A 115343-nucleotide genomic window follows, 5' to 3' on the forward strand; every position below is an offset into this window, starting at 1 on the left:
AAGAAGAATTGAGGAATATATCCATTTTTACAACGAAGAACGTCTTCAACTGAAATTAAAAAAACTGACGCCTAGTGAATTTAGACGTCAGTTAGTGGCCTAACGGCCAGGGTGCCTGAAATCCACTTATCATCTAAAATTACAGACCTAGCTTTGATTGGAGCAATTGTTTGTTTCGCTTTTGTTTATCTTTGTTGGAGAGCCAAGAGCAATTGATTACCTTTAACCACGATTTCTATTTTAGAACGTGGTTATTTTTATTTCTCTCAGCTCTACAAAAGAAATATTGTGTTAATTACTGTAATCTCAGTTTCTAGTAGAACTACAACTCTTTTCCTTCAGATAAGTCAATTTTTGTCGGAAACAAACACTATAAATTGAGAAATATGAGTTGTAAGATTAAGTTGCCCATTGTAAAAACTTTCTTATCCGTTGATGGAACGCCGTATGCGATGAAAGTCGCCTGCACGGTGTAGGCTCGAATGAAAACCCTCAATGGAAGGGAATAAGTCGAGAATAGCTTGAATAAACCACCTGTAACTTATCCTGATGTAAATGGAATCTTATTCAGGACGGAGGGTCCTGCTAATGCGGGAGGGATTGCAATTAGCTTGACAAGTGGGGAGTTCCTTGACCCAAACGGAGACACGCTTACCTATACATTTGTATCGGATGATCCTAGGTATACAATTTCCGTTTTTCCCACTTATGCACTTGCGACTTTTCCCCAAAACCCAAAACCAAATATCGGAGACATAACAACTATTACAGTTACCGCTAACGACGGTAAAGGTGGTATAGCTTCAGGTAAATGGGTAATCAAGATTATTGAATAGAATATCTAAATTTCCATCGACGAACCTCTAGGGCAACCTAGAGGTTTTCTTTATTTCTCTTTTGTAAATACTATCCAGTCAAAAGTTTATTAACTTTCTGCCCATTGCTTAAAAAACTCAAGTATTTCATTGAGATTTTTCGGACCACCAAATGCCTCAAAGTATCCATCTTTCAATCTGCAACGTACCCAATCATTCTCGGTTCTTTCTACAACGTAATTCTCAAAAGGTCTTCTATTCTCCAAGAGTGTATCCTTTAGATTGACCTTTATATACCACCCTGGATTATCAAGAGTAGAGATCCTTATTCCATAACTATGCTCCCAGTCTCCATCGCAATTGGATGAGTAATAATTTTCTAACCACTTTATTATCTCCATTTTTAAATCCATCCCTTCCAAGATATTTCACACATTTAACCGTGATCGCATTTCCTTACCTTTTTTGTCACTTGGCATTTTTCCTGCTTTACATAGGTAATGTTTTGTAAAGAACATCCTACCCCACTGCGCCTGCAGTTTTTATGTCCATTTTTGTCACTTGCAAGCACTCGTCCAGTCAAGAGGTAAATTTTATTAATAAGTTATCTTAGATCGTTTTAAAGGAGGAAGTACCTCATGAAAAAGAAGAAATCTAATTCTAAGAAATTCGAGAAAGTAAAAGGTCACTTGGTGAGTTATCAACCATATGAATCATCTGGGCAATATGAATCATATAGGCAATATCAATCACGAGCTAGACGTTGTTTCCCGTGTTGCTGGGATGATGACTGCGGTTTATGTTGCCCTACCCGCCCACCAGTATGACCATCCTCTAAGATACCACGATCGTTTTCTTAAAAGAGAATGTCCAAGTATAATTCCAACACTAATTTTGGACTTCATGGACACTCCTTCATTATTCAAGGAGTGTTTTTTTATTTTCTTATTTATCAAATCGATTGTTTTGTTAAACTCCGTAAACATAATCACAGAAAGTTATAACTTTAGTTAGCAGCCTGTAGAAATTGAGTGGCGTAACATTATATTTGCCCGTTGTAAAACAATCCTTCTTATTCGCTGATGGAACGCCGTGTGCGATGAAAGTCGCCCGCACGGCGTAGGCTCGAACGAAAACCCTCAAGAGAAGGGAATAAGTCGAGAATAGCTATGAATTGGTTACCAGACCTAATGTCATTCCTCAAGTAGATGGGCTTTCGGCGAACCTAGTTAATCAAATAGTTAGGTTGGGAGAGTATACGTATTGGCCGTATACTACTTCCTCGAACGATTTGAAATTGATTGTCGTCGCATTTGATTCCAACAATCAGGAAGTCAAACGCTGGGAAGTACCGGGTTATCGGTATGCGATCGATATTGGTATCGATAACCAAAATAAAACAGTGGTGTTCTACATGTGGCAAAGGGTTGGAAACTATCCAACCGGCTCCTATCCTGTTACTTTTGGCTGGGATCAATTACAGATTGACTAGTCTAGATAAGGAATGGAAATGGCTCGGTATGAAATTCAATGTTTTTCCCATCAGCTGCCCTCGGATTAACCCGAGGGTATTTTTTATCGCCGGAAGGTCTGCATTCAGAACCCCTCCAATTCAACAAAACGTGTGGTTTGTTATTCCATGCCTTTCCATTTTTTAAACATCCTAACTTTAGTTAGGTCACTAAGGACAAGAGAATTAGTAAAATCTAATTGCCCATTGTAAAACTTTGTATTCTTATTCGGCTGATGGAACGCCGTGTGCGATGAAAGTCGCTCGCACGGTGTAGGCTCGTTATAAAGCCATAAGGTATAAGACGAGAATAGCCAAGGCAAGAATCTTGAGTACGTAAGATTATTTGATACGCGTATTGGCTTCGATGATTCTGAGTATTATGGGAGTATCACAAGTGTAAAATTGTATTCTGTCGAAGGAGCAGTGATTAATGAAATAAAGTCATTAAATGAAGAGTGGCCAGGTGGATACGACTACTACGATCCTGGTAGTGGAAAGGAGAAAACAATTGATATTTCTCCGTATTTATTTCCACAATCCAAAACTTATCAGGTTGTAATAAAGGCAAATGGATATGCTGATCTGGTTCTTACAATAGTAGGGCCAGTAGGGGCATAATCTTAATTCCAATTCTTCACAAAGCTTAGAATCCCAAAAGGGTCTGCCTCAAAAGGCAGTCTCTTTCTTTTTGGGCATAGGGGTCAAACACTTCAGTTCAGCAACCCTTTCACTTTTACCGTTGTGTTAAGCAGCCACTTTTATAGCAGCTTGGCAGTTCGCTATTGGTATAGACTTGCACTCCGAGTATTCGATGAAAATATAGTTTGGATTGAAGACAAATTACCCTAACGGACAGGATAGATTTATTCACTTCACGAATACCTTATTATGGGAATCGCAGTACGAAAATTAAGTGAAACTGCAAACAACCAGATTAGGAGGTCACCAAATGAAGAAGCCAGTAATAACTTTCTTTTTAGCCATGATTCCGAGTATAGCTACCATACTTTTATTGCTCGATTACTTTCCTTATACAGGTCTTGGTAGAATTGTAAGTATTCCAATAACATTAATTTTAAATATTGCTATTTTGTTATTTTCTCTGCTTTTCACTCAAAAATTAAAATCAAGAGAATCCAAAAGTTTTATTTGGATTGCAGCCATAACAATAAGCGTGTTGGTTGCAATTCTATTGCATCCACAAGAATACTTACCTAGCGTTTTAACGCAACTTCGAGAACTAATTTTTCCTGTAGCGCCTCAATGAAAAGCGAGAACGTTTCTGGCATCCTCGCTGGGTCGTTTGCTAGAATGCTATTAATTTTCTGCCTAATCTCTTCCTTGTTGGTTTCGTATCTGACCGCGTTTTGCTACACATCTTCGTCAAACTGACTTGGGTTAAACTCGTACTTACTTGCGCCCATTGCAGATGATTTTCTTGCCATATGACACTTCCTAACTATTAAGTTAAAAAATCCGTGTCACCCAATCTGTTAATATGATTGAAACTATTTGTTAACTTGTCCGTCTACGTTATAAAAGAAACTGATTGGAGATGTGGACAAATGCCATATATCAACCTTCAAATTACAAAAGGTGCAACCCGTGATCAAAAGGCTCAGATTGTGAAAGAGTTCACTGAAACTCTTGTTAACGTTCTTGGCAAAAAACCTGAATATACTCACATCGTTATTGAAGAGATTGATGATGAAAATTGGGGGTTCTCCGGTATTCTTACTGACGACTTCAGAAAACAATAGGTAGTTTTCAACCGCCCGGCTTTTTGCCGGGTTTTTTCATTCTAATGATGGTCAATATACCAAGTACACATTAAGTTAACTACTTACTACACAGTCATTATCAAGTTTGGCAGTACTTTATCAGAATTAAATGCATGAGATGATCTCATACTATACTTAGGAGGTGTTTAGATGAGCTGTAGTATAAGACATCCAGAGGATTGTGTACGTAAAGTACTACCAATAGTTCTACCAATAGTCCTACCGTTTGATCCCAATAATTTCGATCCCAGTAAAATAATCGAGCCGTTTTTAAACGATGATGTTCCTAACCCTTTCCCCTTCCCTATTGAGCCCATGCGTAAATTGTATGAGGACTTACCTCGTGATCAGCGAATACTGGTGGATCAATTTAAAATCTCAATTGAGAATCTTGGAATTAAACAAGAACATTGGATGGCCAATGCCTTACTAAAAACACATGAACTTATGAATGAATTCGACACAGATCACCAAGCTATAGCAAACAATTTGGCGGATCATTTAGCGAATTCTTACAAGGAAGATGCACGGGAAGTAGGGAAATTCATTGTTTGTACAGTTGTTGTTAGGGCAGCATTACTTCTTGTAGCTGTAGCCATAGCCCCAGAAGCACCTACTTTATCAGTTCTTATACTTGAGTCTGCCACCACTTTTTCGGCAGGTGCTTGTTTGGCTGCTTTCCCTGATGCGGCACCTTGAATTTTCTACCCAAGCCTTTTGGTTTGGGTATTTTTTTAATGAGCACTATGTTAATGTCGGCTTGATACCGTGTTGTTCTTCAAGTTGCTGATAATGCAAGCGATCTTCCATTATGCTAAGTTCGTCTGCTACTTCGCCTTGTCCATTCTTCCTGAGAAAAGTACGAATAGCCCATTTTTCCTTTTCCTCAAGAGTGAGGTAGAATGACGATCCATTTTCTCTAATCATTTCCCTTCCTCCTTATCTCCCTGAGCATTTTGTTAAATGAGCCCCTCGTTATGAAGTCCCGTCACAAAGCAATATGGAATGTCATCCTGCGCCCATTTGTGTTCGTCGTAGAAGTCCTTGGCGATCTGAACCACCCGTTTCAACGGAACCCCCATCCAAATCACGGTTCCTGGTATAGCCTCGGCAATGATGTCATACGACCTCTCTGATAACCCAAAACCGAATATCTCTTGGAACAACTCATGAAGTCCGACACATTTTTCTAGAAATGCCTCTTCATGTATCCGTTCGTAATAGGCATCGGCTTCACTAATAATCGCACTCGCGCGTGTGTTAACCTTGCTAATCGCATCCCCGGTGATGTGGCAATATACTTCGGATGCTGTATTCATCACCATTTGGTAATCTGATAGCTCTCTCTTCACCTGATCGAGATTAATGGAGCCGTCCTGATTGGTGCAGATATCTTTCCAAAACTCTTCCCAATTTTTCTCATAATCTGGTTCTTCCCTCATCGTCCCGCCTCCATCAATTTAAGATTGGGCTGTTAAGCAGAAATTGATCTCCGTTTCCAATTAGCTTTAATCCGTTTTTTTGCTCGGTTCAAGTATTCATCAAAGCAATGAATGAGTCTCTGTTCAACTCTGTCGCAAAATGCATCTTTTGTGTCAAACGCTTTTGGAACACTGATCGTCATTCCGCAAAGTGCATCAGTTATTCTGCCGTTATGGTAGAAAAATCTGTATCCCTTTATTTCAAAAGCAAGCTCTGCTTCAGTTTCGGTAAAAAATACCTCACCTGTTATGTCACCACGCACTCTCAACTTGATCCGCTCAATGCAACCGTGTCCTCTCACAAATTTCACCGCCTATTTAACAAAATTGAGCTTGTGTAACTACAAGCTAAAGTTGTCTACTGCTTCATCCATCAAGTCCTGATTGATACCGATGTACCGCAAGGTGATTTGAGGATGACTGTGATTAAAGATCATCTGCAAGGTAGCAATATCTCTTGTCCGCTTATAGAAGAAGTACCCGAACGTCTTCCGCATTGTGTGGAAGCCAATCTCCGTCAGCCCCAATATGGCAGCCGTTCCATTGATGATTTGATACGATCGCACTCGAGTAATTGGCTGCGGGCGCTTGGTTGATGCAAATAGGTACTCATCTGGTCCTTTTCCTGCAATGTACCTTGTTATTTCTTCCCGCAAATCGGCATTCAGTTTGAACTTCTTTCGTTTCTTCGTCTTCTTCTCGTTGATAAGCAGATGACTTTTCCCTTTTACATCTCGTACTTTCAAAGGCAACAGATCAGAGATTCGCAATCCTGTGTTGATACCCATCACGAATAAAAAGTAGTTCCGGTCCGATTGCTGTATAAGGAGTTTTTTCATTCCTTCAATCATTGCTTGGTCACGTATCGGCCAACGAAATTCATGCGATTCCCTCCCTAGTGCGATATGATTGAAAAAAGGAGTGTTTCGTATTGAAAAGTCGTTTTACTATTCGGTGCCTTGGTCTGATGTTGGTTATTTGAAAGAGACTCTACAAGCTATCGAAATACCTTTTGTGATAGAGCAATCATCTGATCGACTGGTACTAGCCCCAGGTGAAGTTGCTATCGTTTTCCCGGACATGAATGTTAGGATTTATAATCACATCCGGGAGTTATTTGACGGTCATGGTCGGGCTTATCCAAGATAACTCTTACGTTTCATAGCCCTGTCTGTCGTAATGCTCATGCCGATAATGCGTTCTTTCGGTCGAGGCTTTGGTATTAAATCTAGCCTCTTTCGTTCTTCCTCGGTCATTGGTCTGGTAATGCACACCGCCTCATCCCTTTTTCTTGCTCTCATATCAGTTCCAAATCTGCTTGGAGCTCTATGAAATCTGCTCATCTTCCACACTCTCCCTTTACCTAAGCTCATGCAGCTTCATTGCCCAAAAGCTTGTCCACAAGTAGGAGATAATCAAGTGCAGCACGCTTGGTCGTATTATAGTTTGTGGACTGGTCAGACGTAAATTACTAGGTATCTTATGACTAACCAGGATGTCAGCCTAAGAACTTTTCTGCTTACCTATACATGCCAACGAAGATGCTACGTGATGTGGCCATCTCTTACGACCAGCCGGTGGACATTGAGTTTGCGTATTATCGCTTGTCCCTAATCTTTCCTGAGAAAGCTGATGCTGTTGCGCGTTCTAAAGGTGGGTCTGGCTATATAAAGTGGCTAACAAATGGAAATTAAATACCAGATGATAGATTATCAAGCGTTTATGGAAAGTTTAGGAATTTACTAAGAAGGGAATATGAGTATAAGTACCTACAGTATATTCTTCTTATAAAGATTTGAAGGCAACTATTATTTGTTTTTTGAAGAGTTTCTGTATTATCGGCTTATCCTTGATTTTCCTAGAGAATGCCGAAGTAGTTGCACTGTAAAAGGCTAGGTCTAGGTTCATATGTATAAGAAAATCTTAATAGTGAGGCGTTTCAAGTGGAATTAACCCTAATAGTAATTATCACTGTTGTATTAGTTTCTAGTTATTTTTTCAATTACAACAAAAAAGGAGAACGTGTTGGTTCTTTAACAATCATTGTTACACTTGTTGCCCTATATGCAATATTAAACCCATTCTTAATCAAATTGTTTTATGGAATCTCAGCCCCAGAACTGTTAGGGCAAACTGGAGACTGGCTTGGTGGATCTAGTGTCCCTCTTCTTACCTTCGCATCATTCATTCTATTAATCGCAACTTTTTCAACACAAAAGAAGGAACTTGAGTTAACAAATGAATCACTTAATAAGCAACAAACAGAAATGGAATTGACCAGACTGACCCAAGAAAAACAAAGGGTTGAAAGTGCAATATTTCATGGGATCTCATTACATAATGAAATCGTGAATTCGATGGAGTTCATAGAACACGATGAACATTTCGACATGAACGAAGGTAAAAAAACACAATATTCAGTCACCTATAGAGGAAGAAACGTAATAAAAGAACTTTATTCAGTCTTAAGATCCAGATTATCCTTTGACTTAGGGAAAATAACAATTGAATATAGGCATTTACAAATTAAAAGTAAGTACAAACTTTGGTACGAAAAGAACGAACATTATATAGGACATTATTATCGTAATCTTTACCATCTTTTTAAAATGATTGACAACTCCATCCTAGATCCAAAAGAGAAAGAAAAGTACGCTGATATTGTCAGAGCACAGCTCTCATCTGCTGAATTGTTGCTACTTTTTTACAATGCTATTTCATTCTCAGAAAACAATAACTTCATTCCACATATCCATCGTTATAACATCCTCAAGCACATTAATAAGAGATTGTTAGCAACATCTTCTGATAAAAAATTGTTAAAATTACATTTCAACCTTTGACTAATATGACTTTATTGTTCTTTTGATCTGAAATAATAACATCATTTAGATACTTGAAAGGTTGAATGGGATGACTAGCACCGAATTATTGAATTTGTTTGATAAACTAGGTTTGCCAACCTATATTACAAGTGCAGTAGTTATTGTCTTGTTTATGATTTACAAATTTGATATTTTAACACTCTTTTCAGCCAGTAGCGTCGAGTTAAAATTACTCAATAAAGAGCAACGGATCACTAATAAAGTTTTCAGTTTTATTCTTACAAACATGATGCTTTCTTTACTCACATGTCTTTTGGTTATCGCATATATCGAATACGACATAATGCTGTTAGGCACTATGAATCAAATTATTGTTAGTTTCCTTTTTATTCTATCTGCAACACATGGTAGTCTCGCTTACATAATAACGGAGACCCCAACCTGGAACAGGCTAAAGAACAATAAAACTTTCCGTAAGATTAGTTTAGTCTTGGTTTTTTTGACATTTCCATATTTAAGTCTAATAATTGCTCCTATTACTGCCCAAACTGTCCATCTAAAGGGTTTAAGTATTAATATCATTTTAACTATGTACTTAGCTGCAAACATTCTCACACCACTATATTTAATCTATTTCATAATAATAAACAGGATGATGGTCCCCAAAAAGCTTTATTACATAGAACTAAACGCTGCAATTCCACCTTTAATTATTGCTGCTAATTCGTCACCAACAGTTCAAATGGAGAAATGGTACTTAATCCATCCACTTAATAAAGATCAACTGTTACTTGCCGCAAATCCGGATTTGACTGTTGCAAAAAAAGTAAAACTGATTACTAAAAGTGAACTCGCTCAATATGTGATTAAGGTTGAATAAAGCACAACACTTAGTATCGAAATAGAAATTTCAAAAATAGAAAAAGATTAAACGAATACTAAACTTTTTTAGCAGTTTAAAGGGACCATTTAGGTCCCCTTCTTCATATGACTACATCCATAAGCTCCCCTTTTGACTTTAATATCTCATTCTCAATACAACGCGCAGCATACGTAGCCAGCTTGGTGCCCTTATCCACCTGATAACTCTCGATTGCTTTGATCAGGCCGATGGTACCGATGGAAATCAGATCTTCACTGTCCTCACCTGTGTTCTCGAATTTCTTCACAATATGCGCCACCAAACGCAAATTGTGCTCAATCAGCTTGTTGCGGGCGTAAGGGTCGCCTTTGGCCATGAGTCGGAGGTACTTTTCTTCTTCGGTGTCCTGAAGCGGTTGCGGGAAGGCATTGTTCTTGACATAAGCCACGAAAACAAGAAGTTCTTTAAAAACAAGGGAAAGCGCCGCGATAATGCTGGACATGGCTGCCACCTCCACGTCTGGAATAGCTTACTTCTATCCATATGTGGGCGGTCGCCTATGCGTGCCTGTACGCAGGGAGTTGTTGTCGATTAATTCACTGTTGCTTGTATGGTAAAGGATTCACATTTGTGAATATAGAGTGAGGCTTAGAAAAAATGAGATATTTTGGTAAAATGAACAAAACGAACGATTGGAGTGATCACCCATGCTAGAATTTGGCGCTGTGTCGATCGAATGGGGTACTGTACTCTTTCAGCTCTTTATCTTCTTCATGCCTTTAGCACTTGTCATTGCCTGCTCCTTGTTCATCGTGAAACGCACGGCAACCAAGCAAAAAGCCATCGAGGAGCTGGAAAAACGCGTCGCAGCACTCGAGCAAGAAATAAAGCGTCCGAAATCATAACGGACGCTTAGCTTTTTCCCCTATTCAAATAAAGCCATCATCTCTTCGTCTTCTCTCTCTCGTGCTATATCGTAAGGTGTTTGCCCCTCCATGTCCTTTTTGTTAGGATTCGCACCTTTAGCCAGCAGTAACTCTACCACATCCACACGCTCCTCGCCATCCGCTACCTGCGTGTGCAGCGGGGTACTTCCATCATGAGCGCTGGCATGTATGTCTGCACCGTGCGCGATGAGCGCCTCTGCGACCTCTGGATAGAGCGCGATATGCAACGGGGTAATACCCTCATCGTTTTTCGCATGGACATCGGCTCCCTGTGCGACCAAATACGCAATGAGGTCAACATCGTCTGTCATCACAGCGCCATGCAGTACGGAAAACTCATACTCATCCTTCTCATGCAGCAATTCCGGCTGTTTCGTGACGATCTTTTTTACGAGCTCAATGTCTCCCAATTCAGCTGCATCATATAAATCTGCGAAATGGTAAGCCATATCTGTCTCTCCTTTCTTAGGCATTCCTCCCTGCTCCTTACCGCTCCTCTGTCTCAAATACAAGTTTGGCGAGCAGGACAACCGGTGCATCTTTTTCTTGCCCGCCCTCAGTGAGATTGAACAATTTTTCGTTAATCGGACCGTACCGCGATTCATTGCCGTACAGCAAAATGACATGTGGGTACTTGCCAATCTCCTCTGTTAACTGTTTGATTCTTTTCTATCCAGTGTTGCATTCATCGCATATTCGTTTTCCAAATACGTGAAAAAGTCCGCTCTTGTCTCTGCATCCTGTACCTCATGCACTTCAAAAAAGTCTTCGTCCACCCATTCAAGGCCAGACGCTGTTAAAAAGCCAGACGGTATCACATCCCCGTCCTCATCGTAAACCGGAGTCAGAAAATCTGCTAGTTCATCAGAAGACTGTAAAGCTGCTCCCCATACCGTTACCACATTTCTCATTGTCTTTCCCCCTCGCTCCATTCCCCTTGCACAAACACGGGTCAGTCCCTCTTCATCTAATGCTTTGCTGTTTCCAAGGAAGAGCGAATGCGATCTACACGCTCCTTTTCCTTGCGCAGAATGGCTTTTTCGTACGCTACATCCAACAACCGATTGATTTCTTGCCAATTCGCTTCACCAGAAGGAGACTCACCACTCGTCAGCATTTTCCCCCAAGCACTTAACGCAATCTGCCGTTGTGCTTCATTTCCGTCCAGCCAACGAATCAGATCACCCCATTGTGGACGTGACATCGCGAAAAGCTCATCCCAGCCTTCAATCGGGTACGCCACATGCGGTTCCATCCACAAAATGACTCCTCGGGCGCGAAAGTGATGCAAATGACTGTTGGCAGCATATCCTACCAGACATTCTTTTCTGGCAACGACTTCGTCCATCTCAGCCAAAACTCGTTGCAAGCCTTCTTCTTCCGGCAAACAAGCCCCCGTTACATATGCACGTAGACTCGAGCCTATGCGTTCATAATGTGGCCCGGACTCCCAGAGCGAGCGTACCCAGCTCTCTGCCTTCTTGCCTACTGTCTCGACAATGAGCTGGCACCAGAGCAGCAGATTGCTTGATGAGGTTTCCTGCTCGATTTGCGCTACCCATTTATGCAAAATCGGCTCCCAATCGTACTGAGCAAATGCTTCTTGGATACGTGAATCTCCCGTACCATGCATTTTGGCAAACAAGACCAGCTTCTCGAAATCTTGTGTTGCCTCTTCAAACGTTAGCGTCCGATAGGTTTGCAGCCATTCTTTCCACTCCTGTGCGATTTGCCCCTCAACATCGAGTCCCTCTGCACCTGCGAGCGCTTCATAATTCCAGCACTCTGCCCCAATACAGCCGAGCTCCGTGACTCGCTCTACGAACTCTGTAAAGCTTTTGCCGAGTAGTAGGAATTCGTCTGTCTCATGCCCCCAAGAATAGACGGGTGGGTCATCCGCGCCCGTCGACAAATCGATGAGCAGCATGTCGCCATTCCCGCCAACGTGAAAACAGAGATACCTTTTCTCGTCCTCACTCTCTTCGTCTCCACCAAAGTACGGCCACTCAAATGCATCCAATGACCATCCCAAATCTCCACTGAGTGAAAAAGGATCTAACGCTCGAGATGGCAACGACCAATTTATTTGAACTTGACTGCTGCCCGCAAGCAAAATTGTCCGGATCGTCGCAGGAAAGCTGACCCCGAGACTCTCCTCTCTTCTTTCGATTTCTTCCAGCCCAGCCGGTGGTTCTATAGTGAGCGGCCAAACCTGGGCACCTTGACGCTCCATATCATGCATAAGTAACTTCCACGCTTCAAACCACTTTTCCATTCGCTGCTGCATTGGCATAACGACCTCTCTCGTTTGTCGTTTTCTATCTTACGAATTCTATTTCTATTTTCTTTATCTAAAATTCGATTTCATATCCTACTAAAGGACCAATTATATCCATTTTTTTCATGGTAAAATTATCTACAAAGTCTCGAATTTTACCGATACTTGTAGAAAAAACACGGAAATGAGGACCTAGCTGATGACCACCATTGGAATTGATTTGGGCACGACGAACAGTCTGGTGGCCTACTGGACTGAGAATGGACCCGTGCTCATTCCAAACGCGCTCGGAGAAACACTGACTCCTTCTGTGGTCAGCGTCGATGAGAACGGCGAGATCTTGATTGGAAAAATCGCCAGAGAGCGCCTCTTGACTCACCCAGATCGTACTGCTTCTACCTTCAAACGATTTATGGGGACAGAAAAAAGATACCAACTGGGAAGATATTCCCTTTCTGCCGAAGACCTTTCCTCCTTTGTGATTAAATCTTTGAAGGCGGACGCTGAGGCTCATTTCGGGTACCCCGTTCACGAAGCGGTTATCAGTGTACCTGCTTATTTCAACGACACACAACGCAAAGCAACGAAACGAGCGGCAGAGCTTGCTGGACTGAAAGTAGAGCGTTTGATCAGCGAACCGACTGCCGCCGCGATCTCATATGGGCTCCATCAAGAGGAATCCGAGACACAATTCCTCGTATTCGATTTAGGTGGCGGAACGTTTGACGTTTCTATTTTGGAAATGTTCGAAGGTGTGATGGAAGTAAAATCAATCGCTGGAGACAACTTTTTGGGCGGCGAAGACTTTACCGATCTGATTGCCTCTTATTTTATAGAAGCCCATCGACTCGATTTCAACACACTGGACAGCAAAACGCGTTCTTCCATCCACAAACAAGCTGAGTTGTGCAAGCGCGCCTTGTTTTCCGAGCAAGAAGGGAAAATGAGTGTCAATATCCAGGGAGAGCTGGTTGAAACGACCCTCAGCCGGAATCAGCTGGAAGATCTCGCGTTTCCTCTGCTTCAACGACTACGTCAGCCCATCGAGCGTGCTTTGCGAGACGCATCCATCTCCCCTCGGGAACTGGACGCAATCGTGCTTATTGGCGGTGCGACACGGATGCCGCTTATCAAATCCATCGTGAGCAAAATATTTGGGCGACTGCCCTATTCCCATATTAATCCCGATGAGGCTGTTGCATTGGGAACAGCGATTCAAGCAGCACTCAAGGAACGCAACGAGGCGTTAAACGAGCTTGTTTTGACCGATGTTTGCCCATACACACTCGGTACGGGTATTGTACAAACCATGGCAAACGGCAAACACGAGGATGGCTACTTCTTTCCGATCATCGAGCGCAATACGCCAATCCCGGTTAGCCGGGTAGAACGGCTATACACCGTAGTCGATTTTCAACGCTCCATTCTCGTTGACGTGTATCAAGGGGAAAGCCGACGCGTCGAACATAACCTCAAGCTTGGCGAATTGAATGTAAAAGTTCCCCCTGCCAAAAAGGGCGAGGAATCTATCGATGTTCGTTATACATATGACATCAACGGGATTCTGGAAGTCGAAGTGACTGTCGTCTCTACAGGAGTCAAAAGCACGGCCGTCATCGAAAAAAATCCGGGCAGCCTATCAAAAAAAGAAATTGAGGAGCGTTTTCAGGCCCTTCAAAATATTAAGATCCACCCCAGAGAGCGAACCGAAAATCGATTACTTCTGGCAAAAGGCGAGCGTATGTATGAGGAAGCGTTGGGCGAAGACCGCATGATCATTGCGAATTACTTACGCCGCTTCGAAAGTGTCCTCTCTACCCAAAATGAAAGAGACATCGCCAAAGCAGCAGAGGAATTGAAGCAGCAGCTGGACATGTTTGAAGGGTGGAATGAGTATTAATGGGGATTTGGGAGATTCTCGGGATTGAACCGACGGACAATCCTGCCCAGATAAAAAAAGCTTATGCCAAAAAGTTGAAGGTGCACAATCCGGAAGTTGATCCTGAAGGCTTTCAGCGATTGCGAGAGGCGTATGACCTCGCCCTAAAGTACACACGCAATACCAAGCGGAATCGTATGTTCGAAGAAACGCCCCTACCTGAAAGAAGACAGACGAGACAACTGGATGAAGGCGAGAATCATGAATCGGAAGAAGAATCGGTTCCCCTTCAACCGCCACGGCAGCGCTATGAGCTGGCGAATACCGATTCCGAAGAAGAGGCGATTCACCTCCAGCCGCCGAGACGTCTTTACGAGCTGTGGCATTCTGAACCAGTAGAAGAAGAGCAGCCTAACTTCGATCCACCGCAGCGGCTCACACTGTTTGACAGGTTTTTAGAGGAAACAACGCAAGAAGTACTCTTGCAAGAAGAAATCCCCATTCCCAAGCGGTACGATTTCACGGAGAGCTACGATCATTCCGAGCGCTCCATGAACCCCGATGATATGGTGGAGCGTTTTTTCCACCGTACACAAGAGTTGTACGATAACTATCACGAACGAATCCAGCTTGAGAACTGGCGTGAGTTGCTGAATGACGAGGCCATGTGGAATGTCGGCTGCCATCAACTCATCGATACGCAATTTCTCCACTTTTTAGAAGAACACTATCACTTGCCTCACGAGGTGTGGAAGCTGCTCGATTCCCATTTTCAATGGCGGGAGAAATCGGAAAAGCTCGCAAGCCAGCTCTCAGGACGTTTTGTCGCTTACCTGAACGGCCAGCTCAATCAGACCTTCACGCTGCGTTACCACTCTTTTGAGAATCGCGAGGACTTGGATATTGAAGCGTTTCTAGAATGGCGCAGCGATGCGTTATTTGCCCTCATGGAAAATGATTGGGAAACGGCTCAGAGCTATCTGGCAAAAGCCCATGCCCTGTACGCGCTTGACCCCGATTTGATCCGTTTACAGGGCGAATATTTTTTGCGAACCGGGAATAAGAATCGTGCCTTTCATACCTTTGATCAATTAATACGTCTTGATCCAGATAACATCGATGCGTATTTGTATCGTGCCCGGCTTTTCCTTGAAAAAGGGGATGCCGCCGATGCGATCAAAGATTGCGAGGAAATCCTCACTCGCATGCCAGAACTGTGGGACGCTCGTAGCTTGCTGGGGAAAGGTTATCTTCAGCTAGGGGAATGGGAGAAGGCTCAAGAGGTTTTTCAGGAGATGCTTTCGCATAATCCCTCCGATATCGACGCGAAGATATGCCTGACACAAATACAGTCTCCCTTTAACAAGAGGACCGAGCCAACTGCAAACAAGCAAGCCAAAGCCGCTAGGAGAAAAAGCTTCCGCGCACTCGGGCTTCCTGGCAAGTTATCAAGGTTCAAGCAATTTTTTGCTATTTACATGAGACGTAACATTTGGACGATTATTTTTCTCCTTCTGCTCCATTACGCTATGTTTGCTGTTGTATCCATGAAGCTGGAGATGACTTCGGAGCAGATGTTTGACTCCTTGGTCAATCACTTTAAGCCTGTTCAAGTTAAGACGATGGACGAGTTGAAAAAAACTCCGCTTGGCTACCAAGTGGAATTTACATTGACCAAAGCTTCCTATATCAATATGCTCCGCGTCTATGACAAAGAGAAGCATCCCGAGCCAAAAGCCGAATTCATTCCTGCTGCTAATGCCGAAGAGCGAGATCTATTAAACTCTGACACCGGTTATGTAAATGTGGGTTATCTGGATCAACAAGCGATCATTGTCATTACGGACTATGACCATGCCAAAGAAATTCATGACAAACATTCCATTACGATGCGAGGAACGCTCAAGGAGATACCGGATGGTGAGATGTTGCCTGTCATTGTGAATGCTTTGGACAAACGCAAGCATCCGCACACTGCGGTTCTCATGACCGATACGTATATCAATGCCAAGCCTGACTTGGAAGAAAAAGGTTGGACGGGATCATGGCTTCTGGGCATTCTCGCGATGATTTCCATGTTGTATTACATCCGCATCATTCGCGAGATTCCCAAAACTCGCAAAGCATTGACATTCCACTAAAGGAGGCAGAGAGGAATTCCATGACAAAAGAAGCAGAAAACGAAAAAGAGATCGACCCAAAGTTAAGCCGCTACTTGCATGCTCTTTCCTCTGTTTGCTTAAATCAGAAGCGGCTCGCTTATTATTTGGCAATCCACGAATACAACCGCCTGCGCGATACGTTTTTGCGGCTTCGAATTGATAACAGATGGGATACGGGAGATGCTGCGAAAACACAAGAGAGATTGACTTGGTTTTTGGAACATGGGCGAAGAGCTGAATTTGATCAGCATCGCCACGTATTATCCGCACTCAGCGCTGGCAATCGTTCCAACTACATCGCCGCCTTAAAAAAAGGCGACATAGAGTCAGCCCGGCAGTTGATCGTGTACTCGTACATGAACAGACTCCCACATGCAGGCATTGCCGCCTTTGATTACGCTTGGTATCTCATTATTTGCAAAGCAGGCGCCCAGCAGTCCTATCTTCCCAAGGCAGATGCCGTAGAAAGCATGCTGGACGTAGCCAAGCGAATCCAACTCGCTTATTCGAGCTGGGAAGAGTATTTATTTGCGTATGCATGCGGCAATCTATACGACGAAGCAGGCGCGTCCAAAAATACGAGTAAAGCAACCGAAGCTCATATTTTGAAGCTCCTGACGGGTAAGTACAGCCCGATCCGTGAATTTGACTGGAAGTTTGATCTCACACCTTACCTGTCCTCACCTCAAGTAGAAAGCGTGCCCTCTTTTAGCAGCTAAGCGTACGAAAAAACGTTTCCCTCGGACTTTTAGTACTACGTCCAACGGGAAACGTTTTTTGTTCTTGTATCAAGCCCGACAGAGGCCTTCTTACGCCTTTTCCGATATGTCCTTCACCATATGGCTCAATTTATGCCCGCTTACGATCACTGTCCCATCCTCACGATAGCCGAGTGATTCATACAGCTTGCGCGCACGTGGTTTTTCCTCGTCAACGAGCAAAGCGATTCGGTCATGCCCGCGCTGAATCGCTTCTTTTTCAAAGGCATCCAGCAGAAGTGATCCGATCCCCTTCCCTCTGCATGAGGAATCAACCGCGACAGAATCCAAATAAAATTCGTCATCCTTTGCTTCTTTTACAAGCGTAATCGTCTCGCCAGTCAAACGTTGGACATGCTCAACGAAAGGACGATCGAGCACCTCTGTTTGGCTCCCATGATAAAAGAGCGCCAGTCCTACCGGTACATCTCCATCCATGGCAATCACCGCGTTTTCGTAGCTGAGTCGGTTATTTTCCTTCGCAAAAAACGCTTCCATCATGCGAATCGCATCCGCTGCCTCCGTTGCACCTGTCAGCGTATGCGCGATATCTCCAATGGCATCATAAATCAATGGCGCAACAAAAGCTGCATCTGTAGGTTCCGCTTTGCGTATCATGTGTTTCCTCCTTGCGTTTCGAGCATTCGCACGACACGACTCTTTTTGATTCTTTGTCTATCATGCACACTTTCATTGTGTCACAATCTGCCAAGCGGATCGAGCTTTCAAGACGATCGTTCACAGATCAGCAACAATGAAACCGCTCTCATTTCCCAAGAGCGGTTTCACCTTTTTCGCGTTGCCTTTCCTACCCAATCATTTTTTCAATCGTCAGCTTGCGATCATGCCGCAAATCGAGGAATTCTCCCTTTCTTCGTACCAACGGGCGCATCGGTTCATCCTGATGGATAAGAATCACTTCGACTTCTTCCCCGCTGCTCAACCTCGCCTTCGCGCCTACGTACAGCAAGGCAATGTAGCGGACAAACTGTGCAACGATCTCAACGTTCAATATTCCATTACAGGCTTCCTTCCACAGAAGCTGTGCCGCCTCGAATGGGGACGTTCTCCCTTTGTACACTCGATCAGAACAGATCGCATCAAACATGTCGGCAACGGCGAGCACCTGACATTCGATCGGAATGCTCTCTCCTATTCTTTGCTCCGGATAGCCAGATCCGTCGAGTCGCTCGTGATGAAGCAAGGCACACAATGCCAACAGCTCAGACCCACCCTTCATCTCACGGATCATTTCATAGCCGTAGACGGTATGCTTCTTCATGATCGCAAATTCCTCTTCACTTAGCTTGCCTGGCTTAAGCAATATTTCCTTGGGTACCCTCATTTTTCCAATATCATGCAAAAATCCCGCTGTCCCCATGAATGCTACTCGCTCTTCATCCCATTTCATCAAGCGAGCAATGAGCGAACAGAGAATGCCTACATTTAATGAATGTCGGTATGTATAGCTGTCTGCCCCTTCTAGTACGTACAAGTTCCGGAACAAACCCAAATGCTTCGTCGATTTTTCTGCTACCTCATAAAAGATGTTGGAAAAATGATCAAGGCCCGGTGCCACGCCAACTGTCAGTCCATCGAAGAGTAGTCTCGTTTTGTCGAGAGCTTGTACATAAGCAGCAACGGTCTCAGAATCTGCCTCTAGTTGGAATAGTTGAGAAGTAACTTCCTCACCGGTTCCCTCCGTCAGACTCTGTATAATGTCAACCTCACGGACTCGTTGCTTTTGCAATAGGATCACATGGGCAGGCGTGATCGTCGTGTTTTGTCCCAGCAGCAAAATTCCTTGTTCGGTGTACAAATCAGCCGCTAAAACTTGTCCAATCAGTGAGAGATCAACAGGTGCCAAAGGCATACAATCAACCTTTCCAGTCTCCGTCTTTTTAGAGGTTGTTCAAAAAGCCGACTTTTTGAACTCACACTTTTACTCAAATTATAGAAAGGAAGAAGGTGAGTTACAATCTTTTTTTCGACAATTCATAACTTTGCTGGACGCCGGGACATTTCATAATTCGCATACATATGATATCAAGCAAATGTCAGTGGTTTTATCAAGGAGGGACGAACGTCTCATGACGACGCTGTACATCACACCAAAAGCGTGGAAACAGATTGAGCAAGCCGTACGAAAAAAACCCTCGCTGGAAACAGGAGGGGTCATGATGGGATACCCACTTGGTGAGGATAGATGGGTCGTTACGTATGCAAGTGAACCAGGCCCAAATGCGATTCACCAGCCACATTCTATTTTTTTCGATGACACGCATCTCAATAAGCTCGTCCGCAAATTAAGCAGACATCGACAATGGAAATACATTGGTGATTGGCATAGCCATACGGTAAAACGTCTTTCTCCCAGCAAAGGTGACAAGAGAACCATTTGGGCAAAAGCGTCGCAATCCATGTACATGTCCTCCTCTCCCCTCATGCTGATCGTCGGGCTAAGTAAAAACAATCAAATTAACGCAAGAGGATTCATCCTCGGAAATACTCTTCGCGAGGTTGGGAAGATTGAGCTGTATGATCGGCAAGCTCAGCAACAGCTCGGTGAAAAAGCTCCATAGCCTGGTTTTTTCCCCAGCTCGGCTGATTTTCTGCCACGACACAAATGGCGTAACGCGGCTCTTCTAACGGGGCGTACCCGAGAAACCACAGGTGGTTGTTGCCATTCGCATCCCCGATTTGCGCAGTCCCGCTCTTCCCTGCCACCTGCCAAGCGGAATTCATGAGCATCTTTCCTGTTCCCTCTGTGACGACTTTGCGCATCATTTTTCGCAATTTATTGGCTGTGACGTAGTCAATTCCGTCCAAAGAGAGCTCCTGCTCGGGGAATGTATGGAACGACTGACCATTTCGGTATGCGATCTCTTTTACCAGCCTTACTTGAGAGCTTTGACCGCCACGCAAAATCGTTACCATCATGTTGGCCGCTTGCAAAGGGGATATTCGTACATCCCGCTGACCGATGGCGCTTTGAATCAGGACGCCTTCATCGTCGCGGGATACTCCCTCTGCAAAGACTCTACCCGGCTCTTCACCATCCAGCTGCTTGAAGTTTTTCAGTTTATACAGATTGGGCGTAACATGCCCCACTTGAGTGGTCAAGCCCAGCTTTTTTGCATATTCCTCCAACTTTTCTCCGCCCACCATCTTGGCGATATGGGCAATCGCAATGTTGCAGGACTGGGCATACGCTTCTTCCAGTGTCACACTGCCGTGACCTTCTTTTTTCCAGCAGGAGAATTGGTACTTCCCGTACTCCCCTGTACATGTGAAACGGTCAATTGGTGAAACGATTCCTTCTGCCAAGGCTGCTGCTGCTACCACTGTTTTATAGACAGAACCTGGCGGGAGTTGTTTGAATGCGCGATTCTTCCAGTCGCTTGCGTTTCCCGTGACATTCGTTTGATCATAGGTAGGGCGGCTCACAGCTGCAAGAACATCGGCTGTTTGTACGTCCAAAACGACGATACTGCCCTCTTTTAACCCTACTTGATCGGCTGTTGCCTCCATGCTTCTCTGGAGTGCTGCATCCAATGTAGTCGTTAATGACAACGGATAGTATTGATTCGACTGCTTCGTATAGCGAATATCCAACCCTCGGAGCGGTTGTCCGTGCCCATCTACATAATAGGACAAGACAGACGGCTCTACCCCCTGTAAAAATCGGTCAAAGCTTCGCTCCAGACCCGATGCTCCCAGCGTGCTCTCGGCATTCATTTTGCCGCTGGTCCATTCATCTGGATACAGCTTCTGCACCATGTCGGGATTTTTATGGATAAAACCAATCAGATGCTTGGCTACTTCATCCGCGCGGTATCGCTCTGTCACCGCCAAAGCCACAACTCCTGGGATGGCAAGTGCATTAATTTCCTCAGCCTGCCGCTCGGTGAGCATCACCAGCTTGCCGGAATCCTCTCGCATGAGCAGCGGTACTTTTGCCTTTTCCATGGTCTCCGACAGCCGTTCCTTGGATTCTCCGGTTATGTGAGCCAATCGCTGCAAGCCATCTGTACCTTGCAGGCTCCCACGCGCCAACGGGAACAAAATCAAGGCGAGATGCTCTTCTCCGGTAAAGGCGTACCCATTTCGATCCACGATATCGCCACGCCCGCTATGCAGCACGATGCTTTGCTGTCTTTGCTTTACTGATGCCTTTACCAAATCAACGCCATGCCGAGAAAATCGATGAGGCGATCCGAGTTGAATCCACCACAAGCGCGCGACCAAACCGAGCCATAACAACGACATGGACAGCAATACAAGAAAGTGACGTCTTTTGATTCGTCGATCCAGCTGCATCGAATTCCCTCCCTGGCTTTTTTCACCAGTATTGCCGGAATGTACGCGACAGAAACAACGAACAAAGAAAAAAGCACACCGTATGTCACGGTGCGCTTTTAGGTGTTTATGATTGATTGGCGAATTGTTGCTTCTCCAATAAAATATTGCTGATCTTCGTGGACAACAGATCCAATGCTACTCGGTTGTAGCCGCCCTCTGGCATGATGACGTCTGCATATCGCTTGGTCGGCTCAATAAACTGCAAATGCATCGGTCGAACGACATTTAGGTACTGTGACACCACAGAATCGAGGGAGCGACCGCGCTCTTCGATGTCACGTACGATTCGGCGTACAATACGCACGTCCGCATCGGTATCGACGAATACCTTGATATCCATCAAATCACGAATCCGCTCATCCTCTAGAATTAGCATTCCTTCCAGAATGATGACATCCTTCGGGTCGACCTGGATTTGCTCCGGCTTGCGGTTATGCTCCTTGAAGTCGTAGATCGGTTTTTGGATCGCTTTTCCTTGCATCAGCTCTTGCAAATGCGCAAGCAACAAATCATTGTCAAAAGCGAAGGGATGGTCGTAGTTCGTCAACGCCCGCTCTTCTGGGCTCAAATGGCTTTGATCCTTGTAGTAGGAATCCTGCTCAATCATCGTTACACTGTCATTTTGGAACTGGCGGTACAGCTCCTTTGCTACAGTCGTTTTTCCAGAACCACTGCCTCCCGCTACCCCAATCAATACGGGGTTACCCATGATTCATGTCCCCTTCCTCATGATGCTTTACACATGTACGACCCTATGTTTTTACTTCTTTTTCATACTGATGGCCAACCCGTCTCCGACCGGAATAAATGTCGTTTCTAAATCAGGCCGCTCCATCAGATGTGAATTATAAGAAAGCAGCTTGTCCACCATCGGGCGCTGGCGCTTGCCCGCTTCTTCAGGGGTCGCCACCAGCCCTCGGAACAGGACGTTGTCGCTGATTACCAAACCGCCTTCACGAAGAAGCGGTAGATACAAATCGAGGAATACTCGATACTGACCTTTGGCTGCATCGATAAATAAGCAGTCAAATTGATACGACTCCGGCAGCCCTAATGTGGCGTCACGTGAGAGTATTTCCACACGATCTGCACATCCTGCTTCTTTTATATTTTCCCGTGCTCTCACCAATCGATCTTCATCTATGTCCATCGTGACAATTCGCGCTTCCGGTGCAGCTTCTGCAAGCCAAATGGTGGAATAGCCAATTGCCGTACCCACTTCAAGAATCGCTTTGGGACGATGCAGCAATAACAACATCCGCATGACTTGAGCGGACGGGAGCTGCACAATCGGAATGTTTTCCTCTGCCGCCTCCTGCTCCAGTCGCTTGAGCAGCGGAGAACGCTCGGGAACCAGGCTTGACACGTAGTCGTCAATTGCCGGATTGGTAATCATGATTTCACTCCTCTTTCGTTACAACCGAACTATTATAGCACACCTTGAGAAAGCTTGGCTACGTCAAGCGTTGTTGATCGCATGCAAAAAAAAGAGGAAACTTGGTTAGTTTCCCCTGCTTTTCTTATCGTTTGCTTCATGCTCTTGCAGTGTTTTGGAAAAGTAATGCTCGGACGTTCCATCTTTTTTCGTCACGTAGAAAAAGTAATCGTGTTTCGCCGGATTGACGACTGCTTCAAGTGAAGCTCTGCCTGGGCTGGCAATCGGCCCCGGTGGCAATCCAGGATTTGTGTACGTGTTGTACGGGCTTTTTACTTTTAGGTCTTCGAAGGTCAGACGGTCCCGTTGTTTGCCGAGAACAAATTGGACGGTAGCATCAGCCTGCAACGGCCACTTATCGCGAATCCGATTGTAGTACACGCCTGCTACAAGTGGACGCTCTTTGTCTACTGTTACTTCACGCTCAACGATCGATGCGAGATTAACCGCTTTATCCAGTGTTAAATCGTGCTGCTTCAGCTGCTCTGTCCACTCTGGCTTCCATTCCTTTTGGAATTGAGCCAGCATACGCGAGACGACATCATGTGCCGTAGTGTCTTTGTCTACCTCATACGTTTCCGGGAATAGATACCCTTCCAGACGGTGTTTTCGGTCTGCATGCTTCGGAATGGCTGCGACAAAAGGATAGTCGGGGAATGCACCTTCATTTACTTCTTTTAAGAATGCCGCCTTCTCTACAATGCCTTCTTTATCGAGATGATCTGCGATCTGTTCGACATTCCATCCTTCTGGGATCGTAAATCGGTTCGCATTGATCACCGTGTTTCCTTCCACCATGGCAGTTAGTATCTCGTCAATGGCTTGGCCGGTCGTAAATTGGTATTCTCCCGCCTTAAGATCAGGGGCCACGCCTTTATACTTCACGTAGTAATTAAATACATCGGCATTTCGGATCAGGCCTTGTTCTTCCAGTAGTCGGCCGATTTTTTGTACGGATGAACCGGACGGAATCGCCACGTTTTTCACCGTCTGTTCACCTGCTACTGGCTGTAATTGCTGGTACACGTACCACGCTGCTCCCCCCGCAGCCAAAATGATCAACAACAATAAGGCAACCAGCCACATCACAATTCGTCCGCCGCGTCTGCGTCGATGCGTCATAGGGCGGCCAGGGTTAAAATCAGGCTTCGCTGACATTGGTTTCAAGCTAGAAATCCTCCCTTTAGGGTCTCTTTATCTCCATCCCATCCATTATACAAGAGGCTTATCCAACTGTCACTTCATGGGTGATTTTGGCGAAAAAAGTCATAAAAAAGAGCCCGCCAGTTGCGGACCCTTTTCTCACGAATCTATTAAATTCCGTCTTTCTCCAAATCAGCAATCAAAGTTTCGAAGGTAGCTTCTACTTGCTCCCACTCTTCATCATCTTCGATTGGCATGAGCATATCTGTACCATCATAACGCAGGAAGTGAACCTCGTACTCTTCTTCCTCTTCCTGATCTACTGGTACGAGCACCAAATAGCTGCGGTCTTCAATGTCAAAAATGTACATGATACGAAAATCTCGCGGTTCCTCGGTACCTTCTTCCGTTAGCGCGATCACATCGCCCACTTCGAACTCTTCCATCATCTCTTCACTCATTGTGGTCACCTCGATTTCGCGTCCATATATCCTTGGAGGATTAAAGTGGCCGCCATTTTATCTATCACTGTCTTTCGCTTTTGACGGCTGACATCAGCAGAGATCAGCATACGCTCTGCCGCCATCGTCGTCAAGCGTTCGTCCCACATGTGGACAGGAAGAGACGTGCGTTCCTCCAAAAGCTTGCCAAATGCTTGGCACATTTCAGCACGCGGGCCAATGGTTCCGTTCATGTTTTTGGGCAAACCAACGACGAAAGCCCCAATTTGATACTGCGAAACTAATTCGCTCAGGCGGGCAAAATCCTTTTCCTTGGATTGTCGCTTGATGGTCTCTACTCCTTGCGCAGTCCATCCCAGCTCATCGCTGACAGCCACTCCAATCGTCTTGTCGCCTACATCCAACCCCATCAATCGTGTCATCGTTAAGGTCTACTTGCGCTCTGACAAGTAAACGGTCACCAACTCTTCTATGATTTTGTCCCGTTCCAATTTGCCGATCAGGCTCCGCGCGTTGTTGTGGCGTGGGATAAACGCCGGGTCGCCAGAAAGCAAGTAACCTACGATCTGGGTGATCGGGTTGTATCCTTTTTCCTGCAGGGCTTTGTACACCTCTGTCAATGTTTCTTGCACATCCGCCGCATTCGCTTCCTTGGGCACCGTGAATTTCATGGTATTATCCAACGAACTCACAATCAACACCTCGATTTCCTTTGAGACTCTTTTGATTACCTACTCTTTTTTGTATTCGACTCGGATTTCGTTTACTCCTGTCGATTATACAAATTTCTCGTGCAATCGCACTATTTCGCTACTGCTTGACTCTTCACGAAGTCAACCACTGCATCCAGTGCTTCTTGCAGCTTGGATGGATCCTTACCACCGGCTTGTGCCATATCAGGACGTCCACCACCGCCGCCACCGCAACGAGTTGCGACTTCTTTGATGATCTTGCCAGCGTGAATGCCTTGATCCATGAGATCTTTGGTTACACCTGCAACGAGGTTCACCTTGTCGCCATCGACCGCACCCAACACAATGACAGCGGAGCCGAGTTTGTTTTTCAGCTCATCTACCATGCCGCGCAGGTTGTCCATATCGACAGCGGAAACACGTGCAGCGAGTACATTCATGCCGTCTACTTGTTGGAGTTTATCCGTCAGCGACGCTGCCTCGATGTTCCCCAGTTTTGCACGCAGGGACTCGTTTTCGCGCTGTACTTCTTTCAATTGTTGTTGCAGACCTTCTACACGTGCAGGTGCTTCTGCCAGTACCGGTGCTTTGAGTGCTTGCGCCACTTCTTTGAGCGTAGTGAACTGCTGGTTCAAGAACTGGTAAGCGCCGCGTCCTGTTACTGCTTCGATCCGGCGTGTACCTGCACCGATACCGCTCTCGCTAACCAGCTTGAACAGACCGATTTCAGCGGTATTGTTCACATGGCATCCGCCGCACAGCTCCAAGCTGTATTCGCCCACTTTTACAACGCGTACAACGTCACCGTATTTTTCACCGAACAACGCCATCGCGCCCATCGCTTTTGCTTCAGCCAATGCTTTGTTGGAAATCTCGACACTCAGGTTTGCCCACACTTTTTCATTCACGATCGCTTCGATACGCTCCAGCTCTTCTGGAGTAATGGAGCTAATGTGAGTGAAGTCAAAGCGGAGGCGCTCCGGTGCTACCAAGGAACCTGCCTGATTGACATGCGTTCCCAGGACATCCTTGAGTGCTTGATGCAGCAAGTGAGTCGCTGTATGGTTTTGGGTGATAGCCAGACGTGCTTCACGGTTCACTTCCGCGCGAACCTCATCGCCTTTGCGCAGGGTACCTGCTTCAACGATGACGGAATGTACATTTTGACCCATTGGTCCTTTTTGTACATCTGTCACACGTGCTTTCACGATATCAGAAATCAGGAAACCTTCGTCATTGATCTGACCGCCGCTTTCTGCATAGAAAGGAGTTTGGCTCAGAACGATTTGTACGGTTTGACCTTCTTCTGCTTCTTCTACCAGCTGGTTGTCCAAAATAATCGCTTCAACTTTACCTGTTGCTACCAATTCAGTATAACCAACAAATTGGCTCGTAACCGTCAAATCAGACAATGGACCACCTTGGATTTGCATGCTGTCTACATCTTGACGTGCTGCACGTGCGCGCTCACGCTGTTCTTCCATCGCTTGATCAAAGCCATCGCGATCGACCGTCAGCCCTTGCTCGTCTGCGAAGTCTTCCGTCAAGTCAACAGGGAATCCGTACGTATCGTACATTTTGAAGACATTTTGACCAGACAGTTGTGTCTTTCCGCTTTCTTTTGCTGCCTTTACCATGTCAGACAGGATCGCCAGACCGTCGTTCAGTGTCTCGTGGAAACGCTCTTCCTCGGCACGAATAACTTTTTCGATAAACGCACGCTTTTGGACAACCTCTGGGTAGAATTCGCCCATCATCGTGCCTACTGTCTCAGTCAAGCTGTACAGGAATGGCTTCTCCACGCCCAGCTTTTTCCCCATACGTACGGCACGGCGAAGCAGACGGCGAATGACATAGCCACGTCCTTCATTGGATGGAAGCGCACCGTCACCGATCGCAAACACAACCGTACGTGCATGGTCAGCGATAACCTTCAATGCTACATCCATCTCAGGGCTTGTTTTATACTTCACTCCGGAGATTTCTGTGGTCTTTTCGATCAGCGGGAACAGCAAGTCTGTCTCAAAGTTGTTGTCTACACCTTGGATGACTGACGCCATGCGCTCAAGACCCATCCCCGTATCAATGTTCTTCTTAGGCAGCGGCGTGTAGGTACCGTCTGGATTGTGGTTGAACTGGGAGAATACCAGGTTCCATACTTCCAGGTAACGCTCGTTCTCCCCACCTGGGTACAGCTCAGGGTCGCTCGGGTCGTTTCCGAACGCTTCTCCACGGTCATAGAAAATCTCCGTGTTCGGTCCGCTCGGGCCTTCTCCGATATCCCAGAAGTTGCCCTCCAGTCGGATGATTCGCTCTTCTGGAACACCGATTTTCTTGCTCCACAGCTCAAATGCCTCTTCGTCCTCTGGGTGAATGGTAACGGAAAGCAATTCTGGATCAAAGCCCATCCATTTTGGGCTCGTCAAAAACTCCCATGCCCATTCAATCGCTTCTTCCTTGAAGTACTCACCGATAGAGAAGTTACCCAACATTTCAAAAAAGGTATGATGGCGAGCAGTACGTCCCACATTTTCAATATCGTTCGTACGAATAGACTTTTGTGAGTTCGTGATGCGCGGGTTGTCCGGGATGATTCGGCCGTCAAAATATTTCTTGAGAGTCGCCACACCACTGTTGATCCACAGAAGGGACGGATCGTCGATTGGAACCAATGGAGCGCTAGGCTCAATGCGATGTCCTTTTTCTACAAAAAAGTCGAGGAACATCTGGCGGATTTGATTGCCTGTCAGTTTCTTCATCTACATTCTCCTCATCTAAAAATAAAAAAAGTCCCCATCCCCTCAGGGACGAGAACTGATTTTCTCGCGGTACCACCCTGCTTACAGGCTCGCTACACGTATCTGAGCCAAGGCCTGTCGCTTAAGTGGCGTCTAACGGTGCCAAGCCGCCGGGTTTTGCCCGGTCTTAGGAGTAGCCTTCTGCTGCTCTTCTTTTGGTCGCCCTCTCAACCATGGAGCGCCCTCTCTGTAAAAGGTCTGCAACATACTCGTTCCCTCATTGATTTCACATAAATCACTTTGTCCATATTATAAATATTTTACCTGATCACTGTCAACTTTCATGCATCATGACAGCGATTCGGCTGACGATCACTTTGCAAACGGCAAGAATCGGGACAGCAACGATAAGCCCGATGATCCCCCCTACAGTCTCCCCTACCAGCAGTGCCAAGATAATGAGAAGCGGGTGCAAATGCAAAGAACGACCAACGATGTTTGGGGACAAAATGTTCCCTTCCACGATTTGAATGATGAGATTGACAACGAGAACGAGTAATAGAGTCTTGGTGGAAATCGTAATCGCGATCACAACTGCCGGTGCCGCCCCAATCAATGGTCCGATGTACGGAATGATGTTGGTGAGACATACGAATGCAGCCAATACAAAAGGATACGGCATGCCGATCCACCAGTAGCCCAAGTATGCGAAAACGCCTACGATCAGGGCGACAATCATTTGTCCATGTATGTATTTCCCCAAGGATTCATTAATATCACGCAGGACGATCAGCACTTGCTTCCGATAAGCCTTTGGAACAATCGACATCCCCGTCTCATGCAATTGCTTCATATCCTTCAAAAAGTAAAAAGCGATAAACGGCACAATAGCAAAAGCGAACAGTTTTCCCATCGAATGCCGAGCATTATCCACGATTTTCGATACAGAATGAGACATTCCCTCATTCGACTGGATGATCACCCGGTCCACCCCCTTCGAGATGCTATCCGGCAAGAAATACTTTCGTGCCTCCCACTCACTCATCCATGTATAGTACCAATCCATCAGGCGGGGAATATCGTCTGACAGCTCCACCAATTGTTTCGTAAAAACAGGGATGGCGTTAATGATCGCAATAGTAATCACCAGTACAAATGAGCCATAAATGAGCAGGACTGCCATTAAGCGCGGAACTCTTCTTTGTTCTAGCAATTGCACGACCGGATGGAGCAAGTAAGCGATGACGAGTCCCAATATGACGGGAACGAGCACTTCTTTTATGAGCGAAAACAACTGTGACAGGACTGGTCGGAGCAGCCAAAGCAGATTGCCGATGACCAAAAGTGCGATGAGCCAAACAGCAGCAGCAAATAGACGACTTCGCCGAAGTTCATCCACGTTCCCCAACTCCTCCCTATTTGCATACATCTTTTTTAGCTTGTCTCATTCACATTAATTTCATGTAACCTATTGACACACAATTTCGTGTTCAGTAGTATGTAATTACAAGAGGATATCTCCAAAGGGGAGTAGCTTTTTCGCAACATAGTCGTCATTACGGGATTTTTCCCCGGCTATGTTGGCAACATTTTCGTAAATGTTGTAAGCAAGACCTTTGCCGACCAGGTAAAAGGTCTATTTTTGTTTTTCCAATGACCTTTTCCTGTCCCGGGAAAGGTCGTTTTCTTTTTCGCCCCTTTACACACACTATAGGAGGTATCAAGAAAACGGCCAGCGGATTATTCGCTTCCAAAATGGATTAGGAGGAGGAAGAGAAATGGATTTATTGTTAAGCCCTGAGTTTTGGACCGCATTACTTTCTATCGTTATCATCGACCTGGTGCTGGCCGGGGACAATGCCCTCGTCATCGGGATGGCGGCTCGTAACCTGCCTGCTCATCAGCAAAAGAAAGCTATCATCTGGGGAACGGTTGGTGCAATTGTCATTCGTGCATTGGCGACACTCGCTGTCGTTTGGTTACTGAAAATTCCTGGTCTGCTGCTTGTAGGTGGTTTGATTCTCATTTGGATCGCCCTCAAATTGCTGATTCAAGATAATGGTCATGAGAATATGAAGGCAAGTGGATCACTTGGAGCAGCGATTTGGACGATTATCGTAGCCGACACAGTAATGGGCTTGGATAACGTTATCGCGGTTGCTGGTGCAGCACATGGTGATTTCCTTCTGGTAGTTATCGGTTTGATCATCAGTGTTCCGATCATGGTATGGGGTAGCACATTGATCTTGAAGCTGATCGAGAAATATCCGATTGTTATCTATATCGGTTCTGCCGTATTGGCGTATACCGCTGCGAGCATGGTAACAAGCGAGAAGTTCCTCACACCATTCTTTGCCGCTTACCCTTGGGTCAAATGGGTATTCATCGTAGCTGTTGTGGTTGGTGTCTTGTTGATCGGACGTATGAAAAGCCAACAGCAAAAACGTTTGGCAGAACAATCTTAATGCAAAGCAAGGCTCCGTCGTTTCCGCGACGGAGCTTTTTCATGTATGTCGAAAAAAAAGCACCCGAACACAGTGTATGTTCGGGTGTTTATTTACGTTCCACTTCACATTTTGTGTTAACGAGTAACGGCACGCATCAGCTTGCGACCTGATTTCCACATACGCGTTACATCACGCATGGAGAAGGGCAACTGATTCCAATTCAATGAAAACCGACTGCGACGTCGCGGAGCCATCCAATAGCCAATGATCGCCACAATTCCGCTTGTGGCTAGAACCCGCAACAGGCCTCGAATGAACAAGCGTGCCACCTCCATTGGTTTTGCCGCTCAAATCCACTACATATTCAAGTGAGCGGTTACTGTCTGATCCTCAATAAACAGATCGTTGAGCGAATGCAAAGATCCATCTTCCTCAACTTGGTAGACAGAAGCGATCTGCTCATTGGAAACGCTCATTTCTATAAAGCAGTTCCAGCAATAGTATTGATTGGTTCCAATCTTTCCTACGTCTTTGGAACTGCAATTCGGGCATATGACACGCATCACGCTTTTCCTCCCTTTCACGCCTGGCCACGAACTAGTCCGGCACGATCAGGTTTTCTTCCCCGATGATAACGGATGCTGGTGCAGGGAGGCGCTTTCGTCCTTCCGTAATATCTGCGAGCCAGCCATTCGATAGTTCGTACCCTACAAGTTTCTCCCAGTTGGCTGAAAAGTAAACGTCTTCCAGCCTCCCCAAACACTCTCCGGATGCGGTTATCACCGCTTTTCCTTTTAACTTCATCTTTCCCGTCACAATGCCGACAGGCTCAAGTCCGGCGAGATTAGGTAAGGGCGTGATCGCGTCTTTTCCCGATACGGTAAGGCAGGACTCCCCGACCGCATGAATATGTTCGGTAGGAATATAGGTGCCTGATTGGAACCAGCCCTGTTCGCTCAGCAAGACTCCTCGTACATGCCAAGTGGAGTCGCAAAGAATGTCACGCACGGTTCCAATCGTCTCCCCTGTTTGTAGGCAAACAACTGGCAATCCGACTGCATCCATTGCCTTGCGCATGTGGGACATCCCCCTTCCGCCTTGTTAGTATCAGGCGAAATAGACACGTCCATTCGGCGCAAATGGTTCCAACTTCACTCTTGCTTTAGCCGTTCCTCTAGGTAACTGTACCGTACCCCCTCCTCATCAGACTCTACAGCAGCGCGGAACGCATCCGGCTCTCCACACATGATGAGGAATGATTTGCTCCGGGTAATCCCGGTATAGACCAGCTTGCGTCTGAGCATACGGTAGTAGCTTTTGACAAACGGCATGATCACAATCGGAAATTCGCTGCCTTGAGACTTATGAACCGAGCAGCAGTAGGCAAGCGTCAGCTGATGATAATCCGAACGCTTGTACACCACTTCCCTGTTATCAAAAGCAGCGACCAGCATCTCCTGGTTCTCCGCATTTTCATTCGGGAAAAAGATGGCGACGATCTCACCCATGTCACCGTTAAACACTTGTTCTTCAGCATTGTTCACCAATTGCAGAACCTTGTCTCCAGTACGGAAAGTCGTCTCTCCGAAAGTAACTTCACGCTTTTGCGGTGTTTTCGGATTAAACAGCTCCTGCAATTCTTCATTCAACCGGTTCACACCGGCATTACCTTTATAGATAGGGGCTAATACCTGAACATCTTTTGCCGTATATCCTTTTTTTACGGCTCCGAAGCAAATTTGTTTCACTGCTTCCGGAACTTCTTGTGGCAAACTTGTGAAGAATCGCCGATCCGGGGTGGTGTGAAGCAAATCTGCCGGTACATTCCCCTTGCGTACATCATGGGCCAAGCGAATAATGGTTGACTCTTCTGCTTGCCGATAAATTTCTGTCAGCTGTACCAGCGGTAGCAATCCAGATCGAATCATATCCAACAGGACGTTGCCTGGTCCTACGGAAGGCAACTGGTCAGGGTCACCTACCATGATGATCTGCATGTCGTCTGGGACCGCACGAAACAATTGATTTGCGAGCCAGATATCGACCATGGACATTTCATCCACAATTAATAGCCGGCCACGGATTGGGTGCTCCGCGTCATGCTCGAAGCTCTCCCCTTTGTAACCGAGCAAGCGATGGATGGTCATCGCTGGTAAACCCGTAGTCTCTGTCATACGTTTTGCTGCACGTCCAGTAGGAGCCACAAGAACGATCGGGAACGGATTTTCTTCGCTGTATTTTTTCAAGTCCAGAGACAATCCATGAAGCTGAGAAAAGACACGACAGATCCCACGAATGACTGTCGTTTTCCCCGTACCAGGTCCCCCTGTCAAAAGCATCAGACCTGCTTTGATCGCCTGTTCAATGGCATCACGCTGTGTCTGGGCATACGTAATCCCCAGCTCATCCTCAACCGCCCCTAATGCACGGTATAATTCTGATGTCGGGAACGTGCCGAATTCATCCCGCTCAGCGAAGTGACGCAGTCTTTTGGCAAGACCGAGCTCGGCAAAAAACAGCGAGGGCAAATACACCCGCTCATCTTCCCAGGCAATTTTGCTCGACACAAACAGAGCTTCCACGGCCAGTCGAATATCGTCTCCAGAAAAGACGTGCCCCCCGCACTCTTCGAGAAGGCCCAGCGTTTTTTCACAAAGCTCCTCCACAGGCAAATAAACATGTCCTTCTGAATACGAAGCCTCCTGTAAGACAAAGAGGGCCGCCGCCTTCACACGTTCTTCTGAGGAAGCAGCGATTCCAGTTGCTCGTGCAATGTCATCTGCCCGCTTAAAGCCGATTCCTACGACATCCTCAATCAACCGATAAGGCTCTTCCTTCAACACTGTCATCGTTTCCAGCTTGTAGGTCTGATAAATACGCAGTGCCATGTTCACACCAATGCCGAAGTCGTACAAGAAAACCATGGCACTTTCCAAGGAACGATGCTCGACTACTGAATCATAGATCGTTTTGGCACGTTGTTCAGAAATGCCTGGTACCTCAGCCAATCGCTCCGGGAAGTCCGCGATAATTGACAGCGCATCTACCCCGAGCTGCTCGACAATTCGTTTGGCCATCTTCTTTCCAATCCCTTGAAACAAGCCACTGGCTAAGTAGCGCTCAACCCCGGCCAATGTTTTTGGCGTTTCACGTTCATAGCGATTTGCTACGTACTGCTGCCCAAAACGAGGGTGTGTCTTCCATTCACCGTAAAAGGTGTACAGCTCATCTGGATGCGGGCGAGGAAAATTACCAACAATAATGACCTCCGATTCTTTAATCGATTCGGTAGTCTCTTCTATCTTAAGACGGATAACTCCGTACCACGTTTCTTCCTTGTAAAAAATTTCTTGAGAAACAAATCCTCTAATGAAGTTTTCTGCAAACAGCGAGATTGACTGCTGCTCGTCCATCTAAACGCCTCCTTACATAAAAACCGTTCCAGAAAGGAAAAATCCACTTCTCTTGAAAGTGGATTTCTCATATGCTCATCTTAAATTGTAAATCGTTTTACTTGTTCTGACAACTGCTCGGCCATTTTCGCAAGCGTTTCTGATGCTGCCGTCATTTCCTCAGACGTTGCTGACTGTTCTTCAGACGCTGCTGCCACTTCCTGCGTATCTCTGGCCGCTATTTCCGCAAGTCCAGCTATTTTTTCGGAGTGACTCACCAATTGAACTGTATCGCGATGAATCGCTTGGGCTGCATCGTTCATACGATGTACTTGCTGGCTGACGTCTTGAACGGCCACCAATATTTGCTGGAAGCTGTCTCCTGCCTGCGCCACTCCTTCGCGTCCATCCTGTATAGCGACTGCAGTCGTTCCCATTTCCGATACAGCCGCGAGAATATCTGTATGGATCGTATGAATCAAGCTTGCGATTTCTTCTGCAGCCTCACCCGATTGCTCAGCCAGCTTACGTACCTCTTGGGCCACAACCGCAAAGCCGCGTCCCTGTTCCCCCGCCCGTGCAGCCTCGATGGCGGCATTCAAAGCCAATAGATTCGTCTGGTTGGATATTTGACGAATGATCGTGATGATTCCGATGATTTGCTCGGATTGAGAGCCAAGCTCGCGGATAACCTGCTCCGTTCGACGGGCATGATCCGTGATTTGATCCATTTCTTGTACGAGCTCGTTCAGCTTGCCTTCCCCAACCTGTGCCATTCGATTTGCGTCTGTCGCGTCAGCATTTACTTGAGAGGTCGAGGCCGCAATGAGTTGGATATCTTCTCCGATGCGAGACAAAAAGCGTACTGTATCCGTCACCGTTTGTTTTTGTTGTTCGGAACCTGTAGCGATTTCCGAAGAAGCCATAGAAATCTGTTCGGAGGCACGGGCACTTTCTGTCGCACTCGCTGTTAATTCTTCCGAAGCTGCCGCGACCTGTTGAGCTACTCGCTGCACCTCGTTGACCATGCTGCGAAATACCCCCATCATCTCGTTGTACATCGACGATAATTCCCCGAGCTCATCCCGGGAACGTACAGTCACATGCGAGGTCAAATCTCCTGTCTCTGCACGCTTCATTGCCGATACCAACTCTTTTAGCGGTCGTACCAGCTTGTTGACAATAAAAATGCCTGTGACGAGCGCTAAGGTAGCACTCACCAGGTTGAGGAGAAACATCATCGGACGACTACTCTCAATCGTCGTCAGCAAATCATTCTCGTAGCTGCCAATGGCTAAAATCCACCCGTTTGGCAGCTGCTGATACGCCGCCACTTTGGTAGAGCCTCCAAATTCATATTCGATCCAACCGTTTTTTTGAGCGAGCATGACTTGCGTGAATTCTTCATTCGCCAAAGAGGTATTCTCGACTTTCGGGTCTGGATGAAAGATGGCAATTCCACTCGCATCCAAGATATAGGCGTAGCCAACCATACCATTTGGCTTGTAGTAGTGCTCGGCCACTTCACGTGTTAGTTCGTTAATTTTCTGTCTGTTTCCCTCACTAATCGTTGCATCTTGAGCGTAAACAGCTAGCTCGCGTGCCTTCATTTCCGTTATGTATTGCAAGTCAGATACAGCCAGCTTATATAGCGCGCTGCGTGCATTTTCAAATTGGATATAGCCGACGACCATTAATGGAAGCATGGTTAGGATGAGTATCGTAAACACCAGTTTGTAGCGAATAGAGTAGCGTCTGGCCAACATGAAAGTCCTCTCCTTATCGGATGATCCGAATTATAATAGTTCTTCAGGATTAGTACTACAGAATCATTCTACCATCCTCTTCCACAATTCACCACAAACTCCAATAAGAAACCCACTTTTGCTCAAATGAAAAAACCGCTTGGCTTCATCCAAACGGCTTTCATCCTTCTTTATTCGCGTACCAAACGCTTTACAATCGCAGCAATCGCTGTAGCAGCCTGCTTTGCCTCTTCCACTGTATTCGTAATCCCAAAGCTGAAACGAATAGCTGAATGAGCAATCTTCTCGTCCACATGCATCGCTATTAGCACGTGTGACAGCTCTAATGATCCGGATGTACAAGCTGAGCCACTCGCTGCTGCAATCTTGGCGATATCCAGATTCATCAGCATGGTTTCTGTATGAACACCTGGGAAGGACACATTTAAAATATGCGGCAATGCCTGCTTGCTATGTCCATTCAGGCAGAACGTAATTCCTGCTTCCTGCCAGACTGCGATCATCTCTGCTTTCATCTGCCCATACTTTTCAACCCGCTCGGCCATTTCCTCGCCAGCGACCTTTGTCGCTTCGGCAAACCCAACAATCCCGGCCAGGTTTTCCGTTCCCGCTCTGCGCTTGCGTTCTTGTGAACCGCCATGCAAAATGGGGGAAAACGGAACCTTACGCGCTAAATACAAAGCGCCGACTCCTTTTGGACCATTAATTTTATGAGCGGATACCGAGAGCATATCAACAGGCAGCTTCCGTGCATGGATAGGAAGTACACCAAAAGCCTGTACGGCATCCGTATGAAAAACAATCCCTTTTTCACGCAGGAAGGTACCGATTTCCTCGATTGGCTGGATCGTTCCTACTTCGTTGTTCCCGTACATAATGGACACCAGTACCGTATCCGGGCGAACCGCTTGTTTCAGGTCTTCCAAGCGGACCATGCCTGTCTGGTCAACGGGCAAGTATGTCACTTCAAATCCTGCCTGCTCCAAAAATTCACAAGCATGCAAGACTGCATGGTGCTCGATTTGCGAAGTAATGACGTGACGACCACGTTCGCGTTGTGCCATTGCAGCGCCGATGATTGCCATATTGTCCGCTTCTGTCCCGCCACTCGTAAAGATGAGCGCTTGCGGATCAGCATCCATAAAGTCGGCAATCGTGTCCCTCGCATGCTCCAGCGCTTTTCTCGCTTCGCGACCTGCACCATGGACACTAGATGGATTACCGTATACTTGAGTCAAATAGGGAGTCATAGCAGCAACTACCCGCGGATGGACAGGCGTAGTAGCTGCATGGTCAAAATACATTAGATCTGACACTGCTGTCACCTTCTACCAACTTATATTCTAGATATAAAACATATAATTATCGCCAGGACCATCGTCTTCAAAGCTGATTAAGTCCTGAAGGGATGTCGAATCCAGAACAGCAGAAATACTATCCCGAATGCGCAGCCATAAAAAACGCTTAGCCGGATCTTCTTCCTCTGCAAATTCCACGGGGCTGATCGGTCCTTCCAGCACGCGAATCACATCGCCAGCAGAAATCTCATCCGGCTGCTTTGCCAGAACGTAACCGCCATATGCGCCACGAATGCTTTTTACCAAACCCGCGTTACGCAGAGGTGCAATCAATTGCTCCAAATAATGCTCGGACAAATCGTGTTTTTGGGCGATGCTCCGCAGTGAAGTCGGCCCTTCTCCGCAACGGTTGGCCAATTCCATCATGATCGTCAGCCCGTAACGTCCTTTCGTCGAAATCTTCACGTTAACAACTCTCCTCTTTGTATCGGTAATACGCGCCGGCCCCCCTACATGTCCTCAGTATCGTGGGACACACTAACATCTTAGGGGGTGATATGCAGATGACGACGAACAAACGCTCGGAACGAGGTCGCAACCACCCGTCCGACACCTTGTACGACCAACCCGCAGGCACGATTGCTCACAAAGCCCGTTACGGTGCGAGTGAGCAGAGCAAACAACCGAATGAAAACGGTGATTTGCCCAATAAACCAGGCGGAAGTGTCCGCACGTAAATGGTAGCTCCCCCTATTATTCGGGGGAGTTTTTCCTTGGCAATCCACTTCCATCCATCTTCTGTCTTTCTTCCTGGAAGCGGCGAATGTGACGCTCATAGCCGTGGTCCTTTGGCTGGTAGAACGAGTAGTTTACACCGTCAGGCAGATACTGTTGAGGTACATACCCATAGGGATAGTTATGCGGATACAGATATCCCTGACCGTGTCCCAGCTTCGCAGCTCCCTTGTAAGCAGAATCTCGCAGATGAATCGGTACTTGCTTATGACCATCCGTTCGGATACGATCCAACGCAGAATTAATTCCGTTGTAAGCGGCATTGCTTTTGGGGGCGGTTGCCAGGTACGTCGTCGCTTGTGCTAAAGGGATACGCCCTTCAGGCATTCCCACCAATTCTACCGCCTGAAAGCAGGAAATCGCAACTGTGATCGCTTGCGGGTCAGCATTTCCGATGTCCTCTGAAGCCGAAATGACCAAACGGCGAGAAATGAACCGCGGATCTTCTCCAGCATCGATCATTCTCGCTAGCCAGTAAAGAGCTGCGTCCGGATCAGAACCACGAATGGATTTAATAAAAGCGGAGATTGTGTCGTAATGGTTGTCCCCACTCTTATCGTAGCGTACAGCCCTGCGCTGAATGGATTCTACAGCGACGTCCAGCGTCACGGTAATTCGCCCATCCGCTCCTGGTTGTGTTGTTGTCACTGCCAGCTCCAATGCGTTCAGCAAACGTCTGGCATCCCCTTCCGCGTATTGAATCAAATGCTCTGCCGCTTCCGGTTCTACGGTGACAAATAGCTCCGCCAATCCATTTTCTTCATCAGTAAGTGCCCGATCCATGACCTGCTTCAATTCCTCATGAGAAAGCGATTGAAGGGAAAACACTTGTGAACGCGACAAAAGCGCCGGATTCACCTCGAAAAAAGGATTCTCCGTCGTAGCGCCAATCAAAATGATCGTGCCTTCCTCCACGTAAGGAAGAAGGGCGTCCTGTTGCGATTTGTTGAAGCGGTGAATCTCGTCTACGAACAACGTTGTCCGCTGACTGTCCATGACGAGCCGCTCCTTTGCTGCATCCACCACTTTACGGATGTCAGCGACACCAGCCGTAACGGCATTTAACTCGGAGAAATGCGTGCGTGTGGTTCGGGCAATGACTTTTGCCAGCGTTGTTTTCCCTGTACCTGGAGGTCCGTAAAAAATGACAGAGGACACTTGATCTGCTTCGATCGCTCGTCGGAGGAGCTTTCCAGGAGCCAAAATATGCGATTGCCCGATTACATCCTGAATCGATTGTGGCCGCATCCGTGCAGCCAATGGCTTCTGTTTGCCGCCACCCTGCTGGTCGTAGGCAAACGTGAATAAATCATTCATGTTCCACTATCCTTTTACAGGCTGCCACTCCAAAATATCTCTTGCCACTACACTGGCCAAAATTAAACCAGCCACAGAAGGCACGAAAGCATTACTTGCTGGAGGCATCCGCACTTTGCTAATCGGTGAATTCGGGTTGGAAACGATCTGTTCGCGTACATCTACACGTACGGTTACGGGAATCTCACGGGAATATACAACTTTTACCCCTTTGTAGATACCGCTTTTCCGTAGCTCACGACGAATGACCTTTGCAATCGGATCATAACTCGTTTGGGAAATATCGGCAACCTCAAAACGGGTCGGGTCCATTTTGTTGGCCGCACCCATGCTAGAAATAATAGGGATATTGCGACGCTTTGCTTCTTTAATTACATGGAGCTTGGCGGACATGGTATCCATGGCATCCACGATGTAATCCAGTTCATGCTCAAACAGCTCATGCGCTGTTTCTTCATTGTAGAACATATTGAGTGTTACGACCTCGCACTCTGGATTGATCGTCGCAATACGCTCCTTCATGAGCTCAGCCTTTTTTTGACCGACTGTGTTCAGCGTCGCATGAATTTGGCGGTTGATGTTCGTAATGTCTACTACATCCTTATCTACCAAAATGAGCTTGCCTACACCAGTACGCGCGAGTGCTTCTACTGTAAAGGAACCGACTCCACCAATTCCTAATACAGCAACGCGGCTATTTTTCATTTTTTCCAAACCTTCGGGACCGAAGGCCAATTCACAACGAGAAAATTGATGAAGCATATTTCGTGTCACCTTTCATTCGCAAGCGAGATTATTAGGGTAGTTTAGCACTTACTTATAGTCAATCGGAAAAGTAGGATTGAAATAGAAAAAAGGAGCCCCATTATGTCGTGTTACTCCTTAGTTTTGAACCTGCTCATCGCAGGTGGGTGTCTTGCCGAACTGTTACAGACGTCCACTCTAAGGAGGCATGCCTTTACAATCACGGACGAAAAACTCCCTAAACAAACTTTGTGGCTCAAAACTATCGGATGTCACGAGCATCGCAGGGCTTTCATCATAGTATTACCAATGTATCAAAGAGCAATGCAGTTGCGCAAGTCGATTACGCTTCCACCTTTTCTTCTTCTGTGACAATTGTTGCAATGGACAGCTCTTTCAATTGTTTTTCGTCTACTACATCTGGAGCATTTACCATCAGGTCGCTCGCGCTTGCTGTTTTCGGGAATGCGATGACTTCACGCAGGTTAGTGCGGCCAGCCAAAAGCATGATCAAACGGTCCAAGCCAAGAGCGATTCCACCGTGTGGAGGTGTACCGTATTCGAATGCATCCATGAGGAAGCCGAATTGTTTACGCGCCTCTTCTAGTGTAAAGCCAAGTGTCGTAAACATTTTTTCTTGCACGTCACGCTTGAAGATCCGCATGGAACCTCCGCCGAGCTCGTATCCGTTGAGAACCATATCGTACGCTTGTGCGCGCATTTGACCTGGATCGGTGTCGAACAGGTGCAGGTCTTCGTCTTTTGGACGTGTGAACGGATGGTGCAGGGCAACGTAGCGTTTTGCATCCTCATCCCACTCAACCAGCGGGAAGTCTACTACCCAAAGGAATGCAAACTGGCTTTGGTCAATCAGACCGAGTTCAGCACCCAGCTTGGAGCGAAGAGCACCCAGTGCATCTGCTACTACTTTTGGTTTGTCAGCAACGAACAGGAGCAAGTCGCCTTCTTCTACCGCCAAGCGTGCTTTCATCTCGTTAAGTTCTTCTTCTTTAAAGAACTTCGCAATTGGTCCTTTGACTTCGCCGTCTTTGAAGCCGATCCAAGCCAAGCCTTTCGCGCCATAACGGGAAGCGAATTTACCCAGGTCGTCTGCTTCTTTACGGGAGTAGTGTCCGCAACCTTTTGCGTTGATCGCTTTTACTTGTCCGCCGCCAGCTACAGCTGCTGCAAACACCTTGAAGTCACTTGTCGCAACCAGATCAGATACGTCTGTCAGCTCCATGCCGAAGCGTACGTCTGGTTTGTCAGAACCGTAGCGCGCCATTGCATCCGCATACGTGAGACGAGGGAATGGAGTCGGTACGTCTACGCCAACCGTTTGCTTGAATACGTGAGCGACCATCTTTTCCATCATCGGCAGGATTTCTTCCATAGACAGGAAAGAGGTTTCAATGTCCACTTGGGTAAATTCAGGCTGACGGTCAGCACGCAGGTCTTCGTCACGGAAGCAACGAGCGATTTGGTAATAGCGCTCCAAACCAGATACCATCAGAAGCTGTTTGAACAGCTGTGGCGATTGCGGCAGTGCGTAGAATTCGCCTGGATGTACACGGGAAGGCACGAGGTAGTCACGTGCGCCCTCAGGAGTGCTCTTCTGGAGAATTGGTGTTTCTACTTCCACGAAGTTGTTCTCATCCAAGTAGTCACGGAACGCTTTCGCTGCTTTGCTGCGCAAAATCAGGGAGCGCTGCATTTCAGGACGGCGCAAGTCCAAGTAGCGGTATTTCAGACGAACTTGTTCATCTACTTCGATCTCGTCTTCAATCAGGAACGGAGGCGTTTTTGCATCGTTCAAGATTTCGATTTCAGAGATGTGCACTTCTACTTCGCCGGTTTTCAGCTTCGGATTGATTGCTTCTGGTGCACGGTTTACAACTTTCCCTTTTACAACCAGTACGTATTCGCTGCGAACCTTGTCAGCCGCTTCCCAAGCTTCTTTGTTGTACTCTGGGTTGAATACGATTTGGACGATGCCAGTGCGGTCACGGAAGTCAATGAAGATGACGCCCCCGAGGTCGCGACGCTTTTGTACCCATCCGTTCAGTACGACTTCTTGCCCAACGTGTGCTGTTGTTACTTCTCCACCATGTACGGTGCGATATTGCCAAGACATGATCATTTCCCCCAACAATTTGTTTTATGGATTTACTTTTGCAGCGAGTACCGAAACGAGTTCCTCGCGTTTCACTTCTTGTTGCTCGCCTGTTGCCATTTCCTTTAGAACAACCGTGCCATTTGCTAATTCAGACTCACCGATGATCGCCGTAAAACGAGCCTGTAGACGATCTGCTTGCTTCAGCTGTGCTTTCATTTTCCGATCCAGATAATCCAGCTCAGCCGCAATCCCTGCTTGGCGCAATTGGTCGACGAGTACGAAAGCTGTTGTTTTCGCTTCTGGTGTCTGCACCACTACGAAGCAATCGATGCCACCCGAGATCGGCAGTTGAACACCTTGCTTTTCCAGAGCCAACAGCAGACGCTCGATACTGAGTGCGAAGCCGATGCCCGGCATATCGTCGCCGCCCAGCTCTGCAACCAGTCCGTTGTAGCGCCCGCCGCCACAAAGCGTTTCTACCGCACCGATCTCCGCCATTTTGATTTCAAATGCGGTCAGTGTGTAGTAGTCCAAGCCGCGAACCAGACGCGGATTCACATGAAACGGAATATCCAGTGCGGTCAAGTAGTTTTGTACGGCTTCGAAGTGAGCCGCGGATTCTTCGCTCAAGTAGTCCAAAATGGACGGAGCGTCCATCGTCAGTGTTTTGCATTTTTCATTTTTGCAATCGAGCACGCGCAGCGGATTGCGATCGATACGAGATTGGCAATCCTCGCACAGCTCGGAGCGAACACCGTTCAAATGTGCGAGCAAATGCTCACGGTGATGCGCCCGGTCTTCTACCGTACCTACGCTGTTCAATTCCACAGAAAGTCCAGTCAATCCGAGCTCCTGATACAGACGAATCGCAAGGCCAATGACTTCTGCATCGATCGCTGGATCGCTTGAACCGATCGCTTCTGCACCGAATTGAACGAATTGGCGATAGCGGCCTGCTTGCGGACGCTCGTGACGGAACATCGGTCCCAGGTAGTACAGCTTGGTAGGCTGATTAGGCACACCGTACAGCTTGTTTTCCACGTAGGAGCGAACAACACCCGCTGTCCCTTCTGGACGCAGCGTGAGAGCATCCGTACTGCGCGGATTGGCTACACTGTACATTTCTTTTTCTACGATGTCAGTCGTCTCGCCAACACCCCGTTGGAACAACTCTGTGCTCTCAAACAGCGGCGTGCGAATTTCCGCGTAATTGGAGCGGCGACACAGATCGCGGGCCTTGGCCTCCACGTAGTGCCACAGCTCTACAGTACCAGGCATGATATCCTGCGTACCGCGTGGGATCTGGATTCTTGTCATTCCTCTCGAACCTCCATGTCTTTTCAAAAACTCGGGCTAAAGCCAAACCTTCAGGATCAAGGAACCTTTATTTATGACCAAATAAAAAAGTCCCTCGTCTCCTGACATTTAGCAAATCGCCGCATGTCAGGGACGAGAGACTGGTTATACTCCCGTGGTGCCACCCTGTTTGAATAGCCCTACATCATAAAAAGGCTATCCCACTTATTAGCCGTTAACGCCGGCACACGCCTGCCAGTTACTGGGGAAAGAGATTTCTTTCAGCCGTTCACTGCGGTCTTCAGGGATGTCATTCACCAAGCCGTTATACGAAAGCACTCTCAGCCACGGCGCTTTCTCTCTGGGTATCCGGTTCCTAGATACTTGTTCCCGTCATCAGATCATTTCTTATTCAATAAAAAAGCTTAATGTGAATCATAGCAAACCCGCCAACAGCCGTCAACAGGCGCTCAAATAAAACTTTTTTTATTAATAACAAGTATATCCATCACTTACTTGCCAGATACCTGTCCAGCCGTTCTCGCACCCGAATAGATTTCATCCAAATCACGGAGCTTGTTTTCAACCAGAACCTTGTACGTGTCATTGTACGTTTTCGGGTCCTTCGGATTCGGAAAGCGCGTCAGCTTTCCGCTTCCTGGGGCCATCAGCTTGGATACTGCACCACATCCGAGACCAAGGATGGTTTGTACTTCTTCCATGATCATGATGTTGTAGATGCTCTCCTGCCCTGGCTTGGCATATCCGACATTCTCCAGATTTCCCAAAATATTTTTCTGCCGATACAAATAGTATGGGTCATAGCCGTTCGCCGCTGTCCATTCGGAAGCCATCTCCATCATTTTGCTGATCTCATCCCGAGTGGCGACCTTGTAGCGGTCTTTGTTCTGCGTCATTTCTGATGCTCTTTTAAAAGACAGCGTATGAACCGTCAGCGAGGCAGGCATTAGCTTTTCTACCTCTTGGAGGCTGTACGCCAGCTCGGCTACGCCTTCGTTTGGTAGCCCGATGATCAGGTCCATATTAATATTAGTCAAGCCCATCTCCATAGCCAGATGGTATTTCTCAATCGTCTCTTCGACGGTGTGATGACGTCCGATTGCCTGGAGCGTCTCCTGCGTGAACGACTGTGGATTAATGCTGATCCGATCCACTTCCCACTGCTTCATCACATCAAGCTTTTCGCGAGTGATCGTGTCGGGTCTTCCCGCCTCAACCGTCAGCTCGCGCACATCTCCCATGTGTGGAAATGAGCGATGCATCGTCTCAAACAGCTGGTTCATGTCATCCGCGGTAATACTCGTAGGAGTTCCGCCACCGAAATAAATGGACGTGATCCGCTGGTCATTCGCGCGAAGCCACTCTCCCATCCGCTCCATCTCATAATGGAGACCTTCGAGAAACGGATTAACCGAAGCCGTATGACTGCGAATCGCGTAAGCAGGAAACGTACAGTACGCACACTTCGTCGGACAGAAGGGGATGCCGATATACACAGACAATTCGCGATCAATTTGATACAAATCAGGCACGACGTAGAGCTGCTTGTCTACGATTTCTTGCAAAAGCTTTAGCTTGTATGGACGCAAAATCACATCCTGCTGCAATCTCTTGTGTGCTTCCTGTCTGTCTACACCAGCGGCGTTCAACTGATGCAGCAGTTTCGTCGGGCGTATCCCGGTCAAAATACCCCAGCCTTGCTCCATGCCCGTGTATTCTTCCAGCATCAATAACAGCGCATAGCAAAGAGCTTGCTTGGCCGTCTTTTTCATCGCTTTTTCATCACGTGCTACGTAGTCTCGCTCCACCTGATGGGAAATGCTTCGTTTGCCATCGTATAGCTCTCCTGAAGCTACGACTCCATTTTCGTGCACGGTCAATGCCAGCTTGATTTTCAAATCAGCCTCACCTGTCCACTCGGGCACAAAAGTGAGCGCTGGGTCTTCATAAAATAACGCGAGAATTAAGGAGAGTTCCCGCTCGAATGCGTGTCCCTCACATATGATCTGTATCATGGAGTTCACCTGCTTTTTTCAAAAATGCCACTCCTCATCATAGCCGACGAGAATTACTCGGGTCAACTAGACAAGTTGTGGCATCGTGTGCAAGGTCACTTTCGTTTTTGCCGAGGGTGTTGGATATCCCGCAGGCCTGGATGAAAATCTTGGGCCATTTCTACATTTTGTAGTGACATTTCTTTCTCCAAATCGTCTTGAAAATCAACAGACAAAAACTGCCGATTCAATCCTTGCGCGAATGTTTCCTTCTTTGACTGTCTCACGATGAATTCCTCCTGAAAAGCTGCGTGCGCTAGCATCTAGTAAAATCTAGTATTGCCTTCCCAGATGAAAAGCAATCAGGGAATTCATGCAGAACTTTGTCGTATTTTGCAGGAAAAAGCAGGAGAAATAGCGAAGTGATTATTTTGGTAAAAACATGCAAGAGAGCAATGAATTCAAAAAGCTACGTATTTCGGAAAGGATGTCTATCGTGTTTGTTCGTCAAAAGATCCTGAGGAGTCTCCTGACTGTCGTCTGTGCCATTTCCCTCCCCGTTTCTGCAGCTTGGGCCGCCGGTTCTGTTCAGGTCACCGTGGACAAGCTCAACGTCCGTTCAGGTCCTAGCCTCCAAGACGCTATCGTCACTACACTGCCGAACAAAACCGTGCTGCCCGTCATCTCCACCAAAAATGACTGGATTCAGGTAAAACTTCCGAACGGTCAAAACGGTTGGGTAGCGAACTGGCTCGTCAGCACACAGCAACAGCAACAGCAACAGAAACCAGCAACTGCATCTGCCAAGCACGTGGAGAGCACCACAACGAATCTCAATGTTCGTTCTGGACCCGGTCAGACCTATGCAGTCGTACAAACAATCAATCCAGGTACGCGCTACCCCATCGTGCAACAGAGTGGCGAATGGTTCCAAATTCAACTCAACGCAGGAACAAAAGGCTGGGTCGCAAACTGGCTTGTAAAAGAAGTAGGTGCGGGACAAGCAGTTTCTCCTCCCTCTACTGGTAGCACACCCCCAACAACCAATCCTGTGGGCACAGGATCACAACCGAAGCCTCCTGCCGTACAAGGAGCCAGCCTAACCTTGGATTTCGCTCCGTACGTATACGCCACGCCAGATGCCAGTACACCTGCTATCGGTCAACTACATGCGGGCGAGAAAATCACGGTCTTGAACAGACAAAATGGTTGGATTCAATTTCCATACGACGGAGTCAACGCTTGGCTCTCCACCGATCAAACCAACCCTGACACAGGTCAACCGACTCTGCCCGAAAATGGAAATGGAAGCACGCAACCTCAGACTGGGCAACCATCTTCTTCAAGTCAAACCGCCACAGTAAAAACGGACGGATTGAATCTGCGCAGTGAACCGAACACAACCAGTACCATTCAAGCTACACTTCCAGTCGGAAGCAAGCTGACTGTTTTGGAAAAACAAGGAGACTGGTACCACATCAACACGGCGGCCGGAATAACTGGCTGGGTGGCAGGCTGGCACATTACGGTGAACCAACCAAGCATGCCTACACCGAGTGGCCCATACGTGACGATCATGAATCCAGATACCAATGTTCGTTCTGGTCCGAGTACCGATCACAATGTTATCAAACAGGTACAGCCTGGCGAGAAATACGGGATTGCCAATAAATCAGGCGAGTGGTTCCAAGTTAACTTCCCTGACGGCTCCACAGGCTACATTGCTGGCTGGCTCGTTTCTGCTAATGGTGCGCCAGCTGTGGTACGCAGTAATGAACTTGTCGGCAAAGTCATCGTCGTCGATGCTGGTCATGGTGGTACAGATGGTGGTTCGACTGGCTCTAGCTTCTCTACTTTAGAGAAAACGGTCAATCTGCAAGTATCCATGCTCCTGCGAAACAAGTTGGAAGCAGCAGGTGCCAAGGTCATCATGACACGGGCTGATGATCGCAAGCTGACCCTGCAACAGCGCGTCGACATCGCGATTCAAAATCAGGCTAATATTTTTGTCAGCGTCCATCATAATACGCATCCAAACTCAGCAACGAATGGCTCGATTATTTTCTACTACAGCCAAGGTAACTCTAGCAAGCTCGCCTCCCTGGTTCAAACGGAACTGGTGAAAGCGACTAGCTACAAGGATATGAACTATCGTTACGGAAACTATTTCGTTCTACGCGAAAACCCGGTGCCATCCATTTTGGCCGAGATCTCCTTCTTATCCAACTACAACGATGAGATTCGCGCACGTTCAGAGAAACAACAGGATCTTGCAGCGGAAGGTCTATTCAAAGGGATTGTCCAGTACTTTAATACACAAAGCAATCAGGGAGGCTGATCCCTCTCTTATAAAAAAACCCCCATGCGAAAGAAGCTGGCTTAAGCTCTCTCATATGGGGGTTTCTTTTATGGCGCACCCGATCGCATCAAGGCAAGTCAGGCAGGAATTCCAAGAGGATTTGCGAATATCATAAGGCATCGAAAGGAGTGATGACGGATGAAAATCAATCACAACATCAACAAACGCACGGTATGGACGCAGGTGATCACAAGTTAACCTTTGAAAATGGAGTGATTTCTATTAAAACGATGTTTGAGTACAATTGGATGGTTCGTGAAGAATGGCTGAAGTGGTGCAAGGATGTCCCAATGGAAGAATTGCTACGTGCGCGCATCGGTGGTGTCGGGGGTATTTTGCACACACTGTTCCATGTTATTGATGTAGAATGGAGCTGGATTCAAGTCATGCTGGGAAGGCCTGATTTTCAAGAAAGCTTCGACCTTCACAACCGGTTGGAAAAGGTTCGTGACCTGGAGGCGACTTTTCGCCCGGATGTGCTTCAATTTTTGCGCAATTGGGATGAAAGTATGGAAACAAGAGTCTTTCAGGACACGAAGCCAGACGGCAGTATCGCTACGTACACATGGGGTGAAATTATGCGGCACATGATCGCTCATGAAATCCACCATGTCGGGCAGCTATCGATATGGGCACGAGAAGTCGGGAAAAAGCCGATTTCCGCAAATCTGATCGGCAAAAATCTGATCCTCCCTGCAACCAATTTCATTCACTGACCCAATTTAGTACTGATACGACAAAAAACGATTGCCGGATGCAATCGTTTTTGTTTTTGTCTTCGCTATCTGGATTAATACGTCGGGCGTTTTTCCCACGGCTCGACCTGACCGACGATTATTTGCCGTTCAGTTGCTTGCAGAGCGTCAATCACCCCAACCGCAATTTCATCATTCGTCAGCCAGCGGGAATGCTCACCTGTACATGTAAACCCGAGGACGACCCGCCGATATATACAAACTTCTGATGTAGGTTCTATTGGTGGATTCCTCCAAGCACCGCTCCCACACACATGCAGCAATTGCCAGTGCTTCTCAGGACGCGACAGTTCTTCCACGATCACAGAGAGTGCATGCGGTGCAGTCGAATGAATCCACGCGACAACCACATCCATCGGCCCTCTCTTCTCTACGAGCACGGCCATAGCCTCCCGCAAGCTTTCTGTCTGGTGATAGTCTTGTGGCAGCATATGAAACGACTCTGGATGAGTTGAACCGTCTCTGACACTTCTTAATTTGACTGGATCACGGCCAAGCACGGTTACTTGATAACCTTGGCGAGCCAGCCAGCGGGAGACCTCTATAAGCATGCCACTCGCACCGATCACCAATGCTTCTTTGGCCATGTTTTCATCCCCCCATGGCTGTGTCTACGATTCCACAATCAGTGTGACAGGGCCATCATTTAACAGACGTACGTCCATCATTGCGCCAAAGCGTCCTGTTTCCACCTGGAGCCCTTTTTCACGCAGTTTGGCGTTAAACAGCTCGCACAGCGGTTCAGCCTGCTCTGGTCGTGCGGCAGCCATGAAGTTCGGCCTTCTGCCCTTTCTGCAATCGCCATACAGCGTAAATTGTGATACGGACAAAATTTGACCACCCTTATCTAAAACAGAGAAGTTCATTTTGCCTTCCTCGTCTTCAAAAATACGCAAGTTCGCAATTTTGTCTGCGACAAATTCTACTTCTTTTTCTGTGTCTTCATGTGTAATCCCTACCAGCAGCATTAAGCCGTGATCAATTTGTCCGACGATCTCTCCTGCCACGGTAACACTCGCTTCTCTCGTTCTTTGTACGACAACCCTCACACTGACTCATCCTTCCTGTTAGCTAAACAAGAACACCCAATCCACGAGGGATTAGGTGCTCAGTATCCGGCGAACCGAATAAATATCTTTGATGCGCTTGATGCGCTCTACTACTTTCAACAAATGATCCACATTGCTAATCGAAATGGTCATATGAATCGTTGCCACTCGGTTTTTATCGGACTTGCCACTGACAGCCGCAATGTTCGTCTTTGTCTCTGCCACAACCTGCAGTACATCGTTTAACAGTCCGCTCCGATCATTGCCCGTGATCTCGATCTCTACATGGAAATTATGTTTGAAATCGGTATCCCATTCGACATCAATCAGGCGCTCTGTACATTCGTCTGTTAGTACGTTCGGACAGTCCAGTCGATGCACCGATACCCCACGACCTCTAGTAATGAAACCGATAATCTGGTCGCCTGGGACAGGTGTACAACAACGAGAAATACGGACGAGCAAATTATCCAAGCCACGGACTTTGACGCCAGACTCACTCTTGGCAGAATGATTTGCTGGATTCGGTTTGACCTCAGGAATAGTCGGGTTTTGTTCTTCGCGCTCCCGACGGAGTTTGTCTAGGAGACGAGTCGCAATTTGCGAAGCCGTAATGCCGCCATAGCCGACTGCGGCAAACATGTCTTCTGCCCCTTGGAAATTAAACCGGGCTGCCGCTTCCTTCAGGTTCGTTTCTGTCATCGCTTCTTTTATATCAAAGCTGCGCGACTTGATCTCCGCTTCCACCATCTGCTGACCTTTGGCGACATTCTCTTCCCGCTTCTCTTTTTTAAACCACTGTTTAATTTTATTGCGAGCATGCGCGGATTTGGCCATCTTAAGCCAGTCCTGACTAGGCCCGTACGAATGCTTAGAGGTCAGGATTTCGACGATATCGCCTGTTTTCATCGCATAGTCGAGCGGGACAATCTTGCCGTTCACTTTGGCGCCAATCGTTCTGTTTCCTACCGCAGAGTGAATCCGATAGGAGAAGTCCAGCGGTACAGAGCCTTTTGGCAGCTCGACTACATCGCCTTTTGGCGTGAAGACGAAAACCGTATCGGAGAAAAGATCCTGCTTGAGACTCTCCATGAACTCTTGCGCGTTCGGAGCTTCTTCCGATCCACCTTCGATAATCTCCCGCAGACTACCCAGCTTCTCTGCAAACGATCCTTGCACGATGCTTTTGCCTTCCTTGTACGCCCAGTGAGCCGCGATCCCGATCTCAGCTGTCTGGTGCATATCCCACGTGCGGATTTGCACTTCCAATGGCTCACCTTTTGGCCCAATCACTGTAGTATGAAGAGATTGGTACATGTTCGTCTTTGGCATGGCAATGTAATCTTTGAATCTGCCTGGCATGGGCTTCCACAGTGTGTGCACGATACCGAGAACGGCATAACAGTCGCGGATGTCATTCACGATGATCCGCAACGCAAGCAGGTCATAAATCTCGTTGAACTGCTTATTTTGTCTCGTCATCTTTTTAAAGATGCTGTAGATATGCTTCGGACGTCCCGAAATTTCTGCCTCGATGTTTAACTCGCCCAGCTTTTCTCTGATCGTATCCGATGCTTCATTCAGGTAGGCTTCGCGCTCCACCCGTTTCTTTTGCATCAAATTCACAATCCGATAATACTGTTGCGGATTCAAATACCGAAGCGCCGTATCTTCCAGTTCCCATTTGACGGAAGCGATCCCCAAGCGATGAGCAAGTGGCGCAAAGATTTCAAGCGTTTCATCGGAAATCTCACGTTGCTTCTCCTCGGACATGTGCCGAAGCGTCCTCATGTTGTGCAGACGGTCTGCCAGCTTGATCATGATGACGCGGATGTCCTGTGCCATGGCAACCAGCATCTTGCGGTGGTTTTCGGCGAGCTGCTCTTCCTTGGACTTGTATTTAATTTTTTCCAGCTTGGTCACTCCATCTACCAGGAGAGCTACATCCGGTCCAAACTGTTCACGGAGATGATCAAGCGTAATCTCAGTATCTTCCACGACATCATGCAAAAATCCAGCCGCAATCGTAACGGCATCCATGTGCAGGTTTGCAAGAATCCCCGCCACGGCGATTGGGTGCATAATGTAAGGAACGCCTGATTTGCGTATTTGCCCTTCATGCGCTTTTTCGGCAAGCTGATAGGCACGTGTAATCAGGTCCATATCCGATTGTGATAAATAGGTGCTTGCTTTTTTTACTATCTCATCAATGCCGGTAATCATAGTTCCCTTCCCTTATCCTCTCAGTAAAATAACCTCGTTCGAGGCCTTCTCACGGAGGAGCGACCGCATTATAGCGGAAAGTTTCACCGAAGTATTGCCGGAAGCAGACGCTGAGGCACTTCGTGATGCGCTCCGGAAAGTTTAAGCCTGGACGCATTTCGCACTGTGAAGCACTTGAACTTTCCTATACGTCTAGAAAACTTGGGCTTTGCCAAGCATTTTGGCGCAGGCGAAGGCTTACTTGCACGTATCATGTCTGTCTATTTCATACTATTATCTTGTATGTCGTTCGTCTTGTAAAGCTGAATTCCCCTGTAAAGTATGTACAGCCCCAGAAAAAAGAAAAAAACGGGCATTTCACCCGTTTTTCCTTGTTGCATCAATTAATATTGAACCAGCGATTTGATAGGAATTTCACCTATTTTGCTACGTCCATCCAAGTAGGACAGTTCGATGAAGAAGGCTGCTCCTACTACTTTACCTCCGAGTTGCTCAATCAAATTGATTGTTGTCTCAATGGTTCCACCTGTCGCCAGCAAATCGTCTGCAATCAGAACACGCTGACCTGGTTGGATAGCATCTACGTGTACAGCCAGTGCATCTTTTCCATACTCCAGGTCGTAATCGGCCTTGATGGATTCATATGGCAGTTTGCCAGACTTGCGGATCGGTACAAAGCCAATTCCCATTTCGTACGACAATGGAGCACCTACTACGAATCCACGTGCTTCTGGACCCGCAATCACGTCTGCTTGTACTTCACGAGCGAAGACAGCCAAGTCTTGAATCGCTGCTTTGTAAGCAGGGCCATCCTTCAACAAAGTGGTGATGTCCTTGAAGCGAATACCTGGTTGTGGGAAATCTGGGATAACACGAATGTATTGTTTAAAATCCATGAAAAATTCCTCCTAAACGGTGGGTGGTTCCACCAATTGATGAAGCGCTTGAATCATTGCATCAGAAGAAGAGAGCAATAAATCCGTTGCAAGCTGTGCCTCTTCCTTCCAATTCGCGTAGAGCACAGAGCTCTCGAGTGGCCTTTTCGCAGAGTTGGCCTGGAGCGTGTACTGCTCGGCCTCTTCTACTAAAAACTCCAGCTCCATAAAGATGGCGATCATGCCGTCCAATAGATTTCTTTTCCATTGCAGCTTTTTGGCCAATGCATCCAAGTGGATTTTTTTAACAGTTGGCACCTGGACGAAAAACTGGTACAACTGTTTAAAATGATCCCGGCCCGGACAGGAAAGCCGCTCCATTCCTAAATCCGGATCACCAAACAAACAGTATATACGCTCCGCTTGTTTGAGCAAGACACGAACCACTTCCAATTCGGAACGTTGCTTCGGCAAGTCATACAAAATCACGTTGGAAGAGGCTGTGATGTTCGTCCCCTCTCGACCAACCACGAACAAGGAATTCACCTGATCGCTAAACGCTTTCGCTGCCAGTGGCTCGTAGCTTTCCTCGCGAAACAGGATGGTCACCGAATTTGACTCCGCCATCACTTGCTGCCATTTCTCTATCTTGTCACGACTGCCACGCCAGTCAAACACTTGCTGGTGTCCAACAGACAAATCACGAATCGTCAGCTGAGGCTTTCGATTTCCGTTCCATTCGTTTACAGACACTTCACCCAATACGTGAAAACGTGCCTTTGGCGTTACTCTCTTTGTTACATGTGCCCAGTTGAAGCCAATTGCATCCAAAGAGGTGCCCGCTTTGTTCAACGTACACTTCAAATGATTGTCATCGCGCCCAATAGTGCGCATACCTTGTGTTTCTACTTCTTCTAACAAAACGAGCGGTGTTGGATTCCCCATTCCATATGGGGCAAGCTGTTCGAGTTGCTCCGCCGCGGTCAAACTGATCTCTTCCATGCTCATCGCAACGTCCACTTTGGTCATCGGCGTGAAGTCTTCAGTGGACAACCACTCCCCAGCTAGCTCGTTTAGTTTTTGGCGTAATAGATCGAGATTTTCTACAGGCAAGGTCATTCCCGCTGCCATTGTATGACCGCCATAGTGCGGTAGCCATTCCTTGCAAGCTGTCAGACCTTCATACATATCAAAACCTGCAATGCTTCTTGCCGAACCTTTTGCCGTTCCTTTTTCCGGATCAATGCCAAGTACAATCGTTGGACGGTAAAAAAGCTCGACCAAACGGGAAGCTACGATCCCTACCACGCCCACGTTCCAGCCTTCTTTAGCCAGAACGAGAACATTGTTCTGGTCAGGCGGATACAGCTCATTCACCATCTGTACAGCTTCCTCAGTCATCGCTGCGACAATTTCCTGACGTTCGCGGTTTAAGTCGTCCAGCGCCTGGGCACATTTCTCTGCTTCGTCCATATCCGAAGTCGTCAGCAATTTCACAGCGGATTCAGCCGTCTCCAGCCTTCCACTCGCATTCAGACGCGGTCCTAGCGCAAAGCCTACATGTCCCGCAGACAGCTCGGTATCGGCCAACCCACAAACTCGGATTAAGGCTTGCAGACCAAGGTTCCTTGTATGATTTAAGCGCTTTAATCCTGCTCGAGCAAGAATGCGATTTTCATCTACCAACGGCACCAGATCCGCTATCGTCCCCAATGCAGCCAAATCAGCCAAATGCAGTGGCGGTTCTTTCAGCAAGGCATGCCCCACTTTAAAGGCGACCCCCACTCCCGCCAACATATCAAACGGGTACGAACAGCCGGGCTTCTTGGGGTTAATCACAGCAAATGCCTCCGGGATGATTGCCGGAGGTTCGTGATGGTCGGTTACAATGACGTCAAGACCTAACTGGTTCGCGTACGCTACCTGCTCCACTGCACTAATCCCTGTATCGACAGTGATAATCAGCTTATAGCCGCTATGATGCAGATGCGCCAATGCGTCTTTATGTAACCCATACCCTTCTGTAAAACGGTTGGGAATGTAGTAGTCAAAAACAGCGCCGAGTTGGCGCAGTAGATGTACCATTAGCGATGTGGAGCTAACCCCATCGGCGTCGTAATCGCCGTATATGCAAATCGGTTCTTGCCTTTGAATGGCTTGTTGAATGCGATGCACGCTTTGTTCCATTCCATCCAGCAAGAAAGGGTCATGAAACAATTCTGGACCGGCTTGCAAAAAATCACGAGCCTTTTGTGATGTGTCAATGCCACGTATCACCAGAAGCTTGGATACGAGCGGAGTAAGCTGGCAATCTGCGGCAATAGTAGCAGCAAGCTGCTCATCATAGGTGGCCAGTTTCCAGCGTGTTTTCGCTTTCAGCATGGGCTTTCCTCCAATCCTCATTCATTATAGTGGATGGAGCACAAGCCTGACAATAGTGAGGCTTTCTCCGGTAAAAAAAGGAGAAAACCGCGGGAATATCCCCGCGGCTTTCGGATTAGCTTTCGTTTGGAGCTGTTGAAAAGCGCTTCTTGTTCATTTCTCTCTTTTTCAAAGAGACCCAGATTTGCGCAGCGATAAAGATCGAAGAGTAGGAACCACTGAGCAATCCGAAAATCAGTACGAGGGAGAAGTTGCGAATCCCTTCGCTTCCCAAGAACACAATCGCAACGGCTGTCGCCAAAACGGTTACCACGGTAAAGACAGAGCGGCGCATTGTCTGCCACAAGCTCACGTTTACCAGGTGTTCCAGGTCTTCAATTGTCTTGGTCTTCATCACGCGTTCATTTTCACGGATACGGTCAAAAATAACAATCGTATCGTTCAATGAATAACCAACAATCGTCAAGATCGCTGCGATAAAGGTCAAGTCAACCTCGAGTCGAAACACGGAAAACAACGCGATCGGAATAAATACGTCGTGCAAGAGAGCAATCGCACACGCGACCCCGATCAAGAACTGGAAGCGGACCGCTACGTAGATGGCAATCCCAAGTGCAGCGAACAAAATTGCAAAACCCGCATTGCGTACCAATTCTTGTGCAATAATCGGATCAACTGTAGATTCTTGCTTGGTTACCTGATCACCATACTTGGCTATCAATGCCTGTTCAATCTCCGCCAGCTTTTCCGGTGGAATGGTTTCTTCAAAGCGTGTAAAAGCCTGTTTTTCCCCATATGCTGTCACATCTGAAAAAGATGTCTCTGGTAGCTTTTCCCGGACGATCGCATCAATATCAGTCGTCGAGAACTCTTTCCCGATATACATATCCAGACGTGTACCTGCTTTAAAATCAACCCCGAGATTCAACCCAAGAGTGAACATGGACAACAGGCCCAACGCAAGAATAATCCATGAAATCACAAAAAACTTCTTACGGTTTTTTACAATGTTGTACTTATCAGCGTACTCTAGTGCTCTATAACTCACCAATTTCACTCTCCTTTACCCCGAACCAAGACGGCTTCTTGAATAGGTTCGTACGGATCAACAAGCCGAGGAGGAAACGAGAGGCAAAAACGTTTGTAAAAATACTTACGATCGTTGTCAGCATCGAGATAATCGCAAAGCCTTGGATAGAGCTAGTCCCGAAGAAATACAATACCACAGCTGCGATCATAGCCGTAACCTGTGCATCCAAAATGGTGACCAAGGAACGTCGTTCACCTGCACGGAATGCAGATAGAATCGTCTTACCGGAACGAATCTCTTCCTGAATACGTTCGTAGGTAATAATATTCGCGTCCACGGCCATCCCGATTCCCAAAATGAAACCAGCAATCCCTGGCAGTGTAAGCGTCGCATCCATCCAATCAAGGAATAGCAAGGAGAGATAGATGAAAGCTACCAGTGTAATATTGGCAACCAGCCCTGGCAAACGATAAACCACCAACATGAATATAAGGATAAATGCTCCACCTATATATCCTGCATACAAGGTTTTCTCCAAGGACATCGCACCAAGTGTAGCGCCTACAGATGTTACCTGTTTCTCAATCAGTTTGGCCGGCATCGCACCGGAGTTAAGTAAGTCAGCCAATTCTTGAGCCGATTCTTGCGTATAGTCACCGGTAATTTGTGCACTACCACCGGAAATGACAGACTGAATCGTCGGACTGGTCTGCATGGTTTCATCTAGGAAGATTCCCATTGGCTTACCAAGATTTGCACGAGTCACGTCTTCTAGAAGTTTCGGTTCTTTAAATTTGACGGTAACTAACGGTCTTTTCAGTTCGTTGTAACCGACTGCTGCTCCCCCTGGAGCCAAATCGCTACCTTTCATCAACGTCTTGCCTTCTACGTCACGGAACGTAAGTACGGCTGGTTTGCCAATCAACTCACGAAGCTTTTCCTGATCAGCATCATGGGAGGCAATCCTCACACGGATACGGTCCGGCAGCTCGACGTTTACCTCTGGTTCGGTAACGCCACCGATATTCACCCGTTTTTCCACCATTTGCGCTGTTGCAGCCAATAATGTTGTATCGACCTTTTGTCCTTCATTCAAGGGCTCTACCTGGTACAAAATTTCAAAGCCGCCCTTCAAATCCAATCCTAGTGTGATATTGCTTGCTACTTGTCCAGTCGTGGTAAACAGACCGCCCAACAAGCCCACCACAACCAGGAACAATACAAGCCTGCTCCATTTAATCATGTAATACCCCTCTTTCCTAGCCGTGCCTCGTCGTCGACACGAAAACCAATATGCCCATTATAGCGAAGTAAGAAAAAACGTGTCAATTCATGCTGGAAAAGCGAACCATGGTAACCAACCCCTTATCTGCAATCCGCATTTTTACCTATACGATTTAGATAAGAAGAAGTTTCACTAAGAATTTTTGTACATTTGAATCATGAGGTAATTCATATACTTATTTGGCTTCAATGACAAAATGTCGTTGACAAGCTGGTGTATCGGCGGCATTTCTTTGTAGCCGTTCGTGACACATTCCCAAACGTCCTCAGCTGCCACATTGTCGTACCCCAAAAGAGCAAATTCCTCTGCCTTGCTTACACAAAGACTTGCGACTTGCCCATACCATTCCTGTTTTTGCGCTTGGTCCATCCCAATTTCCCCCTCAAAGTAGTCATGCCGACAGCGGCACGTCCATATTCTTTACTGAGTGAATTTATCCTTGCAAAGGAGCCTTCCATGAAACAATCCTTCTTTTACGGAACGGTCATCCTCATTATTGCTGGTGGCATTACCAAAGTGTTTGGCTTTGCTCACAGGATCGTGTTGTCGCGCATTATCGGAGCGGAAGGAATGGGGCTTTATCAGATGGTTGTGCCCCTTTTATACTTTCTGATTACTGTGACGACATTCGGACTTCCGGTTGCCATTGCAAAGCAAGTGGCAGAGACGGAAGCGGCTAATAATCCGCGACTGACTCGCCGGTTTCTGTTAGTAGCCTTGTCGGTCACAGGCGGGATTAGCCTCGTCATCTGTGTCCTGCTCCTCTTGTTCTCCCAATGGATTGCTGGAATGCTATTCGCGGACCCTCGTGCACACATTGTACTGCTTGCGGCCATTCCGGTCATCCCGATTTCCGGCATTTCTCTTGTCCTGCGAGGATACTTCCAAGGAAAGCAAAACATGATCCCTACCGCGGTCTCTCAGCTTGTAGAGCAGGTCGTCCGAATGGCACTGGTCGTTGTCATGACGATGTCGTTTCTTTCGGCAGGCATTGAGTACGCCACAGCAGGTGCTGTCGCCAGCATTATTTTTGGAGAAGCCGCCGGACTCTTGTACATTCTCTGGCAGTATCGCAAAGGCAGCAAAAAAGCAGCAGCTCAGCTTCTGGATAAGCCCCTGCTCATGACGGTTTCAGCTAGCAAAAAGAGCTTGTCGCAACTCATCCACGTCGCACTCCCTGTAACGCTAAGTCGCATCATCGGCTCCATTGCGTACGTGCTAGAGCCTATGCTCGTACCCTACGCGCTCGTCATTGCTGGTTTTACCACCTCGACGGCTACTGGTTTGTACGGACAATTTGCTGGGATGGCCGTTCCTTTGTTGCTTTTTCCCACTTTTTTAACGTATTCCTTGTCCGTTTCCCTCGTTCCTGCCGTGGCGGAAGCGGCCTATCAAAAAAATGCCCCACTCGTGCATCGCCGCATTTATCAAGCCATGCGGATTACACTCGTCATCGGAGCACCTTGTACTGTCTTGCTCACTATTTTTGCAGAACCTTTATGTGTCCTGCTTTACGGCAATCAGTATCGGGAGGTTGGCGTGCTGCTAAAAGAGCTGGCACCGTTCTCCGTCTTCCTGTTTTTCCAAGCACCGCTTGCCGCCGCCTTGCAAGGCCTCGATTATGCTCAGGTCGTCTTTCGAAATACGCTGATCAGTGCCATCATCAAAACTGTCGCCATGTTTTTTTTCACGGCACATCCAGCATTCGGCATTCATGGCGCTGTCATTGCACTTAATATTGGCATTACACTTGGAACATTATTGCATTTTGCTAGCCTGATCAAAAAAATTGGTTTTACGGTCGACCTTCGGGAATTCAGCAAAATCGCGATCGCCATGCTACTCATGGGTTATTCCGGTTCCTACATTGCCAAGCATTGGTTTATGGACGTATCGATTGGACAGCTATTGACTGCAAGCACCTTCATTAGCACCTTGCTGTACTTTGTCCTACTCGTCGCCATGCGTGTCTTGGGCAAGCAAGACGTGCGTCGCATTCCGTGGATCGGCGAACAACTCGCCGTGTTCTTCCCTCGCCGCTAGCATTTATTGCAGCGGCTTGTCTTTTTTGTCCAAATACATGATGCCACGTTCGTCAATGCTGCAAAAAGAAACTTCTCGAATGTCTTTGATTCCATATTTGCGGATTTCTCGTTTCAGCCAAAGCTGGTTTTGTCCGATCTTGTTCAGTGCCTCCGTTCTCACCTTGCCATCGAGAATCAGTGGGATGGGCAGACCTTTGTACGAGACAGGACCGACTTGCTGCTTCTTCATCAACGATAAATCTTCCCTCGTAATCTTTTCTTTTTGCTCCTTCAAAAACACACTCATCTGTCCGGTTGGCTCCAACAACGCAAATTCAACATCGGCAATGTTTTTTACGTCTTTTTGCCGCAGATGTACCATCAAATCATCCATGTTCAAGCGATTGCGACGCATCGCCTGCTCCCTGATTTGCCCATTTTCTATAATCAAATCGGCAGAGCCGTCCACTGTATCGCGGAATTTCTTGCTCTTTAATGACAGATAAGCGAAGGCGACTTCCAATAAGGCAATTAACAGCATCGGCAAATAAAACCGAAGAGCAGGCTTATCGACATCCTCAATCGCTAATGCAGCCATTTCTGCAAGCATGATCGAGATGACTACATCAAAAACGGACAGCTTTCCCAATTCCCGCTTTCCCATCAACCGCACTAAGATCAGGAGGAAAAAATACGAGAAAAGGGTGCGAAGTAACACCATTGTAAGATTATCCACTTTCGCTGCCCCCCAAAGAACATTTGATACTAGTGTTCAACAGGGGGCAGGGAAAGTATTAGCACCAATTACAGCCACTTTCGCTTGCGGAAAATGTGAAGCATAGTAAACGTCATGGCTAGCATAATCACGAGTGCCACGATCAGCATATACGGTTCGGCTTCTTCACCCAGCCATGCAAAAGTATTCATCCCGAATAGTCCGGTGATAAATGTCAAAGGAAGGATGATCGTAGAGATGATCGTAAGAACCCGCATCGTCTCCGTTGTTTTGGCGCTAATGATGGTGTAGTACGTATCCAACGCACCGTTAACCAGATCACGGAAGGTTTCCGTTGAATCCGAAATCCGCTCCAAGTGGTCTGTTAGGTCGGTGTAGAACGGAACGTTTTCCTCGGAAATATCGAAGGAGTAACGGCCGTTGACGTTCGCGAAAATTCTTTTTTGCGGCATGATCACACGCCTGATTAAAATAATCGTTCGCTTCAACGCCAGGAACTCTTCGGTAATTTCCTCCATCTGATGTTCATAAATCTCGTCCTCCAGCTCGTCAATCCGCACACTAATCCGATCAATAATGGGAAAATATTCATCGGTAATCCCGTCTACAATGGCATACAGCAAATAGTCAGGACCTCTGTTCAAGTAAGAAATGTTGCGGTGACACATGGCAGCGATCCTACCGATGGTATTCATCGGAGACTTGTGGATCGTCACGATGTAGTTAGGGCCGAGAAAAACGTTCAGTTCTACCGTTGTGATCTCGTCATCGCTTTCTTCATTGTAACGCAGGGCGTGAAAAACGAAGAAATAGTAGTCATCGTACTTGTCTACCTTGGCACGTGGACTGACGTGCAGGCAGTCCTCAATTGCCAGCGGGTGAAAGTCGAAAATCTTGGCAATATAGGGCAGTTCATTGTTTCCCACATCATACAGATCGATCCAGAGTAGATCCTCTGGTGATTTCAGCCATTGATCCTTCGTTGCCAGATCAACATCGTGAAACATCTTCTGTTCAGAGTGGTTATAAAAGTACGTTTTGATCAATCTTCCTCACCCCCGTCTCGTTCCCCATCCATCATACGAAAATTCCTATCAATGTTCAACGCGAAGATGAATACGTGAGCCAAGCCTCTCATATAGATGTACAAACACTTCCAATAAGGGGGTACATACCGTGCGAAGTGCATCTACCTCTGTACTGACAGGTCTATTGTATACGACATGTCTCGTTTTAATTGGAGCTTTGCTCGCGACCTTGCTCCTTAGCTTCACCTCGATACGGGAAGGCACGCTACCCTATTTTACGTACGTGATCAATGCCATCGCCCTCTTGATCGGGGGATTCGTTACTGGACGTCGGTGCGGCGGCAGGGGCTGGTACTACGGCGGACTTACCGGACTCACTTACTTCCTTTTCATCCTCTTAATCGGCTTCCTCGGCTTTAACGCCCCGATGCAATGGGGGACCTTCCTGTTCTTGTTCGGCGCTTTTGGAGTGGCTGCCTTAGGTGGGATTCTCGGCGTGAATTCGGCCAATTCCAACAACAAGCATAAAGGCGGTAAACCTAAAGTTATCAAGCCTCGCCGCTAAAGCAAGACAGAAAAAAGCAGGTGGATGACCCACCTGCTTTTCGCATGTATTATTTGGATTCTTCTTTTGTTTCTTCGCTCTTCGCTGGTTCACTCTTTGCTGGTTCGTTGCTGGAAGAAACCACGCTGTTGATCGCACCACGATCGAACGTAACGTTTACGTTGTGAGCAATACGCAAAGTGATAGTATCATCAGACAGGTCTTGGATCGTTCCATGCACTCCACCGATTGTTACGATCTTGTCGCCTTTTTTAATAGCTGCAAGCATAGCGTTGCGTTGTTTTGCCTTCTTTTGTTGCGGACGAATCAGCAAGAAGTAAAAAATCGCAAACATGATGATAATCGGTAAAAACTGAGTCAAGCCATCCATGAAAAAAATCCCCCTCGATTAAAAAGATCTATCTTCACCCAATCCATATTGAGCGAAAAACTGGTCGCGGAAATCTTGCAAGCGGTCTTCGGCAATCGCCTGACGCACCTGTTCCATTAACTTCACCAAGAAGTGCAGGTTATGGTAGGTAGTTAATCGGATACCAAAGGTTTCCTCCGACTTGACCAGGTGTCGGATGTAAGCACGTGTGTAATTTTTGCAGGTGTAGCAATCGCAATTTGGATCAAGTGGGGTAAAGTCGCGCGCGTATTTTGCATTGCGGATGACCAGTCTTCCCTGGCTTGTCATGCATGTCCCATTGCGGGCAATTCTTGTCGGCAACACACAATCAAACATGTCAATGCCTCGGATCGCTCCGTCGATAAGAGCATCTGGTGAACCAACCCCCATCAAATAGCGGGCTTTGCTTGTCGGAAGCAGTGGAACGGTGTGCTCCAGCACTTCATACATCAAAGGAAACGGTTCTCCCACGCTCAAACCACCGATCGCGTATCCTGGGAAATCCATGGAAACGAGATCGCGTGCACTTTGTGCGCGCAAATCGTTGAACATGCCACCCTGAACGATTCCAAACAACGCTTGTTCGTTTGGACGAGTATGCGCCTTCAGGCAACGCTCTGCCCAGCGGGTTGTTCGCTCCATTGATTTTTTTACGTAATCGTACTCCGCAGGATAAGGAGCACATTCATCGAATGCCATGAAAATATCGGCACCCAACGCGTTTTGAATCTGTGTAGCCTCTTCAGGACCAATAAACAGCTTTTCGCCGTTTAGGTGGGAACGGAAGGATACTCCTTCCTCCGTGATCTTGCGGAGGTTACTAAGGCTAAATACTTGAAAACCGCCGGAATCAGTCAGAATCGCACGGTCCCAATTCATAAAGCCGTGCAGTCCGCCTGCCTCACGAACAATTTCATGCCCTGGACGTAGAAACAAATGGTACGTATTACTGAGGATGATGCCCGCGCCTAACGCTTTTAACTCCTCCGGGCTCATCGTCTTTACTGTCGCTTGTGTACCGACAGGCATAAAGACAGGGGTGTCAATCGTCCCATGAGGTGTATGTAACTTACCGAGACGTGCACCAGTTTGTTTGCATGTTTTGATTAACTCGTAGCGTACAGCCAAATCTTTGCACTCCTCAAGCTATGTATGTAAGTCTTACCTATTATAGAAAAACTTCTGGACGAAGTAAACCCACCTGACTAATAAGTATACACTTATACAGGTGGGTTGTTCACATTTTTATAAAATTAACATCGCATCGCCAAAACTGAAGAAGCGATACTCCTCTTCCACAGCCGTTTTGTAGGCACGCATCACATTCTCTTTTCCAGCCAAAGCACTCACAAGCATGACGAGCGTAGACTTCGGCAAGTGGAAGTTTGTCAGGAGCCCGTCTAGGATAGAAAACGTGTAGCCCGGATAAATGAAAATATCCGTCCAACCAGAGGTTGCGACCAGCTTTCCTCCATTCGCGCGCCCTACTGTCTCCAATGTGCGGCATGATGTCGTCCCGACAGCGATTACTCTTCTACCTTCTGCTTTTGCCTGGTTCACCAGCTCTACTGTTTCCTCGGGAATCTCATAGTACTCCGCGTGCATGACATGCTCTTCCACGGAATCCGCTGAAACAGGGCGAAAAGTCCCCAGTCCCACATGCAGTGTTACGTAAGCCAGCTGTACACCTTTGGCAGCGATTTGCTCCAAGTACGGCTTCGTGAAATGGAGGCCGGCTGTCGGAGCTGCTGCTGAGCCGCGCTCCTTCGCATAGACTGTCTGGTAACGCTCACTGTCCTCCAGTTGTGCGTGAATATACGGGGGCAAAGGCATCGAGCCTAATTGGTCGAGAATCTCATAAAAAATTCCCTCGTACATAAAGCGCACGATTCGTCCACCCGTCTCTGTCACGTCTTCACAAACACAACGCAATAGACCGTTTCCAAAAACCACTTCTGTCCCCTGCTTCATCCGCTTCCCGGGCTTCACCAGCGTCTCCCAGCGATCGTCACCAAGTGATTTCAACAAAAGGATTTCTATTTTTGCACCAGTCTCAGCCTTTTCTCCAATCAATCTGGCAGGTAAAACGCGGCTGTCATTCATGACGAGTACATCCCCTGCTTGGAGGTGATCGAGTAAATTGGTAAATTGCTGATGAACGATATTGCCTGTTTGTTTCTCTAGCATGAGCAATCTCGATGATGTTCGGTCTTCTAGCGGGTGCTGGGCAATCAAATGCTCCGGCAAATCAAAATCAAATTGTTGCACGTCCACGAAATCGTTACTCCTTTTTGCGGTAGATCTTGTGGCAAACGACTTACTTTTCGATTGTCACATCCTGGTAGTAGTGTTGCAAGATATCTTTGTAGTCATACCCTTCCTCTGCCATCGCACGCGCTCCGTATTGGGAAACACCAAGTCCGTGCCCAAAGCCAGTACCTCGGAAGATGAATTGCGAGCCATTGACCATTTCTACTTCAAACTTCGTGCTGCGCAGAGGGGAGCCACCTTGTTGAAAAACAGAACGGAAAGCATCCGGTGAAGAAACGACGATCGGCGTGCCGTTTGCTTCCATCGCGATCACACGTCCAGATGGACCGCGTTCTGTCACTTTCAGGCTCGTTACGTTTCCTGAAATGCGTGGAGCTTTGTTCTTGTCATGCGCGGCATTGATCATGGCTGCAACCTCTGTAGCGGTAAACGGACCACGCGTCCACGAATACGCATTTTCTTCTTTTACTTCTGAGAGGATCGTTACTTCTGCACCAGTAGGGAGTACGGACAACACACGATGAGTCGTTGTACTTGGGCCTGAGCGCAAATTGGTATTCTCGGTCGAAATGACCGCCATTCTTTTTCCTTCTGAATTGCTCTGGCCTGTTTCCGTTACCAGATCATTTCTTACATAGCCGAGCGTTCCATCTGCTAAAGCCACGCGGTACCATACGCTCGCATTGTCCATTGGATATGTGTCTTTACTCTCGACAGATCGCAAATAAGGAACCGGATTGCCCCATACTTCTGTGCCGTCCGCCGTCATACCCCCTGCATTGGAGTAAAAGAGTGACTCCGCTGGCTTGCCTTGGTAGTAAATGATATCACCTTCTGTATCGTCGACGGCCTCACGTACATCATCAGACTCTTTTGTATAGCCATAATACGCCTGTTCGAAAACCGTGTCGGATACATTGGCAACTCCATACTTATTACCTTGCCACACAGCACGAGTTCTCGACAGAACTGCTTGTGTTTTCAATGCTTCCATCGGCCAGCCTGGAGCCATTTCAGAGCCAACGACTCCATACAGATACTCTTCCATTGGAAGCTCATTTACTAGCGTCAAGTGACCATTGTATTCCGATAGCTCCATCTCACCGCGATATGTGCGCTGCTCTCGTTCCACAACGCCAATCACCGATTCATCGCCTGCTTTATTCGCTTCGACAGTCAGCTTTACTTGAGGGGAGAATACATACTTCCAAATCACTTCATCCGGTGATCCGTATACATCCTGCTTCAATATAACATAAGATTGGCTGTCTGACTCCTGATAGGAGAAAGAAGGAAATGCGGCGTTTGCTCTTCGTTTCAATTCTTTCACAGCATCAGGACTAACCTCGTCACCGATCCATACCGCATATTTGACTTTATCCCCATCTGATAGCATCACGGGATAAGCAGGAATGCCTGCTGCTTCAAATGACGCTTGCCATTCTTGTGCTTCTTTTAAGCTTTTGAATTTACCCGCTTCAAGTCGATGTGGACCTTTTACCAGCGGATTCTGCCCGATTGCCTGGGCAACTGTTTTTGCCTGATTGGCAGCAGCCTGATACGTGTCATACGTTCCACTTATGACCTGATAGACGGTCTGACCGCTGCGCTTTGCCACCTGGATTGAGCCCTCGTATTTGCGTTGGCTCATTTGCTGTGCAATCTGCTGTGCACGATTCCAGTCACCAGTTTCGGCAACGATCAGATGATATTCATCAACTCGGTAACGAGCTGCATCTCCCTTTAATTCGGGTAAATCTGTCTTGCCTTCGGGTCCATTGAGTACGACTTCCATTCCATTTTCAGCAGTTAGCGTCACGGAAGGAACTATTCCCCGATAGCCTTGTCCCGTATCCACAAATAGCGCAACTCTGATATTGTCGCCGGCTGCCTGCGCTGGTACTTGTCCTCCTACGAGAACTACTGTTAGCAGGCCCACCGAAAGGACTTTCCCCATCCATTTCTTTCTCATGTCGTCCATTGTCCTTTCTCCACCTGATTTTCAACAAAAATTGGCATGTCTTCCCATGTTTTTCGACAATCGCAGGCTGATCTCCTGCCTTTTTCGTAAAATGAGACCAAACGCCCGCACGCAAAAAACCACCGGAACGATGAGCTCCGATGGCCTTCACACTTGCCTATTTAAACAGCCGGAATAAATACATGCCAAGAGACAAGACGATGCTAATCACAATACAAGTCACAATCGGAAAGTAGAACTTTACGTTTTCCTTTTCTACCACGATATCTCCCGGCAAACGCCCCAGCGGCAAAAATCTGCCTCCTACCTGCCACAAAAGACCGATTACGATTAAAGCAGCACCACCAATAATCAGTAGCTTGGCTACAGGATTCACGATTTCATCTCCCGCCCAAAGTGTTGGTACGCACTCGGGGTGAGAACACGCCCCCGCGGCGTCCGCTGCATGAAGCCAATCTGCATGAGGTATGGTTCGCAAACATCTTCCACCGTTTGCGACTCTTCTCCGATTGTTGCTGCGATCGTATCCAGTCCAACCGGTCCGCCGTCAAAGCGATCAATAATCGCTAGCAATAGTTTATGATCGATATGATCCAGACCGCAAGCATCCACTTGCAATCTTTCCAGCGCTTCTTTGGCAATCTCTGTCGTAATGACGCCTTCGCCTTTTACTTGAGCAAAATCGCGAACCCGCTTCAGCAAACGGTTTGCCACCCGGGGGGTTCCCCGTGAACGTCTGGCAATCTCCTCTGCTCCGCCCTCTCGAATGACGACCTGCAGGATGTCGGCTGCACGCGAAACGATAAAGGTCAGTTCCGGGACTGTATAAAACTCCAGGCGATTTACAACCCCAAAGCGATCGCGAAGCGGCGCAGACAGCATTCCAGCTCGCGTCGTGGCCCCGACCAATGTAAACGGCGGCAAATCCAAACGGACACTGCGAGCACTTGGCCCTTTACCGATAATGATATCCAGCGCAAAATCCTCCATAGCCGGATATAATACTTCTTCGACGCTTCGGTTGAGCCTGTGTATCTCGTCAATAAACAGGACGTCTCCTTCTTGCAAATTCGTCAAAATCGCTGCCAAATCACCCGGACGCTCAATTGCCGGACCAGACGTCGTGCGGATGTTTACACCCAGCTCATTTGCGATGATTTGCGACAGGGTTGTCTTCCCCAGACCAGGTGGACCGTATAGAAGTACGTGATCCAACGACTCTTTCCGCATTTTGGCTGCTTCAATAAAAATCTTCAGGTTTTCCTTCACGTGCTGTTGACCGATGTATTCGTTTAAATAGCGGGGACGGAGGCTCAGCTCCGCCGCCTCTTCTTCCCAATTCATATGCGTCGTGATGATCCGAGAATCCAAAATCCTACCCCCTCATGAGCAACGCAAGCCCTTGTTTGATGAGCTTTTCTACACCATCGCCCTCTTTTGATTTCTCAGACAGCGTGTTTCTGATTTTTTGCAGTTCACCATCAGAGTAACCCAGTGCAGTCAATGCATCGAGTGCTTCGTTCAGCGCAGACACAGCTTGCTCGCCTGCTGTCAAATCACCCGCTGCAATAGTCAAAATCGCAGATGGTGTGTATCCTACCAATTTATCCTTCAAATCGAGGATAATGCGCTGGGCAGTCTTTTTCCCAATCCCCGGAAATTTCGTCAAATAGGTAACATTCTCCTGTTGAACCGCCATCACCAGCTGCTCAGGCGTCGCCGCAGCCAGAATGGCCAATCCGCCCTTTGGACCGATTCCGCTAACATCAAGCAGCTTGCGGAATAAATCGCGTTCGTCACGGGTAGCGAAACCGTACAACAGAATGGCATCCTCCCGCACATGGTGGTGGGTAAACAATTTGGTTTTGCTGCCTTCATACCGAACGAATTGGTACGGGTTTGGGCAAAACAGTCGATAACCAATTCCGCCCGTTTCGATAACTATGTATTCCGAATCGAGATAACTAAGTGTACCTTCTACAAAATCAATCATTTCTTGACCCCTTCCGAAATGGAAATGAACGCGCGAAACTGTGCGTGCGTAATAGCAATGCCCAATGCGTCCGCCACGTCGTCAGGCTTTGGTACTTCTTTTAACCGCAATAGGAGCTTCGTCATTTCCTGTATTTGCTTCTTCTCTGCTCCCCCGTATCCAGTCACGGCTTGCTTGACCTGCATTGGGGTATATTCATAGACCGGCACACCAGCCAGCTCTGCTGCAAGTATAATAACCCCTCGCGCTTGACCAACTGTAAAGGCCGTCGTCACGTTTTTATTAAAGAAAAGCTTTTCGACGGACATTTCATCGGGACGATATGTTTCCAGAAGGCTCTGCATTGCCTCAAAAATCTGTTTCAATCTAAGTGGCACTGGCAATCCTGCTTCTGTCTGAATGCTCCCATATTGGACGGGACGCAATTGGCTGCCCTCTTTATCCACAACCCCGAAGCCAACAATCGCAATGCCAGGGTCAATTCCTAAAATGCGCATAGTCCACTCTCCGTGAGCAAAGATTCTACTCTCTACTGTAACACAAAGCACCCAAAAAGCGAACGTGTATTTCCATATAAAAACCCGCTTCCTCGTAAAAGGAGCGGGTTATACGGTGTCTGTTAGTGTTTGTTCATTCCGATTGAATCTGACACATCATGCTGCATGTGGGCATAGTCGTCTACGCCACTCTGCATGTGCTCTTTGATCTTGTTGATCTGTTGGTAATTGAGCTTGTTGTGCCCCTGGTTCAACTGAACGTACAAACGCTGATGGAACTGGTCTTTGTAGCTACCTCTTGGCATGGTAGACATGGTCTAAAGACTCCTCCTTCGATCACCGTATGAAATCAGTATGGCGTAAGCGCAATGGTGTTATGATACCAAGATTTACGCCACATGAACCAGACATCTTATTGAAACGATAAGCAGTGGAGGTGTTGGTTGTTGCGAAGCAAAGTCCTTATTTTTTGTATATGCCTCTTCGTAATCGCACTGTCAATGCCGCACTCTGTGTTTGCCAAGGTCAAGAATGACATCACGGTCACCGTTTCGGTGTCCCCAGAGTCCTCCTTCCAAACGACTATGTCCTTCCGTGATCAAAAGCAATTTACGAAGCGGCTATTGGGCTCTACTACCGAAGTCGCCTCCTATAACCCGCACTGGGTACGTGCTACATTGACCGTAAAAAAACGAACGTATGTATATGATCATGATGGCCAGCTTTATGAAACAAAAATGCCTCGTCGTTATGTATTGGCAAACGATGTTCACCAAAGGATCGAAGAAATGGTCAAGTCCGTAGAGGCCGTCCATTTTGCGCAAGCCATTCCTTGGGAACAGGTGAAAAAAACGTTGAAACGGATGGAGTTCGGTACCGTGATTGATTTGGAGACAGGTCATCGTTTTGATGTCCAGCGCAGAGCAGGCAGTCGCCATGCCGATGTCCAACCGTTGACACGCAAGGATACACAGATCATGAAGAACATTTACCAGGGGAAATGGTCGTGGAAGCGCAGAGCCATTCTGGTAGAGGTAGACGGTACTTATTTTGCAGCATCCATGCACGGAATGCCGCATGGTGCTGGTGCGATTAAAGGAAATGAATTCCCGGGGCATTTTTGCATCCACTTTTTCGGCAGCTCTACCCATCGACGCACAGAGCCCGATCCCAGTCACAACATGATGATTCTCAAGGCCTCCGGAGCGCTTGCGACTACAATAAAAGGGGCGTCTCCTGAAGAGCTCGTCGGCTATTTCCTCACCGCTCTGCATGAGCACGACACCCATGCGATGCGAATGACAACGGACGGATTCTCACTTCCTGAAGGGCTGTCCGTGATCGAATCTGTGCGATCGTCAGAAATCGTCATCCCGTCAGACGAACGCGGTCCCCTCTTGATAGAGGTTCCTGTTCGGCTCACATACATCGCCCGGGAAGGCGGTAATTTTCGACGGACATGGAAATTTCTTTTGCGCCGCGAAGTACCGGGGGAACGTTGGCGAATCATTGCGGTTGAACTGAATCCATAGCAATGGAAACAAAAATCCCTTTCCAGTCCAATACGTGCTTGTTACACGAAAGGCTCGAAAGGGATTTCTTTTGGTCCAACCGTTTTCATTGGCCACTCCATTGGTATTCGCCATAGGTGGACAATACACTGTTATACTCTGCCAAATTACGAATGCGAATCCCCCGTTTCAGATTCTCCCATTCCTCTTTTGGCAGACTCGCTTCCATTTTCGCAGTATCGATTCGATAAAAGGTTTGCACGACATCTTGTTCAGCAGGCAGACCATGAAAGAGAGTAAGCATGCCGTCCGCAGCTATTCCGATATGTCCATTCTCCTTGCATGCTGGCGCTATATCCTGCTCGCGTTTCATTAAGATCATCTTGACAGGTTCTGCTTGTACAATTTCCCATCCATTATAGTTGCCCATGACGTCTGCCAGTTGATTGGTACGAACTGACACATGTTCTTCATCTCGCACCCCACACAAATAATGGCGAGCTAAAACCAGTTCATACGAATTACCTACGACTACATCCGCTTTGCCTGTATGGTTCAGTAAACGAGCCAGACCCGAATCGTTTCCGTCCTTTCCTACTAACAGGATGCCGACTACGACGCCCGTGGCTAATGCTGCACCCCACGTCGCGTAAACCATCCACTTTTTCTTCTCAGTCACATAGAACCCCTTCTTTATATAGGCTTTTCTTCCTATCATTACCACAAAGAAAGAGGGACATACGCGACCAATGGAGGATTGACGTTATATTTTTTTATTTTTGTCAATACAAAAAATTTATATACTATTTCATCTAGCTATCTTTCCAGCGTCTAAATCTAATGATAAACTATTTTTGCTTGGCATTATTGTAAACTTATGGAGGTCATTTCAAACATGAAAAAAACGAACAAAAAAATGCTGACTGCTTTCCTCCTCAGCACTTCTTTGGTTCTTGGCGCACTCTCATTTCCTCTTACTCCTGTAAGCGCGCAAACAGGTTCTGTCCTCAAGCTCCGCCTGTTGGAAACGACAGATATCCACACCAATATCGTTAACTATGACTACTATCAAGACAAAAACACAGATGAGTTTGGCCTCGCAAAAACAGCGACATTGGTCAAAAAAGCAAGAGAAGAAGCGAAAAACAGCATCCTGATCGACAATGGTGACTTGTTGCAAGGAAACCCATTGGGCGACTACGTGGCAAAAATCGACCCGTTGAAAGCTGGAGATACTCACCCTGCTTACAAAGCAATGAACCTGATGGACTATGATGTTGCTAACATCGGTAACCACGAGTTCAACTTTGGTTTGGAGTTCTTGGACACCAGCTTGAAGGGCGCGAAATTCCCTTACATAAATTCCAACGTCTATGTAGATGACAAGGACAAAAACCCGGACAATGACAAAAACATGTACACTCCTTACGAAATCCTGGAGCGTACTTTTAAAGATGAGAACGGCAAAGATGTAAAACTCAAAGTAGGCGTAATTGGTTTTGTTCCGCCACAAATTATGCAGTGGGACAAGGCTAACCTAGAAGGAAAAGTAATCGCGAAGGACATCGTGGAAACCGCCAACAAATTCGTACCTGAAATGAAGAAAAAAGGTGCGGACATCATCATCGCGGTTCCTCACTCCGGAATCGGCCCTATCGAGGGTGGTCCTCAATTGGAGAACGCTAGCTACCAGTTGAGCAAAGTAGATGGTATCGACGCGATCCTGTTCGGACACTCCCACTCCGTATTCCCTGGCCCTGGATTCGATAAAATTCCAGGCATTGATGCAGAAAAAGGAACGATCAACGGTAAACCAGCCGTTATGCCTGGCTTCTGGGGTAACCACCTCGGCGTGATCGACCTGACGCTGAAACAAGAAAAAGGCAAATGGAAAGTGGCTGAGTCCGCTACAAAAGTAGTTCCGATCTATGACAAAGCTAACAAAGCATCCTTGGCTGATGCAGACAAAGCTATCGTAGATGCAGTAAAAGAAGATCACGATAAAACAGTTGAATGGGTTCGTTCTGCTGTAGGGAAAACATCTTCCCCGATCTTCAGCTACTTTGCACTCGTACAAGATGACCCATCTATCCAAATCGTAACCAATGCACAAAAATGGTTCGTTGAGAAAAACGTGAAGGGTACAGAATACGAAGGCATTCCAGTTCTGTCTGCTGGTGCACCATTTAAAGCAGGCGGCCGCAACGGAGTAAGCTACTACTCCAATATCCCAGCTGGTACAATCGCTATCAAAAACGTATCTGACCTGTACATCTACCCGAACACATTGAAAGCGGTTCTGGTCGATGGAGCTACGGTGAAAGAATGGTTGGAGCGCTCCGCTGGACAGTTCAACCAAATCGATGCGAAGAAAACAGATGAGCAACCACTCATCAACGAGTCTTTCCCAACGTACAACTTTGATGTAATCGACGGTGTTACTTATCAAATCGATGTTACACAGCCATCCAAATACGCTGTAGATGGAAAAGTAGCAAGCAAAGATGCAAACCGCATCAAAAACCTGTCTTTTAACGGCAAACCAGTAAAACCTGAAGACAAATTCATCGTCGTAACCAACAACTACCGTGCAAGCGGCGGTGGTGCGTTCCCAGGTCTGGATGGCAAAAACATCGTAATCGATTCTCCAGATGAAAACCGTCAAATCGTAATCGACTACATCCTGAATCAAAAAAATATCGACCCAGCAGCAGACAACAACTGGTCTTTTGCTCCAGTAGATGCGAAGCTGAACGTTACGTTCACTTCTTCTCCTGACGCGAAACCATTCGCTGAAAAATTGTCCAATATCAAGTTCATCAACGTATTGGAATCTGGGTTTGCGAAATTCTCTATTGATCTGTCCAAGCCTGCTTCCAAGTAAGATTGTCAACAACACAAACATCCCTCTTTCGAGAGGGATGTTTTGTTTTATCCGACTATCCGACAAAATGGTAATGGCCCCATGGAGAGTGCTGGAAAATTCGTTCTCCATCGTTTAAAAAGCGTTGGCGATTCGCCATCACTTTGCCTTCCATTTGGATCAACTGCATGACGCCCTTCATGTGGTAGCCTGGGCGCTGACTATACAAGCCCGTTACCTCCCGCAAGAAATTATCCGGATACCGAAGTAATTGATGAACAGCCCAAATCTGGGTATCAGATAAATAGTTGACGTTACTATAGGCTTCCATCGCTTCCACAAAGGAATCCATGCGGTACTCTTGCATCAATAGCATCCGTGACATCAATTGTACCAGGTCAACAAGCTGAAGATCATGACCTACTGTATCAAGGTCAATCAAATAGCAATTGCCTCGCTCCGTAAGCAAAAAGTTATGACTCGCCACGTCTCTGTGCGCGAGTGTCCCCTTCTCCATGGCTAAAAACATTTCTGGCGTCAAAGGCAACTTGTAGGCAGATTGCAGCAGCTCCTTGCCATCTTGAAGAACGTGATCTGCCTGATGCGAAATGAGTTGCTCCAGTTTTGTCTGGGGTCCTTTCTGTTCAATCGACCACATCAACCGCTCAAAGTATTCCAAGCGGCTCTCCCATTTATCTAAAAGAGCCGGTTTTCCTTCATACGCATACGTATGAGCAATAGGAAAACCCTGAGCTGCAACATGAAAACGGGCCAATGTTTCGGCTGTTTTTTTAACATCGAAAAGAGAAGCGTTATCTGCTTCATGCCCATCAATCATTTTCATGATGGTGTAATGACGGTCTTCATATGCAAAAATTTTGGACCCTTCCTGATTCGCCACATACTGCACGGTATGATAAAAGCCCTTCTCATGCAGTGCATCCGCTAACTCTGTCACCCACACAGCTTTTTCGACCTGCTTATATCCTTTGAGTATCCAGTGGCCCCGGTCTGTTTTTAACAGGTTGACGTTTCGCTTCGGCTTCACCCCGTAGATTTGACAGCGAAAAGCCTTTTCAATGGTGGATAAGATTCCTTTGTTCATCCCATACCCTCTCAGTAAGAAGAGGAATCTTCATGCCCATCTCCCCAGTTCGGCCAAACCCCTTGTTCAGGCATGGAAGCCATACACGGGGAAGGCGGGAACATCATGTTATTGTGAATCTCCTGTGGAGAACGATTGTACTTGCCTTTTCGGCCTCTGTACTCCGGGACTTCAGAAGAACACTCACATGATGATGACTCCACTGGTTCCGGGCACACAGGCTTCTTCGCTCGTGGCCGCTTTAATGGCATGGGTGGAAATGGTGGTGGGCATGGATAAGGAAACGGCATCGGTCTAATCGGTGGTGGGACGATTGGAAATGGATTGATTGGTCGAATTTGTTCTGGACTCACAATCGGTCGTCGATTTGGATAAAACGGCCCAATCCACGGATTCACGAACGGTGGGCAAGGCGGAAATGGCGGGAATGGTGGTGGGAATGGTGGTGGGAATGGTGGCATGAACGGCGGTGGGAATGGCGGGAATGGACGCACCTGTGGCATTGGCCTGCGCTCTTGCTCTGGACTTACCCTCGTCGATGGCTTCAGCTTCTGTTGCGGGCTCACTTTTGAAGGTGGCTTGAGTTGCTGTTGTGGGCTCACCTTTGAAGGCGGCTTCTGCGGCCGCAACGGACTCACCCGTGGCGGTGGATAATTTGGCTGCATTGGTTGCAATGGACTTACTCGTGGTGGGTAGTTTGGCTGCATTGGTTGCAATGGACTTACCCGTGGTGGGTAGTTTGGTTGCATCGGTTGCAACGGACTTACCCGTGGCGGCGGATAGTTTGGTTGCATTGGTTGCAATGGACTTACCCGTGGCGGTGGATAATTCGGCTGTGGGCAAGGTGGGCATACATATGCTGGCGGTCGTGTAGGCTGTAATGGCAAGACCTGAGTCGGTGGTCTATATGGAATGTTGGGTACATTTTGATTCGGTGGAATCGCTGGTGGATAAATATACGGACTCACTCTCGTTGGAGGTGGAGTTGGTATGAGTGGACGTATAGGAACAGGTGGAACCGGAGGCAGGACATTTGGCTTCCCTGAAATGTTCGGTGGTTTATACGGTGTTGGCTTCTCGATTGGTTTTTCGATTGGTTTTTCGATTGGTTTTTCGATTGGTTTTTCGATTGGTTTTTCGATCGGCTCCGTTGGTTTTGGAATAGGCTGTGTTGGTGGTGGAGGTGGTAATGTTGGTGGGGCCGTTGGCCTGACTACCTCTGGTGAAACAGAAGGGACTGGTGGTCTTGGCATTTCTTTGGGAGGTCTAGGCATCTCCTTGGGTGGCCTCGTAGGAATGGGAGCCGGCGGTAGAGTAGGCCTGGTCTCCTCCCTAGATTCGATTTGTACCTCTCCTGATTCTTCCGGCTCAATGGGCCGCCTTTCGATTTGTTGCGGTACCTCCATCTCTTCCTCTTCCGTAATCGGTCTTTCTTTCACATAAGGGGCCGCCTCACTCATTGGATGGGGGGGCGTCGTTCTTTGTGGTGGTCGGACAGGAACTTGTTTCGCCGGAATCTTGATTCTCGCTCCAGGATAAATTGTATCGGGAGTTTTTAATTGACTATTAAGGCGTAACAGTTCTTTGTAATCGACGCCATATCTTTTGGCGATCTTCCACATCGTATCGCCTTTTTGGACGATGTGTATTCTCAATGTTTTTCTCCTCCCTTGCACCAAGCTCCCTAACATCGTATGCAGTCATGGGCGTTTTGCTCCTTGACGCCACTCCTTTGTTGGGAGGGAGCAGAAAAAGAAAAAACCAATCCCTCTAGGAATTGGTTTGATGCATATAAAATGGATACGTCCCGAGCTGACGAACTTGACAACCAATGGCTTCAATCTCCGCAAACGCTCCTGGCAACAAAACGTCGTCCATTTTCTGCTCAATGTCGACGACAAAATAATAGCTTCCGAGTGCTTTCTTGGTCGGACGTGATTCGATGCGAGACAAGTTGACCTTTCTCCAAGCAAAAGCCGCCAGTACTTGATACAATGCTCCCGGGAAATCTTCCGGCAGCGTTACCAGTATCGTCGTCTTTTCCTTTCGGGAAACCGGTAGATCAAGACTTTCCTGACCGACGAGAACAAAGCGCGTGTAGTTATTCGAATAATCTTGAATTTGTTCACGCGCAAACTCCAACGGATAAATCTCTACATTCAATCGAGTACCAACAGCAGCCCACGGCTCTTCTGGATGCTCACTCACCATTTTTGCAGCCAATGCCGTACTGTTTACCGTTTCAATTGCTGCTTCTGGCACATTCTCACGCAAAAAGTTATGACTTTGTGCAATCGCTTGAGGATGTGACAGCACTCGCGTAATCGCGGACAAAGGCAAGGGGTGCTCTCTTTTTGCCACCAGCAAGTTTTGCGTAATGGGCAGTGCAAGCTCCGCTAAAATAGGCAGATCTACTTCGTGAATGAGCCAATCCAGTGTAGAATTGACTGTTCCTTCAATGGAGTTTTCCATCGGTACGACACCGTATGCCACTTCCTTTTTGGAAACAGCGTTTAGTACTTCAATAATACTTGGGTACGGAACGAAAGATAGCTTTTGTCCGAGCGACAATATCCGCGCTGCTTCTTCGGTAAACGTTCCACGCGGTCCTAGAAAAGCAAGTTTCTTCTCCATGGCTACTCCTATCCACTATGGTCTATCTCTGATGGATTTCTACCTGTACGCCATTTTCGTCCGGTTGCAAGATCATCACGCGGTACGAGATGTCGTGCCCTTTCATCACTCTGTCCACAAATGCACGCAGCTTCTCTAATTCTTCATCCGAAGAGAAAAAGCAGAGGATCGTCGGTCCAGCGCCGCTTAAAGCAGCCCCCAGTGCCCCGTGTTCAGTTGCTTTGTCCAGGATTTCGTTCAAGCCAGGTACAAGCTTTGCTCGATACGGCTGATGCAACCGATCCGACATTGCCCGCCCCATCAGGTCGAGTCTGCCTTGTGCCAGTGCAGCAACTAGCAAACTACTATGACCCACATTATATACAACATCCTCTCTGCTGTACACCTGTGGCAAGACGTTCCGCGCTTTTTCTGTCGAGAGCATAAATTCTGGGATCACGACGAGAGTTTGCAATCCCGCAGGGGCAGAAAACCGCACATAAGGAATGGGATCTCCTGGTACTTCGGGCATCGTCGCAACAATGATACCGCCAAACATCGAAGCTCCCGCATTATCCGGATGCCCTTCCAGGCGTGTTGCCTTTTCAAACAATTGCTCACGAGTAAATGGTTCGCCAGCGAGATGGTTGGCCGCTACAAGTGCACCTACAATCGCAGCTGCACTGCTCCCCAAGCCCCTCGTCAGGGGAGCGTCACTGGAAGCACGGATCGCGAGCTCAGGAATGGCGAGACCTGCTTCTTGAAACAATCTCGCCGCAACCTTGTACAGAAGATTGTTTTTGTCCGTCGGTGTTCCTTGTAGCTCCTTGCCCATCATCTCTACTGTCGTATGATCACTGATTTCCATTTCTACGACAGAATACAACTGGAAAGCCATTCCCAGCGCATCGAATCCCGGTCCCATATTCGCTGTCGTTGCCGGTATGGTTACTTTTACACGTCGCCCGTTCATGATACAAATTCTCTCCCACTTTGACGAACCAGCTCCATCACAGCTTCATGTGTCGCTGGAACAGAGCGCGGCTCTTCACCTACCAGCTTCAAAGCGATATTTGGATCTTTTAGTCCGTTTCCAGTCAGCACGCAAACGATCTGACTGCCGGGTTGAAGCCTTCCAGCCTCATGCAGCTTGATAATGCCAGCCAGCGATGCTGCCGAGGCAGGCTCACAAAACACCCCTTCACTCTTCGCCAGCAAATGATACGCATGCAAAATTTCTTCGTCCGTTACACTATCGACGAGACCGCTTGATTTCGAAATGCCATTCAAAGCACCATCCTTGCTCGCCGGGTTTCCAATGCGAATAGCAGTCGCAATCGTTTCAGGGTTGGCTACTGGTTCGCCATGAACCAATGGAGCTGCTCCCGCTGCCTGGAATCCATACATCTTAGGTAAGCGACTCGATTTTTTGGCTGCGAAATATTCCTCGAAGCCCTTCCAATATGCTGTAATGTTACCTGCGTTGCCAACTGGAATGGCCAAAATGTCAGGGGCGTCTGTCAGCGCATCGCACACTTCAAATGCCGCAGTCTTTTGTCCTTCGATCCGGTAAGGGTTCACGGAATTCACCAGTGTAATCGGCTCTTTCGCTGTGATTTCACGAACGATATCCAACGCTTCATCAAAATTACCGTCAATCGCGATGACTTCTGCACCATAGGCGATAGCCTGTGCCAGCTTGCCCAACGCGATATTGCCGTTCGGGATCAGGACGATACAACGCAATCCTGAGCGTGCTGCATACGCCGCAGCTGCTGCTGATGTATTCCCCGTCGAAGCGCACATGATTGTGTTGCTTCCCTCTTCTACCGCTTTGGCTACAGCCATGACCATCCCTCTATCTTTGAAAGAACCGGTCGGATTGAGCCCCTCATACTTGACATATAGCTCCACTCCCAATTGTTGGGAGAGGTTCGGGGCGTGGATCAGGGGAGTGTTTCCTTCATGCAAGCTGACCAGCGGAGTTTTTTCTGTGATCGGGAGAAATTCCCGGTAACGTGCCAGGATGCCAGACTGTCGATCAGAAGCCATTATTTGTCTCCCCCTTCTACACGATAGCAGCTCTGCACAGTTGATACGATATCCATCTGCTCCATGTAAGCCAGTACCGCATCCATATCACTTTTTGAGGACAGGTGTGTAACCATGATAATCTCCGCTTCACGTCCGTTGTTAAACGGTTGCTGGATGACCTGCTCAAGGGAAATATTTTTGTCTGCCAACATCTGCGTAATTTGAGCAAGTACACCGCGTTTATCGGCAACTACGATACGCAGGAAGTATTTCGAGAATTTTTCGCTGTCTTCTTTCAATACTTTTTCTTTGTATGGAGCAACCATTCCGCGTCCATTCACTCCTAGCTTTCTGTTTTTGACGACAGTGACCAGGTCAGACACAACGGCGGTAGCAGTCGGCAATTCACCTGCGCCCGGCCCGTAAAACATGGTCTCCCCTACTGCTTCCCCATGTACGTACACGGCATTAAAGACGCCATTTACGGAAGCGAGTGGATGGGATTTCGGAACCAGAGTTGGCTGCACACTTACCTCAATCGCCTCTTCGTCACGACGAGCAAGTCCGAGCAGCTTGATTTCATAGCCCAGTTGTTTGCCATAGGCGATATCTTCCTTGCTCACGGAACTGATCCCTTTTACGTCTACATCTTCTAGCTTCATCGGCACACGGAAGCCCAACGTTGCCAGAATCGCCATTTTGCGGGCGGCATCAAAGCCCTCTACATCGGAGGTTGGGTCCTGCTCCGCATAGCCCAGTGCTTGCGCTTCTTTCAATACCTCGCTATATTCTGCACCCTCTTGACTCATTTTGGTCATAATGTAATTGGTCGTCCCGTTGACAATCCCCATCATTTTCGCGATACGGTCTGAGGAGAACCCTTCTACTAATGCGCGCAAGATCGGTATTCCACCTGCCACGCTTGCCTCGTAGAAAACGTCACAGCCCTTTTCTTGCGCCTTCGCTAAAATTTCGGCCCCGTGCAACGCCATCAGATCTTTGTTGGCTGTTACTACGTGCTTGCCTCGTTCGAGGGCACCCAAAATGTATTCCTTTGCAGGGTGAATTCCACCAATTACTTCTACGATGACTTCAATTTCTGGATCATCCAAAAGACTAGCAGGGTCAGTGGTCAGCGCGCCCTCCATGGATATAATGTTGCGAGATTTTTCCGCATCCTTAACAAGAATACGGGAAATCTCAATACTGAGGCCTGTTTGCTTTTGCAAATCCTCCTGATGCGCTTGAATAATGCGTACTACACCAGTCCCGACTGTACCAAAACCCATTAATCCCAATTTAATGTTCTTCTTCTCCATGTCTCTCTCCCCTGCCTTTTCTTTGATTGTTTTTTAGCTTAGCCTCTACCGACGATCATCGCTTTGCGAACGCCCGGAATCAGCTGCAAGCTATCCAAAAACTCCGTGCTAGATACGCGAAGATTAGCCATATCGACTGACATGGATATGGTAGCAATCCCTTGAAGTGGTATCGTCTGATTGATGGTCAATACGTTTCCACCTTGATCTGCTACATATGTGAGCACTTTGGACAAGTAACCTGACATGTGATCCAAAGAGAAAGTAAACGTCATGATTTTTTCGCTCATCATCGCATTGAACGGAAAAACGCCATCCTTGTACTTATAAAAAGCACTGCGGCTCAGTCCTACCCGTTCAACCGCTTCATTCACGGTATCCACTTCGCCGGATTCCAGCATCTTCTTGGCTTCAATCGTTTTGGCAATCGATTCTGGCAGGATGTCAGATCGAATCAAGTAGAATTTTTCTTCCTTTTTCATGCGTTGTGTCCTCCTGAGAAAAACAGTTGTTTCTTCATAGAGGACATTATAACGGAAAGCATGTAATGTGACAATCCTTATCCGTCACTTTTTTTCATCGGATCATATTTGGTTTACTTTGATTACATGAGGGGGAGCTTCTTCGCGCACAATAATGCGTATCGTATGGAGGAGGTGAAAGGCAAATGGCCGGACGTGGAAAGTCAGATAAATCGGAGCGCCGTAACAATCACCCAGCGGGTAAGCCAAGCAGTCTCGAACAGTTTGGCAATGACATGCGGGGCAAAAAGATGGCTCAATCCCCAAACGTGATTGAAGATCCGAGCGGAAACGGATAAACAAGCACAAAAAACCCGGGACCTCATGATCCCGGGTTTTCCTGATTCGATTAGTATGCCAAAGAGGACAGACCGTTAATATGAGTCAAGTAGCGAACGTTACTCGCTTCTTTCATCAAAGTTGCTGGCAAGCCTTTCAGCTTCAGCTGGCTCGCACCGATTGTTCCGATCGCGTCTTTACGGCCCAGGCTACCCAATGTACCGGAGAATACCGGTTTGAAGGTATCCATTTTGGTGCCGTTGAAGTGTGCGAAGAGATTGTGTCCCACTACTTCACCCATTTGCCATGCCAGTTGCGCAGTTGGAGGGAATGGACGACCTTCTGGCCCCATTACGACCGCACTGTCACCTGCGAGGAATACATCAGGGTGAGAAGTGGATTGCAGGAATTCTGTAACAGTTGCACGCCCGCGGTTTACTTCCACGCCGCACTCAGCTACTACGCGATTTCCTTGTACGCCACCTGTCCATACCATTGTTTTGGTTTCAATGGTAGCGCCATCTTTCAGGCAAACCGTGGTTTCTTTCATTTCCGTTACAGGTACGCCTGTCAGGAACTGAACGCCGCGTTTTTCCAAGCTCGTTTTCGCACGCTCAACCAGGTCAGGAGCAAAACCAGCCAAAATGGATGGACCTGCTTCTACGCAGTAGATGGATACGTCTGCAAAGTCTACGCCGTGTTTGTGGCACAGATTTGGCAACATATCAGCGAATTCCCCAACCAGCTCGATACCTGTCAGACCGCCACCACCTACAACGAAGGTAGCATCTGCTTTATTTTTGCTCGTCTTGTATTCAATCACACGCTCTTCGAGGTGTGCACGCAGACGGTTTGCTTCTTCTACAGACTTCAGTGTGAAGCTGTACTCTTGCAGACCTGGGATTCCAAAGAATGCGGTTTCACTACCCAGCGCAATTACCAAAGCATCGTATTTGATGGACTCGCCGCTCGCCAATGTTACGCGTTGGGAATCGAGACCAATATTTTCTACCGAGTCTACTACAAGGTTAATCTCTTTGCCACGCAGCAATCTTTCCAGAGGGAGCGCCACGTTTTGTTCAGACAGGTTTCCTACTGCCAAGCGGTGCAGTTCCGTAATAATTTGGTGAGTAGGAAAACGGTTTACCACCGTGATCGACGCTTCTTCAGCCGTCATGTATTTACGTGCAGTCAATGCGCTGAGCAAACCGCCATAACCGCCGCCTAGAATCAGAATATGCTTCGCCATGCCCAATCCTCCGTCCATGTCTTACAATCAATAATAAAAAATACTAGCGTTTTTGTTGTTGACGTTCTGCTGATACTTCCAGGAATGCTTGTGCGAAACGCAATGTTTTTTGTACTTGCGGATCCTTGAGCATTTTGAGAATACCGAACAATCCGATAGTAGACTCTTCTACATGAACACGGTCATTGGCTTCAATGGCTGCTTGCGCAATACCTTTCGCTTTGTCAGAGATCGGTTTTACGAACTCTTCCATTCCGCCTTTGATGTCGTCGATCAACACATGATCATTTGCTACTGTTTGTACCAAATCATAGGTTTTGGTCAAAAGAGTTGTTAGTTCTGCCAATTTAGGCAGGTTCGCCACCAATACGTTCAGTGACTCTTGAATTTCTGGTTTCATCAACTGATCGAGTACATCTTGTTGCTGCGCTGGTGCCAGAGTTGCAGTGCTTGCTACTTCAGCAGCAGCTTGAGCTTGTTGCGTAGTTGTTTGAGACATAAAAAAAACGTCCTCCTTTGCTTTGGAATAGAGGCCTTTCATTCTCGATGCCTGTTCATACGAGTAACGGCCGCTATTCTCCCTGAAAATCCGGTAAAAAATCGTTTGTACCATTTTTCACAAAATAAAGCAGACAACGGATTCGAATAATCAAAAGTGAATGATTTCACATGTATTTATTCAGGAAAGCGTACACAACAAATCATGAAGTGAACAGGCTCGATTTAGAACTCTATGTACCCTACTATATACCTTCTTCACAGGAACATCAAAGGAAAAAAACCGCTTCCTTAGGAAGAAGCGGTAGTTGAGAGCTTTTTATAGTAATCTTTGATGAGTTCATGGTGCTTTTCATTGATATCCGTAAAGATTAATTCAATGATCGATTGCTTGTCTTGGAACGTTTTTTCCACGATTTTCGCCATCATGACGATCTCCTGCGCTTGCTTCGGTATCTTGAAAGACAAGTGGAGAAAATCGCCCTTCGACACATAACCGTCTGTACCCAATACAAGACGGGTAGGAGAGAATTTCAGCAACACTGCCTCGCCTTTTTCTTCGATCGGTCTAGCTCCCATCACCTTGTAAGGGACAGAAATACCGAGATCTGGAGAGATGGGATCCTGCTTGCGCTTTTGTGTAATTTCTACCCCTACACTAATCGGAATCATCCCTAAAAGCTTGATCGGCCAAACCGTTTGCTCCGAAACTACTTCCAAATCAATCGTATTCACTGCCGCATCCGTCTCCCAACGAATGCGTACAGTTGATCCGAGAAGCTCTGCTTTCGTTTCAGGCTTCACCTCATAGGAAACTACGAGATAATTGCCCTTTGCATGTTCAACCAAAACTTGGACAGGTGTCTTCACCTGCTTGGAGATGATTAGCGGCAGCGTCGCACCGCGTTGGAGTCGTTTATCCCCCATAAATGGGTTCAGTGATGGGATATCAATCATGGTTTTTGTCACTCCACAAAGTCAAACTCTAATTTGCCGATCCGAACGGTATCCCCGTCTTTTGCTCCTTGCTTACGCAGGGCCTCATCTACACCCATGCTGCGCATTTGTCTTGCAAAACGTTGGGCTGCATCATAACTGGTGAGGTTGGTCATGCGTACGAGCTTCTCGATTTTTTCGCCGCTAACAACAAATACATCGTTATCACGCGTAATCTCGAATTCGTCTGGTTCTTTTTCTGCACGGAAGACGACACGCTCTTCCACTTCCACAACTTCTTCAACAGTAGGCTTGTCCGGAATGGTCGCCAACATATCCCCGATTGCATACATCAATTCCTGTACGCCTTTGCGGGTTGCAGCAGAGATCTCGTACACCTTTACATCTGGAGCCTTTTCCTTGAAAGTACGCAGGTTTTCCGCTGCTTCTGGCAGTTCCATTTTGTTCGCGACTACAATTTGCGGACGATCTTCGAGCTTCAGGTTATACATAGTCAGCTCGCGGTTGATCTGCAAATAATCCTCGTATGGATCGCGTCCATCTACCGCTGCCATGTCAATCACATGGACGATCAAGCGCGTACGCTCTACGTGACGCAGGAATTGGTGACCAAGACCCACACCTTCATGCGCGCCTTCAATCAATCCTGGCAAGTCAGCCATTACGAAGCTCTGCTCGCCCAAGTCTACAACACCCAGATTCGGTGTCAGCGTCGTAAAGTGGTACGCCGCAATTTTTGGCTTCGCCGCTGTTACACTGGACAGCAACGTGGATTTTCCAACACTCGGATAACCAACCAAGCCCACATCTGCAATCAGCTTGAGCTCCATGACAATGTAACGCTCTTGACCTGGCTCTCCGTTCTCCGAGATGTGTGGGGCTGGATTCGAAGAGTTGGCAAAACGAATATTGCCTCGTCCACCACGTCCACCTTTTGCGATCACAGCACGTTGGCCCTGCTCTACGAGATCGACAATCACTTCTTTGGTATCATCATCAATGACAGTTGTTCCCGGTGGCACGCGCACGACCATATCTTCCGCGCCTGCTCCGTGCTGAGATTTGTTGCGGCCATGCTCTCCGCGAGGTGCTTTGAAATGTCGTTGATAGCGGAAATCTACCAGTGTACGCAGACCTTCATCCACGACAAACACGACATCTCCACCTAGACCGCCATCTCCACCTGCTGGACCACCCAGCGGTACGTACTTCTCCCGGCGAAAGGAGACAGCTCCGTTACCACCGTCCCCGCCTTTTACATATACTTTTACCTGATCGACAAACATGGTGTCACCTCTTTCATTCCGCGAATGGGACCACCAATTTCAGGACCCATTCTTCTTCCGTATGTATCCACTCGGTGACCTCCACCGTACTCTGTTCGCTTTTACGTATCAGCTTTTCCAATTCTTCCATTCCGGATGCACGAAGTACACCGGCCAGGTCAAAACGAAAATGAACGCCACGCTCATCCATCTGCAAGCTTACCTGCATGCTGGCTGGTTCGTACCCGCTTTGGTCTACTTGATCGTTCACTGTGCATAATATCTCTGACACCAACTGAAACAAGTCTTGCTCGTCCAAAACTATTCGCGTGAGATCCACATGATTGCACACGTCTACTTCTAAAAGCAAATCCTTGTTCAGTGCGTTAAATGTCAAGAAGAAGACGGACAACAAGGAGCTATTCAAACGGGCAACCATCGATTCCTGCATCGCCATCTGAGCGATGCGCTTCAAGTGTGCCTCTCCTTGTTCAGTACGGTTCAAATGCAAATAGCCGAGCAGAACCTGAACGTGGTTCAACCAGTCATGCCGCTGCCTGTTCAGAACGGTCAGCAACTGGTCTGTCTGATGCGTAAACAGCCTCCGCTCGTCCCCCATCACATTCACCCAAGTCGATAAGAATATCTTTCCCCTCTATTGTACCATAAAAAAGAGCCAGACAAAAAGAAAACCCAGCTATATCGCTGGGTTTTTCTTAACAAATATTTACGCTTCGGAAGCTACTGGCTCGATCACAACTTGTTTGCGATCACGGCCCAGACGCTTGAAACGAACAACACCATCTGCAGTTGCAAACAGAGTGTCGTCTCCGCCTTTCATTACGTTCGCACCTGGGTAAATCTTTGTTCCGCGTTGACGAACGAGAATGTTACCAGCAGTAACGAATTGCCCGTCGCCACGTTTCACGCCCAGACGTTTGGAAATGGAATCGCGACCGTTCTTTGTGGAACCTACCCCTTTTTTCGATGCGAAAAACTGAAGGTCCAAGTTAAACAGCATGTTCATATCAGACACCTCCCTGCCATTTACGATCATTTACTTTTACGTATTTACCGTAATTCGCCTCAACTGACAAAAGAGCAATTACCATGCTCTCTGCCAAAAGCTGTTGTTTCTCGCGTGTAGCCTCATCATCCGAAGAAGAAAGACTCCACTTCAAGAACCCACCGCCTTCTTGTGCGACAGCGACATCAGGACTGATGCCGGTCAAAGGTTGAATGGCGTTTAATATACCAAAGCTGATGCCTGATACAGCAGAACAAACGATGTCTGCCCCATAGGCACCCGCATTGGCATGTCCGGAAATACTAATTTCATGGATACCGTGCTGCGCACGGCTCACGATCACTTCAATCATAACAAGTCACCAATTAAGCGTTGATCTTTTCGATCACAACTTTAGTGAATGGTTGACGGTGACCTTGTTTGCGACGGTAGTTTTTCTTGGCTTTGTATTTGTACACGATAATTTTTTTCGCTTTACCGTGTTTTTCTACTTTACCAGTTACCGTAACACCAGCTACTGTAGGAGCTCCTGCAGTAACTTTGCCGTCTTTGCTTACGAGAAGAACCTTGTCAAAAGTAACTACTTCACCTTCAACGTCAGCCAATTTCTCGATGAAGAGAACTGCTCCCTCTTCAACCTTGTATTGCTTTCCACCGGTTTCAATAATTGCGTACACTGTGTGCACCTCCTATACTCAGACTCGCCTTTACAGGTGCGTCGACGAGCGACGGCTTATGTACCTGATTCGTGCGGTTACAGTATGCACGAGGCATATCTGTATGACAACCATTAGGTTATCATAGCTACAATAGCCCAGTCAAGTTATTTCGATCGTAGACGCTCCGCCTCTGCCCGATTTCCGACGTATCCAATTCGAAACTCTTCCGGGTTCAAAGAAGGGACAAGCCGCTTATAGACATGGACAGGCCATGTAATTGCTTCTGCTTTTTCCCACTCCTCTATCATGTCCAACAATCTTGGCGGCATGTCCACGAGAACAGCCTCCGCATCTTGGCTCTTTGCCAATGCGGTGACTTCGGCGTACAAGCGCCGGAACAGCTCGTCTACTCGCCAAACTCTCCCTCGGCCCTTGCATGCCTCACACGGCTCCGTCAGCCGCTCCGACAGGCTCACACGCACTCTTTTTCGCGTCATCTCGACTAATCCAAGCGACGTCATCCCGAGAACAGTCGAAGGCACAGGGTCCTTCGCCAGCTCTTGTTTCAATCGTGAGATCACTCGCTCCTTATTGGTCTGCTCTTTCATGTCAATGAAATCAATGATCACGATGCCACCGATGTCTCGCAACCGCAGCTGCCAGGCAATTTCAGTTACCGCCTCCAGATTGGTCGCCGTCACTGCCTGCTCCCGCTGTTGCCCTCCCCCACCTGTAAATGAACCGGTATTTACATCGATGACTGTCATCGCTTCTGTCCTGTCGATGACCAAGGACCCTCCACTCTTAAGCGGCACTTGTCGTTCACGAGCACGAATCAGCTCCGCCTCGACACCCAAGAAGTCAAAGAGCGGCTGTTTGCCCTGATACCAGCGAAGCTTCTCTTGTACTTCCGGAGCAAAAGCTGCCAACGCCGCTTTTACCTGCTGATGGGTCGCTGCACCTTCTACCAACAGCTCATCCATACCGTTTGCCAAGCCATCTCGAAGCGCCATCTCAATCAACTCTGCATCCTGAAAAATCCGCCCGGTCGAGCGTAGTCCCTCCGCTGTTCGCAGCATGTCCTGCCAGCGATTGCGCAAATAGACCAGTTCGCTAATGAGTGTCTGCTCTTCTGCTTCCGCCGCTTCCGTGCGTAGAATACAGCCTTCTCCTTGCGTTACTGTCGAATAGATCACCTGTTGCAGTCGTTTTCGTTTGGTATCATCGGTTATTTTACGCGAAAGCGATATGCTTTCTTCAGTCGGAAGGTACACCAAGTAACGCCCCTGCAAGCTGATCCGCATCGTGATTTTTGGCGCCTTCATTTCCATCGCCTCTTTACTCACTTGAACCAATACCTTTTGCCCTACGTGAACACGTTCCGCAATACTTGGTTTCGCTGCTCCACCCGGCTCCACACCGACCGTGTCATCTACATACAAATAAGCATTTTGGCCTGTACCAATATCAACAAAGGCGGATTGGATACCAGGCTTCACATCCGCGATCCGTCCTTGATAAATGTCACCAACGCTTGCGTGTGCTCCCACATCCTGTGTACGCCATTCCTGCAATTTCCCGTTTTCCATGAATGCGATGCGGATGCTTCCACCTTGTGCACTGATCGCTACTTGTTTCACTGCCTTCACTCCTTATTCCCCGTGCAAACATTGCCCAAAAGAAGGATAACTGGGCTCATAGGAAGTAATCTAACATAGCTGCCAAGCTAAGGTAAAGGAGAGAATCCATGATTCATGCTGGTGATTTAAAAATAAGAGCCTTATCCCCCAATGATGCCACTCACTTAGTCAAATGGCTTTCTGACGAGCGCGTTTTGGCCTATTATGAAGGTCGCGATCGGCCACATGACGAGAAGCTCGTACAGCAAAGCTTTTTTCCGGAAGACGACGACGGTGAAACTCGCTGCCTGATCTTGTACGCGGACGAACCGATTGGCTATGCGCAATTTTATCCACTCGATGCCCCGGAAAAACAATTGTACGGGTATGCAAAAGACGACGTTGTCTACGGCATGGACCAGTTCATTGGAGAGCCTGTTTACTGGAATCGCGGTATTGGCACTCAGCTCGTTACAGCCATCCTCCATTATCTCCACACGGAAAAACGAGTACAAAAAGTAGCGATTGACCCACAAGCCTGGAATGAACGAGCCCTGTGTTGCTACGAAAAATGTGGCTTTCGAAAAGTAAAAGAGCTTCCTCTGCACGAATGGCACGAAGGAAGCATGCGGGATTGCTGGTTGATGGAATGGATCGCTCCTGCAGATTAAGGGCTAATGACTAAAGGAGCTTGCCCACTGCGGCGTTGTGCTTTTGCTCGAACAGAAGGGCATACAATAGCTGTTCCTCTGCCAAGAGACCCGCGCCTTGCACGTAGAAAAGATGGGAGCATCCCCGCCGCAGCTTGTGTGAGACAGCCAGTACTGTTTCCTCAGGATGCACCCGTATCGCTTGAACGGCAGCCTCTTCTTGCTGCCGCTCGTATTTCTCCACAAGAAAGCGAAAAAATTGATAAGGAAACCGCAAAAATGCCTGAATGTTCAACGTCAATAAATAAATCCCGATCACTGCTAAGTTGTACTTCAACTCCAAGCTGGACATCCCCACCATGATCCCCGCAAACAGCGTACTCCCCGTCATCGAAATCATCGTCGCCTGCCTATACGACATAAACCAGCATAGAACAGCCAACAAGATTCTCCCGCCATCCAACGGCCAGATTGGCAACAAGTTGAAAAGCGCAATCGTCAAATTACTTACCAAGAAAAAGCGGGCCCACTCTTCCGTCCATATCCCCATAAACCAAAACAAGTACGAAGCAGCCATCATCACCATATTTAAGAAGGGCCCAGCGAGTGCCACGACAATCTCATCCATTGGGTCCGTGGCGTATGAGTCTTCCATCGTCGCTACTCCACCAAAAGGCAGAAGCTGCACTTCTTTTACGGTCCATCCGAGCTCACGCGCCATCGCTACATGCCCCAATTCATGGATCAGCACAATGACAAACAGGGTAATGACCTCCAAAAAATGGCCTGTCACCACGGACAAGCCGATCACTGCCCAAAATAGCAGGTGAATACGAAACCGAATGTCGAGCCAGCCTCCCCTATTCAAACGGTATCACTTCCAAGGGATTAACAAATTGCTCATTCACTTTCGCCCCTACATACAAATGACGTGATGTCTGGTCCATTACCCGTGCGGTTCCAATGACTTGACCAGGTGTCAAGACCTCATCCTTCGTCACCCCTATACTATCGAGATTGCCCAACCATATCTCCCGCCCTTTGGTTAGACGAACAATCACTGTGGTCCCATAATCAGGCTTTTCACCGACAAACGCGACCCAGCCAGCTTCTCCGATCGTAATTTGATCGTTCATTCCCGTATTCAGGATCACATTTGCACTCTCTTGATCATAGGATTTTACGACTTTCCAGCTACTCGGGAGCTTCCACACAGCACCTGCGTTCTTTGTTGTGCTCGTTGCTGGCACGGCAGGGGGATTAGTAGGTATCGAGGGAAGCATCGTCGGAATCGGACCAAATCTTGCTTCATACCAGTCCGCTACCCCTGAAAAATTAAAGTCCCGTGTCATGACTTCCCTCGCAGAGCTTTTCCAAGAGGCTGGGATCAGAGTAGTTTGAAACAAAACATAAGCAGCACCAATCAATAAGACAGATGCTAAAATTTGCACGCCCCACTTTTCATGGGACGGTGGCTGGTCCATCACATCATTCTCGCGCGGCGAGTAACTGAATGGGTTCGGAGTTTCTTCGATGGGATCTTTCCAATCATCAACGTAGGGAGTATAGCTGTCTCGTGACTGTGTTCGGATTCGTTCTAAACGCTCCCTCCGTCTTTCTTTTACACGATCTACTCTTTCAAACATGTCCATCCCTCCGCAGGCCAAGCCTTTAGTATCATCCTATGACTTGTCTACCTGCTTTATGACGACCGTTGTCCCTCTCCAACTACCCAGCTTGTCGGTTGGAAACACGCAAAAAAGACAGTCTCCCCATTGAGAGACTGCCTTTGAATCTGTCAATTTTACAATTTAGATACGCTAGCAGCTTGTGGTCCACGGCTACCTTGAACGATTTCGAACTCAACCTTTTGACCTTCGTCAAGAGATTTGAAACCATCTGACTGGATTGCGCTGTAGTGTACGAATACGTCGTCGCCACCCTCAACTTGGATGAAGCCGTATCCTTTTTCTGCGTTAAACCATTTTACGATACCTTGTTGCATGAAACAAAACCTCCCTGAACATTACGCCCCACGAGGCGAAAGAGTGTAGCGTTAACCTCTTTTTTACAGATAAGCCTTTTGCGTCAAGGAAAAAAAGTCATAAGAATTGCGATTGACAATTGGTGACGTCACTCACAATACGTACGACTCCATACCAATCAATCAAACACTATAACTTGTAAAAATGGTTAACTTAGGATGATTTTAGCATAAGTATTTGCATTTGTCACGCATTTCGTGAATGTTCAAAAAGTCTTCTATTCATCACCGAGACAGCGGCGAGAACCAGAAGACTTTTTGAAAAACCTCATTTAGTCAAAACGCAACTTGTCCTTACGCATCCCAATATTGAGCACCACACCAACGATCAGAAAGTTGGTTAGGAGCGAACTCCCTCCGTAGCTAATGAACGGAAGTGGAATACCCGTAATCGGCATCAACTGAATCGTCATCCCAATGTTCTCGAAGATCTGGAAGGTAAGCATCCCTACGACACCCGCGACAACATAGGAGCCGAACGGATCTTTAGCCTCCATCGCAATGCGGATCATTCGGTAAATCAAGACGAAAAACAGAATCATCAGCAAGCCCGCTCCGACAAAGCCCAGCTTCTCAGCAATGACGGTAAAGATAAAATCACTTTCTCCTACCGGTACCCATCCAAAGCTCGCTTGCGTCGGCGTATCAATCCCTTTTCCAAACAATTGCCCTGAGCCGATGGCAATCAATGCTTGCTTGAGTTGGAACCCTCGTCCCATCGGTTCAAGATCTGGGTCCATCCAAAAGAGGATTCGATCCCACTGATACGGCTTGATAATCTTGAAAAAGATATCCTGCTTGTATTCATGCAGCAGCGTCATGGCGGCAAAGAAGCTGCCGACCAATCCTCCCATGTACAACACATGCTTCATCCGTATGCCACCCACGATTAGCATTGTGGCAAGCATCCCCGTAAAAACCATGGCCGTACCCAAATCGGGCTGAATCAAAATCAAAAGCAATGGTACACCAACCAAGGCCATGACGGGAATCAGCTTATAAAAATAGTAAAACCGATCCGCATCGCTTGCCCTCTTGGACAAGAAGCGGGCCACCGTTATGATCGTGAACAGCTTCATCGGTTCAGATGGCTGAACCAAGACAGGACCAAGGTCATACCAGCTCGTCGTATTGTTAATCGGCTTCGTTTGAAATACCCCGATCAAAAGAATCAGACCGAGTGCATATAAGACATAGGCCATGTTGTGGAATAGGCGATAGTCAAATAACAATGTCACACCTAGCACAATAAAGCCGATGACATACCAAAGGACCTGCTGATGCGCCTTATCTACACCTGCCGCAGAGCCGGAAATCCCGAGATAGCTAAAGATACCCAGCCCTGCCAAAATCAAAATGATGGTCCAGTCAATTGTTTTTAAATGACGTTTTTCCAGGTCCATCCGTTTCCTCCTAGAAAACGTGACTCCCCTCTATAGAAAGAAGGGAGCCAAGTATTACCTATTTTAATCCAAAGAATTTACGCATTTTATGGAGCACGCCCGCTTTTTCTTCCAATGGTTGTAATGGAACAGCTTCACCCAAAAGGCGACGAGCCACGTTCCGATACGCGATGGAAGCACGCGATTCGTGATTCATCACAGCCGGCTCACCTTGGTTCGCGGATTTAATGATATGATCATCATCCGGCACTACGCCAATTAAGTCAATGGCTAACAAATCCAAAATGTCTTCTACATCCAGCATGTCGCCATTTTTCACCATATGGGAGCGAACGCGATTGATGACCAGCTTAGGCATTCCGATTTTTTCTCGCTCTAATAGGCCAATAATCCTATCAGCATCACGCACAGCGGCCTTTTCAGGTGTAGTCACGACGATTGCTTGATCAGCCCCTGCCACTGCATTGCGGAAGCCTTGCTCAATACCCGCTGGGCAATCGATGATGACATAATCATATTCCCGCTTCAGTTGCGTAATGATTTCCTCCATCTGCTCAGGAGTTACTGCTGATTTGTCCTTAGTCTGAGCAGCCGGGAGCAATGCCAGATTGTCAAACCGCTTGTCTTTGATCAGAGCTTGCGGCAGTCGGCATGCGCCTTCTGCAACGTCTACCAGATCATAAATAATTCGGTTCTCAAGTCCCATGACTACATCCAGATTGCGCAAGCCAATATCGGTATCTACCATGACCACTTTTTGTCCCAACAATGCGAGCGCCGTTCCCAAATTGGCGGAAGTGGTCGTCTTACCCACGCCGCCTTTACCGGAAGTTACGACAATTCCAATCCCCACGTCCGTTCCTCCTCTTTCCCTCAACCCTCACGCTTTTTCTCACCCAAATCAGGGCGGATTCGCGACAAGTAGTTCATTTTCGCTACCAGCATGATCTCATTTTCCAGGTAGGCAAATTCTGTGCCTCCGGAATTATTCGTCCATTCCTCACCCGGCTTGCTGATCACATCTGCAATCCGCAACTGGGTTGGACTCATGACTGCAGCCGCAATAATTACCTGTGAGTCACCGGAAATACCTGCGTGCGCGTACCCTCTGAGATGACCCAGCACGTAGATGCTTCCTGTACTGCGAACCGTCCCCCCGGGATTGACATCTCCCAATAAGAGCAAATCACCGTCAAACTCCAGTACTTGCCCAGAGCGTACCGTATTTACCTGTATGGAAAAATGGGTTTTCAGGCGTTCAGCCATAGCTTCTTCCCGCGTGATCAAATCAGATTCGATTGTATGGATCACCAGGTTGCCCTTAGTTCGAATAATTTGAGTCAACTGCTCTTGTTGCTCGGGTGAGCAGTATCGTTTTCCCAATTTTATAGATACCCGAATGAGTGGCCCCGACAAAATCTGTTGGTGGCTATGCTCTATTTTTTCACGCATATCGGCCAGCAGTTCGTCGAAGGAACAAGTATCATCCATAAAGAAGACGAGACCCTCTTTAGTCCCTTTGATCGTGACCTTGCTTTTCACAGTCGTCACCGGTTTCACCTCGACCGATACCATTCGCCATACAGAAAGATTTTTCCTGCTCTGCGTGAAAAAATTGCCGAATTGGGTCAGATTGTGGCATTACAAGAGCTTGACTCCATTATTCTCTTGGGCTTGATTGCCCTGGACAACCATTGCGGTTACTTCGCGGACGGTGGATTTGGCTTCGGAACCCCACCAGTAAGGACACCTGGATTCAGTTCATTGTAAGCTTCGAGCAATCGACGCGAGATCGGACCAGTCGCATCAGAACTGGACGTACCGTCTCTCAAACTGTTCGGCGCAATGACGACGAAAACCAGTTGAGGATTTTCATAAGGCGCAAAGCCAACAACCAGTGCATTTTCTGCTGGCTGCGACGTTTGTGCCGTACCAGACTTGGCTGCAACAGTGAAAGGCAACCCATTGAATCGTTGAACGGTACCACCTGGCTGAGTAACCAACCGCATCCCTTCTCTTACCACCTGTATATGCTTCGGATCGATATCAACCCGGTTGAGCACTTGTGGTTCAATAACCGAGAGCGTTTGTCCTGGTTTCTTCGGATCGGTTGTTCCTTTACGTATTTCTTTTACAAGATGTGGGCGTACCCGATATCCTCCATTAGCAATGGTCGATACGTATTGCCCCAGCTGCATTGGCGTGAATAGATCGTATTGACCAATCATCACGTCCGCCAAGTTTCCGTAGTAAAGGTTCTGGTTTTCCCAACCGGTATGTTCATTCGGCAGATCCACTCCTGTTTTCACACCAAGACCAAACTGGGCATTGTAGTAATCATAGACAGAGAACTGCTTCTCCCAGCCTTCTTTCCCTTTTCGTGCTAATCGAATCGCCATTTCGTACATATACGTATTGTTCGACACCTGCAAGGCACGACGAGCGTTAACCGGTCCATGACCACTTGCCTTCCAGTTGCGTTTATACGTGTTACCAACATTCAAGCCGCCTCGGTCATAGATGACTTCGTTCGGTGTAGTCAGACCCTCCTGCAGCGCAATCATGACAGACAGTGGCTTGTAGGTAGAAGCAGGTGGATACGGCGTATAAATGAATCGGTTTGATTCGTTCGGCAAAATAAGCGAGGCGTAATTCTCGTTGAATTTCTTGCGGTCGTAATACAGATTCAAATTGTAATCTGGATAACTCGCCATCGCCAATATTTCGCCCGTATTCGGATTCATCACCAATACGTGTGCGTCCTTAAATTCTTTTGGCGTAGTCGGGCGCTTCTTGAATGATTCAAATTCTTCTTTCAAGATGGCCTCTACCTTGCTTTGATAACGCCAGTCCATAGACAAAACGAGATCGTTTCCTGGCTCAGGGGCTTGGCGCATCTTCTTCTCTACCGTCTCCGAATTTTTGTTCACGTGCACTTCCATAATCCCGTTTTTACCGCGCAAATAACGTTCATAGGAGCTCTCCAGACCAGTTACACCGACACGGTCGATAGCGTTGTAGCCTTGTGCCTGATATTCTTTCAAGCTCTCAGGACGAATCGCATTGATGTACCCGAGAAAGTGCGTACCAAATGCCGAACCATCCGGATCTTCGAAAATTTGGCGAACAGGCTCCAGCTCCACACTAATTCCCGGCAGTTCGGTGCGTCGTTCTTCGATTTGGAACATTTCCTGCTCCGTGATGTTGACCTTGACACGTCTAGGAATGTAGCTGGCCATCTGCGGTGAACGCATCTCCTGCAGCAAAGAAAGCTTGTGCCATTGAAATTGGCGTTGCTGCTCTGTCAACGGCAGTTTGATATCCATGTCGAACAACGAGGCATAGCGCAGCAAATCCATGTCGGACTTTTCTGCTAAGCCTTCGGGAGTTGGCAAAACTCCGATCTGATCCTTCACTTTTTTGGCGAGGTCATTACGATCTTCCTTGTCCAATTTGAGAGTGAGGGTCATATTGGCGTTTATCGCCATTTTTAACAGTTCGAAATCCGTAGTGTTCGCTTCCGTAATAGCGGGTGTACCCGGCTTGGCAGCATTCAGTTTCTTAATAAGGTCTACTCTCTCCTTGTCATCAAAAGGAGAACGAACGCGCATCCCGAGATACACAGCAGTTTTTACCAGCTCAAAGTCCGACATCTGATCGACGGTCTCTACTTTCGGAACAGCTTTTAACTTCGCCGCAACCTTTGCCTTGAGATCGTTTGTTTCTTGCGCATTGAAAGCAACAGGCAAAGTTGATCTCAGTTCAATCGTCTTCTTTAACAGTTCCTTATCCGTACCGATTTTGCCGCCATCGGGAATGAGGATTTTTGCCAGACGATCCGCGACTTTCTCTTCATCAATGTCCTGTCCTTGTTCTTCAACGTATTGAACCGTGTACACTGGCTTATTCGAAACGAGTACCTCGCCATTTTTATCCAAGATACGGCCACGAGGAGCGGAAATCGGCAGTTCACGAATACTGAACTTTTCCAATTCATGCTTGTACTGTTCGCCTTCCACCAGCTGCACAAAGGCTAGCCGTAAAATAATGGCAGCGAAGAACAAAAATACAATCACAAACAATAGATTGAGCCGAATAGGTATATCTGATTTCGGTTCTTTGACTTCTTCCACGAACTCTCCTCTCCTTTGCCCTTACTGCATGTGCATTTCCTTTTTCGCCAGAATCTTGTTGCATACATTCTTGATCGGAAAGTATACCAGTAAGCCAAAAGCGAGATTAAACAGCACACTAGGCAAAATTTGATGTGTCAAAATCCATTGAACATCGAAGGGGGCAGCGGAAAACAAGCGGAACAAGGAATACAAAAGCCACTCATGTCCGAACAAAATCAGGAAGCTGGTAATAAAAACCATCCCGAATCCTCTCTGGAACAAAAGAACGATCATCCCTGCAAAGTAGCTGGCCACCATCATGGACATGGTATAGATTCCAATTAGTTGCCCAAACAGGACATCTTGTAAAAATCCGAAGGCGATCCCGTAATACAAGCCCTCACGCCTGCCGAGATACATCGAAATAAAAACGCAGCAGACAAGCGCAAACCGGGGGACTATCATCCAAGACAGACCCCCAGCGCCAGGTGAAAATACTTGCATCACAGTTCCTTCCAAAACAAACATAACCACGACGCCCAACGTCAATAAAAATCGAGCCATTACTGACCACCCCCGCTAGCAGGTGGAGCCGGGGGCACAGTTGTCTGTGTTTGTGTCTGGCCAGTTGGCTGTTGCGGGATCAATTCACCATTGGGAGCGATTGTAAAATCTCGTTCCACAACCATGACTTCATTCAATTGTGAAAAATCAGCGCTTGGCTGGATGTAGGCCGTTTGAGTCAAGCCGTAATCATCTGGTTCTACGCGAACAATATAGCCGATCGGCAAATTAGGAGGTACAACTCCTCCCAAACCTGAAGAAATAACTTGCTGATCTTTTTTAATGGCCTGTCCCCAAGGGATTTTACGCATGACGAGCAATCTCTTTTGCGGGTCGTATTCCTCGATGACACCACTAATCTGACGGTATACAGGCTTGCCTTCGACCAGTTCCTGCGTCAAAATACCCGCAGAAATATGGTCCCGCCGTTCATAGCTTGTCAACAATTCAACTGTAGATGAAAAGTTGGCAACACTCTGTACGCGCCCAATCATTCCTTTGGCAGTGATGACCGCCATATCCTTTTTGATGCCACTTTTCAAACCTTGATCGATGGTAACAACGTTGTTCCATGTATCAGGGTTTCTCGCTACGACTTCCGCAAAGTGAAGCCTGTAAGATTTGAGTGAATCTTTTGCTCCCACCATTTCTCGAAGGCGCTCATTATCTGCCTTGAGTGTGTGTAATTCGGCACTGAGACGAGCATATTGATCCAAACTTGCCTTGAGTGCCTTGTTTTCTTCATATACGCCGTACGCTTCTTCAATTTCCTGAAAAAAGCCAGAAACAGCCTGGGCAGGGCGATAGAAAAAGCCCTGCACCACGCTGAAGGTATCTTTGAAGAACATTTCTGGCCAGGTCAGGCTAACCCGTTCACGAGAAGTGAAGCCCACGACGGAGATAAGCAGGACCAAGCCTACAAGTACAATGATAAGCCGCTTATTCCCGAAAAACGACATGCCCTACCCTCCGTTTATTTACCCCGTTTTAGTCGGGAAGAGGTGATGCCTTGCTTGGATTTGAACAGGTGAATGTTCTCCAATGCACGACCTGTTCCAATCGCTACGCAATCCAGTGCGTTTTCCGCGACATGCACGGGCATACCCGTTTCCTTACTTAACAGGCGATCCATGTTGCGCAAGAGCGCACCGCCACCTGTGAGTACAATCCCACGATCCATGATGTCCGCCGCGAGCTCAGGCGGGCTTTTTTCGAGTGTTACCTTCACCGATTCCACGATAGCAGAAATGGTTTCCGCCAATGCTTCTGCAATCTCTGTGCTGCTTACCGAGAGCGTTTTTGGCAATCCGGTTACAAGGTCACGACCGCGAATGTCAACGTTTTCGACCTCATCAGGAGCAATCGCAGAGCCGATCTCCAACTTCAATGTTTCTGATGTCCGTTCCCCGATCATCAAGTTGTAACGGCGCTTGATGTACTGAATGATCGCCTCGTCCATCTCATCCCCAGCCACACGAATGGAGCGGGATGTAACAATCCCCCCGAGAGAAATGATAGCGACCTCTGTCGTACCACCGCCAATGTCAACAACCATACTTCCAGTCGGTTCCCACACTGGCAGGTCTGCACCGATCGCTGCTGCAAACGGCTCTTCAATCGTATATGCTTCCTTCGCGCCAGCCTGCTTCGTAGCGTCCTCGACTGCACGCTTTTCCACCGCAGTAATTCCCGAAGGTACACAGACCATTACGTTTGGACGACGCGTAAACAGACCTTGATTTTTTTGTGCTTGATTGATGAAATAGCGCATCATTGTCGCAGTTGTATCAAAGTCAGCGATAACCCCGTCTTTCATTGGACGAACCGCTACGATATTACCTGGCGTACGACCGATCATACTTTTCGCTGCATTCCCTACTGCTTCAATGGAATTGTTATTCGTACGAATCGCTACAACAGAAGGTTCACGCACCACAATTCCTTTACCCTTCACAAAAACAAGTGTATTGGCAGTGCCGAGGTCAATCCCCAAGTCACGTGTAAATCCACCAAACATAAAAAAACTCCTTCCAAATATTAATCCAAATGACAAGCATAAGAGAACCTCTATCGAGGCCTCCCCTAGATAGAGCGACCGCGTTTTTGTGGAAGGTTTTCATGCGCACAAGAATTCATAGACGTATCGATGATAAATCTTGCACGTAAAAACATGTTACAAGTACCCTTGCTCTTTGAGACTAACGTACTTGCCTTCCCCGATAATAACATGATCCAACAATGAAATCCCTACCAGTTCACCAGCGTCACGCAATGTATGCGTAATCGCGATGTCTTCCCTGCTAGGTGTCGGATCACCGCTCGGATGGTTATGTAGGCATATCACCGATGCGCTGCTACGACGGATCGCTTCTTTAAAGACTTCTCTCGGGTGTACGATGGAAGCGTCCAGACTGCCTACAAAAATCGTCTGCTTGCCAATCACATGGTTCTTGGTATTCAGAAAGAGACAGACAAAATGTTCCTGTGTCAAATGAGCAAGCTCTGGCGACATCAAATCAGCTACGTCCCGTGGTAAACGGATAGAAGCCCTATACTCTCGAGGCACTCCCATCAATCTACGCCCAAGCTCAAACGCAGCATGCAATTCAATCGCTTTGACTGGACCAATTCCTTTTAGCTCTGTTAACTCAGCATGAGAGGCTTGGGCTAAACCACGCAGGTCTCCAAACCTGGCTAACAAGCGCTGAGCCAGCTGATGAGCCGTCTCTTGTTCCCTGCCTGTCCGCAGTAAAATGGCAAGAAGTTCAGTATCAGACAGATGGACCGCTCCTTCGCGAAGCAGTCGTTCACGTGGACGGTCATAGTAAGGGACGTTTTTTAACAGCATTTTGTTACAGGTATTTGTTGCCATTTTATATCCGCCTCCAGCCATATTCACATTATCGAAAACGGCTGACATGGAGATGTTCATGAGGCGTATGGCCGTCGCCGCTTGCTTCAAGCATGACAACTTTACAATATCGGCATCCCAAAACGTGTCAAAAGAGTAGACGTCAGGCCTAACGGAAGACCAACAACAGTGAAGTAGTCTCCAGTTATTCCTTCCACGAGCGTGGCTCCAATACCCTGAATGGCGTATGAGCCCGCTTTATCCATCGGCTCACCTGTCGCAATGTACGACTTGATTTCTTGCTCTGTTAAAGCTCGAATTCTTACGTGTGTTAGACTATGTGAGACTTCCGCACGGCCTGTCTCCACATCTATCAAGGCGACTCCACTATAAACGGTGTGCTCTTGCCCCTGAAGCATGGACAACATACGATATGCGTCCATTTCATCAACAGGCTTGCCCAGTATTTGGCCATCAAGAACGACTACCGTATCAGATCCTAAAACGACGCCTTCCGTCAAGCGAGAAGCCACTTCCTTGGCCTTGCGCAAAGACAATTCTTCTACTACTTCGCTCGCAGATAAATGCTCTGCTGTCGTCTCATCTACATCACTGGTGATAACGGTAAATGATAAGCCCAAAGCTTGCAGAAGCTCCCTTCGACGAGGCGAAGATGAAGCCAGAATGAGAGGAACATTTTTTTTCGTCATTTTTCAACCTACTTTATTCGTCGATGTATCCAAAATGCGAGGGCTAAGCCTCCGATACTGGCTAGATTTAGTTTTACCTGAAAGTTCAGTTCGTACTTCAAAATTTCTAAATCTGCCGCAGGCGACCAAGTAATCTCTTTACTCTTGGTCAAAAAAGGTAGCCAGGGACTTAAAATCTCCCCGATAATGCTGCCAAACAAAAGTCCACTCACCAACAGAAACACGAGAGTAAGCGTTTCTTTCCCCATTTTCCCAACTCCCTTTTTATAAGGGATTCTCTTTTTGCCAAACATAAGTTTAGCAAATGGGGAGAAGCGAAACAATCCCTGATTGCTCTTGGTAGTTACTGTATAGAAAGAAAAGGCCTCCTGCAAGAAAACCTTGCGGAAGACCATATAAACATGCACTTATGTGGATGAGCGTGCATTTTGAATCCAGCTCGAGTAGCTCTCGAAAAAGGCAAGGACACCCGCCTGTACTTGCCACGCATAGGATTCGGCGCTTTCCACCTTTTTTCCAGCGCTCGCTTCTGCCATTTTGTCCCTGGCCGCCAGCGCTTGATTCACCCCATTTACCATCCCATCTAGCAATGGCTTCCAGGCATCCTTGGCTTCCATTTTACGACTTTCCTCCAGAAATTGGCGGTGAATTTCTTTTAATTCTGCTGTTTCTTTTGCCGTTGGCGAAAGTTGACCCGTCGTAATAATCAGCCCTGATTGTGCTGAAAGTGTTTGGACGAGTTTGACTCCGTGGGTGAAAAAGGCACTCACGTTAGGGTCACCAGATGCGTTGGCGGCTTTTCCAACAGGGACAGACCCTTCAAAAGCCGGAAAGGAAAATTCTTTGACGTATATATCCATGCCTTTGTTTTTCAAGCTGGCGGCAAAGCCTAGCACAGCATCTCTTGTGGGAGCAGCAGCTGCGAACATATACTGCTTGCTTGCGTCCTTATAAAGCAGATGAGGAATCCCCGCTTTCTCCAGTGGTTCTACAGCTGTTTGCGGGGATGCATCCGGCTGGAATACTCCTGCCTGTGCAACGTACATGTTTACGGCTGGCAGTTGTAAAGCTATTGCTTTTTGACCCACTACGGTACCATTCGTCGGCGTCTCATGCGTTGGCTGGCTTTCATTTGGCAAAGCGGGACCTGCCACGCCATTTTTCCCAGCCGTTTGTTCAGTACCTGCACCCGGCGCTGTCAGTGTCTGAACCGTTTCACTCAGAATATTTCCGTACGACTCGGAAAACTCCTTTTGGGAAAAGACTGTCAAAACAAGAAATCCGAACAAAAGACCAATTGCTATAGCCCCACCCGTTGTTAATGTCGTGCGCCAAAAGGGCCCCTTTGGCCATAACGCTGCGAGCCGACTACCAGGACTACTCCTGTATCCCTTCTCTTCGGTATCCTCGAAAGAATAATCGGATTCAAAGGAGTCGTTTGTCGTCTGATCGAATTCAATGTTCGGCTTCGTTTCTTTCGCGACAGCTCCACGTAGCTGCATCATGCGTTCCCATGCTTCGTTGCCCTTCTCTTTAAACGGGTCAGTAAACGACAAGGGAGGCGCTTGAAAACGAACACGAGGCGTGTCATCCTTTGGAGTGCGCTTTCTACTTGCTTCCTTCGGGATGTCGTCCCGCTTTTCATCCCAGAACCTTCCGTTCATTTTGACCGTCACACGATTTTTATTTTGTCCGCTCATACGCTTGCCCTCCTAGCCACAGGCTCTTTGTACTAGCATACGTTTTGCTCGGACGGGTTATGACTTCTATCTAGTGATTCTATTAAATTTGTTTCTACTACTATTCCCCATGCCATTTCAAGAGGTTTCGCTCATATACAAAATGACGGCTAACCCAATCGTCACAAAAGGCGCAAACGGTACTTCGCATTTTATACTTACTTTTCGTATCAGCAACAAAGCGAGAGAGACGAGCATAGCTGCCAAGCTCGCAACCGTAAGAACGACTACAAAATCGTGAACCCCAAGTCCATAGCAGACTAAAGAGAACAACTTCACATCCCCCATCCCCAGCGCACGCGGCCTGTGCCAGCTGATCCATCCAAATACTAGTAAACAGATAATCGCAAAGATTCCAGCCATCAGCCATTCCCTCGGCGAAGAGAGAACATACTCCATAAAAGAAATCAGTACAAACCCTGCAACTAATGCAAGATTGGGTATTCGTCTATGACGAAAATCTACCCACGAGAGGTAAAGGCAGAGCCCGAATAATATCACAGCGTTTGCCATTTCTTCATCCCCCAAGTTGAAACTGTCCTTAAGATTACGCTTCTTTCCTGAGACAAAAAAACTGCCCAGAACGATTCTGGACAGCCTCTCGATTTATGAACATGGTTTACGGATTCCAAGTGAACAAAAGGCCAGCGTGGACGAGACCACCGCCAAACCCATACAACAAGATCGTATCCCCTGCCTTTACTTTGCCTTCCTTGATCCCCAAGGCGAGCGACAATGGAATGGTAGCCGCTGATGTGTTGCCATAGTGCGTCAGACTGTACAGTGTCTTTTCGAGTGGGAACTGGCTCTTCTCACAAATGGATTCGATCATGCGCAAATTGGCACTGTGCGGGATGAACCAGTCGACATCTTCGAGCGTTTTGCCCGCCCGGCTCACTACCTCCTGCATCCCCTTTGGAACAGTTGTTACTGCCCACTTGTACACTTCTCTCCCGTTTTGCACCATGCATCCATTCCCACTCAATTCTCGTCCGTCCATATGGGTAGACAAGCCCGATCGGTATACATGAATCCCTCCGTCCCCCTTTGAGCCTAAATAGGCGGACAAAAAACCAGGAGCCGTAGAGTCTTGCTCAACCAACACTGCACCCGCCCCGTCCCCGAACAGGATGCACGTCGTGCGATCCGTATAGTCGGTTACTTTTGTTAAGGTTTCTGCACCTACTACCAACACTTTGCGATGCAAACCAGAGCTGATGAGCGCATTTGCCATATGGAGCGCATACGTAAATCCTGCACAGGTGGCGGAGAGGTCCATGGCTCCTGCCTGCTGGACTTGAAAATGCGCCTGGATTTGGCTTGCTACACTTGGAAATGGATAGTCTGGCGTACTGGTCGCCACCAAAATCATATCGACATCGCGGATATCCTTCCCATAATTCGCGATCATATCGTGGATAGCAGCGATGGCCAGATCACTGGTAAATTCATCTTCTCTTGCCATACGGCGCTCATGAATACCTGTTCGTTGTAAAATCCACTCATTCGATGTCTCCACTAGTTTTTCCATATCTGTATTGGTAAGAACGCGACTCGGCACATACGTACCGATAGCGGTAATTCGTGACTTGAAGGGGCTTGCATTTGTCATCATCCGATCATCACCTTCCGTTTTTATGATCTGATTATAACACTAGATATTAGTATCTGGTACTATTTTTTAAAATCAATAATCTAATTCTGGTTTGAGTCAGCATAGTGGAGGAGAAGAAAAAGCACAGTTCTCTTCGACTCTGACACGCCAGCAGGGGGGATTCACTGACCGTCTCCACTACAAAAAGGGGACCGTCGAGCCAAAGCCACCCTACGGGCGGAAGTTTCTCAAGGGAGAAGTGTTCGACAAGCGTGGTCCCCTTTTTGTAGTTCCGACTGGGTAGGCGTTGTCAAGGTCTATGAGCCCTGTGCTTTTTCTTCTCACTAGCATTGTTGGTATATCGATACCTTACAAAACTTTCCGATAGTAAATAAAAAGACTTGAAACCCGTAGGTTTCAAGTCTTTTTACGTCTCTATCCGTTATTTTTCTAGCTTTTCAGCCAGCCAGTAAGCGGATTTCCAGATATCCCCTGCACCCATAGTCAACACGAGGTCGCCCTCTTGCAATCCTTTGAAGACATGCTCCTGCATTTGTTCCTTCGTCGGAATGTACTGCGCACGCGGGTGGCTGTTGGTGCGGATTTTTTGCACCAGCACCTCGGAGGTAACTCCTTCGATTTTTTCTTCGCCCGCTGGAGAGTAGATATCCGTGATAATCACTTCGTCTGCTTCTGCAAAGGCACGGCTGAATTCATCCATAAGGAAATACGTGCGTGTGTAGCGTTGTGGCTGAAACACAGCGATCACACGTCGGCCCGATGCCCTTGCCCCGCTTAGTGTGGCGATAATTTCCGTCGGATGATGCGCGTAGTCGTCTACGACCAGGACACCTCGTGCATCCCCGATAATTTGAAATCTGCGCTTGGCACCGCTAAAAGTAGACAGTGCCTGTGCAATTTTATCAAAGGAAAGGCCAATATCCAGGCAAACAATGATCGCAGCCAGTGCATTTGCAATATTATGCTTGCCTGGGACTACGAGACACAATTCACCCAACCGCTCATCCTTGTGATAAATCTGGCACGTGCTGCAACGATCTCCACATTCAATCAAAGTGGCAGAAAACTGTGCTTGTGCCACAAAGTTCGGATCGACTGCATACGTCACGACCGTTTTTTCGACGGACGGCATGACTTCACGCACATGTTGATCATCGATGCACAGGATCGCTTTTCCAGCCGGTTTTAGATGGCTCAAGAACTGGACGTACGCCTGTTTCAAATTGTTGAAGTCGCCATCGAAATGCTCCAGATGATCTGGTTCGATGCTCGTCACAATTTCATACATCGGTCTGTATTCCAAAAAGGAACCGTCGCTCTCGTCTGCCTCAGCAATGACATAATCACTGGTACCTGCCTTTGCGTTGGTACCAGCACTCATCAATTCACCGCCGATGATGAAAGTCGGGTCTACACCGCACTCTTCCAGCACGTGAGAGATCATCGATGTCGTGGTCGTCTTGCCGTGTGCTCCGGCTACTGCTACTCCTGTGCGTTCATTCAATATGCGAGCAAGCATTTGGGAACGGTGCATGACCGGAATTCCTAATGCTTGACCTGCGATCACCTCAGGATTGTCTTTGGAAATACTGGTGGAGTATACGATGCTGTCTGCTCCCTCCACGTGGGTAGCATTATGGCCAATATGAATGACCGCCCCTCTTGCTTCCAGCTTTTTCGCCAAATCATTCATGGCGACATCGGAGCCGGTTACCTTGTATCCAAGGTCGATCAAGACGCGGGCAATGGCACTCATGCCATAACCGCCGATGCCCACAAAGTGGACGTGTTGGGCCTGATCCACCCTATTCACCTGCCTCTTCTACTATAGTGGGAAAGAATGCGCGTACTTGGGCGATGAAGTAGAGCGAACCGCAGACGACCAACCAGTCATCCGCCTTCGCTGATTGCTTCTCCCGCATCCAAGAAAGGAGAAACGCCCGCCAGTCTGGGACTGCATCGAGAAACTCTTGCTCCCAGCCACCGGCTAAAAACGACTCTTGTAAGCTATTGGCTTCGGCTGCACGCGGGAAGTCAAAGGTTGTCACATGCAGCTTTTGGATTTTTGACTTTACTGGTACGAGCGACTCTGCCATTTTGGCAAGCGGCTTATCTGCCAATCCAGAAAAGAGCAAATGCAACTGTACTCCGTCCGGCAACAACCGATCCAGACTGCTTACAAGCGCCTCCATTCCTTCCTGATTGTGTGCCCCATCCAAGATAACCATTGGTCTTGGAGAGATGACTTCTAGACGACCAGGCCAACGCGTTTGTTGCAAACCGCGAAATATTTCTTCTTCCTCCAGCAAGAAAGAGAAGTAATTACGCAGGATATCGATGGTCATTAAAGCAACGGCTGCATTGGTTGTTTGGTGAATGCCATTCATGGTAAGACGGTAGGATGCTTCCGCACGACGGTGAATGCTTTTGTAACGAAACTGTTGGTCACCCAGCTGCTCCTCTACCTGCTCTGCCTGAAAATGTTCACCAATATGATATAGCGTACTCTTCGTTTGTCTTGTGCGCTCCTCAAAAATCGCGAGAAGTTCCGGCCTAACCTCACCTGTGACTACAGGAACACCCGACTTGATAATCCCCGCTTTTTCCTGGGCAATATCTTCCAAGCTTTCTCCCAACACTTGCGTATGGTCCATACCGATATTCGTGATGACCGAAACAAGCGGAAGGACGACGTTCGTCGAATCCAATCGCCCGCCAAGTCCTGTTTCCCATACGACTACCGCTGGTCTCGCCACTCTTGAAAAATAAAGAATGGCGATCAGCGTAATCACTTCAAATTCGGTAGGGGAACCGAACTCTGTTTCTTGTTCGCATCGTTGCACCCATACCTTGACTTCATTCACCAGCTGCAATAGATCTTCTTCCGTGATCATGCTGCCGTTGTAACGGATGCGCTCACGGAAGTCAACCAAATAGGGGGAGGTAAATGTACCTACACTATATCCGGCTTCCATCAGCATTTGCGTCAGGAATGCGCAGGTTGAACCTTTTCCATTGGTGCCAGCCACATGAATAAATGGGATTCTCCGCTCAGGATGTCCTACTTGCTCCAAAACCCACTGCATTCTCTCAAGCCCCGGCCGTTGACCGAACCTGAGCAGTCCATGCAGCCAGTCGAGCGCTTGCGTATATTCTACAAACCCTTCTTCTGCATGCATACCACAATGCTCCATTCTCAAAAATATGCGATGGTATGGCGGATCATTCGCCCTTCAATTCGGCAAGTCGTGCAATCACTTTATCCCGCTTATCCATGTAGTCTGCCATCTTCGCTTTTTCCTCTGCGACTACTTTTTCAGGTGCCTTGGCCATAAATCCGGCATTGTTGAGCTTTTTCTCAATACGCTCCACTTCGCCGTTGAGTGTCGCCACTTCTTTTTCCAGACGCTTCAGCTCTTGCTCGATATCGATCAAGCCTGCCAGTGGAAGGAACAATTCTGCTCCCGTGATCACAGCAGACATCGCTTTATCAGGCATAGCCAGATCCAGGCTGATTTCCAGACGCTCAGGGTTGCAGAAACGGCTGAGGTAGTGCTCACCACGTGTCAGACGCTCAGCGGACAATGCATCGCTTGGCTTGATCAGGAGCTCAATTTTCTTGGACATTGGTACGTTTACTTCTGCACGGATGTTGCGTACGCTGCGGATGATATCCATCAACTGGTTCATTTCGCTTTCTGCTTCAGCAAAAATCCATTGCTCGTTAACAGTTGGCCAAGGTGCTACTGTGATGCTCTCGCCTTGGTGCGGCAATGCCTGCCAAATTTCCTCCGTGATGAACGGCATGAACGGATGCAACAGCTTGAGTGTTTGATCCAGAACTGTAACCAGAACGGATTGGGTTGTCTTCTTCGCTGCTTCATCTGTACCATACAGCGGCAGCTTCGCCATCTCGATATACCAGTCACACAGGTCATCCCAAATGAAGTTGTAAAGCACACGGCCTGCTTCACCGAATTCAAATGCGTCAGACAGACGGGTTACATCTGCGATTGTCGCTTGGAGGCGGGAAAGAATCCATTTGTCTGGTGTAGACAGCTCACCGCTCAAATCGATTTCCTCGTATTTGAAGTCAGCCAGGTTCATCAAGGCAAAACGAGACGCGTTCCAAATTTTGTTCGCGAAGTTGCGGTTTGCCTCCACCTTTTCCCAATAGAAGCGTTGGTCATTTCCTGGGGAATTCCCTGTCGCCAATGTGTATCGCAGCGCATCCGCTCCGTACTTCTCAATCACTTCCATCGGATCGACACCGTTGCCGAGTGATTTGGACATTTTGCGGCCCTCGGAGTCGCGAATAATGCCGTGAATCAAGACGGATTCAAACGGACTTTTCCCGGTAAATTCAAGACCTGAGAACATCATGCGAGCAACCCAGAAGAAGATAATATCATAGCCTGTTACCAGGACATTCGTTGGATAGAAGTACTTCATGTCCTCGGATTCTTCCGGCCAGCCCAGGGTCGAGAACGGCCATAGACCAGAGGAGAACCATGTATCGAGAACGTCGTTGTCCTGCTCCAGCTTGTGGCTGTGGCAGCTTGGGCACTCAGTCACATCTGCGCGAGATACAATCGTTTCGTTACAATCTCCGCAATACCATGCAGGAATTCGGTGACCCCACCACAGCTGACGGGAGATGCACCAGTCGCGGATGTTTTCAATCCAACGCAGGTAATTCGTCTTGAAGCGCTCTGGGACGAATTTCACGCTCTCAGGGCTATTTGCATTAGCCAGTGCTTCGTCAGCCAAAGGTTGCATTTTTACGAACCATTGGGTAGAAAGGTATGGTTCTACGACTGCATCGCTGCGCTCACTATGTCCAACCTGATGAATATGCTCCTCAACTTTGAACATCACACCTTGCTTAGTCAAATCTTTGATGATTTGCTTGCGGCATGCGAAGCGATCCAAGCCTTTGTAGATACCAGCCAGCTCGTTCATCGCGCCCGTCTCATCCATGACAACGATTTGTGGCAACTGATGACGAAGACCCAATTCAAAGTCATTCGGATCGTGTGCTGGCGTAATTTTTACAGCGCCAGAACCAAACTCAGGATCAACGTAGTCATCTGCGACGATTGGAATTTCGCGTCCTACGATTGGCAAAATCACGGTTTTGCCGATCATGTCCTTGTAACGCTCATCTTCCGGATGTACAGCTACAGCCGTATCACCGAGCATCGTTTCAGGACGGGTTGTAGCTACTTCGATATAACCGGTGCCATCTGCCAATGGGTAACGCATGTGATGCAGCGCACCTTTTACTTCCTTGTAGATTACTTCAATATCAGACAGAGCTGTGCGGGCAGCAGGGTCCCAGTTAATGATGCGGTTGCCGCGATAGATCAAGCCTTTTTCATACAGTCGAACAAATACTTCGCGGACAGCTTGGGACAAGCCTTCATCCATCGTAAAACGCTCGCGGGAGTAATCCAAGGCAAGACCGAGCTTTTCCCACTGCTCACGAATATGCGAAGCGTAGATGTGCTTCCACTCCCATATTTTTTCCACGAATTTTTCGCGGCCCAGATCATGGCGAGAGACGCCTTCTTCACGCAAGGTAGCTTCTACGCGCGCTTGAGTTGCGATACCAGCGTGGTCCATACCTGGCAAGAACAAGGTGCTGTAGCCTTGCATACGCTTGGTACGCGTAATGATATCTTGCAAAGTCGTATCCAGCGCGTGGCCCAAGTGCAATTTACCAGTTACGTTCGGGGGTGGAATGACAATCGTAAACGGACGTTTATTCGGGTCACGTTCTGCCTTGAAAAATTGTTTTTCGATCCAATACGGATACCATTTGTTCTCTGCTGCTTTTGGATCATAGTTTTTCGGCAGCAATTGGTCGATGTCGGTTGTTGGCTGTGTAGACATGTACGACTCCTCCTATTAGCATAACTTGCTTTGCAAAAAATAAAAAAACCCTTCATCGCAAAGGACGAAAGGATTATTTTCGCGGTACCACCTTTGTTAACACACGATAAACTACATGCTTATGGCGTGTTCACTCTGACAAGATAACGGTTGCGAACCGGTCTCGGCTAGGCACATGCTTTCACCGAAAAAACTCCTGGGCGACCTTCAGCCATTCATGACCTTAGAGAATCTCGCAGCAACTGATTCTCCTCTCTGCTAAGGCGTCCTGACTTACTCTTCCCACTCATCGTTCATATCGTATGTAATTGTCGTATGGTTAGCTTTCACTATTATATACAATCACGCTGTTTGGCGTCAAACCCGGGTTTCGCCCACTTTTCCAACTGCAATGCCCAGTGCTTCGGTAAAACCGAGCACGCCCAAAATATCGAGAATTTCTTCTCGGACATTGACGATTTCTACCTGTTTGCCCATGGCCAACAGTTCTTTCGTGGTAAAAAACAGGCTTCCAATACCGGAAGAATCTACAAAGGAGACACCTTGAAAATCGACGGTAACGGATTGATTTCGCCCTCCATACTGCTGGAGCAATTCACCTACTCGATCTCCTACAGCCATGTCCAACTCTCCGACGAAAAACAATGTAGCCTGTCCGTTCGCCTCTGTTGCGCGGTAGTCCATGCTCAAACTCCTCTCAATAGGTATCGGTACACCCAATCTGCTCGTCCTTTTACTATATTACCCATTTTCATTCACTTGCAAACATTTGGCTTTTTGGAAATGGTTGCTTAACGTGAAAGGATACATTCTAAAATAAGCTTTGTGCCTGCCAGGGAGCTGCTCAAATAAACACGATCACAGTATTGCAGGATCACGTGAAAACCTGCCCCGAGCGAGTGGCGCGTAGAAAATCCTTGTTGTAGGGTAGCTCGCGGGATATCCTCGAGCAAAATTCCTTGTCCTTCATCATGGATCACAGCGCGGCACATCTGCCTGTCATTCGTTAGGTATAACGTAACCACACCGCCATTTCCGTGCTTCAACGTATTGGAAGCAGCTTCGTTGACCGCAACGAGAAACTGTAGCATTCGTTTATCAGAAATGCCTTGTGGTTCCAAAGCTTGCTTGAACAATTTACGCAGTTCTGCAAGCTGCTCCGGTAAACGGATATCGATTGCCAAGAGCTTATGCCCTTCCCGAAGCAAGAAAAATAATTCTTCATCACTAAGCAACAATAGCTTACCTTCTGTGACCACACCCAGAATATCTCTGTAGATCTCCCATTCCCGTCTTTTGCGTTTTCGTTCTTCTGCTATGACGGCGGTGACGTCAATCAAAGCGATTCCACAGGTCCGATCTGGCAATACAGATGTGTATAATTCAAACACCTTTGTGCCATCTGTGGTGACAATTTGCTCCCTTACAGGACCACCCGATCCAGCCGCATCTTCGACGAGTCGTTGCATTTCTCTCTCTACTTCCAAACTCGCACGAACGTCACCCAGCGGACGCACTTTCCCTTCATCGTAAAGATAGAGGAAAACGGTCTCGATCTGACGCAGTATGGATAACTTCTGAATCTCTTGTTTTATTAATCGCCCCCGCTCGTCGTCTCGATCCTTCCAATGTAACAAGACGTCTGCCGGGTCCAATTCGCCACTCATGTGCCATGTATGAAATTCTTCCAGGAGCAATCGCTCCAGAACGTCTTCCCGTCGCAAAACTTTTTCGATATCGATAATATGGTACGGATCACCTGCTATACCACGCAATCCGCTACCGATAATTCGGAAATCATAGGCGAGCTCTATTTCTATGCGTCCGTGCAAAGCATGATCAGAACTGCTTAACCCAATGGTCGTCCGGCTCACTGCTACCAGCTTCGCCTGGAACGATTCCATCGTTGCTAGGTTCGTCACCTTTACAGTGCGGGGCGGAACTACTTTGCTCGCTGCACCGCCAGAACGTAGCGCGACAAGGCAATTATCACAAGTGGGATTGTCCGGACAACGCTCACACAAAATCACAGTTCATCCTCCTATTCACGCGCAACTACACGAGGGCTATACTCTCTTCAGGCTCAAATTGAAGAATCAACACAGAAATATCATCCGTTTGGTTTCGCTGCTGTGTTATCTCCATTAAGTAGGCCTCAACTCGATTCATCGATTCCTGCTTACTATCACCAGGCATCTTTAATAAGGAGGATAGTTCTTCTAGCCAATGCCTACTGCCTCGACACACTTCTTTTCTCCCTGAATCCAGCAAACCATCTGTGTAGAGCAATAGCATGCCCTCTTCTTCTAAGGGTACCTCCTCCATTTGATACGTGCTATCGGGCAAAAGCCCTAGGCCGACTCCACCCTTGCTAGCTAAAATGGTTTGATTCGACTTGGACAAATAAAAAGGCTGTGGATGTCCTGCCCTGCTAAAACGAATTTTGTGTTCCACCTCGTCATAGACAGCAACCAGCATCGTAATGTAAGAACGGGTTTTCACTAAATCTGCATAAAGCAACTGATTGAGTCTTTCCAAAATCTCATCCGGCAAATAGCTGGACTGCAAAACCTGCCTTACAGCAATCCTAATCCCCGTTGCCCAAATACTGGCCAAAAAACCGTGCCCGGACACATCCGCAATGATAAAACAGGTGTAGCGATCATCGATTTGTCTATAGTCAATGTAGTCCCCGCCTACATAATCGACTGGCACGTAAACCGTTCTTGTTCGCAAACTGGTTAACTGTAATTCTTCTGTGGGAATGAGCTTCGACTGCATGCGTCTAGCCAGCTTCATCTCCATCTCGATTTCTCGCTGCCCTGATGACTGGTCCTGTTGACATCTGAGGATCAACGCCCGAATGTTCACGAGGAGTAGCCCATAAAAAGATTTCTCCAGTTCCTTTAGCTCACGGTCATTGACGTTACTCTGGACGAACAAGCGGACATAACGCGGTGTTTGAGCGGTGTCACACTGTTCCGAGACAACAATGCGCTCCTCTACTTCGCGCTGCACTTTTGCGCTCTCTTTGTTGCCACGCTCGATCCGAAAATAGACAGCACCTAGAGCCGATTCAAACGTGATCGACAAAAAGCACGGCTTGTCCATTTTCACGAACCACGTATCGACCAACTCTTCTATAAATGGCATGAGACTCTCGTAATTGACTTGGCGCTTGCTTTGCTCATTGCTGGTCATCACCAGATACTCGTAATTCTGTTTCAATTCCATTAGTTTGACCAATTGATGATTCATCCCCGAGCCACTCCCATACACACTTTAGCATAATTCTTTCTTTCGGGAATTGCGAAAAGGGTTATGGCAATTTTCAAAAACATTGTGATCACCTTTATTCGTTTCGTCCTAGCCTTCCTGCCCTACACCTTCCCTTTTCAGGCACCATTCAAACCACTATCTACTTCAATGAAAATGTTTTAGGCGTTTGCTCAAGGTTGTAGACACTGTCCAAAGTTGCCGCGCATATGCTGGAATGAGGTGATTGTGATGAATTTTCGTTGGAAGTATAACCCCACGTATTTACGGATCAAATACGGATGCAAACAGGTGCTCTTTCCGCTGTTGGTTTTTCAATTTATCCGAACGATTGTGTTTCCTACCTCTTTTGATGTCGTCCTTCTCGGTTTGTTAGCCATGCTCTATGTTGCCATCTCCCTTGAATGGTTATAAAAAAGAAAAACAACGCCCCACGCGGTGAGACGTTGCTCATTAAAAGGCTTGCTGGACCCAACGATGCAGGCGCATCAGACGGTCCATATCTTTTTCAAAACGTTGGACAGCGTAAAACTCGGTCCACTCACGGGGATGATGATAATAAATATCCAAGTCTCTCATGATCCTCTCTGGGAAGGAGAGAAACGAAGCCATCAGTTCAATTTCTTCCGGCCGCAGCGGAAATATCTCGGCATAGCGATGGAATAGTTGAGAAGCCCCAACCTCATCCCCCGCCATTTGAAAATAGGTACGATAAAATAGCGTCAAATCACGCACTGGTGTATCAAAGCTGGCACGATCAAAATTAAGCAGCCGTCCTTTTCCCGATCGATCTGGCACAACATGCTCAGGATTCGGGTTACCATGGATCAACGATAAGCGAAAATGAGCATGTGTCTCATGACGCTCTCGCCAATCGGTCAATAAGTCTGTCGCTGTTTGAGCCATTTCTTCAAGAAACTCCTTGTTAGCCAAAAACACCAGGTCAAAAGGGGAAGGATATTTACGTTCCTGCGCAAGTGTTGCCGCCTTATTCATTTGGTCTTGCCAATATTGCCAACGGTTCAGCAAGGAGTCGATAAGTGGCTCTACCTGTCTCGGATCATCGTAGCGATAGTTTTGTGTCAAATGATGAAGCTCCGCCAAACGCTCCAAGGCAGTGGGCGCCCAAGACAAGGGCTGCTCGGCCCATTCCTCACTTCCTGGCTGCCAAGGGGTTACGTAAAAGGCGGTGCTACCTTGTTGGACAAAAGGATCATCGTATTTCGTGTACGTAAAAGGAACCGCCCCATCCCATCCACGATGCTGCAATTGACGCAGCATATCGCTGACGAAAACAAGACGTTGAGCAGGTATTTGCGCTCGTTTGCATACGAAGGAGCCGTAGGGAGTCGTCGCCTTAAATACATTTGGCTCCTTTAAAACGTCAATGCTCTGGGCATACATGTCATACTCTTTGAACAAAGGAGCAATGTCATCAAACCGACTCATAGACTCCCTCCCTCCTCGAACGCTCGGCCCGCTCGGCAATATGCCGAAGCAGCAAGTCAACAGATTGTTGGCTCTGCAAGGCGTGCTCAATACCAGCGATCGACGATTCTTGATCCAGCGATACGCGCTTAACGTACGATTCGATACTCCTGTACACTTCACGAGGACGAGCCATAAAGGCGAGTATCAACGAATAGTTTCCATAGGTGAGTGGCTTGATTTCTTCATAGCCGTCAAAAAAAGCGTCAATCTGTTTCAGATCTTTGTGGGTCAAAAAGTGATCGCGCAAAAAAGTGGCAACGTCGCGTTGCTGGACTGAAATTACCGGCCTGAAAAAACCTCTCAAGTACAACTTCCCGTTTATCATACCCCAGTTGTCACGCAAAAGGTCCCGATGGGATACAGCAACCGCCTCCGGAGTAATTCGCTCATGGGCAAGCATCGCAGCGGAACGGTCCATTCTTTGCAGCATAGGGGTCATGAGTTCCGATACCCAACGATTCTCCTTAGAATTCCGCCCAGATTTGGCTCGAAATGATTCGACCAGCTCTTTGGCGCGTCTTCCTTTTTCTTCCACTCGCTGCTTTTCCTGCTTGAGCAAATCACTTCCAGACAGTAAAGGACTTTCCTGCTGAGACTGATGCATCATCGCGATCACGCGTCCGCATTGCCTCGCCATGTCATGGCCGGGCTGATAGTCTTCGAATTGTCGGTGATGATCGGTCATGGTAACGCCGCGTTTACCCAAAAT

At 47.5% G+C, this 115343-nt stretch carries 119 protein-coding genes, 1 other RNA gene, 1 pseudogene and 2 other annotated features (1 of these 123 running past the window's edge); of the genes and pseudogenes, 26 read left to right on the forward strand and 95 right to left on the reverse strand.

The window, feature by feature from the left end:
* Positions 1-7: 7 nt before the first annotated feature.
* Positions 8-103 carry an IS3 family transposase gene (locus ACFVS2_RS10230; protein WP_390234495.1) on the forward strand — a complete coding sequence of 32 codons (96 nt, stop codon included), beginning with the start codon at positions 8-10 and terminating at the stop codon, positions 101-103.
* 418 nt (positions 104-521) lie between these two features.
* Positions 522-836, forward strand: coding sequence for an Ig-like domain-containing protein (locus ACFVS2_RS10235; protein WP_390233495.1), 315 nt, complete (start codon positions 522-524; stop codon positions 834-836).
* Positions 837-925: 89 nt separating this feature from the next.
* Here the strand turns inward: ACFVS2_RS10235 and ACFVS2_RS10240 are convergent, their stop codons facing one another.
* Complete coding sequence (locus ACFVS2_RS10240) at positions 926-1228, reverse strand: immunity 53 family protein (protein WP_390234497.1); 303 nt, start codon at positions 1226-1228, stop codon at positions 926-928.
* A gap of 761 nt (positions 1229-1989) precedes the next feature.
* Between ACFVS2_RS10240 and ACFVS2_RS10245 the strand changes: the two genes are divergently transcribed.
* The 5 genes from ACFVS2_RS10245 (at position 1990) to ACFVS2_RS10265 (ending at position 4808) form a co-directional block, all read left to right on the forward strand.
* Positions 1990-2307, forward strand: a complete 318-nt coding sequence (locus ACFVS2_RS10245; protein ID WP_390233498.1) for a hypothetical protein — start codon at positions 1990-1992, stop codon at positions 2305-2307.
* A 375-nt stretch (positions 2308-2682) separates the two neighbouring features.
* Complete coding sequence (locus ACFVS2_RS10250; protein ID WP_390234499.1) at positions 2683-2946, forward strand: hemoblobin-interacting domain-containing protein; 264 nt, start codon at positions 2683-2685, stop codon at positions 2944-2946.
* Between the two features lie 331 nt (positions 2947-3277).
* On the forward strand, positions 3278-3595 hold the full coding sequence (locus ACFVS2_RS10255) for a hypothetical protein (protein ID WP_390233500.1): 318 nt from the start codon (positions 3278-3280) through the stop codon (positions 3593-3595).
* Positions 3596-3893: 298 nt separating this feature from the next.
* Positions 3894-4088, forward strand: coding sequence for a tautomerase family protein (locus ACFVS2_RS10260; protein ID WP_390233503.1), 195 nt, complete (start codon positions 3894-3896; stop codon positions 4086-4088).
* A gap of 171 nt (positions 4089-4259) precedes the next feature.
* Positions 4260-4808 carry a hypothetical protein gene (locus tag ACFVS2_RS10265; protein ID WP_390233506.1) on the forward strand — a complete coding sequence of 183 codons (549 nt, stop codon included), beginning with the start codon at positions 4260-4262 and terminating at the stop codon, positions 4806-4808.
* 45 nt (positions 4809-4853) lie between these two features.
* On the opposite strand, the gene ACFVS2_RS10270 is transcribed toward ACFVS2_RS10265, so the two are convergent.
* The 4 genes from ACFVS2_RS10270 to ACFVS2_RS10285 are packed head-to-tail and all read right to left on the reverse strand — an operon-like array spanning position 4854 to position 6429.
* Positions 4854-5036: a hypothetical protein gene (locus ACFVS2_RS10270; protein WP_390233507.1), complete on the reverse strand. Its 183-nt coding sequence runs from the start codon at positions 5034-5036 to the stop codon at positions 4854-4856.
* Positions 5037-5068: 32 nt separating this feature from the next.
* Entirely contained in the window at positions 5069-5551 is a 483-nt protein-coding gene (locus ACFVS2_RS10275; protein WP_390233509.1) for a hypothetical protein, read from the reverse strand.
* A 32-nt stretch (positions 5552-5583) separates the two neighbouring features.
* Complete coding sequence (locus ACFVS2_RS10280; protein WP_390233511.1) at positions 5584-5892, reverse strand: hypothetical protein; 309 nt, start codon at positions 5890-5892, stop codon at positions 5584-5586.
* A 39-nt stretch (positions 5893-5931) separates the two neighbouring features.
* Positions 5932-6429 (reverse strand): tyrosine-type recombinase/integrase, encoded by a 498-nt coding sequence (locus ACFVS2_RS10285; RefSeq protein ID WP_390233513.1) that lies wholly within the window; start codon positions 6427-6429, stop codon positions 5932-5934.
* 1104 nt (positions 6430-7533) lie between these two features.
* Between ACFVS2_RS10285 and ACFVS2_RS10290 the strand changes: the two genes are divergently transcribed.
* Both ACFVS2_RS10290 and ACFVS2_RS10295 read left to right on the forward strand, forming a co-directional pair.
* A complete protein-coding gene (locus ACFVS2_RS10290; RefSeq protein WP_390233516.1) occupies positions 7534-8433 on the forward strand; it encodes a putative phage abortive infection protein in 900 nt (299 codons plus the stop codon).
* Between the two features lie 70 nt (positions 8434-8503).
* Positions 8504-9295, forward strand: a complete 792-nt coding sequence (locus ACFVS2_RS10295) for a hypothetical protein (protein ID WP_390233518.1) — start codon at positions 8504-8506, stop codon at positions 9293-9295.
* A gap of 103 nt (positions 9296-9398) precedes the next feature.
* Here ACFVS2_RS10295 and ACFVS2_RS10300 read toward each other — a convergent pair whose 3' ends face one another.
* A complete protein-coding gene (locus ACFVS2_RS10300; protein ID WP_390233519.1) occupies positions 9399-9779 on the reverse strand; it encodes a sigma-70 family RNA polymerase sigma factor in 381 nt (126 codons plus the stop codon).
* 205 nt (positions 9780-9984) lie between these two features.
* Between ACFVS2_RS10300 and ACFVS2_RS10305 the strand changes: the two genes are divergently transcribed.
* Complete coding sequence (locus ACFVS2_RS10305; RefSeq protein ID WP_390233522.1) at positions 9985-10182, forward strand: hypothetical protein; 198 nt, start codon at positions 9985-9987, stop codon at positions 10180-10182.
* A gap of 20 nt (positions 10183-10202) precedes the next feature.
* On the opposite strand, the gene ACFVS2_RS10310 is transcribed toward ACFVS2_RS10305, so the two are convergent.
* The 3 genes from ACFVS2_RS10310 to ACFVS2_RS10320 all read right to left on the reverse strand — a co-directional run bounded on the left by ACFVS2_RS10310 (position 10203) and on the right by ACFVS2_RS10320 (position 12517).
* Positions 10203-10697, reverse strand: coding sequence for an ankyrin repeat domain-containing protein (locus tag ACFVS2_RS10310; protein ID WP_390233524.1), 495 nt, complete (start codon positions 10695-10697; stop codon positions 10203-10205).
* Between the two features lie 177 nt (positions 10698-10874).
* The gene (locus tag ACFVS2_RS10315) at positions 10875-11135 is read right to left on the reverse strand and encodes an immunity 22 family protein (RefSeq protein WP_390233526.1); all 261 of its coding nucleotides are present in this window, start codon (positions 11133-11135) and stop codon (positions 10875-10877) included.
* Positions 11136-11191: 56 nt separating this feature from the next.
* On the reverse strand, positions 11192-12517 hold the full coding sequence (locus tag ACFVS2_RS10320; protein WP_390233528.1) for an SMI1/KNR4 family protein: 1326 nt from the start codon (positions 12515-12517) through the stop codon (positions 11192-11194).
* Positions 12518-12701: 184 nt separating this feature from the next.
* Between ACFVS2_RS10320 and ACFVS2_RS10325 the strand changes: the two genes are divergently transcribed.
* The 3 genes from ACFVS2_RS10325 to ACFVS2_RS10335 are packed head-to-tail and all read left to right on the forward strand — an operon-like array spanning position 12702 to position 17262.
* A complete protein-coding gene (locus ACFVS2_RS10325; RefSeq protein WP_390233531.1) occupies positions 12702-14402 on the forward strand; it encodes a molecular chaperone HscC in 1701 nt (566 codons plus the stop codon).
* Positions 14402-16522, forward strand: a complete 2121-nt coding sequence (locus ACFVS2_RS10330) for a tetratricopeptide repeat protein (protein WP_390233534.1) — start codon at positions 14402-14404, stop codon at positions 16520-16522. The genes ACFVS2_RS10325 and ACFVS2_RS10330 overlap by 1 nt, the downstream gene beginning before the upstream one ends.
* Before the next feature lie 20 nt (positions 16523-16542).
* A complete protein-coding gene (locus ACFVS2_RS10335; protein WP_390233536.1) occupies positions 16543-17262 on the forward strand; it encodes a DUF1266 domain-containing protein in 720 nt (239 codons plus the stop codon).
* Between the two features lie 90 nt (positions 17263-17352).
* Here the strand turns inward: ACFVS2_RS10335 and ACFVS2_RS10340 are convergent, their stop codons facing one another.
* The gene (locus tag ACFVS2_RS10340; RefSeq protein WP_390233538.1) at positions 17353-17919 is read right to left on the reverse strand and encodes a GNAT family N-acetyltransferase; all 567 of its coding nucleotides are present in this window, start codon (positions 17917-17919) and stop codon (positions 17353-17355) included.
* Positions 17920-18109: 190 nt separating this feature from the next.
* Positions 18110-19174 (reverse strand): HD-GYP domain-containing protein, encoded by a 1065-nt coding sequence (locus ACFVS2_RS10345; RefSeq protein WP_390233540.1) that lies wholly within the window; start codon positions 19172-19174, stop codon positions 18110-18112.
* A 217-nt stretch (positions 19175-19391) separates the two neighbouring features.
* Here ACFVS2_RS10345 and ACFVS2_RS10350 point away from each other — a divergent pair, with 217 nt between their 5' ends.
* Positions 19392-19883 (forward strand): Mov34/MPN/PAD-1 family protein, encoded by a 492-nt coding sequence (locus ACFVS2_RS10350; RefSeq protein WP_173618879.1) that lies wholly within the window; start codon positions 19392-19394, stop codon positions 19881-19883.
* On the opposite strand, the gene ACFVS2_RS10355 is transcribed toward ACFVS2_RS10350, so the two are convergent.
* The 9 genes from ACFVS2_RS10355 to ACFVS2_RS10395 form a co-directional block, all read right to left on the reverse strand.
* Positions 19795-21621, reverse strand: coding sequence for a peptidoglycan D,D-transpeptidase FtsI family protein (locus ACFVS2_RS10355; protein ID WP_390233544.1), 1827 nt, complete (start codon positions 21619-21621; stop codon positions 19795-19797). The two genes, ACFVS2_RS10350 and ACFVS2_RS10355, sit on opposite strands and share 89 nt — an antisense overlap.
* A 106-nt stretch (positions 21622-21727) precedes the next feature.
* Complete coding sequence (udk, locus tag ACFVS2_RS10360; protein WP_173618881.1) at positions 21728-22372, reverse strand: uridine kinase; 645 nt, start codon at positions 22370-22372, stop codon at positions 21728-21730.
* 51 nt (positions 22373-22423) lie between these two features.
* Positions 22424-23059 carry an O-methyltransferase gene (locus tag ACFVS2_RS10365; protein WP_007727930.1) on the reverse strand — a complete coding sequence of 212 codons (636 nt, stop codon included), beginning with the start codon at positions 23057-23059 and terminating at the stop codon, positions 22424-22426.
* Positions 23060-23164: 105 nt separating this feature from the next.
* Positions 23165-24265: an endolytic transglycosylase MltG gene (mltG, locus tag ACFVS2_RS10370; protein ID WP_390233547.1), complete on the reverse strand. Its 1101-nt coding sequence runs from the start codon at positions 24263-24265 to the stop codon at positions 23165-23167.
* 146 nt (positions 24266-24411) lie between these two features.
* On the reverse strand, positions 24412-24702 hold the full coding sequence (locus ACFVS2_RS10375) for a DUF1292 domain-containing protein (RefSeq protein WP_007727932.1): 291 nt from the start codon (positions 24700-24702) through the stop codon (positions 24412-24414).
* A 5-nt stretch (positions 24703-24707) separates the two neighbouring features.
* A complete protein-coding gene (ruvX, locus tag ACFVS2_RS10380; RefSeq protein WP_064200790.1) occupies positions 24708-25124 on the reverse strand; it encodes a Holliday junction resolvase RuvX in 417 nt (138 codons plus the stop codon).
* 9 nt (positions 25125-25133) lie between these two features.
* Complete coding sequence (locus ACFVS2_RS10385) at positions 25134-25394, reverse strand: IreB family regulatory phosphoprotein (protein ID WP_007727936.1); 261 nt, start codon at positions 25392-25394, stop codon at positions 25134-25136.
* Positions 25395-25504: 110 nt separating this feature from the next.
* Positions 25505-28153, reverse strand: a complete 2649-nt coding sequence (alaS, locus tag ACFVS2_RS10390) for an alanine--tRNA ligase (RefSeq protein WP_390233552.1) — start codon at positions 28151-28153, stop codon at positions 25505-25507.
* 313 nt (positions 28154-28466) lie between these two features.
* A complete protein-coding gene (locus tag ACFVS2_RS10395; protein ID WP_173618885.1) occupies positions 28467-29531 on the reverse strand; it encodes an AI-2E family transporter in 1065 nt (354 codons plus the stop codon).
* A 379-nt stretch (positions 29532-29910) separates the two neighbouring features.
* On the opposite strand from ACFVS2_RS10395, the gene ACFVS2_RS10400 reads away from it, so the two are divergent.
* On the forward strand, positions 29911-30597 hold the full coding sequence (locus tag ACFVS2_RS10400; RefSeq protein WP_007717619.1) for a TerC family protein: 687 nt from the start codon (positions 29911-29913) through the stop codon (positions 30595-30597).
* Between the two features lie 116 nt (positions 30598-30713).
* Here ACFVS2_RS10400 and ACFVS2_RS10405 read toward each other — a convergent pair whose 3' ends face one another.
* From ACFVS2_RS10405 to cymR, 7 genes are all read right to left on the reverse strand, one after another.
* Positions 30714-30908, reverse strand: a complete 195-nt coding sequence (locus tag ACFVS2_RS10405; protein ID WP_228088569.1) for a hypothetical protein — start codon at positions 30906-30908, stop codon at positions 30714-30716.
* A gap of 27 nt (positions 30909-30935) precedes the next feature.
* Positions 30936-31142, reverse strand: coding sequence for a hypothetical protein (locus ACFVS2_RS10410; RefSeq protein WP_007717618.1), 207 nt, complete (start codon positions 31140-31142; stop codon positions 30936-30938).
* A 34-nt stretch (positions 31143-31176) separates the two neighbouring features.
* Positions 31177-31656 (reverse strand): PRC-barrel domain-containing protein, encoded by a 480-nt coding sequence (locus tag ACFVS2_RS10415; RefSeq protein WP_173618886.1) that lies wholly within the window; start codon positions 31654-31656, stop codon positions 31177-31179.
* Between the two features lie 74 nt (positions 31657-31730).
* Positions 31731-33992: an SF1B family DNA helicase RecD2 gene (recD2, locus tag ACFVS2_RS10420; protein WP_390233555.1), complete on the reverse strand. Its 2262-nt coding sequence runs from the start codon at positions 33990-33992 to the stop codon at positions 31731-31733.
* An 80-nt stretch (positions 33993-34072) separates the two neighbouring features.
* A complete protein-coding gene (locus ACFVS2_RS10425; RefSeq protein WP_390233558.1) occupies positions 34073-35737 on the reverse strand; it encodes a methyl-accepting chemotaxis protein in 1665 nt (554 codons plus the stop codon).
* A gap of 170 nt (positions 35738-35907) precedes the next feature.
* Positions 35908-37053 (reverse strand): cysteine desulfurase family protein, encoded by a 1146-nt coding sequence (locus ACFVS2_RS10430; RefSeq protein WP_390233560.1) that lies wholly within the window; start codon positions 37051-37053, stop codon positions 35908-35910.
* Between the two features lie 27 nt (positions 37054-37080).
* Positions 37081-37500 carry a cysteine metabolism transcriptional regulator CymR gene (gene cymR, locus ACFVS2_RS10435; protein ID WP_007717608.1) on the reverse strand — a complete coding sequence of 140 codons (420 nt, stop codon included), beginning with the start codon at positions 37498-37500 and terminating at the stop codon, positions 37081-37083.
* A gap of 98 nt (positions 37501-37598) precedes the next feature.
* Here cymR and ACFVS2_RS10440 point away from each other — a divergent pair, with 98 nt between their 5' ends.
* On the forward strand, positions 37599-37772 hold the full coding sequence (locus tag ACFVS2_RS10440) for a hypothetical protein (protein WP_173618890.1): 174 nt from the start codon (positions 37599-37601) through the stop codon (positions 37770-37772).
* Positions 37773-37788: 16 nt separating this feature from the next.
* Here the strand turns inward: ACFVS2_RS10440 and ACFVS2_RS10445 are convergent, their stop codons facing one another.
* The 7 genes from ACFVS2_RS10445 to ACFVS2_RS10475 form a co-directional block, all read right to left on the reverse strand.
* Positions 37789-39147, reverse strand: a complete 1359-nt coding sequence (locus ACFVS2_RS10445; protein ID WP_390233561.1) for a replication-associated recombination protein A — start codon at positions 39145-39147, stop codon at positions 37789-37791.
* Positions 39148-39153: 6 nt separating this feature from the next.
* Complete coding sequence (locus tag ACFVS2_RS10450) at positions 39154-39909, reverse strand: tRNA threonylcarbamoyladenosine dehydratase (RefSeq protein ID WP_173618892.1); 756 nt, start codon at positions 39907-39909, stop codon at positions 39154-39156.
* A 93-nt stretch (positions 39910-40002) separates the two neighbouring features.
* Positions 40003-40184: non-coding RNA, 6S RNA (ssrS, locus tag ACFVS2_RS10455), on the reverse strand.
* Between the two features lie 50 nt (positions 40185-40234).
* A complete protein-coding gene (gene aspS, locus ACFVS2_RS10460) occupies positions 40235-42025 on the reverse strand; it encodes an aspartate--tRNA ligase (protein ID WP_173618893.1) in 1791 nt (596 codons plus the stop codon).
* Positions 42026-42049: 24 nt separating this feature from the next.
* Positions 42050-43324 (reverse strand): histidine--tRNA ligase, encoded by a 1275-nt coding sequence (gene hisS / locus ACFVS2_RS10465; protein WP_173618894.1) that lies wholly within the window; start codon positions 43322-43324, stop codon positions 42050-42052.
* 491 nt (positions 43325-43815) lie between these two features.
* Positions 43816-45339: a coproporphyrinogen III oxidase gene (locus ACFVS2_RS10470; RefSeq protein WP_390233564.1), complete on the reverse strand. Its 1524-nt coding sequence runs from the start codon at positions 45337-45339 to the stop codon at positions 43816-43818.
* A gap of 95 nt (positions 45340-45434) precedes the next feature.
* Positions 45435-45605, reverse strand: a complete 171-nt coding sequence (locus ACFVS2_RS10475) for a hypothetical protein (RefSeq protein ID WP_173618896.1) — start codon at positions 45603-45605, stop codon at positions 45435-45437.
* Positions 45606-45760: 155 nt separating this feature from the next.
* Here ACFVS2_RS10475 and ACFVS2_RS10480 point away from each other — a divergent pair, with 155 nt between their 5' ends.
* Together ACFVS2_RS10480 and ACFVS2_RS10485 are read left to right on the forward strand one after the other, a co-directional pair.
* Complete coding sequence (locus tag ACFVS2_RS10480) at positions 45761-47656, forward strand: N-acetylmuramoyl-L-alanine amidase family protein (protein WP_390233566.1); 1896 nt, start codon at positions 45761-45763, stop codon at positions 47654-47656.
* 242 nt (positions 47657-47898) lie between these two features.
* The gene (locus ACFVS2_RS10485) at positions 47899-48393 is read left to right on the forward strand and encodes a DinB family protein (RefSeq protein WP_390234501.1); all 495 of its coding nucleotides are present in this window, start codon (positions 47899-47901) and stop codon (positions 48391-48393) included.
* A 74-nt stretch (positions 48394-48467) separates the two neighbouring features.
* On the opposite strand, the gene ACFVS2_RS10490 is transcribed toward ACFVS2_RS10485, so the two are convergent.
* The 8 genes from ACFVS2_RS10490 to ACFVS2_RS10525 form a co-directional block, all read right to left on the reverse strand.
* The gene (locus ACFVS2_RS10490; protein ID WP_390233569.1) at positions 48468-49019 is read right to left on the reverse strand and encodes a short-chain dehydrogenase; all 552 of its coding nucleotides are present in this window, start codon (positions 49017-49019) and stop codon (positions 48468-48470) included.
* A 24-nt stretch (positions 49020-49043) separates the two neighbouring features.
* Positions 49044-49481: a D-aminoacyl-tRNA deacylase gene (gene dtd / locus ACFVS2_RS10495; RefSeq protein ID WP_390233572.1), complete on the reverse strand. Its 438-nt coding sequence runs from the start codon at positions 49479-49481 to the stop codon at positions 49044-49046.
* A 51-nt stretch (positions 49482-49532) separates the two neighbouring features.
* Positions 49533-51704, reverse strand: a complete 2172-nt coding sequence (locus ACFVS2_RS10500) for a RelA/SpoT family protein (protein WP_007717574.1) — start codon at positions 51702-51704, stop codon at positions 49533-49535.
* A 383-nt stretch (positions 51705-52087) separates the two neighbouring features.
* Entirely contained in the window at positions 52088-52600 is a 513-nt protein-coding gene (locus ACFVS2_RS10505; RefSeq protein ID WP_017247577.1) for an adenine phosphoribosyltransferase, read from the reverse strand.
* Between the two features lie 12 nt (positions 52601-52612).
* Entirely contained in the window at positions 52613-54961 is a 2349-nt protein-coding gene (recJ, locus tag ACFVS2_RS10510) for a single-stranded-DNA-specific exonuclease RecJ (protein ID WP_390233575.1), read from the reverse strand.
* Positions 54962-55076: 115 nt separating this feature from the next.
* On the reverse strand, positions 55077-56009 hold the full coding sequence (gene secF, locus ACFVS2_RS10515; RefSeq protein WP_390233577.1) for a protein translocase subunit SecF: 933 nt from the start codon (positions 56007-56009) through the stop codon (positions 55077-55079).
* Positions 55999-57234, reverse strand: coding sequence for a protein translocase subunit SecD (gene secD, locus ACFVS2_RS10520; protein ID WP_390233580.1), 1236 nt, complete (start codon positions 57232-57234; stop codon positions 55999-56001). Before secD ends, secF begins: the two co-directional genes overlap by 11 nt.
* Before the next feature lie 174 nt (positions 57235-57408).
* Positions 57409-57645 carry a post-transcriptional regulator gene (locus ACFVS2_RS10525; RefSeq protein WP_106839329.1) on the reverse strand — a complete coding sequence of 79 codons (237 nt, stop codon included), beginning with the start codon at positions 57643-57645 and terminating at the stop codon, positions 57409-57411.
* 87 nt (positions 57646-57732) lie between these two features.
* On the opposite strand from ACFVS2_RS10525, the gene spoVB reads away from it, so the two are divergent.
* Positions 57733-59319: a stage V sporulation protein B gene (spoVB, locus tag ACFVS2_RS10530; protein ID WP_390233583.1), complete on the forward strand. Its 1587-nt coding sequence runs from the start codon at positions 57733-57735 to the stop codon at positions 59317-59319.
* Positions 59320-59322: 3 nt separating this feature from the next.
* On the opposite strand, the gene ACFVS2_RS10535 is transcribed toward spoVB, so the two are convergent.
* Together ACFVS2_RS10535 and corA are read right to left on the reverse strand one after the other, a co-directional pair.
* The gene (locus ACFVS2_RS10535) at positions 59323-60036 is read right to left on the reverse strand and encodes a DUF421 domain-containing protein (protein ID WP_390233585.1); all 714 of its coding nucleotides are present in this window, start codon (positions 60034-60036) and stop codon (positions 59323-59325) included.
* Between the two features lie 68 nt (positions 60037-60104).
* On the reverse strand, positions 60105-61082 hold the full coding sequence (gene corA / locus ACFVS2_RS10540) for a magnesium/cobalt transporter CorA (protein WP_106839332.1): 978 nt from the start codon (positions 61080-61082) through the stop codon (positions 60105-60107).
* A gap of 130 nt (positions 61083-61212) precedes the next feature.
* Here corA and ACFVS2_RS10545 point away from each other — a divergent pair, with 130 nt between their 5' ends.
* On the forward strand, positions 61213-61629 hold the full coding sequence (locus tag ACFVS2_RS10545; protein ID WP_137029850.1) for a TIGR04086 family membrane protein: 417 nt from the start codon (positions 61213-61215) through the stop codon (positions 61627-61629).
* A 49-nt stretch (positions 61630-61678) separates the two neighbouring features.
* On the opposite strand, the gene yajC is transcribed toward ACFVS2_RS10545, so the two are convergent.
* From yajC to ACFVS2_RS10590, 9 genes are all read right to left on the reverse strand, one after another.
* Positions 61679-61999 (reverse strand): preprotein translocase subunit YajC, encoded by a 321-nt coding sequence (gene yajC / locus ACFVS2_RS10550; RefSeq protein WP_173618907.1) that lies wholly within the window; start codon positions 61997-61999, stop codon positions 61679-61681.
* 18 nt (positions 62000-62017) lie between these two features.
* A complete protein-coding gene (gene tgt / locus ACFVS2_RS10555) occupies positions 62018-63148 on the reverse strand; it encodes a tRNA guanosine(34) transglycosylase Tgt (RefSeq protein WP_007717557.1) in 1131 nt (376 codons plus the stop codon).
* A 117-nt stretch (positions 63149-63265) separates the two neighbouring features.
* Positions 63266-64294, reverse strand: a complete 1029-nt coding sequence (queA, locus tag ACFVS2_RS10560; protein WP_390233588.1) for a tRNA preQ1(34) S-adenosylmethionine ribosyltransferase-isomerase QueA — start codon at positions 64292-64294, stop codon at positions 63266-63268.
* A gap of 43 nt (positions 64295-64337) precedes the next feature.
* Positions 64338-66272 (reverse strand): SpoIID/LytB domain-containing protein, encoded by a 1935-nt coding sequence (locus ACFVS2_RS10565; RefSeq protein WP_390233591.1) that lies wholly within the window; start codon positions 66270-66272, stop codon positions 64338-64340.
* A gap of 157 nt (positions 66273-66429) precedes the next feature.
* The gene (locus tag ACFVS2_RS10570) at positions 66430-66648 is read right to left on the reverse strand and encodes a DUF2905 domain-containing protein (RefSeq protein ID WP_012685583.1); all 219 of its coding nucleotides are present in this window, start codon (positions 66646-66648) and stop codon (positions 66430-66432) included.
* On the reverse strand, positions 66645-67643 hold the full coding sequence (gene ruvB, locus ACFVS2_RS10575) for a Holliday junction branch migration DNA helicase RuvB (protein ID WP_173618911.1): 999 nt from the start codon (positions 67641-67643) through the stop codon (positions 66645-66647). Before ruvB ends, ACFVS2_RS10570 begins: the two co-directional genes overlap by 4 nt.
* 4 nt (positions 67644-67647) lie before the next feature.
* On the reverse strand, positions 67648-68265 hold the full coding sequence (ruvA, locus tag ACFVS2_RS10580; protein ID WP_390233594.1) for a Holliday junction branch migration protein RuvA: 618 nt from the start codon (positions 68263-68265) through the stop codon (positions 67648-67650).
* Positions 68262-68762, reverse strand: a complete 501-nt coding sequence (gene ruvC, locus ACFVS2_RS10585; protein WP_012685580.1) for a crossover junction endodeoxyribonuclease RuvC — start codon at positions 68760-68762, stop codon at positions 68262-68264. The genes ruvA and ruvC overlap by 4 nt, the downstream gene beginning before the upstream one ends.
* Positions 68763-68884: 122 nt before the next feature.
* Positions 68885-69076, reverse strand: a complete 192-nt coding sequence (locus tag ACFVS2_RS10590; protein WP_173618913.1) for a hypothetical protein — start codon at positions 69074-69076, stop codon at positions 68885-68887.
* Positions 69077-69205: 129 nt separating this feature from the next.
* On the opposite strand from ACFVS2_RS10590, the gene ACFVS2_RS10595 reads away from it, so the two are divergent.
* Positions 69206-70294 carry a hypothetical protein gene (locus ACFVS2_RS10595; protein WP_452101534.1) on the forward strand — a complete coding sequence of 363 codons (1089 nt, stop codon included), beginning with the start codon at positions 69206-69208 and terminating at the stop codon, positions 70292-70294.
* Positions 70295-70379: 85 nt separating this feature from the next.
* On the opposite strand, the gene ACFVS2_RS10600 is transcribed toward ACFVS2_RS10595, so the two are convergent.
* A complete protein-coding gene (locus tag ACFVS2_RS10600; RefSeq protein ID WP_390233599.1) occupies positions 70380-70952 on the reverse strand; it encodes a BofC C-terminal domain-containing protein in 573 nt (190 codons plus the stop codon).
* A 216-nt stretch (positions 70953-71168) separates the two neighbouring features.
* Here ACFVS2_RS10600 and ACFVS2_RS10605 point away from each other — a divergent pair, with 216 nt between their 5' ends.
* Positions 71169-73157, forward strand: coding sequence for a bifunctional 2',3'-cyclic-nucleotide 2'-phosphodiesterase/3'-nucleotidase (locus tag ACFVS2_RS10605; RefSeq protein ID WP_390233601.1), 1989 nt, complete (start codon positions 71169-71171; stop codon positions 73155-73157).
* A gap of 55 nt (positions 73158-73212) precedes the next feature.
* Here the strand turns inward: ACFVS2_RS10605 and ACFVS2_RS10610 are convergent, their stop codons facing one another.
* Positions 73213-74241, reverse strand: a complete 1029-nt coding sequence (locus ACFVS2_RS10610) for a phosphotransferase (RefSeq protein WP_173618917.1) — start codon at positions 74239-74241, stop codon at positions 73213-73215.
* 294 nt (positions 74242-74535) lie between these two features.
* On the reverse strand, positions 74536-75084 hold the full coding sequence (locus tag ACFVS2_RS10615; RefSeq protein ID WP_390233604.1) for a hypothetical protein: 549 nt from the start codon (positions 75082-75084) through the stop codon (positions 74536-74538).
* A gap of 147 nt (positions 75085-75231) precedes the next feature.
* Here ACFVS2_RS10615 and ACFVS2_RS10620 point away from each other — a divergent pair, with 147 nt between their 5' ends.
* On the forward strand, positions 75232-75684 hold the full coding sequence (locus ACFVS2_RS10620; protein WP_390233606.1) for a hypothetical protein: 453 nt from the start codon (positions 75232-75234) through the stop codon (positions 75682-75684).
* Positions 75685-75809: 125 nt separating this feature from the next.
* On the opposite strand, the pseudogene ACFVS2_RS10625 reads toward ACFVS2_RS10620, so the two are convergent.
* From ACFVS2_RS10625 to ACFVS2_RS10650, 6 genes and pseudogenes are all read right to left on the reverse strand, one after another.
* Positions 75810-75932: pseudogene (locus tag ACFVS2_RS10625) on the reverse strand (LysM peptidoglycan-binding domain-containing protein); the annotation flags it as partial.
* Between the two features lie 79 nt (positions 75933-76011).
* Positions 76012-76875 (reverse strand): prephenate dehydratase, encoded by an 864-nt coding sequence (gene pheA, locus ACFVS2_RS10630; protein WP_173618919.1) that lies wholly within the window; start codon positions 76873-76875, stop codon positions 76012-76014.
* Positions 76876-76897: 22 nt separating this feature from the next.
* Positions 76898-77827, reverse strand: a complete 930-nt coding sequence (thrB, locus tag ACFVS2_RS10635) for a homoserine kinase (protein WP_390233610.1) — start codon at positions 77825-77827, stop codon at positions 76898-76900.
* The gene (thrC, locus tag ACFVS2_RS10640) at positions 77824-78906 is read right to left on the reverse strand and encodes a threonine synthase (RefSeq protein WP_390233613.1); all 1083 of its coding nucleotides are present in this window, start codon (positions 78904-78906) and stop codon (positions 77824-77826) included. Before thrC ends, thrB begins: the two co-directional genes overlap by 4 nt.
* The gene (locus ACFVS2_RS10645; protein WP_390233616.1) at positions 78906-80207 is read right to left on the reverse strand and encodes a homoserine dehydrogenase; all 1302 of its coding nucleotides are present in this window, start codon (positions 80205-80207) and stop codon (positions 78906-78908) included. The genes thrC and ACFVS2_RS10645 overlap by 1 nt, the downstream gene beginning before the upstream one ends.
* Before the next feature lie 38 nt (positions 80208-80245).
* On the reverse strand, positions 80246-80689 hold the full coding sequence (locus ACFVS2_RS10650; protein ID WP_173618923.1) for an ACT domain-containing protein: 444 nt from the start codon (positions 80687-80689) through the stop codon (positions 80246-80248).
* A gap of 185 nt (positions 80690-80874) precedes the next feature.
* On the opposite strand from ACFVS2_RS10650, the gene ACFVS2_RS10655 reads away from it, so the two are divergent.
* Positions 80875-81027: a hypothetical protein gene (locus tag ACFVS2_RS10655; protein ID WP_007728640.1), complete on the forward strand. Its 153-nt coding sequence runs from the start codon at positions 80875-80877 to the stop codon at positions 81025-81027.
* A 50-nt stretch (positions 81028-81077) separates the two neighbouring features.
* Here ACFVS2_RS10655 and ACFVS2_RS10660 read toward each other — a convergent pair whose 3' ends face one another.
* The 9 genes from ACFVS2_RS10660 to ACFVS2_RS10700 all read right to left on the reverse strand — a co-directional run bounded on the left by ACFVS2_RS10660 (position 81078) and on the right by ACFVS2_RS10700 (position 88302).
* Positions 81078-82256 (reverse strand): NAD(P)/FAD-dependent oxidoreductase, encoded by a 1179-nt coding sequence (locus ACFVS2_RS10660; protein ID WP_173618924.1) that lies wholly within the window; start codon positions 82254-82256, stop codon positions 81078-81080.
* Positions 82257-82299: 43 nt separating this feature from the next.
* Positions 82300-82755 carry a helical membrane plugin domain-containing protein gene (locus tag ACFVS2_RS10665; protein WP_007728644.1) on the reverse strand — a complete coding sequence of 152 codons (456 nt, stop codon included), beginning with the start codon at positions 82753-82755 and terminating at the stop codon, positions 82300-82302.
* A 290-nt stretch (positions 82756-83045) separates the two neighbouring features.
* The gene (locus ACFVS2_RS10670; RefSeq protein WP_173618925.1) at positions 83046-83711 is read right to left on the reverse strand and encodes a PilZ domain-containing protein; all 666 of its coding nucleotides are present in this window, start codon (positions 83709-83711) and stop codon (positions 83046-83048) included.
* Positions 83712-83719: 8 nt separating this feature from the next.
* Entirely contained in the window at positions 83720-84997 is a 1278-nt protein-coding gene (gene obgE, locus ACFVS2_RS10675) for a GTPase ObgE (protein ID WP_390233621.1), read from the reverse strand.
* Positions 84998-85010: 13 nt separating this feature from the next.
* Positions 85011-85595: a Spo0B C-terminal domain-containing protein gene (locus ACFVS2_RS10680; protein ID WP_173618927.1), complete on the reverse strand. Its 585-nt coding sequence runs from the start codon at positions 85593-85595 to the stop codon at positions 85011-85013.
* Between the two features lie 108 nt (positions 85596-85703).
* Positions 85704-85997 (reverse strand): 50S ribosomal protein L27, encoded by a 294-nt coding sequence (gene rpmA / locus ACFVS2_RS10685; RefSeq protein ID WP_005832382.1) that lies wholly within the window; start codon positions 85995-85997, stop codon positions 85704-85706.
* 7 nt (positions 85998-86004) lie between these two features.
* A complete protein-coding gene (locus tag ACFVS2_RS10690; protein ID WP_390233624.1) occupies positions 86005-86355 on the reverse strand; it encodes a ribosomal-processing cysteine protease Prp in 351 nt (116 codons plus the stop codon).
* A gap of 13 nt (positions 86356-86368) precedes the next feature.
* A complete protein-coding gene (rplU, locus tag ACFVS2_RS10695; protein WP_007728661.1) occupies positions 86369-86680 on the reverse strand; it encodes a 50S ribosomal protein L21 in 312 nt (103 codons plus the stop codon).
* A gap of 10 nt (positions 86681-86690) precedes the next feature.
* Positions 86691-86769, reverse strand: a sequence feature (ribosomal protein L21 leader region).
* Between the two features lie 57 nt (positions 86770-86826).
* Positions 86827-88302 (reverse strand): Rne/Rng family ribonuclease, encoded by a 1476-nt coding sequence (locus tag ACFVS2_RS10700; RefSeq protein ID WP_173618928.1) that lies wholly within the window; start codon positions 88300-88302, stop codon positions 86827-86829.
* Between the two features lie 107 nt (positions 88303-88409).
* Here ACFVS2_RS10700 and aac(6')-35 point away from each other — a divergent pair, with 107 nt between their 5' ends.
* Complete coding sequence (aac(6')-35, locus tag ACFVS2_RS10705; RefSeq protein ID WP_173618929.1) at positions 88410-88952, forward strand: aminoglycoside 6'-N-acetyltransferase AAC(6')-35; 543 nt, start codon at positions 88410-88412, stop codon at positions 88950-88952.
* Between the two features lie 10 nt (positions 88953-88962).
* Here aac(6')-35 and ACFVS2_RS10710 read toward each other — a convergent pair whose 3' ends face one another.
* The 22 genes from ACFVS2_RS10710 to ACFVS2_RS10815 all read right to left on the reverse strand — a co-directional run bounded on the left by ACFVS2_RS10710 (position 88963) and on the right by ACFVS2_RS10815 (position 113125).
* On the reverse strand, positions 88963-89799 hold the full coding sequence (locus ACFVS2_RS10710; protein ID WP_173618930.1) for a M50 family metallopeptidase: 837 nt from the start codon (positions 89797-89799) through the stop codon (positions 88963-88965).
* Positions 89792-90577, reverse strand: coding sequence for a peptidoglycan DD-metalloendopeptidase family protein (locus tag ACFVS2_RS10715; RefSeq protein ID WP_390233627.1), 786 nt, complete (start codon positions 90575-90577; stop codon positions 89792-89794). The genes ACFVS2_RS10710 and ACFVS2_RS10715 overlap by 8 nt, the downstream gene beginning before the upstream one ends.
* A 158-nt stretch (positions 90578-90735) precedes the next feature.
* Positions 90736-90936: a cold-shock protein gene (locus ACFVS2_RS10720; protein ID WP_390233629.1), complete on the reverse strand. Its 201-nt coding sequence runs from the start codon at positions 90934-90936 to the stop codon at positions 90736-90738.
* 311 nt (positions 90937-91247) lie between these two features.
* Positions 91248-92378 (reverse strand): rod shape-determining protein RodA, encoded by a 1131-nt coding sequence (gene rodA, locus ACFVS2_RS10725; protein ID WP_173618932.1) that lies wholly within the window; start codon positions 92376-92378, stop codon positions 91248-91250.
* Positions 92379-92436: 58 nt separating this feature from the next.
* Positions 92437-93231, reverse strand: coding sequence for a septum site-determining protein MinD (gene minD, locus ACFVS2_RS10730; protein WP_173618933.1), 795 nt, complete (start codon positions 93229-93231; stop codon positions 92437-92439).
* A 20-nt stretch (positions 93232-93251) separates the two neighbouring features.
* Entirely contained in the window at positions 93252-93929 is a 678-nt protein-coding gene (gene minC / locus ACFVS2_RS10735) for a septum site-determining protein MinC (RefSeq protein WP_026042972.1), read from the reverse strand.
* Positions 93930-94078: 149 nt separating this feature from the next.
* Positions 94079-96511, reverse strand: coding sequence for a peptidoglycan D,D-transpeptidase FtsI family protein (locus ACFVS2_RS10740; RefSeq protein ID WP_390233633.1), 2433 nt, complete (start codon positions 96509-96511; stop codon positions 94079-94081).
* 21 nt (positions 96512-96532) lie between these two features.
* Positions 96533-97057: a rod shape-determining protein MreD gene (gene mreD, locus ACFVS2_RS10745; RefSeq protein WP_173618935.1), complete on the reverse strand. Its 525-nt coding sequence runs from the start codon at positions 97055-97057 to the stop codon at positions 96533-96535.
* Entirely contained in the window at positions 97057-98016 is a 960-nt protein-coding gene (gene mreC / locus ACFVS2_RS10750; protein ID WP_390233635.1) for a rod shape-determining protein MreC, read from the reverse strand. Before mreC ends, mreD begins: the two co-directional genes overlap by 1 nt.
* Before the next feature lie 14 nt (positions 98017-98030).
* Positions 98031-99074, reverse strand: coding sequence for a rod shape-determining protein (locus tag ACFVS2_RS10755; RefSeq protein WP_012685552.1), 1044 nt, complete (start codon positions 99072-99074; stop codon positions 98031-98033).
* A gap of 156 nt (positions 99075-99230) precedes the next feature.
* Positions 99231-99929, reverse strand: coding sequence for a RadC family protein (gene radC, locus ACFVS2_RS10760; RefSeq protein WP_012685551.1), 699 nt, complete (start codon positions 99927-99929; stop codon positions 99231-99233).
* A gap of 101 nt (positions 99930-100030) precedes the next feature.
* Positions 100031-100618, reverse strand: coding sequence for a Maf family protein (locus tag ACFVS2_RS10765; protein ID WP_173618937.1), 588 nt, complete (start codon positions 100616-100618; stop codon positions 100031-100033).
* Between the two features lie 8 nt (positions 100619-100626).
* Complete coding sequence (locus ACFVS2_RS10770) at positions 100627-100866, reverse strand: DUF4321 domain-containing protein (RefSeq protein ID WP_007726664.1); 240 nt, start codon at positions 100864-100866, stop codon at positions 100627-100629.
* Between the two features lie 159 nt (positions 100867-101025).
* Positions 101026-102318 (reverse strand): hypothetical protein, encoded by a 1293-nt coding sequence (locus tag ACFVS2_RS10775; RefSeq protein WP_390233639.1) that lies wholly within the window; start codon positions 102316-102318, stop codon positions 101026-101028.
* A gap of 117 nt (positions 102319-102435) precedes the next feature.
* Entirely contained in the window at positions 102436-102870 is a 435-nt protein-coding gene (locus ACFVS2_RS10780; protein ID WP_390233641.1) for a prepilin peptidase, read from the reverse strand.
* A 106-nt stretch (positions 102871-102976) separates the two neighbouring features.
* A complete protein-coding gene (locus ACFVS2_RS10785) occupies positions 102977-103972 on the reverse strand; it encodes a ketoacyl-ACP synthase III (protein ID WP_390233644.1) in 996 nt (331 codons plus the stop codon).
* A gap of 421 nt (positions 103973-104393) precedes the next feature.
* Positions 104394-105776, reverse strand: a complete 1383-nt coding sequence (gene murC / locus ACFVS2_RS10790) for a UDP-N-acetylmuramate--L-alanine ligase (protein ID WP_390233646.1) — start codon at positions 105774-105776, stop codon at positions 104394-104396.
* A gap of 1 nt (position 105777) precedes the next feature.
* Complete coding sequence (locus tag ACFVS2_RS10795; RefSeq protein WP_390233648.1) at positions 105778-107151, reverse strand: bifunctional folylpolyglutamate synthase/dihydrofolate synthase; 1374 nt, start codon at positions 107149-107151, stop codon at positions 105778-105780.
* 43 nt (positions 107152-107194) lie between these two features.
* On the reverse strand, positions 107195-109867 hold the full coding sequence (locus ACFVS2_RS10800; RefSeq protein ID WP_390233650.1) for a valine--tRNA ligase: 2673 nt from the start codon (positions 109865-109867) through the stop codon (positions 107195-107197).
* Positions 109868-109924: 57 nt separating this feature from the next.
* Positions 109925-110166 (reverse strand) — a binding site (T-box leader).
* Positions 110167-110224: 58 nt separating this feature from the next.
* Positions 110225-110551 (reverse strand): STAS domain-containing protein, encoded by a 327-nt coding sequence (locus ACFVS2_RS10805; RefSeq protein ID WP_007726674.1) that lies wholly within the window; start codon positions 110549-110551, stop codon positions 110225-110227.
* Positions 110552-110658: 107 nt separating this feature from the next.
* Positions 110659-111897, reverse strand: coding sequence for an ATP-binding protein (locus tag ACFVS2_RS10810; RefSeq protein ID WP_173618945.1), 1239 nt, complete (start codon positions 111895-111897; stop codon positions 110659-110661).
* A 25-nt stretch (positions 111898-111922) separates the two neighbouring features.
* The gene (locus ACFVS2_RS10815; protein ID WP_173618946.1) at positions 111923-113125 is read right to left on the reverse strand and encodes a PP2C family protein-serine/threonine phosphatase; all 1203 of its coding nucleotides are present in this window, start codon (positions 113123-113125) and stop codon (positions 111923-111925) included.
* Positions 113126-113374: 249 nt separating this feature from the next.
* On the opposite strand from ACFVS2_RS10815, the gene ACFVS2_RS10820 reads away from it, so the two are divergent.
* The gene (locus ACFVS2_RS10820; protein ID WP_217367674.1) at positions 113375-113557 is read left to right on the forward strand and encodes a hypothetical protein; all 183 of its coding nucleotides are present in this window, start codon (positions 113375-113377) and stop codon (positions 113555-113557) included.
* A gap of 39 nt (positions 113558-113596) precedes the next feature.
* Here ACFVS2_RS10820 and ACFVS2_RS10825 read toward each other — a convergent pair whose 3' ends face one another.
* The gene (locus tag ACFVS2_RS10825; protein WP_173618948.1) at positions 113597-114592 is read right to left on the reverse strand and encodes a protein kinase family protein; all 996 of its coding nucleotides are present in this window, start codon (positions 114590-114592) and stop codon (positions 113597-113599) included.
* A protein-coding gene (locus ACFVS2_RS10830) for a phosphotransferase (RefSeq protein ID WP_390233654.1) crosses the window boundary here: on the reverse strand, positions 114579-115343 show its 3' portion. It continues 234 nt past the right edge of the window; 765 of the gene's 999 nt are visible here — the last part of the coding sequence; its start codon lies beyond the right edge, outside the window — the gene reads right to left on this strand; its stop codon occupies positions 114579-114581. Before ACFVS2_RS10830 ends, ACFVS2_RS10825 begins: the two co-directional genes overlap by 14 nt.

It is taken from the genome of Brevibacillus sp. NPDC058079, assembly GCF_042885155.1.
In the GTDB taxonomy this organism is placed as follows: Bacteria; Bacillota; Bacilli; order Brevibacillales; family Brevibacillaceae; genus Brevibacillus.

What these genes read in the sequence shown, in the direction of transcription:
- ACFVS2_RS10240 (WP_390234497.1), bottom strand. Translation starts at nt 1,228, where the DNA reads ATGGATTTAAAAATGGAGATAATAAAGTGGTTAGAAAATTATTACTCA.
- ACFVS2_RS10255 (WP_390233500.1), top strand. Translation starts at nt 3,278, where the DNA reads ATGAAGAAGCCAGTAATAACTTTCTTTTTAGCCATGATTCCGAGTATA.
- ACFVS2_RS10260 (WP_390233503.1), top strand. Translation starts at nt 3,894, where the DNA reads ATGCCATATATCAACCTTCAAATTACAAAAGGTGCAACCCGTGATCAA.
- ACFVS2_RS10265 (WP_390233506.1), top strand. Translation starts at nt 4,260, where the DNA reads ATGAGCTGTAGTATAAGACATCCAGAGGATTGTGTACGTAAAGTACTA.
- ACFVS2_RS10270 (WP_390233507.1), bottom strand. Translation starts at nt 5,036, where the DNA reads ATGATTAGAGAAAATGGATCGTCATTCTACCTCACTCTTGAGGAAAAG.
- ACFVS2_RS10275 (WP_390233509.1), bottom strand. Translation starts at nt 5,551, where the DNA reads ATGAGGGAAGAACCAGATTATGAGAAAAATTGGGAAGAGTTTTGGAAA.
- ACFVS2_RS10285 (WP_390233513.1), bottom strand. Translation starts at nt 6,429, where the DNA reads ATGAAAAAACTCCTTATACAGCAATCGGACCGGAACTACTTTTTATTC.
- ACFVS2_RS10295 (WP_390233518.1), top strand. Translation starts at nt 8,504, where the DNA reads ATGACTAGCACCGAATTATTGAATTTGTTTGATAAACTAGGTTTGCCA.
- ACFVS2_RS10300 (WP_390233519.1), bottom strand. Translation starts at nt 9,779, where the DNA reads ATGTCCAGCATTATCGCGGCGCTTTCCCTTGTTTTTAAAGAACTTCTT.
- ACFVS2_RS10305 (WP_390233522.1), top strand. Translation starts at nt 9,985, where the DNA reads ATGCTAGAATTTGGCGCTGTGTCGATCGAATGGGGTACTGTACTCTTT.
- ACFVS2_RS10310 (WP_390233524.1), bottom strand. Translation starts at nt 10,697, where the DNA reads ATGCCTAAGAAAGGAGAGACAGATATGGCTTACCATTTCGCAGATTTA.
- ACFVS2_RS10315 (WP_390233526.1), bottom strand. Translation starts at nt 11,135, where the DNA reads ATGAGAAATGTGGTAACGGTATGGGGAGCAGCTTTACAGTCTTCTGAT.
- ACFVS2_RS10320 (WP_390233528.1), bottom strand. Translation starts at nt 12,517, where the DNA reads ATGCCAATGCAGCAGCGAATGGAAAAGTGGTTTGAAGCGTGGAAGTTA.
- ACFVS2_RS10325 (WP_390233531.1), top strand. Translation starts at nt 12,702, where the DNA reads ATGACCACCATTGGAATTGATTTGGGCACGACGAACAGTCTGGTGGCC.
- ACFVS2_RS10330 (WP_390233534.1), top strand. Translation starts at nt 14,402, where the DNA reads ATGGGGATTTGGGAGATTCTCGGGATTGAACCGACGGACAATCCTGCC.
- ACFVS2_RS10335 (WP_390233536.1), top strand. Translation starts at nt 16,543, where the DNA reads ATGACAAAAGAAGCAGAAAACGAAAAAGAGATCGACCCAAAGTTAAGC.
- ACFVS2_RS10340 (WP_390233538.1), bottom strand. Translation starts at nt 17,919, where the DNA reads ATGATACGCAAAGCGGAACCTACAGATGCAGCTTTTGTTGCGCCATTG.
- ACFVS2_RS10345 (WP_390233540.1), bottom strand. Translation starts at nt 19,174, where the DNA reads ATGCCTTTGGCACCTGTTGATCTCTCACTGATTGGACAAGTTTTAGCG.
- ACFVS2_RS10350 (WP_173618879.1), top strand. Translation starts at nt 19,392, where the DNA reads ATGACGACGCTGTACATCACACCAAAAGCGTGGAAACAGATTGAGCAA.
- ACFVS2_RS10355 (WP_390233544.1), bottom strand. Translation starts at nt 21,621, where the DNA reads ATGCAGCTGGATCGACGAATCAAAAGACGTCACTTTCTTGTATTGCTG.
- udk (WP_173618881.1), bottom strand. Translation starts at nt 22,372, where the DNA reads ATGGGTAACCCCGTATTGATTGGGGTAGCGGGAGGCAGTGGTTCTGGA.
- ACFVS2_RS10365 (WP_007727930.1), bottom strand. Translation starts at nt 23,059, where the DNA reads ATGATTACCAATCCGGCAATTGACGACTACGTGTCAAGCCTGGTTCCC.
- ACFVS2_RS10375 (WP_007727932.1), bottom strand. Translation starts at nt 24,702, where the DNA reads ATGAGTGAAGAGATGATGGAAGAGTTCGAAGTGGGCGATGTGATCGCG.
- ruvX (WP_064200790.1), bottom strand. Translation starts at nt 25,124, where the DNA reads ATGACACGATTGATGGGGTTGGATGTAGGCGACAAGACGATTGGAGTG.
- alaS (WP_390233552.1), bottom strand. Translation starts at nt 28,153, where the DNA reads ATGAAGAAACTGACAGGCAATCAAATCCGCCAGATGTTCCTCGACTTT.
- ACFVS2_RS10400 (WP_007717619.1), top strand. Translation starts at nt 29,911, where the DNA reads ATGGATTTATTGTTAAGCCCTGAGTTTTGGACCGCATTACTTTCTATC.
- ACFVS2_RS10410 (WP_007717618.1), bottom strand. Translation starts at nt 31,142, where the DNA reads ATGCGTGTCATATGCCCGAATTGCAGTTCCAAAGACGTAGGAAAGATT.
- ACFVS2_RS10415 (WP_173618886.1), bottom strand. Translation starts at nt 31,656, where the DNA reads ATGCGCAAGGCAATGGATGCAGTCGGATTGCCAGTTGTTTGCCTACAA.
- recD2 (WP_390233555.1), bottom strand. Translation starts at nt 33,992, where the DNA reads ATGGACGAGCAGCAGTCAATCTCGCTGTTTGCAGAAAACTTCATTAGA.
- ACFVS2_RS10425 (WP_390233558.1), bottom strand. Translation starts at nt 35,737, where the DNA reads ATGTTGGCCAGACGCTACTCTATTCGCTACAAACTGGTGTTTACGATA.
- ACFVS2_RS10440 (WP_173618890.1), top strand. Translation starts at nt 37,599, where the DNA reads ATGACGACGAACAAACGCTCGGAACGAGGTCGCAACCACCCGTCCGAC.
- ACFVS2_RS10445 (WP_390233561.1), bottom strand. Translation starts at nt 39,147, where the DNA reads ATGAATGATTTATTCACGTTTGCCTACGACCAGCAGGGTGGCGGCAAA.
- ACFVS2_RS10450 (WP_173618892.1), bottom strand. Translation starts at nt 39,909, where the DNA reads ATGCTTCATCAATTTTCTCGTTGTGAATTGGCCTTCGGTCCCGAAGGT.
- aspS (WP_173618893.1), bottom strand. Translation starts at nt 42,025, where the DNA reads ATGTCTTGGCAATATCGCACCGTACATGGTGGAGAAGTAACAACAGCA.
- hisS (WP_173618894.1), bottom strand. Translation starts at nt 43,324, where the DNA reads ATGACAAGAATCCAGATCCCACGCGGTACGCAGGATATCATGCCTGGT.
- ACFVS2_RS10470 (WP_390233564.1), bottom strand. Translation starts at nt 45,339, where the DNA reads ATGATACAGATCATATGTGAGGGACACGCATTCGAGCGGGAACTCTCC.
- ACFVS2_RS10480 (WP_390233566.1), top strand. Translation starts at nt 45,761, where the DNA reads ATGCAAGAGAGCAATGAATTCAAAAAGCTACGTATTTCGGAAAGGATG.
- ACFVS2_RS10490 (WP_390233569.1), bottom strand. Translation starts at nt 49,019, where the DNA reads ATGGCCAAAGAAGCATTGGTGATCGGTGCGAGTGGCATGCTTATAGAG.
- ACFVS2_RS10500 (WP_007717574.1), bottom strand. Translation starts at nt 51,704, where the DNA reads ATGATTACCGGCATTGATGAGATAGTAAAAAAAGCAAGCACCTATTTA.
- ACFVS2_RS10505 (WP_017247577.1), bottom strand. Translation starts at nt 52,600, where the DNA reads ATGGATTTTAAACAATACATTCGTGTTATCCCAGATTTCCCACAACCA.
- recJ (WP_390233575.1), bottom strand. Translation starts at nt 54,961, where the DNA reads ATGCTGAAAGCGAAAACACGCTGGAAACTGGCCACCTATGATGAGCAG.
- secD (WP_390233580.1), bottom strand. Translation starts at nt 57,234, where the DNA reads ATGATTAAATGGAGCAGGCTTGTATTGTTCCTGGTTGTGGTGGGCTTG.
- ACFVS2_RS10525 (WP_106839329.1), bottom strand. Translation starts at nt 57,645, where the DNA reads ATGGACCAAGCGCAAAAACAGGAATGGTATGGGCAAGTCGCAAGTCTT.
- spoVB (WP_390233583.1), top strand. Translation starts at nt 57,733, where the DNA reads ATGAAACAATCCTTCTTTTACGGAACGGTCATCCTCATTATTGCTGGT.
- yajC (WP_173618907.1), bottom strand. Translation starts at nt 61,999, where the DNA reads ATGGATGGCTTGACTCAGTTTTTACCGATTATCATCATGTTTGCGATT.
- ACFVS2_RS10565 (WP_390233591.1), bottom strand. Translation starts at nt 66,272, where the DNA reads ATGGACGACATGAGAAAGAAATGGATGGGGAAAGTCCTTTCGGTGGGC.
- ruvA (WP_390233594.1), bottom strand. Translation starts at nt 68,265, where the DNA reads ATGATTGATTTTGTAGAAGGTACACTTAGTTATCTCGATTCGGAATAC.
- ruvC (WP_012685580.1), bottom strand. Translation starts at nt 68,762, where the DNA reads ATGCGCATTTTAGGAATTGACCCTGGCATTGCGATTGTTGGCTTCGGG.
- ACFVS2_RS10590 (WP_173618913.1), bottom strand. Translation starts at nt 69,076, where the DNA reads ATGTCTACCATGCCAAGAGGTAGCTACAAAGACCAGTTCCATCAGCGT.
- ACFVS2_RS10605 (WP_390233601.1), top strand. Translation starts at nt 71,169, where the DNA reads ATGAAAAAAACGAACAAAAAAATGCTGACTGCTTTCCTCCTCAGCACT.
- ACFVS2_RS10610 (WP_173618917.1), bottom strand. Translation starts at nt 74,241, where the DNA reads ATGAACAAAGGAATCTTATCCACCATTGAAAAGGCTTTTCGCTGTCAA.
- ACFVS2_RS10620 (WP_390233606.1), top strand. Translation starts at nt 75,232, where the DNA reads ATGAGTGGACGTATAGGAACAGGTGGAACCGGAGGCAGGACATTTGGC.
- pheA (WP_173618919.1), bottom strand. Translation starts at nt 76,875, where the DNA reads ATGGAGAAGAAACTTGCTTTTCTAGGACCGCGTGGAACGTTTACCGAA.
- thrB (WP_390233610.1), bottom strand. Translation starts at nt 77,827, where the DNA reads ATGAACGGGCGACGTGTAAAAGTAACCATACCGGCAACGACAGCGAAT.
- thrC (WP_390233613.1), bottom strand. Translation starts at nt 78,906, where the DNA reads ATGGCTTCTGATCGACAGTCTGGCATCCTGGCACGTTACCGGGAATTT.
- ACFVS2_RS10645 (WP_390233616.1), bottom strand. Translation starts at nt 80,207, where the DNA reads ATGGAGAAGAAGAACATTAAATTGGGATTAATGGGTTTTGGTACAGTC.
- ACFVS2_RS10650 (WP_173618923.1), bottom strand. Translation starts at nt 80,689, where the DNA reads ATGAAAAAGGAAGAAAAATTCTACTTGATTCGATCTGACATCCTGCCA.
- ACFVS2_RS10655 (WP_007728640.1), top strand. Translation starts at nt 80,875, where the DNA reads ATGGCCGGACGTGGAAAGTCAGATAAATCGGAGCGCCGTAACAATCAC.
- ACFVS2_RS10660 (WP_173618924.1), bottom strand. Translation starts at nt 82,256, where the DNA reads ATGGCGAAGCATATTCTGATTCTAGGCGGCGGTTATGGCGGTTTGCTC.
- ACFVS2_RS10665 (WP_007728644.1), bottom strand. Translation starts at nt 82,755, where the DNA reads ATGTCTCAAACAACTACGCAACAAGCTCAAGCTGCTGCTGAAGTAGCA.
- ACFVS2_RS10670 (WP_173618925.1), bottom strand. Translation starts at nt 83,711, where the DNA reads ATGATTGATATCCCATCACTGAACCCATTTATGGGGGATAAACGACTC.
- obgE (WP_390233621.1), bottom strand. Translation starts at nt 84,997, where the DNA reads ATGTTTGTCGATCAGGTAAAAGTATATGTAAAAGGCGGGGACGGTGGT.
- ACFVS2_RS10680 (WP_173618927.1), bottom strand. Translation starts at nt 85,595, where the DNA reads ATGGGGGACGAGCGGAGGCTGTTTACGCATCAGACAGACCAGTTGCTG.
- rpmA (WP_005832382.1), bottom strand. Translation starts at nt 85,997, where the DNA reads ATGCTGTTTAACTTGGACCTTCAGTTTTTCGCATCGAAAAAAGGGGTA.
- ACFVS2_RS10690 (WP_390233624.1), bottom strand. Translation starts at nt 86,355, where the DNA reads ATGATTGAAGTGATCGTGAGCCGTGCGCAGCACGGTATCCATGAAATT.
- ACFVS2_RS10715 (WP_390233627.1), bottom strand. Translation starts at nt 90,577, where the DNA reads ATGTTTGAAAGAGTAGATCGTGTAAAAGAAAGACGGAGGGAGCGTTTA.
- ACFVS2_RS10720 (WP_390233629.1), bottom strand. Translation starts at nt 90,936, where the DNA reads ATGCAACAAGGTATCGTAAAATGGTTTAACGCAGAAAAAGGATACGGC.
- rodA (WP_173618932.1), bottom strand. Translation starts at nt 92,378, where the DNA reads ATGGACCTGGAAAAACGTCATTTAAAAACAATTGACTGGACCATCATT.
- mreD (WP_173618935.1), bottom strand. Translation starts at nt 97,057, where the DNA reads ATGGCTCGATTTTTATTGACGTTGGGCGTCGTGGTTATGTTTGTTTTG.
- mreC (WP_390233635.1), bottom strand. Translation starts at nt 98,016, where the DNA reads ATGTCGTTTTTCGGGAATAAGCGGCTTATCATTGTACTTGTAGGCTTG.
- ACFVS2_RS10755 (WP_012685552.1), bottom strand. Translation starts at nt 99,074, where the DNA reads ATGTTTGGTGGATTTACACGTGACTTGGGGATTGACCTCGGCACTGCC.
- radC (WP_012685551.1), bottom strand. Translation starts at nt 99,929, where the DNA reads ATGGCAACAAATACCTGTAACAAAATGCTGTTAAAAAACGTCCCTTAC.
- ACFVS2_RS10765 (WP_173618937.1), bottom strand. Translation starts at nt 100,618, where the DNA reads ATGACGAAAAAAAATGTTCCTCTCATTCTGGCTTCATCTTCGCCTCGT.
- ACFVS2_RS10770 (WP_007726664.1), bottom strand. Translation starts at nt 100,866, where the DNA reads ATGGGGAAAGAAACGCTTACTCTCGTGTTTCTGTTGGTGAGTGGACTT.
- ACFVS2_RS10775 (WP_390233639.1), bottom strand. Translation starts at nt 102,318, where the DNA reads ATGAGCGGACAAAATAAAAATCGTGTGACGGTCAAAATGAACGGAAGG.
- ACFVS2_RS10780 (WP_390233641.1), bottom strand. Translation starts at nt 102,870, where the DNA reads ATGGCAAACGCTGTGATATTATTCGGGCTCTGCCTTTACCTCTCGTGG.
- ACFVS2_RS10785 (WP_390233644.1), bottom strand. Translation starts at nt 103,972, where the DNA reads ATGATGACAAATGCAAGCCCCTTCAAGTCACGAATTACCGCTATCGGT.
- ACFVS2_RS10795 (WP_390233648.1), bottom strand. Translation starts at nt 107,151, where the DNA reads ATGCATGCAGAAGAAGGGTTTGTAGAATATACGCAAGCGCTCGACTGG.
- ACFVS2_RS10800 (WP_390233650.1), bottom strand. Translation starts at nt 109,867, where the DNA reads ATGTCTACACAGCCAACAACCGACATCGACCAATTGCTGCCGAAAAAC.
- ACFVS2_RS10805 (WP_007726674.1), bottom strand. Translation starts at nt 110,551, where the DNA reads ATGGACTACCGCGCAACAGAGGCGAACGGACAGGCTACATTGTTTTTC.
- ACFVS2_RS10815 (WP_173618946.1), bottom strand. Translation starts at nt 113,125, where the DNA reads ATGAATCATCAATTGGTCAAACTAATGGAATTGAAACAGAATTACGAG.
- ACFVS2_RS10820 (WP_217367674.1), top strand. Translation starts at nt 113,375, where the DNA reads ATGAATTTTCGTTGGAAGTATAACCCCACGTATTTACGGATCAAATAC.
- ACFVS2_RS10825 (WP_173618948.1), bottom strand. Translation starts at nt 114,592, where the DNA reads ATGAGTCGGTTTGATGACATTGCTCCTTTGTTCAAAGAGTATGACATG.